The 87,402-nt window shown below is 70.0% G+C and carries 85 protein-coding genes, 2 tRNA genes, 5 pseudogenes and 1 riboswitch; of the genes and pseudogenes, 47 read left to right on the top strand and 45 right to left on the bottom strand.

The features are described 5' to 3' along the window. Positions 1 to 35: 35 nt before the first annotated feature. Both ACFVYN_RS06930 and ACFVYN_RS06925 read right to left on the bottom strand, forming a co-directional pair. Positions 36 to 1,406, bottom strand: coding sequence for an ABC1 kinase family protein (locus ACFVYN_RS06930; protein WP_389993590.1), 1,371 nt, complete (start codon positions 1,404 to 1,406; stop codon positions 36 to 38). Continuing rightward, a complete protein-coding gene (locus ACFVYN_RS06925; protein ID WP_389993587.1) occupies positions 1,399 to 2,616 on the bottom strand; it encodes a TOMM precursor leader peptide-binding protein in 1,218 nt (405 codons plus the stop codon). Before ACFVYN_RS06925 ends, ACFVYN_RS06930 begins: the two co-directional genes overlap by 8 nt. Before the next feature lie 261 nt (positions 2,617 to 2,877). Here ACFVYN_RS06925 and ACFVYN_RS06920 point away from each other — a divergent pair, with 261 nt between their 5' ends. The 4 genes from ACFVYN_RS06920 (at position 2,878) to ACFVYN_RS06905 (ending at position 6,641) form a co-directional block, all read left to right on the top strand. Further along, a complete protein-coding gene (locus ACFVYN_RS06920; protein ID WP_389993584.1) occupies positions 2,878 to 3,465 on the top strand; it encodes a M48 family metallopeptidase in 588 nt (195 codons plus the stop codon). Between the two features lie 114 nt (positions 3,466 to 3,579). Beyond that, the gene (locus tag ACFVYN_RS06915) at positions 3,580 to 5,202 is read left to right on the top strand and encodes a TerD family protein (RefSeq protein ID WP_389993581.1); all 1,623 of its coding nucleotides are present in this window, start codon (positions 3,580 to 3,582) and stop codon (positions 5,200 to 5,202) included. A 4-nt stretch (positions 5,203 to 5,206) separates the two neighbouring features. Continuing rightward, positions 5,207 to 5,884, top strand: a complete 678-nt coding sequence (locus tag ACFVYN_RS06910; RefSeq protein WP_389993578.1) for an AIM24 family protein — start codon at positions 5,207 to 5,209, stop codon at positions 5,882 to 5,884. Between the two features lie 19 nt (positions 5,885 to 5,903). Then, positions 5,904 to 6,641 (top strand): AIM24 family protein, encoded by a 738-nt coding sequence (locus tag ACFVYN_RS06905; protein ID WP_389993575.1) that lies wholly within the window; start codon positions 5,904 to 5,906, stop codon positions 6,639 to 6,641. 91 nt (positions 6,642 to 6,732) lie between these two features. On the opposite strand, the gene ACFVYN_RS06900 is transcribed toward ACFVYN_RS06905, so the two are convergent. Next, the gene (locus ACFVYN_RS06900; protein WP_389993572.1) at positions 6,733 to 7,254 is read right to left on the bottom strand and encodes an NUDIX hydrolase; all 522 of its coding nucleotides are present in this window, start codon (positions 7,252 to 7,254) and stop codon (positions 6,733 to 6,735) included. Then, entirely contained in the window at positions 7,251 to 8,705 is a 1,455-nt protein-coding gene (locus tag ACFVYN_RS06895) for a zinc-dependent metalloprotease (RefSeq protein ID WP_389993569.1), read from the bottom strand. The genes ACFVYN_RS06900 and ACFVYN_RS06895 overlap by 4 nt, the downstream gene beginning before the upstream one ends. 192 nt (positions 8,706 to 8,897) lie before the next feature. On the opposite strand from ACFVYN_RS06895, the gene ACFVYN_RS06890 reads away from it, so the two are divergent. The 4 genes from ACFVYN_RS06890 (at position 8,898) to ACFVYN_RS06875 (ending at position 12,095) form a co-directional block, all read left to right on the top strand. After that, a complete protein-coding gene (locus ACFVYN_RS06890; protein WP_389993567.1) occupies positions 8,898 to 10,013 on the top strand; it encodes an SDR family oxidoreductase in 1,116 nt (371 codons plus the stop codon). A 176-nt stretch (positions 10,014 to 10,189) separates the two neighbouring features. Next, complete coding sequence (locus ACFVYN_RS06885; RefSeq protein ID WP_389993565.1) at positions 10,190 to 10,651, top strand: molybdenum cofactor biosynthesis protein MoaE; 462 nt, start codon at positions 10,190 to 10,192, stop codon at positions 10,649 to 10,651. Positions 10,652 to 10,774: 123 nt separating this feature from the next. Then, positions 10,775 to 10,939, top strand: coding sequence for a hypothetical protein (locus ACFVYN_RS06880; RefSeq protein ID WP_162951013.1), 165 nt, complete (start codon positions 10,775 to 10,777; stop codon positions 10,937 to 10,939). Positions 10,940 to 11,000: 61 nt separating this feature from the next. Beyond that, a complete protein-coding gene (locus tag ACFVYN_RS06875; protein ID WP_389993562.1) occupies positions 11,001 to 12,095 on the top strand; it encodes a PDZ domain-containing protein in 1,095 nt (364 codons plus the stop codon). Between the two features lie 9 nt (positions 12,096 to 12,104). Here the strand turns inward: ACFVYN_RS06875 and ACFVYN_RS06870 are convergent, their stop codons facing one another. After that, positions 12,105 to 12,647: a PPA1309 family protein gene (locus tag ACFVYN_RS06870; protein WP_389993559.1), complete on the bottom strand. Its 543-nt coding sequence runs from the start codon at positions 12,645 to 12,647 to the stop codon at positions 12,105 to 12,107. Positions 12,648 to 12,811: 164 nt separating this feature from the next. On the opposite strand from ACFVYN_RS06870, the gene ACFVYN_RS06865 reads away from it, so the two are divergent. The 4 genes from ACFVYN_RS06865 (at position 12,812) to ACFVYN_RS06850 (ending at position 18,038) form a co-directional block, all read left to right on the top strand. Continuing rightward, on the top strand, positions 12,812 to 15,751 hold the full coding sequence (locus ACFVYN_RS06865) for a UPF0182 family protein (protein WP_389993880.1): 2,940 nt from the start codon (positions 12,812 to 12,814) through the stop codon (positions 15,749 to 15,751). Positions 15,752 to 15,805: 54 nt separating this feature from the next. Then, a tRNA-Met gene (locus ACFVYN_RS06860) sits at positions 15,806 to 15,879 on the top strand. 205 nt (positions 15,880 to 16,084) lie between these two features. Next, positions 16,085 to 17,893: a tetratricopeptide repeat protein gene (locus ACFVYN_RS06855; protein ID WP_389993556.1), complete on the top strand. Its 1,809-nt coding sequence runs from the start codon at positions 16,085 to 16,087 to the stop codon at positions 17,891 to 17,893. A gap of 71 nt (positions 17,894 to 17,964) precedes the next feature. After that, a tRNA-Met gene (locus ACFVYN_RS06850) sits at positions 17,965 to 18,038 on the top strand. A 63-nt stretch (positions 18,039 to 18,101) separates the two neighbouring features. Here ACFVYN_RS06850 and ACFVYN_RS06845 read toward each other — a convergent pair. From ACFVYN_RS06845 to hisN, 6 genes and pseudogenes are all read right to left on the bottom strand, one after another. Beyond that, positions 18,102 to 19,247: an ABC transporter substrate-binding protein gene (locus ACFVYN_RS06845; protein WP_389993553.1), complete on the bottom strand. Its 1,146-nt coding sequence runs from the start codon at positions 19,245 to 19,247 to the stop codon at positions 18,102 to 18,104. Continuing rightward, on the bottom strand, positions 19,244 to 20,107 hold the full coding sequence (locus ACFVYN_RS06840; RefSeq protein WP_389993550.1) for an ABC transporter permease: 864 nt from the start codon (positions 20,105 to 20,107) through the stop codon (positions 19,244 to 19,246). Before ACFVYN_RS06840 ends, ACFVYN_RS06845 begins: the two co-directional genes overlap by 4 nt. Further along, positions 20,104 to 20,869: pseudogene (locus ACFVYN_RS06835) on the bottom strand (ABC transporter ATP-binding protein). Before ACFVYN_RS06835 ends, ACFVYN_RS06840 begins: the two are co-directional and overlap by 4 nt. Positions 20,870 to 21,112: 243 nt before the next feature. Further along, complete coding sequence (locus ACFVYN_RS06830; protein WP_389993548.1) at positions 21,113 to 21,529, bottom strand: Fur family transcriptional regulator; 417 nt, start codon at positions 21,527 to 21,529, stop codon at positions 21,113 to 21,115. A 90-nt stretch (positions 21,530 to 21,619) separates the two neighbouring features. Next, a complete protein-coding gene (locus ACFVYN_RS06825; protein WP_389993546.1) occupies positions 21,620 to 22,030 on the bottom strand; it encodes a cyclic nucleotide-binding/CBS domain-containing protein in 411 nt (136 codons plus the stop codon). A gap of 188 nt (positions 22,031 to 22,218) precedes the next feature. Continuing rightward, on the bottom strand, positions 22,219 to 23,019 hold the full coding sequence (hisN, locus tag ACFVYN_RS06820; RefSeq protein ID WP_389993543.1) for a histidinol-phosphatase: 801 nt from the start codon (positions 23,017 to 23,019) through the stop codon (positions 22,219 to 22,221). Positions 23,020 to 23,237: 218 nt separating this feature from the next. Here hisN and ACFVYN_RS06815 point away from each other — a divergent pair, with 218 nt between their 5' ends. Further along, a complete protein-coding gene (locus ACFVYN_RS06815; protein ID WP_389993540.1) occupies positions 23,238 to 23,846 on the top strand; it encodes a TetR/AcrR family transcriptional regulator in 609 nt (202 codons plus the stop codon). A 30-nt stretch (positions 23,847 to 23,876) separates the two neighbouring features. Here ACFVYN_RS06815 and ACFVYN_RS06810 read toward each other — a convergent pair whose 3' ends face one another. The 4 genes from ACFVYN_RS06810 to ACFVYN_RS06795 form a co-directional block, all read right to left on the bottom strand. Then, positions 23,877 to 24,200, bottom strand: a complete 324-nt coding sequence (locus ACFVYN_RS06810) for a DMT family transporter (protein WP_389993538.1) — start codon at positions 24,198 to 24,200, stop codon at positions 23,877 to 23,879. Between the two features lie 164 nt (positions 24,201 to 24,364). Next, positions 24,365 to 25,375 carry a ribosome small subunit-dependent GTPase A gene (rsgA, locus tag ACFVYN_RS06805; protein ID WP_389993537.1) on the bottom strand — a complete coding sequence of 337 codons (1,011 nt, stop codon included), beginning with the start codon at positions 25,373 to 25,375 and terminating at the stop codon, positions 24,365 to 24,367. A gap of 12 nt (positions 25,376 to 25,387) precedes the next feature. Next, on the bottom strand, positions 25,388 to 26,722 hold the full coding sequence (gene aroA / locus ACFVYN_RS06800) for a 3-phosphoshikimate 1-carboxyvinyltransferase (RefSeq protein ID WP_389993535.1): 1,335 nt from the start codon (positions 26,720 to 26,722) through the stop codon (positions 25,388 to 25,390). A gap of 98 nt (positions 26,723 to 26,820) precedes the next feature. Continuing rightward, positions 26,821 to 27,543: a M50 family metallopeptidase gene (locus ACFVYN_RS06795; protein WP_389993532.1), complete on the bottom strand. Its 723-nt coding sequence runs from the start codon at positions 27,541 to 27,543 to the stop codon at positions 26,821 to 26,823. Between the two features lie 50 nt (positions 27,544 to 27,593). On the opposite strand from ACFVYN_RS06795, the gene ACFVYN_RS06790 reads away from it, so the two are divergent. From ACFVYN_RS06790 to ACFVYN_RS06745, 10 genes are all read left to right on the top strand, one after another. Next, complete coding sequence (locus ACFVYN_RS06790) at positions 27,594 to 28,409, top strand: SOS response-associated peptidase (protein WP_389993529.1); 816 nt, start codon at positions 27,594 to 27,596, stop codon at positions 28,407 to 28,409. Positions 28,410 to 28,437: 28 nt separating this feature from the next. Beyond that, positions 28,438 to 29,067, top strand: a complete 630-nt coding sequence (locus tag ACFVYN_RS06785) for an alpha/beta family hydrolase (protein WP_389993877.1) — start codon at positions 28,438 to 28,440, stop codon at positions 29,065 to 29,067. A 257-nt stretch (positions 29,068 to 29,324) separates the two neighbouring features. Continuing rightward, entirely contained in the window at positions 29,325 to 30,008 is a 684-nt protein-coding gene (sigR, locus tag ACFVYN_RS06780; RefSeq protein WP_007384596.1) for an RNA polymerase sigma factor SigR, read from the top strand. Beyond that, positions 30,005 to 30,307, top strand: a complete 303-nt coding sequence (gene rsrA, locus ACFVYN_RS06775) for a mycothiol system anti-sigma-R factor (RefSeq protein WP_389993527.1) — start codon at positions 30,005 to 30,007, stop codon at positions 30,305 to 30,307. Before sigR ends, rsrA begins: the two co-directional genes overlap by 4 nt. A 156-nt stretch (positions 30,308 to 30,463) precedes the next feature. Further along, positions 30,464 to 31,792 carry an HD-GYP domain-containing protein gene (locus ACFVYN_RS06770; RefSeq protein WP_389993524.1) on the top strand — a complete coding sequence of 443 codons (1,329 nt, stop codon included), beginning with the start codon at positions 30,464 to 30,466 and terminating at the stop codon, positions 31,790 to 31,792. Further along, positions 31,789 to 33,048 carry an HD-GYP domain-containing protein gene (locus tag ACFVYN_RS06765; protein WP_389993521.1) on the top strand — a complete coding sequence of 420 codons (1,260 nt, stop codon included), beginning with the start codon at positions 31,789 to 31,791 and terminating at the stop codon, positions 33,046 to 33,048. The genes ACFVYN_RS06770 and ACFVYN_RS06765 overlap by 4 nt, the downstream gene beginning before the upstream one ends. A gap of 104 nt (positions 33,049 to 33,152) precedes the next feature. Next, complete coding sequence (locus tag ACFVYN_RS06760) at positions 33,153 to 34,133, top strand: tetratricopeptide repeat protein (RefSeq protein ID WP_389993519.1); 981 nt, start codon at positions 33,153 to 33,155, stop codon at positions 34,131 to 34,133. A gap of 87 nt (positions 34,134 to 34,220) precedes the next feature. Beyond that, positions 34,221 to 34,871, top strand: a complete 651-nt coding sequence (def, locus tag ACFVYN_RS06755) for a peptide deformylase (RefSeq protein ID WP_389993516.1) — start codon at positions 34,221 to 34,223, stop codon at positions 34,869 to 34,871. A gap of 281 nt (positions 34,872 to 35,152) precedes the next feature. Then, positions 35,153 to 36,238: an epi-isozizaene synthase gene (cyc1, locus tag ACFVYN_RS06750; RefSeq protein ID WP_389993513.1), complete on the top strand. Its 1,086-nt coding sequence runs from the start codon at positions 35,153 to 35,155 to the stop codon at positions 36,236 to 36,238. After that, complete coding sequence (locus tag ACFVYN_RS06745; RefSeq protein ID WP_389993510.1) at positions 36,235 to 37,605, top strand: cytochrome P450; 1,371 nt, start codon at positions 36,235 to 36,237, stop codon at positions 37,603 to 37,605. The genes cyc1 and ACFVYN_RS06745 overlap by 4 nt, the downstream gene beginning before the upstream one ends. Positions 37,606 to 37,609: 4 nt before the next feature. Here the strand turns inward: ACFVYN_RS06745 and ACFVYN_RS06740 are convergent, their stop codons facing one another. Then, positions 37,610 to 38,575, bottom strand: a complete 966-nt coding sequence (locus ACFVYN_RS06740; RefSeq protein WP_389993507.1) for a helix-turn-helix domain-containing protein — start codon at positions 38,573 to 38,575, stop codon at positions 37,610 to 37,612. 92 nt (positions 38,576 to 38,667) lie between these two features. On the opposite strand from ACFVYN_RS06740, the gene ACFVYN_RS06735 reads away from it, so the two are divergent. Together ACFVYN_RS06735 and ACFVYN_RS06730 are read left to right on the top strand one after the other, a co-directional pair. Continuing rightward, positions 38,668 to 38,838, top strand: a complete 171-nt coding sequence (locus ACFVYN_RS06735; protein ID WP_389993503.1) for a hypothetical protein — start codon at positions 38,668 to 38,670, stop codon at positions 38,836 to 38,838. A gap of 27 nt (positions 38,839 to 38,865) precedes the next feature. Beyond that, complete coding sequence (locus ACFVYN_RS06730) at positions 38,866 to 39,639, top strand: hypothetical protein (protein WP_389993501.1); 774 nt, start codon at positions 38,866 to 38,868, stop codon at positions 39,637 to 39,639. Here ACFVYN_RS06730 and ACFVYN_RS06725 read toward each other — a convergent pair. The 7 genes from ACFVYN_RS06725 to ACFVYN_RS06695 form a co-directional block, all read right to left on the bottom strand. Beyond that, complete coding sequence (locus ACFVYN_RS06725; RefSeq protein WP_389993499.1) at positions 39,632 to 40,105, bottom strand: hypothetical protein; 474 nt, start codon at positions 40,103 to 40,105, stop codon at positions 39,632 to 39,634. The genes ACFVYN_RS06730 and ACFVYN_RS06725 overlap by 8 nt on opposite strands. A gap of 69 nt (positions 40,106 to 40,174) precedes the next feature. Continuing rightward, positions 40,175 to 41,203 carry a ribonucleotide-diphosphate reductase subunit beta gene (locus ACFVYN_RS06720; protein ID WP_389993496.1) on the bottom strand — a complete coding sequence of 343 codons (1,029 nt, stop codon included), beginning with the start codon at positions 41,201 to 41,203 and terminating at the stop codon, positions 40,175 to 40,177. Beyond that, entirely contained in the window at positions 41,203 to 43,587 is a 2,385-nt protein-coding gene (locus ACFVYN_RS06715) for a ribonucleoside-diphosphate reductase subunit alpha (RefSeq protein ID WP_389993494.1), read from the bottom strand. The genes ACFVYN_RS06720 and ACFVYN_RS06715 overlap by 1 nt, the downstream gene beginning before the upstream one ends. 146 nt (positions 43,588 to 43,733) lie before the next feature. Then, a riboswitch (cobalamin riboswitch) is annotated at positions 43,734 to 43,816 on the bottom strand. A gap of 77 nt (positions 43,817 to 43,893) precedes the next feature. Continuing rightward, positions 43,894 to 44,391 (bottom strand): GNAT family N-acetyltransferase, encoded by a 498-nt coding sequence (locus ACFVYN_RS06710; RefSeq protein ID WP_389993491.1) that lies wholly within the window; start codon positions 44,389 to 44,391, stop codon positions 43,894 to 43,896. Between the two features lie 137 nt (positions 44,392 to 44,528). Next, positions 44,529 to 46,139, bottom strand: a complete 1,611-nt coding sequence (gene mctP / locus ACFVYN_RS06705; RefSeq protein ID WP_389993488.1) for a monocarboxylate uptake permease MctP — start codon at positions 46,137 to 46,139, stop codon at positions 44,529 to 44,531. Then, positions 46,136 to 46,387, bottom strand: coding sequence for a DUF3311 domain-containing protein (locus ACFVYN_RS06700; protein WP_389993485.1), 252 nt, complete (start codon positions 46,385 to 46,387; stop codon positions 46,136 to 46,138). Before ACFVYN_RS06700 ends, mctP begins: the two co-directional genes overlap by 4 nt. A 174-nt stretch (positions 46,388 to 46,561) precedes the next feature. Beyond that, entirely contained in the window at positions 46,562 to 47,326 is a 765-nt protein-coding gene (locus ACFVYN_RS06695) for a GntR family transcriptional regulator (protein WP_389993483.1), read from the bottom strand. Positions 47,327 to 47,632: 306 nt separating this feature from the next. Between ACFVYN_RS06695 and ACFVYN_RS06690 the strand changes: the two genes are divergently transcribed. The 4 genes from ACFVYN_RS06690 (at position 47,633) to ACFVYN_RS06675 (ending at position 52,376) form a co-directional block, all read left to right on the top strand. Next, entirely contained in the window at positions 47,633 to 48,916 is a 1,284-nt protein-coding gene (locus ACFVYN_RS06690; protein ID WP_389993480.1) for an extracellular solute-binding protein, read from the top strand. A 138-nt stretch (positions 48,917 to 49,054) separates the two neighbouring features. Next, entirely contained in the window at positions 49,055 to 50,035 is a 981-nt protein-coding gene (locus tag ACFVYN_RS06685; RefSeq protein ID WP_389993477.1) for a carbohydrate ABC transporter permease, read from the top strand. Next, complete coding sequence (locus ACFVYN_RS06680; RefSeq protein WP_389993474.1) at positions 50,032 to 50,883, top strand: carbohydrate ABC transporter permease; 852 nt, start codon at positions 50,032 to 50,034, stop codon at positions 50,881 to 50,883. The genes ACFVYN_RS06685 and ACFVYN_RS06680 overlap by 4 nt, the downstream gene beginning before the upstream one ends. Positions 50,884 to 50,891: 8 nt before the next feature. Continuing rightward, positions 50,892 to 52,376 carry a glycoside hydrolase family 3 protein gene (locus tag ACFVYN_RS06675; protein ID WP_389993471.1) on the top strand — a complete coding sequence of 495 codons (1,485 nt, stop codon included), beginning with the start codon at positions 50,892 to 50,894 and terminating at the stop codon, positions 52,374 to 52,376. 61 nt (positions 52,377 to 52,437) lie between these two features. Here the strand turns inward: ACFVYN_RS06675 and nagB are convergent, their stop codons facing one another. Next, a complete protein-coding gene (gene nagB, locus ACFVYN_RS06670; RefSeq protein WP_389993468.1) occupies positions 52,438 to 53,223 on the bottom strand; it encodes a glucosamine-6-phosphate deaminase in 786 nt (261 codons plus the stop codon). Between the two features lie 240 nt (positions 53,224 to 53,463). Between nagB and ACFVYN_RS06665 the strand changes: the two are divergent. Next, positions 53,464 to 53,828 (top strand): annotated as a pseudogene (locus tag ACFVYN_RS06665) (glucosamine-6-phosphate deaminase); the annotation flags it as partial. 15 nt (positions 53,829 to 53,843) lie between these two features. Here the strand turns inward: ACFVYN_RS06665 and ACFVYN_RS06660 are convergent. After that, positions 53,844 to 54,596, bottom strand: coding sequence for an SDR family oxidoreductase (locus tag ACFVYN_RS06660; protein ID WP_389993465.1), 753 nt, complete (start codon positions 54,594 to 54,596; stop codon positions 53,844 to 53,846). A gap of 95 nt (positions 54,597 to 54,691) precedes the next feature. Between ACFVYN_RS06660 and ACFVYN_RS06655 the strand changes: the two genes are divergently transcribed. Both ACFVYN_RS06655 and ACFVYN_RS06650 read left to right on the top strand, forming a co-directional pair. Then, positions 54,692 to 55,369 carry a TetR/AcrR family transcriptional regulator gene (locus ACFVYN_RS06655; RefSeq protein ID WP_389993462.1) on the top strand — a complete coding sequence of 226 codons (678 nt, stop codon included), beginning with the start codon at positions 54,692 to 54,694 and terminating at the stop codon, positions 55,367 to 55,369. 362 nt (positions 55,370 to 55,731) lie between these two features. Continuing rightward, positions 55,732 to 57,207: a sensor histidine kinase gene (locus ACFVYN_RS06650; protein ID WP_389993459.1), complete on the top strand. Its 1,476-nt coding sequence runs from the start codon at positions 55,732 to 55,734 to the stop codon at positions 57,205 to 57,207. Between the two features lie 182 nt (positions 57,208 to 57,389). On the opposite strand, the gene ACFVYN_RS06645 is transcribed toward ACFVYN_RS06650, so the two are convergent. Both ACFVYN_RS06645 and ACFVYN_RS06640 read right to left on the bottom strand, forming a co-directional pair. Further along, positions 57,390 to 57,647, bottom strand: a complete 258-nt coding sequence (locus ACFVYN_RS06645) for a WhiB family transcriptional regulator (RefSeq protein WP_006142322.1) — start codon at positions 57,645 to 57,647, stop codon at positions 57,390 to 57,392. Between the two features lie 321 nt (positions 57,648 to 57,968). Continuing rightward, the gene (locus tag ACFVYN_RS06640; RefSeq protein ID WP_389993456.1) at positions 57,969 to 58,937 is read right to left on the bottom strand and encodes a diacylglycerol/lipid kinase family protein; all 969 of its coding nucleotides are present in this window, start codon (positions 58,935 to 58,937) and stop codon (positions 57,969 to 57,971) included. 170 nt (positions 58,938 to 59,107) lie between these two features. Here ACFVYN_RS06640 and ACFVYN_RS06635 point away from each other — a divergent pair, with 170 nt between their 5' ends. Continuing rightward, positions 59,108 to 59,566 (top strand): hypothetical protein, encoded by a 459-nt coding sequence (locus tag ACFVYN_RS06635; RefSeq protein ID WP_389993453.1) that lies wholly within the window; start codon positions 59,108 to 59,110, stop codon positions 59,564 to 59,566. 325 nt (positions 59,567 to 59,891) lie between these two features. Here ACFVYN_RS06635 and ACFVYN_RS06630 read toward each other — a convergent pair whose 3' ends face one another. From ACFVYN_RS06630 to ACFVYN_RS06620, 3 genes are all read right to left on the bottom strand, one after another. After that, entirely contained in the window at positions 59,892 to 61,037 is a 1,146-nt protein-coding gene (locus ACFVYN_RS06630; protein WP_389993450.1) for an RNA polymerase sigma factor SigF, read from the bottom strand. 17 nt (positions 61,038 to 61,054) lie between these two features. Next, a complete protein-coding gene (locus ACFVYN_RS06625) occupies positions 61,055 to 61,468 on the bottom strand; it encodes an anti-sigma regulatory factor (RefSeq protein ID WP_004925829.1) in 414 nt (137 codons plus the stop codon). A gap of 261 nt (positions 61,469 to 61,729) precedes the next feature. Beyond that, entirely contained in the window at positions 61,730 to 61,990 is a 261-nt protein-coding gene (locus tag ACFVYN_RS06620; protein ID WP_007384626.1) for a UBP-type zinc finger domain-containing protein, read from the bottom strand. A gap of 85 nt (positions 61,991 to 62,075) precedes the next feature. Between ACFVYN_RS06620 and ACFVYN_RS06615 the strand changes: the two genes are divergently transcribed. Further along, positions 62,076 to 63,674, top strand: coding sequence for a Na+/H+ antiporter (locus ACFVYN_RS06615; protein WP_389993448.1), 1,599 nt, complete (start codon positions 62,076 to 62,078; stop codon positions 63,672 to 63,674). A 26-nt stretch (positions 63,675 to 63,700) separates the two neighbouring features. Here ACFVYN_RS06615 and ACFVYN_RS06610 read toward each other — a convergent pair whose 3' ends face one another. Both ACFVYN_RS06610 and ACFVYN_RS06605 read right to left on the bottom strand, forming a co-directional pair. Then, the gene (locus tag ACFVYN_RS06610; RefSeq protein WP_389993445.1) at positions 63,701 to 64,594 is read right to left on the bottom strand and encodes a 1-aminocyclopropane-1-carboxylate deaminase/D-cysteine desulfhydrase; all 894 of its coding nucleotides are present in this window, start codon (positions 64,592 to 64,594) and stop codon (positions 63,701 to 63,703) included. A gap of 22 nt (positions 64,595 to 64,616) precedes the next feature. Beyond that, positions 64,617 to 65,207 carry an N-acetylmuramoyl-L-alanine amidase gene (locus ACFVYN_RS06605; RefSeq protein ID WP_389993442.1) on the bottom strand — a complete coding sequence of 197 codons (591 nt, stop codon included), beginning with the start codon at positions 65,205 to 65,207 and terminating at the stop codon, positions 64,617 to 64,619. 312 nt (positions 65,208 to 65,519) lie between these two features. Between ACFVYN_RS06605 and ACFVYN_RS06600 the strand changes: the two genes are divergently transcribed. The 3 genes from ACFVYN_RS06600 (at position 65,520) to ACFVYN_RS06590 (ending at position 69,191) form a co-directional block, all read left to right on the top strand. Then, on the top strand, positions 65,520 to 66,926 hold the full coding sequence (locus ACFVYN_RS06600) for a family 2B encapsulin nanocompartment shell protein (RefSeq protein ID WP_389993439.1): 1,407 nt from the start codon (positions 65,520 to 65,522) through the stop codon (positions 66,924 to 66,926). A 356-nt stretch (positions 66,927 to 67,282) separates the two neighbouring features. Further along, on the top strand, positions 67,283 to 68,419 hold the full coding sequence (locus tag ACFVYN_RS06595) for a family 2 encapsulin nanocompartment cargo protein polyprenyl transferase (RefSeq protein WP_389993436.1): 1,137 nt from the start codon (positions 67,283 to 67,285) through the stop codon (positions 68,417 to 68,419). A gap of 166 nt (positions 68,420 to 68,585) precedes the next feature. After that, a complete protein-coding gene (locus ACFVYN_RS06590; protein WP_389993433.1) occupies positions 68,586 to 69,191 on the top strand; it encodes a GNAT family N-acetyltransferase in 606 nt (201 codons plus the stop codon). A 416-nt stretch (positions 69,192 to 69,607) separates the two neighbouring features. On the opposite strand, the gene ACFVYN_RS06585 is transcribed toward ACFVYN_RS06590, so the two are convergent. Next, complete coding sequence (locus tag ACFVYN_RS06585) at positions 69,608 to 70,198, bottom strand: TetR/AcrR family transcriptional regulator (protein ID WP_389993430.1); 591 nt, start codon at positions 70,196 to 70,198, stop codon at positions 69,608 to 69,610. Positions 70,199 to 70,316: 118 nt separating this feature from the next. On the opposite strand from ACFVYN_RS06585, the gene ACFVYN_RS06580 reads away from it, so the two are divergent. The 5 genes from ACFVYN_RS06580 (at position 70,317) to ACFVYN_RS06560 (ending at position 73,459) form a co-directional block, all read left to right on the top strand. Then, positions 70,317 to 70,901, top strand: a complete 585-nt coding sequence (locus ACFVYN_RS06580; protein ID WP_389993427.1) for a dihydrofolate reductase family protein — start codon at positions 70,317 to 70,319, stop codon at positions 70,899 to 70,901. A 373-nt stretch (positions 70,902 to 71,274) separates the two neighbouring features. Continuing rightward, complete coding sequence (locus ACFVYN_RS06575) at positions 71,275 to 71,688, top strand: YciI family protein (protein ID WP_389993424.1); 414 nt, start codon at positions 71,275 to 71,277, stop codon at positions 71,686 to 71,688. A 5-nt stretch (positions 71,689 to 71,693) separates the two neighbouring features. Next, on the top strand, positions 71,694 to 72,899 hold the full coding sequence (locus tag ACFVYN_RS06570; RefSeq protein WP_389993421.1) for an RNA polymerase sigma factor: 1,206 nt from the start codon (positions 71,694 to 71,696) through the stop codon (positions 72,897 to 72,899). 9 nt (positions 72,900 to 72,908) lie between these two features. Further along, positions 72,909 to 73,232, top strand: a complete 324-nt coding sequence (locus ACFVYN_RS06565) for a DUF952 domain-containing protein (RefSeq protein ID WP_389993418.1) — start codon at positions 72,909 to 72,911, stop codon at positions 73,230 to 73,232. Continuing rightward, positions 73,229 to 73,459 (top strand): hypothetical protein, encoded by a 231-nt coding sequence (locus ACFVYN_RS06560; RefSeq protein WP_389993416.1) that lies wholly within the window; start codon positions 73,229 to 73,231, stop codon positions 73,457 to 73,459. The genes ACFVYN_RS06565 and ACFVYN_RS06560 overlap by 4 nt, the downstream gene beginning before the upstream one ends. Here ACFVYN_RS06560 and ACFVYN_RS06555 read toward each other — a convergent pair. The 4 genes from ACFVYN_RS06555 to ACFVYN_RS06540 all read right to left on the bottom strand — a co-directional run bounded on the left by ACFVYN_RS06555 (position 73,446) and on the right by ACFVYN_RS06540 (position 75,321). Next, on the bottom strand, positions 73,446 to 74,189 hold the full coding sequence (locus tag ACFVYN_RS06555; protein ID WP_389993413.1) for a VOC family protein: 744 nt from the start codon (positions 74,187 to 74,189) through the stop codon (positions 73,446 to 73,448). The genes ACFVYN_RS06560 and ACFVYN_RS06555 overlap by 14 nt on opposite strands. Positions 74,190 to 74,226: 37 nt before the next feature. Then, a complete protein-coding gene (locus tag ACFVYN_RS06550) occupies positions 74,227 to 74,640 on the bottom strand; it encodes a VOC family protein (protein ID WP_311714638.1) in 414 nt (137 codons plus the stop codon). A 9-nt stretch (positions 74,641 to 74,649) separates the two neighbouring features. Beyond that, positions 74,650 to 75,045 (bottom strand): helix-turn-helix transcriptional regulator, encoded by a 396-nt coding sequence (locus ACFVYN_RS06545; RefSeq protein ID WP_389993410.1) that lies wholly within the window; start codon positions 75,043 to 75,045, stop codon positions 74,650 to 74,652. A 69-nt stretch (positions 75,046 to 75,114) separates the two neighbouring features. Next, the gene (locus ACFVYN_RS06540; RefSeq protein WP_389993407.1) at positions 75,115 to 75,321 is read right to left on the bottom strand and encodes a hypothetical protein; all 207 of its coding nucleotides are present in this window, start codon (positions 75,319 to 75,321) and stop codon (positions 75,115 to 75,117) included. Between ACFVYN_RS06540 and ACFVYN_RS06535 the strand changes: the two genes are divergently transcribed. Then, positions 75,320 to 75,472, top strand: coding sequence for a hypothetical protein (locus ACFVYN_RS06535; protein ID WP_389993404.1), 153 nt, complete (start codon positions 75,320 to 75,322; stop codon positions 75,470 to 75,472). The two genes, ACFVYN_RS06540 and ACFVYN_RS06535, sit on opposite strands and share 2 nt — an antisense overlap. A 437-nt stretch (positions 75,473 to 75,909) precedes the next feature. Here ACFVYN_RS06535 and ACFVYN_RS06530 read toward each other — a convergent pair whose 3' ends face one another. From ACFVYN_RS06530 to ACFVYN_RS06520, 3 genes and pseudogenes are all read right to left on the bottom strand, one after another. After that, complete coding sequence (locus ACFVYN_RS06530; RefSeq protein WP_389993402.1) at positions 75,910 to 76,527, bottom strand: hypothetical protein; 618 nt, start codon at positions 76,525 to 76,527, stop codon at positions 75,910 to 75,912. 97 nt (positions 76,528 to 76,624) lie between these two features. Further along, a pseudogene (locus ACFVYN_RS06525) lies at positions 76,625 to 79,154 on the bottom strand (RHS repeat-associated core domain-containing protein); the annotation flags it as partial. 1 nt (position 79,155) lies between these two features. Beyond that, positions 79,156 to 79,344: pseudogene (locus ACFVYN_RS06520) on the bottom strand (relaxase/mobilization nuclease domain-containing protein); the annotation flags it as partial. Positions 79,345 to 79,463: 119 nt separating this feature from the next. Between ACFVYN_RS06520 and ACFVYN_RS06515 the strand changes: the two are divergent. Then, positions 79,464 to 79,874: pseudogene (locus tag ACFVYN_RS06515) on the top strand (tyrosine-type recombinase/integrase); the annotation flags it as partial. 7 nt (positions 79,875 to 79,881) lie between these two features. On the opposite strand, the gene sodN reads toward ACFVYN_RS06515, so the two are convergent. Continuing rightward, complete coding sequence (gene sodN / locus ACFVYN_RS06510; protein WP_069765939.1) at positions 79,882 to 80,277, bottom strand: superoxide dismutase, Ni; 396 nt, start codon at positions 80,275 to 80,277, stop codon at positions 79,882 to 79,884. 145 nt (positions 80,278 to 80,422) lie between these two features. Between sodN and sodX the strand changes: the two genes are divergently transcribed. Then, positions 80,423 to 80,860 carry a nickel-type superoxide dismutase maturation protease gene (gene sodX / locus ACFVYN_RS06505; protein ID WP_389993874.1) on the top strand — a complete coding sequence of 146 codons (438 nt, stop codon included), beginning with the start codon at positions 80,423 to 80,425 and terminating at the stop codon, positions 80,858 to 80,860. Here sodX and ACFVYN_RS06500 read toward each other — a convergent pair. Further along, positions 80,764 to 81,393, bottom strand: coding sequence for a CGNR zinc finger domain-containing protein (locus tag ACFVYN_RS06500; RefSeq protein WP_389993397.1), 630 nt, complete (start codon positions 81,391 to 81,393; stop codon positions 80,764 to 80,766). The genes sodX and ACFVYN_RS06500 overlap by 97 nt on opposite strands. A gap of 99 nt (positions 81,394 to 81,492) precedes the next feature. Here ACFVYN_RS06500 and ACFVYN_RS06495 point away from each other — a divergent pair, with 99 nt between their 5' ends. Then, positions 81,493 to 82,251: a class I SAM-dependent methyltransferase gene (locus ACFVYN_RS06495; protein WP_389993394.1), complete on the top strand. Its 759-nt coding sequence runs from the start codon at positions 81,493 to 81,495 to the stop codon at positions 82,249 to 82,251. Between the two features lie 504 nt (positions 82,252 to 82,755). On the opposite strand, the gene ACFVYN_RS06490 is transcribed toward ACFVYN_RS06495, so the two are convergent. From ACFVYN_RS06490 to ACFVYN_RS06480, 3 genes are read right to left on the bottom strand one after another with little or no spacing between them, the layout of a single operon-like run. Continuing rightward, a complete protein-coding gene (locus ACFVYN_RS06490; RefSeq protein ID WP_389993391.1) occupies positions 82,756 to 83,556 on the bottom strand; it encodes an amino acid ABC transporter ATP-binding protein in 801 nt (266 codons plus the stop codon). Continuing rightward, a complete protein-coding gene (locus tag ACFVYN_RS06485) occupies positions 83,553 to 84,482 on the bottom strand; it encodes an amino acid ABC transporter permease (RefSeq protein WP_389993388.1) in 930 nt (309 codons plus the stop codon). The genes ACFVYN_RS06490 and ACFVYN_RS06485 overlap by 4 nt, the downstream gene beginning before the upstream one ends. Positions 84,483 to 84,511: 29 nt before the next feature. Beyond that, the gene (locus ACFVYN_RS06480) at positions 84,512 to 85,474 is read right to left on the bottom strand and encodes an ABC transporter substrate-binding protein (protein WP_389993385.1); all 963 of its coding nucleotides are present in this window, start codon (positions 85,472 to 85,474) and stop codon (positions 84,512 to 84,514) included. 612 nt (positions 85,475 to 86,086) lie between these two features. On the opposite strand from ACFVYN_RS06480, the gene ACFVYN_RS06475 reads away from it, so the two are divergent. Continuing rightward, the gene (locus ACFVYN_RS06475; RefSeq protein ID WP_389993382.1) at positions 86,087 to 87,310 is read left to right on the top strand and encodes an NADP-dependent malic enzyme; all 1,224 of its coding nucleotides are present in this window, start codon (positions 86,087 to 86,089) and stop codon (positions 87,308 to 87,310) included. The last annotated feature ends 92 nt before the right edge of the window (positions 87,311 to 87,402 follow it).

Genomic DNA, 87,402 nt, shown 5'->3' with positions numbered 1-87,402 from the left:
GGACCGGCCCCCGCGGGGCGTTGTGCGCGCCGGGCTCACGCCTCCGCGGCCGACTCCTGCTCGTCCTCTTCCTCCTCCGGCACGAACCCCGGCAGCCACTCCTCCAGTTCCTCGCGCAGCCGGACCGTCGCGCCCAGCTGGCACAGGACGCCGATGGTGCTCAGGGTGACCCGGTGTATCAGGAGGTACGCCGGGGGCAGGTTGAGCTGTTTGCCCAGTTGGTGGGCGGGGGAGCGGGGGTCGGCGATCCGGGCGGCCTGGCTGCGCATCCAGCCACGGGTGAAGGTGAACTCGTCGACCTCGGCCGGTTCGATGATCGGCAGGAGGTAGTCGAGAACGGCGTCCGGGTCCAGCTCTATGGACTCCTTGACGAAGCCCTCCGCGCGGAGGAGTTCGTAGACCGCCTCCGCCTCACCGTCCAGCGTCATGCGCAGGCAGGTGCCGATGGTGTCCGGCAGACCGCCCTGGAGCCGGTCGACCGTGCCGAAGTCCAGGACGCCCAGGCGCCAGTCCTCCTCGCCGTCCGGGCCGCCGGGCAGGAGCCGGAAGTTTCCCGGGTGCGGGTCGGCGTGCAGCAGGCCGGTGCGGGCGGGGCCGGAGAAGAGGAACCGGGCCAGGAGCTGCCCGGCGCGGTCGCGCTGCTCCTGAGTGCCGTCCGAGATCACCTCCGACAGCGGGATGCCTTCGATCCACTCCGTGATCAGGACCTGTTCGCTCTGGTGGACCACGGCCGGAACCACGACGTCCGGATCGTCCGCGAACTCCTCGGCATGGGCCTGCTGGGCCTGCGCCTCCAGGCCGTAGTCGAGCTCCTCGGAGACCCGGTCGCGCAGCTCGGCGATGAGGGGCTTGATGTCGATGCCGGGAACCAGAGGCCCCAACAGGCGGGCGAAGCGGCCCAGTTGGGTCAGGTCGGACAGCAGGGCCTCGCCGGCCCCCGGGTACTGGACCTTGACCGCCACCTCGCGCCCGTCACGCCATACGGCCCGGTGCACCTGACCGATCGAGGCCGCCGCGGAGGGCTTGTCGTCGAACTCGGCGAACAGCTCCCGCCAGTCCTCGCCCAACCGCTCCTCGAGCACCGCGTGCACGGTGCGGGTCGGCATCGGAGGCGCCGCCTCCTGGAGCTTCGTCAGGGCCGCGCGATAGGGGCCGGCCACCTCCTCGGGGAGCGCCGACTCGAAGACGGACAGGGCCTGGCCGAACTTCATGGCCCCGCCCTTGAGCTCCCCGAGCACCTTGAACAACTGATCCGCGGTGCGCTGTTGCAGCTCGCGGCCGACGATCTCCGCGGACTCGCCCACGATCCGCTTGCCGAGTCCCCAGGTGGCCCGCCCGGCGAAGCCGAGCGGGAGCGCGGCGAGCTTGGCGGTTCGGGTGACCGCCTTCCGGGGAAGATCAGACATGCGCCCTCCAGGTCCCAGCCGGCCGTGGCGCGGTTGCCTTACGGCACAACTCCTCCGACGACCGTTGCTCCATCATTGTCTCGTGCGCGGCCTCCTCCTTGGAGGTGTGTTCTCCCTTACCTTTCTCCGCGGCCCCGCACGGACATGCGGGATGCGGCCGGACCGGGCGCGCGTGCCAGGTCATACCGGGCAGCGAGACCTCCCAGCGGGCACCCGCGCTCGACGGGAGACGGCCGTCCAGGAAGGCGAGCGCGTGAGCGGCTGCGAGACCGGCGACCGTAGTGGCAAGTGCCAGGTCACAGGGGCGCACCGGAAGTCGTCTGCTGCCCGAGCGCCACTGCGCCACCAGCCGGGGCCAGGCCTGGTCGCGGTCGGTCCGCGTCTCGTGCAGACAGCCCGCGCAGCCCGTCTCGCCCGGCAGGACAAGGGGGCCGACCACTCCTGTGGCATCGACCACACCGGCGTACAGATGAGGTGTGCCGGACCGCACGAGGGGTTCGCCGGTGGCGGGGGCGGGCGCGTGGACGTCGACGTCGTCCCTCGGGGCGAGGACGACCAGGGAGAACCCGGGGTCGTCCGCCTCCACCGCCGCCCGGGAACCGTGGCGGGGCGGGCGTTCCGGGGCCGCCGCGGACACGGCCCGGCGTGCGGCGGTGTCCCTGCGGTCGCCGACGGAGCCGGCGGGGAGCCCGCCCGGAGCGACGTCCCCCGGTTCGACCCGCCCGCCGTCCCGCACGTCGACCTCTCCGACGCCGGCTCCCGACAGCAGTGCGGCCAGCGCCACGCCCACTCGGCCGGCCCCTCTGACCTGCACGCGCAGTGAGCGGCGGGCGGCCAGGAGTCTCATCGCGTCACCCGGCTCCGACGTGGTGAGCGAGAGGGACGCGAGATCGGGTGCCAGCCGGTCGAGGACCTCTTTCTTTCCCCGCAGCGCGTCCGCGGCCGGCCCGCCGCCCCTGGCGTCGTCGACGAGTCCGGCCCGCGCCAGCCGTCCCACCAGCCGGTCGACATGCCCGTCGGGCAGATCTATACGGCGTGCCTCCTCCCGCAGCAGCGCGAGACCGCGCGTGCCGTTGAGCAGGTCGAGGAAGCTGCCCGTCGCCGTGTCGACCGGGCCCAGCGTCAGCGCGTGCGCCGGGGCCATCCCGAACTGCACGGTGTTGAGATCGCGCCAGCCGCGCCGCAGCGCCGGTTTCACGTGCGGAACCATCGTTTGCTCGAGCGGAACCACTGCTTGCATGACAGGCCCCCGTAGCCCTCGTAGAACGTCCCCGTCCGCCGCCGGTGCCCGGGCCACGATCGGTCGCGGCTGCGGCGGCGATGCCAGCATGCCCGGACCCCGGGGGCAGATGCCGAAAGTTGTCCACAGGTGGGGGCCATTCGTCGTACAAATCAGACGCATGGTGGGCGATCGGAACCGAACCGTCCCGGAGTCGGGACTTCCCCCGTGTGCAGAGGGTAACGTCAGGGCGTGCCCGCCGACCCACTGCACAGCGCCGGAACGCCACAGCGCAGCACGACGAGCCAGCCGCCGAGCGGCTCGGGGGCGAGCGCGATCGAGGTGCGCAGGAGCAGCCGTCGACGCCGGACGGTCTCCGCGTACCGCGAGGGCGATCGCACCGTCGTGCTCATCCCTGCCCGGATGTCCGAGGCGGAGGAGCAGCGCTGGGTGAGCGTCATGCTCGACAAGCTGGCCGCCCAGGAGAGCAAACGGGTCCTCGGCGACACCGAGCTCTCCGAGCGCGCCCAGCGGCTTTCGGCCCAGTACTTCGACGGCCGGGCGCGGCCCACCTCGGTCCGCTGGGTCACCAACCAGAACACCCGCTGGGGCTCGTGCACCCCGTCCGAGGGCAGCATCCGGCTCTCGCACCGGCTCCAGGGCATGCCGGAGTACGTCGTCGACTACGTCCTGCTCCATGAGCTCGCGCACCTGCTCGTGCCGGGCCACGGGCCCCGTTTCTGGCGGCTGCTGGAGGCCTATCCGCGCACCGAGCGGGCCAAGGGCTATCTCGAGGGCGTGGTCGCCGCGGACCGGTTGCCGCACCTTCCGGACGTATGACCGGCGACTCGAACGGGTTTTGTACCGGATCTGTACCGGCCTGAGCCGGTGTCGGAGTTTGCCGTTAGCCTGTCGCGACGCACTTGCTTTCGGGATGGGGGACGGTCGTTACGCATGGCCAGGGAATTCCAACGCGGCCACAAGGCCAAGATCAGTGACCTGACCGCGGGCACGGACCTGTATGTGGGAGTACAGATCTCGGGCCCCGGACTGACCTTCGACATCAGCTGCTTCGGCCTCGACGCCGACGAACGGCTCTCGGACGACCGGTACTTCATCTTCTTCAACCAGCCGAAGTCCCCCGAGGACTCCATCCAGCTGCTGGGCGCGCAGTCGGGCGACACGGAGTCGTTCCGGGTCACACTCGACCGGATTCCGTCGCAGATCCAGAAGCTGTCGTTCACGGCGACGATCGACGGCGACGGCCAGATGTCGCAGATCGCCCCCGGCTACCTCCGTATCGTCGCCGGTGGCGAGGAAGTGGCCCGGTACCCGTTCGACGGCAGCGAGTTCTCCACCGAGCGCGCCGTGATGCTGGGCGACCTGTATCTGAAGGACGTCTGGCGGTTCGCCGCGGTCGGTCAGGGCTTCGACGGCGGTCTGGACGCGTTGCTGAAGAACTTCGGCGGCGAGGTCGCCGAGGAGGAGCCCGCGTCCGCGCCCCAGCAGCCCGTCGTCCCGGCCCAGTCCCAGGCTCCGGCCTTCGCCCCGCCGCCGCAGGCCGCAGTGCCCCCCGCGCCCGCACCGGCCCCTTCGTTCGGCGCACCGCAGGCCCCCGCGGCCGCCCCGTCCGTCCACACCGCTCCGACGATCGCCGGGACCGCCCCGCCCGCGCCCGCCGCGCCGACGAGTCCCCAGACGTTCACTCCTCCGGGTCAGTTCACCCCGCCGGGTCAGACGTTCACGCCGCCCGGCGCACCTCCTGCGGGTCAGTACGCGCCCCCCGGCGCACCCGCGGGTCAGTTCACGCCCCCGGGCGCCGTGGCCGGACAGTTCGCGCCTCCCGGTGCTCCCGGAGCCTTCCCCGGCCAGGCGCAGCCCTTCGGCGGAGGCACCCAGCTCGCCCCCGTGCCGCCCGAGGCCAACGTCCGGGTCGTCCTGACCAAGTACGCGGAAGCCCCCGTCGGCGACCGCTGGACGGAACAGAACCAGAACCTGGTGCGGGCCACCCTCACCAAGGACGCCCCGATCCTCGCCAAGCAGGGCAGCATGGTCGCCTACCAGGGCGACATCGACTTCGCCCACAAGGGCTCGGGCCTGCTCGGCAAGCTCACCGGGGCCCTCACCGGCCAGGGCATGTCCCTGATGCGCTGTACCGGCAACGGCGAGGTGTTCCTCGCCGACGAGGCCAGTCGGGTCTTCGTCATCCGCCTGCAGGGCGAGCAGCTCTACACCAGCGCCCAGGGCGTGCTCGCCTTCGACGAGTCCCTGGACACCGAGGTCCGCCGCATCGAGGGCGCGGGACTGCCCGGCGGGGGCTTCTTCAGCATGCTCTTCTCCGGCACGGGAGCGATCGTCGTCAAGACACGCGGTGTGCCCGTGGTCCTGCCCGTCGGCGCGGCCACATACGTCGACGGCAACGCCGTCATCGCCTGGTCCGCCGGTGCGCAGGCGGTCACCACGACCTCGCTCAGGCTGCGCCGCTCCGGGTACGCCCGGCAGACCACCGAGGCCGTGAACCTCCAGTTCCGCGGCGCTCCCGGCAACTTCGTCGTCGTACAGCCCTTCGAGGTGTGAGGTCATGGACTCCCAGACTCTGAGTGCGCACCGCGCCGCCGCGACCGGCGTCCGGATGAGTGTGCACAGCTCCAAGACGCTCAAGGTCACCATGGTCAGCGGGCAGGACCTGATCGCCAAGGCCGGCTCGATGATCGCCTACGACGGCTATGTGCAGTTCGACGCGGCGCCCGCGAGCCTGCGCCGCTCGGCCGAGGAGATGGTCAGCGGCGAGGGTGGCCGGCTGATGCTGGCCCGCGGCGACGGCGACCTCTACCTGGCCGACTACGGCGGCGACATCCTCGTCCTGCACCTCAACGGCGAGGCTCTCTCGGTCAACGGCGCCACCCTGCTGGCCTGCGACGCCTCGCTGGAACTGGCCATCGAACCGGTCAAGGGACTCGCGAAGCTCTCCGGCTCCGGCCTGACCAACCTCGTCGTCAAGGGCACCGGCTGGGTCGCCCTGGTCAGCCGGGGCATTCCGATGGCCCTGGATTGCGCCGAACGGGAGACCTACGTCGACCCGGATGCCCTCGTCGCCTGGACGACCGGGCTGGAGATGAAGGCCCGCCGCAGCATCAAGGCGAGCGCCCTCATCGGCCGCGGCAGCGGCGAGGCCTTCCAGATCGGCTTCAAGGGGCAGGGCTTCGTCGTGGTCCAGCCGAGCGAGGACACCGGCGACCGATTCAAGATCCGGGGCTGAGGGGAGCACCAGGCACATCATGCACAGCACACTCTTCGCACACGTCCCGGTCGAGTCGACCGGGCGCTACACCCTGCAGAACCCGCAGCTCCTGAAGACCGACGTCACCCAGGGCAGCAGCCCCGTCCTCGCCCGACAGGGCGCCATGGTGGCCTTCGAAGGACAGGTCGAGTTCGACAGCCAGTACCGCAACCGCAACTGGCGCAACGCCGAACGGATGACCGGCGAGCGCCTCGAACTCATGCGCTGCAAGGGCAACGGCATCGTCTACCTGGCCAACCTCGCCCAGCACCTGCACATCATGGAGGTCGGCGCCGGCATCACGGTCGACAGCTCCTACGTGCTGGCCTTCGACGGCTCCCTCGGCGTCGGCATCGTCGCCGTGGACAGTGCCGTGGAGGTGGCCGCCGCGGGCGCCTACAACCTGGAGCTGTCCGGCGCCGGGCAGGTCGTGCTGATGACCTCCGGCGAGCCGCTGGTCCTCGAGGTGGGACCGGACAAGAACGTCTGCGTCGACTCCGACGCCGTCATCGCCTGGTCCACGTCCCTGCGCACCCAGCTCCAGGCGCCCACCTCCACCTCCGGCGTGTGGCGCCGCCGCGGCACCACGGGCGAGGGCTGGGAGATGCACTTCGGCGGCACCGGCCACGTCCTGGTCCAGCCCAGTGAGCTGCTTCCGCCGCAGGGCATGCGCAACGGCGGGGTGCTCGGCCAGTTCGGCATGCGCGGCAACAACCTCGGGGGCAGCAACAGCTGACCGCCCCGGCGGCACGACGAACGGCACATGTAAGGGGCGCCCGCCATCGCGGGCGCCCCTTACACATGCGGCCACCGCCGCGACTCCTGCCTCACAGCCTCGCGCGGGTCGCTTCGAGCAGTCGTACGACCGAGTCGTCCGCCACGGACGCCACCTCGTCGTAGGCGAACCACCGCACGTCGAGCGACTCGTCGCTGATCGTCTCCACGGCGCCGGACGGGGCGAGCGCCGCGTACTGGACGTCGAAGTGGCAGTTGCACGGCGGCGGGATCGGATGCCGGTCCAGTCGCACCGGGCCGCCCGGCAGCAGTGTCAGGCCCGGGATGCCGGACTCCTCCGTCGCCTCGCGCAGGGCCGCCGCCTCCAGGGAGGTGTCGGCCGGCTCGCAGTGGCCGCCCATCTGGAGCCACATCCGCAGCTTCTTGTGCAGCGTGAGCAGGACCCGGCCGCGCTCGGGGTCGATCACCAGAGCGCTCGCCGTGACGTGCCCCGCGTGACAGGCCTTCCACATGCCGTCCGGGTGGGTCCCCAAGTGATCCAGATAGGCCTGACGCAGCTCCTCCTGGTCCTCGTACCCCTTCAGCACGAGGACCGCGTCGTCGTACAGGCTCACTCGGTGTCGTCGTCCTTCTTCAGGTCGTCCTTCTGCGGATCGAGCTTCTTCAGGTCGGGCTTCCCGCCGGAGCCGTCCGCCGCCTCGCCGAGCATCTTGTCCAGCTCGGAGAAGTCCAGCTGCTCGCGGTGCACGAAGCCGTCCGGGTCGTCCAGGTCGGACGCGGTCGGCAGCATGTCCGGATGGGCCCACAGGCCGTCACGGCCGTCGACACCGCGCGCGTCCGTGAGCGAGGCCCACAGCCGGGAGGCGTCCCGCAGGCGGCGCGGGCGCAGCTCCAGGCCGATCAGCGTGGCGAACGTCTGCTCGGCCGGACCGCCCGAGGCGCGCCGGCGGCGCAGGGTCTCGCGCAGCGCGTCGGCGGACGACAGGCGCGGCTTCGCGGCCGCGTGGACCACCGCGTCCACCCAGCCCTCCACGAGCGCCAGAGCCGTCTCCAGACGGGCCAGGGCCGCCTTCTGCTCCGGGGTGTCCTCCGGCTGGAACATGCCCTGCTGGAGGGCGTCCTGGAGCTGCTCGGGGTTCTGCGGGTCGAACTGGCCGACCACGTCCTCCAGCTTGGCGGTGTCGACCTTGATCCCGCGCGCGTACCCGTCGACCGCGCCGTACAGGTGCGAGCGCAGCCACGGCACATGCGCGAAGAGGCGCTGGTGGGCGGCCTCGCGCAGCGCGAGGTACAGCCGCACCTCGTCCTGGGGCACGCCCAGGTCCTTGCCGAAGGCGTCGATGTTCGCCGGGAGCAGCGCGGCCTTGCCCGCCGGGCCCAGCGGCAGGCCGATGTCGGTGGAGCCGACGACCTCGCCCGCGAGCACGCCGACGGCCTGCCCGATCTGGGTGCCGAACATGGCGCCGCCCATCGAGCGCATCATGCCGATCAGCGGGCCGGCCATGGCCTGCATCTCCTCCGGCAGGACATCGCCCATGGCGGTGCCGACCCGCTCGGCGACCGGGTCGACGAGCTCCTTCCACGCGGGCAGGGTCGCCTCGACCCACTCCGCGCGGGACCACGCCACGGCGGAGCCCGCCCCGGACGGCAGCGACGTCGCGTCGTCGAGCCACAGGTCCGCCAGGCGTACGGCCTCCTGGACCGCGGTGCGCTCGGCGGGGCCGATGCTCGCGTCCTTGGTGCCGTCCGAGGTGCCCTGGGAGACGGTCTGACGGGCGATCTGCTTGGCCATGTCCCAGTTCACCGGGCCGCCCTCGTACGAGAGCATCTGGCCCAGCTGCTGGAAGGCGGCGCCGAGGTCGGTGGGGTTCAAGGAACCGAACATGGCTGCGAGCGGATTGTCCGCACCGGGGCCGCCAAAGCCTCCGGCTCCGGGCAGACCGCCGAAACCGAACGGGTTGGCCGGTCCCTGACCACCACCGCTCTCCTGGTCCTTCTTCTTGCCCTCGTCGCCGTCGTCCGGCTCCTCCGGCGGAAGGCCGAATCCGAATGGGGTGTCACTCACGGGATTCCTCGGCTGGTAAGGCCACCGGTTGCCTCCGGCGGCGCGGCTGCCCGATAACACCCCCCAGCGTAGACACCGACGGCCGTTAGGGCCTCGGTGCTCCGCCGACTCTCCGCCTGCGGCAGGATGGATGCCACCTGGTACGTACGCGTCACTCGCGTTCCTACTGAAGACAACCGCTGGAGACGCCCGGTGAGTTCCCCTGATCCGCAGGTTCGCGCAGCGCGAAACCAGTCAACCAATCCCGCCGCGCGCGGGCCAGTCGTCGCGGTCACCGGTGCCGCGTCCGGGATCGGAGCGCTGCTCACCGAGCGGCTCGCCGCCTCGGAGGAGATCAAGCAGGTCATCGCGCTCGACGAGCGGCGTGGAGAGTGCGCCGCGGCGCAGTGGCACATCCTGGACGTACGGGATCCGGCCATCGCGGAGAAGTTGCGCGGGGCCGATGTCGTGGTCCATCTGGCGCTCGACCTCGATCTGGAGACCGACCCCGCGGCGCGTACGGCGTACAACGTGCGTGGGACGCAGACCGTGCTGACCGCCGCGGCGGCCGCGGGCGTCCACCGAGCCGTGCTGTGCACCTCCGCGATGGTCTACGGGGCGCTCCCGGACAACGAGCTGCCGCTCTCGGAGGACGCCGAACTGCGGGCCACCGCGGAGGCGACCGGGGTCGGGGACCTGCTGGAGATCGAGCGGCTCGCGCGGCGGGCGCCCCGGGCGCACCCCGGGCTCAACGTCACCGTCGTACGGCCCGCCGTGCTGGTGGGAGGCGGTACCGACACCGCCCTGACCCGGTACTTCGAGTCGCCGCGGCTGCTGGTCGTGGCCGGGTCCCGGCCCGCCTGGCAGTTCTGCCATGTCGAGGACCTGTGCAGCGCTCTGGAGCTTGCCGTCCTGGAGAAGGTCGACGGGGAGCTCGCCGTCGGGTGCGACGGGTGGCTGGAGCAGGAGGAGATCGAGGAGCTCAGCGGCATCCGGCGCATGGAGCTGCCGTCGGCGGTGGCGCTGGGGGCCGCGGCCCGGCTGCACCGGATCGGTCTGACGCCGTCTCCCGCGGGTGACCTCGCGTACACGATGTACCCCTGGGTGGTGAGCGGAAGCCGGCTGCACGACGCCGGATGGCGGCCGCGGTGGACCAACGAGGAGGTGCTCGCGGAACTGCTGGAGGAGGTCGCCGGGCGGCACACGGTTGCCGGTCGCCGGCTGGGGCGGAAGGACGCGACGGCTGCGGGAGCGGCGGGAGCGACGGTCGCTCTTCTGGGTGCGGCTGCTGTCGTACGGCGGGCCAGGAAGGCACGTCGGAGAATCTGAGAGTGCGCCTTGCGGGGCGCCGGGTGCGGGCCCAGGGCGGCTGCGGGGTCGTCGTGGCTGGTCGCGCAGTTCCCCGCACCTGGTGGGTCCACTGTACGAGTCTCCAACCACGCACGTGCGTGTGCCAGGTGATAGCTCCATTCCCCGTTGTCTCGGACGTGCGGCACGATGGGCGTATGGCACCCACTTACGACCACCCCGGCGAGCAGGCCGCACAGGACCCCGTCAAGCTGATCGCGATCCGTGAGACCCCGCTCTCCCTCGACGAGGTCTTCCGGGCCGTCGGGGACGACTCCGCCGGGGGGACCGCCCTGTTCGTCGGGACCGTCAGGAACCACGACGGGGGAGCCGACGTCGACAAGCTCGGGTACTCGTGCCACCCCAGTGCCGAGGCCGAGATGCGACGGGTCGCCGAGAAGGTCGTCGCCGAGTTCCCGGTGCGGGCCCTTGCCGCCGTGCACCGGATCGGGGATCTCGCCGTCGGGGACCTCGCCGTCGTCGTCGCGGTTTCCTGTCCTCACCGGGGCGAGGCATTCGAGGCCTGCCGGAAACTGATCGACGATCTCAAGCACGAGGTGCCGATCTGGAAACACCAGACGTTTTCTGACGGTACGGAGGAATGGGTCGGCGCCTGCTGAACCCTTCCTTCACCTCTCCGGTTGCGTAACCGCACCCCTGGCATGAGCGTTGTCAGTGCGGATGGGTAATCTGCTGATCCGTCAGTTTTCTGAGGTCGCTCAGTGTGGGGTCGGGAGGTCGGCATGGGGGCGCTCGTCTGGTTGTTGATTCCGTTGTTGGCCGCGGTCGTCGCCGGGCTCTGGGGCAGTTGGGCCAACCGGACCCGCAAGGCGCGCAGCGACGGCCCCGAGCTCGACGGGTACGCCCGTTTCCGCGCCGCGATGGAGAAATCGCACTCCGGCACCTGACGTCCACCTGACGGCGGCGCCCTGACGAAGCTCCGACAGGTGCGTCCCGTACTGTCGTGCCATGCCACGCCGCACCGCGACGATGCTCGCCTCCACCCTGATGCTGATCGCGCTTCTCTGCGCGGGAGTCTTCATCAATGTGCCCTACGCCGAGATGTCACCGGGCCCCACGGTGAACACCCTCGGGGACCACGGCGGCGAGCCGGTGCTGCAGATCTCGGGACGCAAGACGTATCCGACGAGCGGTCACCTGAACATGACCACCGTCCGGGTCACCAGCGCCGACTACAAGATGAACCTCGTCGAGGCCGTGTACGGCTGGCTCGCACACGACAACAAGGTCGTACCGCACGACACCCTCTACCCGGACGGCAAGACCGAGGAGCAGTCGACCCAGGAGAACGCCGAGGAGTTCAGCCAGTCCCAGGAGAGCGCCAAGGTCTCCGCCCTGAAGGAACTGGACGTCCCGGTGCAGTCCTGGGTGATCGTCTCGACCGTCGTCAAGGACTCCCCGTCCGAGGGCCGGCTCCACGCCGGTGACGTGATCAAGGCCGTCGACGGTACGGCGGTGAAGGCCCCGGGGGACGTCGCCAAGCTGGTGACCAAGCACAAGCCCGGTGAGAAGGTCGCCTTCACGATCGTGCCCGTCAAGGAGCAGACCGCCGCCGAGAAGGCCCACAGGACGGCGACCAGGACCGAGAAGGTCACCATCACGACCAGGGCGTCCGACGACGAGGGCAAGAAGCGCGCCATCGTCGGGATCGCCGCCGGGACCGACCACACCTTCCCGTTCACCATCGACATCAAGCTCGCCGACGTCGGCGGTCCGAGCGCCGGCCTGATGTTCGCGCTCGGCATCTACGACAAGCTCACCCCGGGCAGCCTGACCGGCGGCACTTTCGTCGCCGGCACCGGCACGATCGACGACAACGGCAAGGTCGGACCGATCGGCGGCATCGAGATGAAGACGGTCGGCGCGCGCGACAAGGGCGCCCAGTACTTCCTGACGCCCGCCGACAACTGTGCGGCCGCCGCCAAGGACACCCCGAGCGGGCTCACCCTCGTCAAGGTGAAGACCATCGGGGACGCCCTCGGCGCGCTCAAGGACATCCGCGAGAAGAAGACGTCCGACCTGCCGAAGTGCACCAAGGGATAGCCCCGGGGGCTACTCCTCGAACGTCGCCGACAGCGCCTCCGCCAGGCCCGGCACCAGGTCGCCGCCGGTGAGGACCTCCGTGGGGGAGTCCTTCTCGCGCAGGCGCAGGGCGGAGTCGCGGGTGCCGTCGCGCAGGACCGCGACCGTCATGCGGACCTCCTGGCGGCCCGGGTGCTCGGCGACCCACTTCGCCAACCCGGCCTCGCTCAGCCCCTCAGGGACGGCCGCCTCGGCGGACGGCGGCAGCATCAGGCGCTCCACGGTGAGCGCGCAGCCGACGACCGCGTCGGGCCATGCGATGGTGCCGAGGAACTCGTCGAGCGGCTTGCCCGCGGGAATCTCCTCCTGCTCGATGGGCGTGAAGCCCGAGGGCGCCTGTGCCTCCGCCAGGCCGAGCTGGCTCGCGAGAGCGGGTTCCTGGGCGCGCAGCCGGGCGGTGTCGACGAGGGCGAAGAGGCGAGCGGGCTGGTCCCAGCCGAGGCCGGAGGCGTACTCGTCGATCTCGAGTACGGCCCGGGTGAGCGGGTTCGCTGCCATGGGGGTGTTGGACATGGTCACAATCCTGCCTCGTTCGTCACCTGAATCGGGAACCGAGTAAACGGTGAGTAAGTTGCATAGGTGTGGGCCCGCGATCACGGGGGGCCACCCAGGGCTCGCGAACACGAGGGCCTGACGGATCGACAGCGAACTTCGAGGTGCGCACCTTGGCTTTCCAGATGCCGGACCGCGGCGGAGGCCCGACAGGGCCGCGGATGAGAGTGGGCCGCCCGTCCCGGCGTGCCAGGACCCTGCTCATGACGCTGGGCGTCCTTGCCGTCATCGGCATGGCGTTCACCATGTTCGCGGGCTTCTGGACGGACTGGCTCTGGTACCGCTCGGTGAACTACTCGTCCGTGTTCACCACCACCCTGTGGACCAAGATCGGGCTGTTCTTCGTCTTCGGCCTGCTGATGGCCCTCGCGGTCGGCTTCAACATCTGGCTGGCCCACCGGCTGCGCCCGCCGCTGAGCGCCATGTCGATGGAGCAGCAGAACCTCGACCGCTACCGGATGGGCATCGCGCCGTACAAGAGGTGGCTGCTGCTCGGGATCGTCTCCCTGGTGGGCCTGATCGCCGGGGCCTCCGCCTCCAGCCAGTGGCGGACCTGGCTGATGTGGGTCAACGGCGTGTCCTTCGGACAGAAGGACCCGCAGTTCCACCTCGACATCTCCTTCTACACCTTCGACCTGCCCTGGTACCGGTTCCTGCTCGGCTTCGGCTTCGCCGCCGCGATCCTCTCGGTGATCGCCGCCGCGCTCACCCATTACCTGTACGGCGGTCTGCGGATCACCTCCCCGGGCGCGCGGGCCACGGGCGCCGCGACCGGGCACCTGTCGGTGCTGCTCGGCGTCTTCGTCGCCCTGAAGGCCGTCGCGTACTGGCTCGACCGGTACGGCCTCGCGGTCAAGTCCAGCGACTTCAAGGCGACCGACAGCTGGACGGGCCTCAGGTACGTCGACGCGAACGCCTATCTGCCGGCCAAGACGATCCTGTTCTGCATCGCCGTGATCTGCGCGCTGCTGTTCTTCGCCACCCTGTGGCGGCGCACCTGGCAGCTGCCCGTGATCGGCTTCGGCCTGATGGTGCTCTCGGCGATCCTCATCGGCGGCCTCTACCCCGCGATCGTCCAGAAGTTCCAGGTCCAGCCGAACGAGCAGGCCAAGGAAGCGCCGTACGTCGAGAAGAACCTCAAGGCGACGCGTGAGGCGTACGGCATCGACGACGCCTCGGTGAAGGAGTACGACGGCAAGGCCACCACCACGGACAAGACCGAGCTGCGCCAGGACGTCGACGCCACGGCGAGCATCCGGGTCGTGGACCCCAACGTGGTCTCGCCGACGTTCCAGCAGCTCCAGCAGATGCGGAACTACTACGCGTTCCCGACCAACCTGGACGTCGACCGGTACAGCAAGGACGGCAAGGACCAGGACACGGTCATCGGGCTGCGCGAGCTGAACCTCGCCGGCATCCCGAAGAACAACTGGATCAACGACCACTTCCGCTACACCCACGGATACGGCGTGGTCGCCGCCAAGGGCACCGAGGCCGACGACGAGGGCCGCCCGGTCTTCACCGAGTCCAACCTGCCCTCCCAGGGCGACCTCGGGACGTACCAGCAGCGCGTCTACTACGGCGAGAAGACCACCGAGTACTCGATCGTCGGCGGTCCCCAGAAGGAGATCGACTACTCCGACGACAATGGTGAGAAAACCTACAGCTACAAGGCGAAGAGCGGGGTCAACCTCTCCAGCCCGGTCAACCGGGCCGCGTACGCGGTGGCGTTCAGCGAGCCGCAGATCCTCTACTCCGGGGCGATCGGCGAGGGCTCGCGGATCCTGTACAACCGCACGCCCAAGCAGCGTGTCGAGGCGGTCGCCCCGTGGCTGACCATCGACGGCGACGCCTATCCGGCGGTGGTGAAGGGCAAGATCCAGTGGATCGTCGACGCGTACACGACGACGAACGGCTACCCGTACTCCTCCCGTACGACCCTCGGTGACACCACGGCCGACTCGCTGACCGCGACGAACAACCAGCGCGCGGTGGTGGCCCAGCAGAACCAGGTCAACTACATCCGCAACTCGGTGAAGGCGACCGTCGACGCGTACACCGGCGAGGTCAAGCTCTACCAGTGGGACACCAAGGACCCGGTCCTCAAGACCTGGATGAAGGCGTTCCCGGGCACGGTGGAGCCGAAGAAGGACATCTCCACCGACCTGATGGACCATCTGCGGTACCCGCAGGACCTGTTCAAGGTCCAGCGCGAACTGCTGGCGCGCTACCACGTCGAGGACGCGGACACCTTCCTCAGCGGCAGCGAGGTGTGGCAGGTGCCGGACGACCCGACCAACAAGTCGGGCGACGCCGTGCCGCCGTACTACCTGAGCATGAAGATGCCCGACCAGACGGCACAGGCGTTCTCGCTCACGACGACGTTCACGCCCAACGGCCGGGACAACCTCAGTGCGTTCATGTCGGTCGACGCCGAGGCGGGCACCAGCGACTACGGCAAGATCAGAATCCTGAAACTGCCCACGAACACCACGGTCAACGGGCCCAAACAGGTGCAGAGCCAGTTCAACTCCGAACAGAACATCGCCGAGACGATCAGCCTCCTCAACAGAGGTGACTCCAATGTGGAGTACGGCAATCTCCTGACGGTGCCGCTCGACGGGGGACTGCTCTACGTGGAGCCGGTCTATGTGCGCGGTGGTGGGCTCAAGTACCCGCTGCTGCGGAAGGTGTTGGTGACCTACGGAGGCAACACCGCCTTCGAGGACACCCTCGACGAAGCCCTGAACAAGGTGTTCACAGCGGACGGTTCGACCACCCGGCCACCGGACGACGGCGGGACCACCACCAAGCCGCCGCCGGCCTCCAGCAACCCGACGGTCCAACAGGCGCTGGGCGACGCCCAGAAGGCCTTCGACGCCGGCCAGGAAGCCCTGAAGAAGGGCGACTGGGAGGCGTACGGCAGGGCCCAGGAGGATCTGAAGGACGCGCTCAAGCGCGCCGAAGCCGCGCAGTCCGCGGCGGACAAGGGCAGCGGCAGCAGCGCGAAGCCCAGTGGCAGCCCGAGCCCGAGAAGCAGTCCCACCAGTAGTCCGAGCAGCTGATCAACCGCTGGTCAGATGCCCATCCCGCGCCGTGATACGGTTGGAACACAACGGCGCGGGGTGGAGCAGCTCGGTAGCTCGCTGGGCTCATAACCCAGAGGTCGCAGGTTCAAATCCTGTCCCCGCTACTGGAATCGAAGGCCCGGATCCTTTCAGGATCCGGGCCTTCGTGATGTGCGAACGCATGTGCCGAGGAACCGACGGCCCCGCCGCCGGGGGCAGTTGGGGGGAACTGTGTTTCACTTGTCGTTCTGTGGGCATGTCGACAAAACGCTGAAGTGACCTCACTGGCTGCGGTATACCAGGTGTACCCAGGTTGCAGGTGGTGCGACGATGGACGTTATGGGGGACAAGGCAACTCTGTTCGAGACAGGGCGTTTTGTGCAACCTTCCGGGCGGGACGGGGTCGGGGAGGCGGCTGACGACGCCGCCGAGGAGATCCGGCAGCGCCTGGCCGCCGAAGCCGGTGACGTCGAGGCGATGAGCGTCCTCGGCGCCCTTCTGCTGCGCCGCGGTGATCTCGACGGAGCCGAGCCCCACTTGCGTGCCGCCACCGCCGCGGGCGACCGGGCCGCCGCCAACAACCTCGGAGTCCTGCTGCACCAGCGCGGATACGCCGACGACGCCGCCGGCTGGTGGCGGGTCGCGGCCGTCGCCGGATCCGCAGCGGCCGCGCACGCGCTGGGCCGCCACCACCGTGAGCGGGGCGACGAGCCCGCCGCCGAGTACTGGCTGCGCCAGTCCGCCGAGCAGGGACACGCGCTGGGCGCCTACGCGCTCGCCGACCTGCTGGAGCACCGCGGGGACACGGGCGCCGAGCAGTGGATGCGGATCGCCGCCGAGCGGGGACACCGGGAGGCGGCCTACCGGCTGGCCCGCTCGCTCGACCGCCGCCTGGGTCCCGAGGGGGACATAGGGGACGACCACGGGGCCGGGGCCGAGGCCGAGCAGTGGTACCGGCAGGCCGCCGCGCGCGGACACCGGCGGGCCGCGCTGCATCTCGGGGCGATCCTGGAGCGGCGCGGCGCCCTCAAGGAGGCCGGGCGCTGGTATCTGACCTCCGCCAAGGACGGCGAGGCCCGGGCCGCCTGCGCCCTCGGGTTCCTGCTGCGCGACGCCGGAGACACCGAGAGCGCCGCCGTGTGGTGGCTGCGCGCCGCCCAGGACGGGGACGGCAACGCGGCCAACGCGCTGGGCGCCCTGCACGCCGAGCGCGGCGAGCAGCAGACCGCCGAGCGGTGGTACCGGGCGGCGATGGACGCCGGCGACGACAACGGCGCGTACAACCTCGGGCTGCTCTGTGCCGAGCAGGGGCGGACCGCGCAGGCCGAGCAGTGGTACCGGCGGGCCGCGTACGCGGGGCACCGGGAGGCGGCCAACGCGCTCGCCATCCTGCTGCTCCAGGGCGGGGACACGGCCGGGGCCGAGCCGTGGTTCTCCAAGGCCGCGGAGGCCGGGAGCGTGGACGCCGCGTTCAACCTCGGGATCCTGTTCGCCGGGCGCGGCGAGGAGGCCGTCGCTCTGCGGTGGTACGAGCGCGCCGCCGCTGCCGGGCACACCGAGGCCGCGCTCCAGGTGGGCATCGCCCGGCTGCGGGAGGGGGACGAGGCCGGTGCCGAGCGGCACCTGCGGCGTGCGGCGGGGGGCGGCAGCGCGGAGGCCGCGTACCGGCTGGCGACCGTGCTGGACGCCCGGCGGCCGCCGGTGCCCGCGCACTCGCTCGGAGAGCCGGTGCACGAGGCGAAGACCGAGTGCGAGGAGTGGTACGAGCGGGCCGCCTCCCAGGGGCATCGCCGGGCCCAGGTGCGGGTGGGCATGCTCGCCGCCGCCCGGGGTGACGTCCTGGAGGCGGCTCGCTGGTACCGGGAGGCCGCGGAGGCGGGATCCCGAAACGGGGCGTTCAACCTGGGACTGCTGCTCGCCCGGGAGGGCAGTGAGCCGGAGGCCGCCGTGTGGTGGGCCCGGGCCGCCGACGCGGGGCACGGACGGGCGGCGTTGCGGCTCGCCCTGGTCTACGCGCGTCGGGGAGAGCTGGCCGAGGGACAGCGCTGGGCCGACCGGGCGGTCGTCCTGGGGCCCGCGGAGGTCTCCGAGCGGGCGGCCCGGCTGCGGGACGCGCTGCGTGAGGAACTGTCGGCGTAGCGCTCCCCGCGCTGCCCCGGCCAATCGATTTGCCTCTGGCCTCCTCCTTCACGTAACGTTGCATTCATCGCCGCGGGGTGGAGCAGCTCGGTAGCTCGCTGGGCTCATAACCCAGAGGTCGCAGGTTCAAATCCTGTCCCCGCTACTGATGGCCGAGGGCCGGAATCCGAAAGGGTTCCGGCCCTCGGTGTTTTCAGGCCTCGGTGCTTCAGGGACGGTGGCCCACCGCCTCCTCGTACAGGGTTCTGTTCACCGTCCTCGCCTCCGGCAGGGCCTCGCCCTCCGTCACGCCCTGTGCCCGGTACGCCGCCTGCAGACGGTCCGTGGTGCCCGCGCGGATCTCCCAGTCCATCCGCAGGGACGGGGTGGACCTGAGGATCGACTCGTCCGTCTTCAGGAGCGTCGCCAGGTAGGTGACGAAGGTCGCATCCGACTTGTAGTCGGCCGCGAAGTACGTGTTCACCGTGCGGAGGTACGCCCGCAGCAGGGCGACTCCCGCGTCCATGTCGTCGTTCAGCAGGCCCGGGCCGTACAGCATGCCGCCCAGGGGCTCGCCGAGTGGCTGGCCGCCGAGGAAGGCGTAGTCGGGCCTGCCGTCGACCTTGCGCCAGACCGGGTCCAGGAGCCAGGCCGAGTCGACGCCTCCGTTCTGGAGGGCCGTGAGGACGTCGGCCGAACCGAGCTGCTGGTACTGGATCTCGTCCAGGCCGCCGCCGTGCCGGTCGAGGGCCTTCTCCATGGGGTACGCGATCACCGAGCCCTTGCCGATCATCGTGCCCATCCTGCGGCCGGCCATCTTCACCTGGTCGCCCCTCTCCCCGTCCTTCAGCCGGACCCACAGGCCGCTCTTCGACTTCGGGTCGGGCGAGAAGTTCCCGGCGACCCAGCGGATGTCGAAGCCGCCCCGGACGCCGTTCATGACCGCCGCCTCGGGAGCCGCCCACAGCGCGTCGATGTCCCCCTTGGCCAGGAGCGGGAGCGAGTCGGGGGTCGGCAGGACCTTCAGCGTGACGTCCAGGCCCTCCTTCTTGAACTCCCCTTTGTCCAGGGCCACTTGGAGTGGTGCCACGTACTCCGCGCTCAGTGTGCCCGTCGCGATGGTCAGCTTGCGGGGCTTCGACAAGGGGTGGGGCGCGGGAGCGCCGGCGTCGCAGCGGGCCGGGGCGCGGGTCGGGGAGAGGTCGGCGGGATCCGTCCAGGAGCCGGCGCCGCAGCCCGCCACCGGACGGACGGTACGTGTCCCGCCCCCGCCCGCCTTCGACTCCGGGCTCTTGTCGGCTTGTGACGCCGTGCAGGCTGTCGACGTCAGCAGGATGAGTGCGGTGACCACTGCGCCGTAGAAGGGTGTTTTCATGACTGGCCCCTTCCGCGGTCCCTCGGAGCCCAGGGCGTGAGCAGGCGGCCCAGGATGCGGACCAGTTCGGAGAAGAGGACCCCGAGGACGGCCACGCAGACGATGCCCACGAACATCACGTCGTTCTGGAAGAGGGCGCGGGAGTCGAAGATCAGGTGGCCCAGGCCGTTGGTCGCGGCGATCTGTTCCGAGGCGACGATCACCAGGACCGCCACGCCTGCCGCGATCCGGGCGCCGACCAGGACGGACGGGAGGGAGGCGGGGAGCAGGACGTGGCGGAACATCTGCCACGGGGAGGCGCCGAAGACCTGGCCCCCGTCACGGTGGCCGGAGGGGATCGTGATCACCGCCGACATCGTCTGGATCCACACGAAGAAGAAGACCGTCGTCGCCACCAGGGCGATCTGGGGACCCTCGCCCAGGCCGAACATGTTCAGGAAGACGGGGAGCAGGGCCAGCTTCGGGACGACGTACAGGGCGTCCAGGAGAGGTTCCAGGGCGGCTCGCACCAGGGACAGCGAGCCCATCAGGAGGCCCAGTGCGTAGCCCGTCGCGGTGCCGATCGCGTAGCCGGACAGGACGCGCTTCGTGGTTGCCCACACGTCCGGCCACAGGTCGCCGGCCGTCGCGCGGTCCCAGCCGTCGGCGAGGATCGTGGAGGGGGCCGGGTAGACGCGGTCGTCCAGCCAGGCCTGGGTGGCGGCCAGTTGCCACAGGAGGATCAGCAGCAGGGGTACTGCTGCCGCCAGGGTCAGTTCCAGGGCTCGTCTGCGGCGCTGGGTGCGTACGGGGTGCAGTTCCTGCGGGCCCGGGCGGCGGACCAGGACGGACTCGGGCTTCTCGGGAACCACCGTCGTCATGCCGGTACCGCCTCCTTGCGCAGCAGGTCCCACAACTCGCTCTTCAGGGACGTGAATTCGGGGGCCGAGCGGATGTCGCCGGTGCGCGGGCGGGCGAAGGGCGGGCGGTGTTCGGCGATCAGCCTGCCCGGGCGGGCGGACATCACCAGGACGCGGTCGCCGAGGACGATCGCCTCCTCCAGGCTGTGGGTGATGAACAGGGTGGTGGTGCGCAGGGCCTGCGTGATCTCCAGCAGCTCGTCCTGGAGGATCATGCGGAGTTGGGCATCCAGCGCGGCTGGGGGCACCTCCCACCCCCGTTCAGGGCAGTGGGGGAGGCTCGTCCATCAGCAGGAGTTCGGGTTCCACGGCCAGGGCGCGCGCGATCGCCACGCGCTGGCGCATGCCTCCCGAGAGGGTCGCCGGGTACGCGTCGGCGAAGTCCGTGAGGCCCATGCGGGCCAGCCACTCGTCTGCCCTGGTGTTCGCCTCGCGGCGCGGGACGCGCTGGACGTCCAGCCCGAAGCGGACGTTGGCGCGGACGGACTTCCAGTGGTAGATGCCGTAGTCCTGGAAGATCATGGCCGCCGGGCGGGCCGCGGTCGTGCGGATCTCCAGGGTGCCGGTGCTCGGGCGGAGCAGGCCCGCGGCGATCCGCAGCAGCGTCGACTTGCCGCAGCCCGAGGGGCCGACCAGGCAGACGAACTCGCCGGGAGCGACGCTGAGATCGAGGGGGCCGAGGGCGTCAACGGTGCGGGGCGGGCGGCCGAAGGCGCGGGTCAGGCCGGTGGCGTGGAGTTTGGGGCGCGGAGGGGGTGGGGTGGGGTGCGGTGGCGGTTCTTCTGCGGTGGGTTCGGGGTGCGGATCTCCCACGGTTGCTCCTTGCGGAGTTCGGTACGGAGAGGGGTGGCCGCACGACGATATGACGGTCCGTCAGATTCAGGAACCCCGTGGGCAGCATGGGCAGCACAAAGTCCCCGGCGTCCGCGAGGGGTGCCGGGGGCTTCGGGGCTTCGGGGAAGGCTGTTACGCCGCCGCGCAGTTCGGGCACACGCCCCGGTATGTCACCTCGACGCCCGAGACGGTGAAGCCGAAGCGCTCCGAGTCGGGCAGTTCGGTCAGCGGGTCGCCCGTGGGGTGCACGTCCCGGATGGCGCCGCACTGGGCGCAGACCAGGTGGTGGTGCGGCCGGTGGGCGTTCGGGTCGTACCTCTTGGCGCGCTTGTCGGTGGCGACTTCGAGCACCTCACCGAGGGAGACCAGCTCGCCCAGCGTGTTGTAGACGGTCGCCCGGGAGATCTCGGGCAGCTTGGCCACGGCGCGCGCGTGGACCTCGTCGGCCGTCAGGTGGACGTGTTCGCCTTCGAGGACCTCGGCCACGACGCGCCGCTGTGCGGTCATCCGCCATCCGCGGCCGCGCAGTCGTTCCAGAAGGTCGCTCATGCGCACCAGCTTAACAGCTGGAGACCAGAATCCGAATGAATGTGAGTTTGGAAGGCTGCTCGATTTGGATTGAGTCTAATGCGGTGGCGTCTAGTGCGGTGAACCGGTGGCGGCCGGTACGCGCTCCCGGGCCGGCGCCCAGCAGCGGATGATGTCGCGGACCGAGACGATGCCCGTGGGCTCGCCGTGGTCCAGCACGATGAGGTGCCGGAAGCCGCCGTGGGCCATCGCCTGCGCGGCCTCCTCCAGGGTCCAGGCAGGGGTGGCGAAGACGACGTCGGTGGTGGTGTGGGCGTGGGCGTACTCCGTGTCGGGGCTCTGGCCCAGCCCCACGGAGTTCAGGATGTCGCGCTCGGTCAGAATGCCGGTGCCGGTGCCGTCGGGATCGAGGACCACGGCCGCGCCCACCCGGCGGGCGGACATCAGGGCGGCGGCCTGGCGGAGCGTGTGGGCGGGGCCGATGGTGAGGACCACCGTGCTCATGGCGTCGCGGACGAGCATGGGTTCGCAGTCACCTCCTGGAACCAATGAGTTCGTTCATTGGTTCACAAGTTCACAAATGAGGGTCCTCTCAGGGTCGCAGGTAAAGCGCGGGTCAACAAGAGGGCGCGCGCCGCCGATTGAGGGCGTGCGCGCTCAGATGTGCTCCCCGGAAGCGCGCTCGTGCTTCCCTCGTGCTTCCCTCGGCCTCAGTAGCGCTCGTTGAGATAACCCAGGAACTCGTCGTGGAGCAGGCCGTTGGAGGCGGCGGCGTTGCCGCTGTGCGGGCCCGGGCGGCCGTCGAGGCCGGTGAAGGTGCCGCCGGCCTCCGTGACGACGATCGCGTTCGCGGCCATGTCCCACAGGGAGAGCTCCGGTTCCGCGCAGATGTCGATCGAGCCCTCGGCAACCATCATGTACGGCCAGAAGTCGCCGTACGCGCGCGTGCGCCACACCTCGCGGGTCAGGTCCAGGAAGCCGCCCAGGCGGCCCTGGTCCTCCCAGCCGGTGAGGGAGGAGTACGCGAAGGAGGCGTCGGTGAGCCTGCCGACCTTGGAGACGTGCAGGCGGGAGGCGGAGGTGAGGCTGCGGCCGCTGAAGGCGCCGTTCCCCTTCGCGGCCCACCAGCGACGGCCGAGGGCGGGGGCGGAGACCACGCCGACGACGGGCTGGTAACCGCCCTCCGCCACCTCCATCAGGGAGATCAGCGTCGCCCAGACCGGCACGCCCCGGACGTAGTTCTTGGTGCCGTCGATGGGGTCGATGACCCAGCGGCGCGGGCCGGTGCCCTCGATGCCGTACTCCTCGCCGAGGATGGCGTCGCGGGGACGGGCGCGCTTGAGGTGGCCGCGGATGAGTTCTTCCGCCGCCTTGTCCGCCTCGCTGACCGGGGTCATGTCCGGCTTCGTCTCGACCTTGAGGTCCAGTGCCTTGAAGCGGGCCATGGTCGTCGCGTCGGCCGCGTCCGCGAGGACGTGGGCGAGGCTGAGGTCGTCGAGGTAGTCGGGCATGGTGCGAACGGTATCTGCCGGTGTCGGTACGGGGCCAGCGGGCCCGGGGTGTGGACGGTGCGGGTTCGCCCAGGCAGAGCCGGGTTCGGGCCGCCCGCGTCGGCGAGCCGCCACCGCGCGCGCCCCTTCGTACCGTCCCTTCGTACCGTCGCGAACCCTTGACAGTGCCCCCGTGCGCGTCAAATCTGGGCGCAGAGCTGCCTGCTCCCTGGGAGGCGATGATGCCTGCTGCGCGGGAATCGCTGCTGGACGCCGCTTATGCGGCGTTGGCGCGTCGGCCGTGGTCCGCCGTGAGGATGGTGGATGTCGCGGCGACCGCCGGAGTGTCCCGGCAGACGCTGTACAACGAGTTCGGGAGCAAGGAAGGGCTGGCCCGCGCGCTGGTGAGGCGAGAGGCCGACGGGTATCTCGTCGGCGTCGATCAGGCGCTCACCACGCACGGCGACGCCCGGGAACGGCTGACCGCGACCGCCGAGTGGACCACCGCCTCCGCCCGGGAGAACGCGCTGGTACGGGCCATGCTCACCGGCTGCTGGAGCGAGCGGTTGCCCTCTCCGACCCTCTCGGGCGTGCCGTCCTCCTCCGCCGTACCGGCACAGCGCCGGGCCGACGGACCGCTGCCGTCACCCGGCGAATTCGTGGCACTGGTGCGCGACCGTGCCGTCTCCGTTCTCGCCGGACCCGGCGTCCACAAGTCGGACGTCCCCGAACTCGCCCGCTCCTGCGAACTGGCCGTCCGGCTCGCCCTGTCCTGCGTGGCCGCGCCGCCGGGCGAGGGCGGGGTCGCGGACCTGGTGCGCAGCGTGCTGCACCGGCAGCCGGTGTGACCCGGTGTACACCGGCGCCTGAACCGGGCCTCAGTGCTGCGAGCCCGACAGCTGGAGGCCGATCACTCCTATGATCACCAGGCTGATCGAGACGATCTTCAGCGTCGACACCAGGTCGTCGAGGAAGACCATCCCGTAGATCGCGGTGCCCGCCGCGCCGATGCCGGTCCACACCGCGTACGCGGGGCCGACGTCCAGCTTCCTCAGGGACAGGGTGAGCAGACCGAAGCTGCCGAGCGCGAAGATGCAGAACGCGATCGTGGGCCCCATCCGCGTGAAACCGTGGGAGAGCTTCAGACACACGGCGAAACCGGTCTCCAGCAACCCGGCCACCACCACCAGCAGCCACGCCATGTGCTGTCCTCCCGTATGTCCGGCTCGGTGCGATTATGCACTTACCGAACTCTCGTACACCCAAACAACGCGGAGGTCAGTCCCCCCGGGTCCTCTCCCTCGACCCTCCCGGCCAGGCTCCCTCAGCCCCCGGCCCGCTCCCTCAGTCCTCCCGGCCCGCTCCCTCAGTCCCCCTCCGTCCGCTCCCGCGTCGAGAGCAGCCGCCGCAGGGAGTACAGCCGGGCCGGATCGGCGTGACCCTCGGCCACCCACGCGTCCAGCGCGCAGTCGGGCTCGTCATGACTGCACGCGCGCGGACAGCCCTCGGTTCCCGGCACCAGGTCGGGAAACGCGAGGATCACGCGGGAGGGGTCCACGTGGTGGAGGCCGAACGACCGCACGCCAGGGGTGTCGATCACCCAGCCGGCGTCGTCGGCCAGGGGGAGCGCCAGCGCCGAGGTCGTGGTGTGGCGGCCGCGGCCGGTCACCGCGTTCACATGGCCCGTCACGCGGCGCTGCTCCACCGGGACCAGCGTGTTGACCAGGGTCGTCTTGCCCACGCCCGAGTGACCGACGAAGGCCGTGATCTTGCCGTCGAGGTGGTCGCGCACCACGTCCGCCGCGCTGCCGTTCTCCAGCTCCTCGCGGCTGGTGACGACGTACGGGATGTCCAGGTGGCCGTACAGCTCCAGCAGCTTGTCGGGCTGGGCCAGGTCCGACTTCGTCAGGACCAGCAGGGGGGTCAGGCCGCCGTCGAAGGCGGCCACCAGGCAGCGGTCGATCAGGCGCGGGCGGGGCTCGGGGTCGGCGAGGGCCGTGACGATGGCGAGCTGGTCGGCGTTGGCGACGACCACGCGCTCGTACGGATCGTCGTCGTCGGCCGTGCGGCGCAGGACCGAGGTGCGCGGCGAGATGCGGACGATGCGGGCGAGGGTGTCCTTCTCGCCGGAGAGGTCGCCGACGATGGCCACCCGGTCTCCGACGACCGCGGCCTTGCGGCCCAGTTCCCGGGCCTTCATCGCCATGACGACCCGGCCGTCGACGAGACAGGTCAGACGGCCGCGGTCGACGGTGAGGACCATGCCCTCGACCGCTTCCTCGTGCTTGGGGCGGATGTTCGTCCGCGGCCGGTTGCCCTTGCGGTTCGGGCGGCTGCGGATGTCGTCCTCGTCGGTGTTCTTGCCGTAGCGGCGCATGGCGTGAGTCCCCTACGCCCTCTCGCTCCCGAGCGTCCCGAGCATCCCGCTCCACAGGTCCGGGAAGTCCGGCAGGGTCTTGGCCGTCGTCGCGACGTTCTCGATCTGCACGCCCTCGACCGCGAGACCGATGATCGCGCCGGCCGTGGCCATGCGGTGGTCCTCGTAGGTGTGGAAGATCCCGCCGTGCAGCCGGCGCGGGCGGATGTGCAGGCCGTCGGCGGTCTCGGTGACGTCGCCGCCGAGTTCGTTGATCTCCTTGGTGAGCGCGGCCAGCCGGTCCGTCTCGTGCAGCCGCAGATGCGACACCCCGCGCAGGGTGGAGGGGGAGTCCGCGAGGGCCGCCACGGCCGCGATGCCGGGAGTCAGCTCGCCGACCTCGCCGAGGTCGACATCGATGCCATGGATCGCACCCGAACCGGTGAACACCAGGCCGTACTCGGTGAGTTCGCAGGAACCGCCCATTTCGGTGAAGATCTCGCGCAGCCGGTCACCGGGCTGGGTGGTGCGGGCCGGCCAGTCCGGGATCACGACCTTGCCGCCGGTCACCAGGGCCGCCGCCAGGAACGGCTGGGCGTTGGAGAGGTCGGGCTCGACGGTGAGGTCCCGGCCCAGCAGGGCCCCCGGCGTGACCCGCCAGACGTTCGGCTCGCCGCCCGACTCCGGGGTGTCCACCTGGGCGCCCACCGCGCGCAGCATGTCCACGGTCATCCGGATGTGCGGCATCGAGGGCAGGGTCGAACCCACGTGCCGGACCTCGACGCCCTGGTTGAAGCGCGGTCCGGAGAGCAGGAGCGCCGACACGAACTGGGACGAGGAGGACGCGTCGATCTCGACCGGGCCGCCGTCCAGGGCGCCCCCGCCGTGCACCGTGAGCGGCAGCGCCCCGCGGCCGTCGTCGTCGATCCGCGCTCCGAGGACGCGCAGGGCGTCGATCACACCGGTCAGCGGGCGCTCGTACGCCCTCGGATCGCCGTCGAAGCGGATGGGGCCGTCGGCGAGCGCGGCGATGGGCGGCAGGAAGCGCATCACCGTGCCGGCGTTGCCGACGTCCACCGTGGCCGGGCCGCGGAGGCCGGCCGGCAGGACACGCCAGGTCTCGCCGGTGCCGTCGGGGCCCACGCCCTCCTCGATGCCCACGCCCATCTCGCGCAGGGCCGCGGCCATGAGGAGGGTGTCGCGGGAGCGGAGGGGACGGCGGAGCCAGCCGGGTTCGGAGGCGAGGGCCGCCAGTACCAGGGCGCGGTTGGTGACCGACTTCGACCCCGGGACGTGGACCGTGGCGTCGACGGCTCCACTCGCGTGGGGGGCGGGCCAGAGGGCGGTGTCTGAGGGGTTCAGGGCCATAGGGTCACTTTAGTAGGGGGGCGCGTATCGGGTGCGCCGCCGTCGTGGCCGACCGCACGCCTGGTGACGTCGCTCCTCCGTCGCTCCTTCGGGTCCTGTCACACCTGCAGCAGCCACCTGCCGCCGCCTATCAGCGAACACAGGCTCACCGCGTGGAACAGGAACAGCCACAGCCCCGCCGGTACGTTCGTCAGGCGGGACAGCTGGTCCGCGTCGGAATCGCCCGCGCCGCCCCTGGACCGCTTCGCCTGTAGCTCGAAAGCGGGACGCACCCCGCCCAGCAGCAGGAACCACACCACCACGTACGCGAACGCCGCCTGCACCTGGGGCCCGGCGAGCCAGGACACCACCACGAACGTGCCGCCGGTGAGCACCACCGTCAGCGCCCCGTACGCGTTGCGGATCATCACCAGCATCGCCACCAGCAGGGCCGTCGCCGCCCACAGCAGCAGGGTGATGCGGCCGGCGGCCAGCAGGGCGGCGCCGCCGAGGCCGAGCAGCGGGGGAGCGGTGTAACCGGCCGCCGCGGTCAGGATCATGCCGAGGCCGTGCGGCTTGCCCCGGCTGACCGTGAGGCCGCTGGTGTCGGAGTGCAGCCGTATGCCGGTGAGCTGACGTCCCGTGAGCAGGGCGACCAGACCGTGGCCGCCCTCGTGGGCGATGGTGATGGCGTTGCGCGAGAGCCGCCACAGCGTATGGGGGACCACTATGGCGAGCGCCGCCACCATGGTGCCCAGCACCACCCACAGGTCGGGGTCGGGTTGCAGTCCGATGAGCCGGTCCCAGAGATCGGGCAGCGCGGTCGATGCGGTGCTGTCCATGTTTCCCGGTGGCTCCCTCTGGTCGTACGGAGTCTGGCAGTGTGGCACGTATGTGCGGACGGTATGCAGCCAGTCGTGGGCCCGAGGATCTCGCAGGAATCTTTGAGATCGAGAAGTGGGAACTGGAAGAGACCCTTGAGCCCGACTACAACGTGGCCCCGACCAAGGAGGTCTACGCCGTCCTCGACCGTCCCCTCAAGGACGCCGAGGACCCGCGGCCGGTTCGGCAGCTGCGGAAGCTGAAGTGGGGGCTGGTCCCGAGCTGGTCGAAGAGCCCCGAGGGCGCGGCCCGGATGATCAACGCGCGCGCGGAGACCGTGCACGAGAAGCCGTCGTACAAGAGGGCCTTCGCCACCCGCCGCTGCGTCATTCCGGCCGACGGCTACTACGAGTGGGTCACCGGGCCCGGCGAGCGGGAGCTGGAGGTCGAGGGGAAGAAGAAGCGGCCGCGCAAGCAGCCCTACTTCGTACTGCCCGCCGACGGTTCGGTGTTCGCGATGGCCGGGCTGTACGAGTTCTGGCGCGACAAGACCCTGCCCGACGACCATCCGCTGGCCTGGTGGGCGACCTGTTCCGTGATCACCACCGAGGCGGAGACCGGCCCGCTGGCCGTCTCCCCGGCCGACGGCCCGCGCTCCCTCGCCGACATCCACCCCCGGATGCCGCTGATGCTGACCCCGGGCCGCTGGGACACCTGGCTGGACCCGTCCCGCACCGACGTGGAGGACCTGCGCTCGTTGCTCGCGCCCCCGCCCGAGGGGCTCATGCGGGCCTACCCGGTCTCCACCGCCGTCAGCAACGTGCGCAACAACGGGCCGGAGCTGCTGAAGGAGCTGGAGGGGCCGGAAGAGGGCACCCTCTTCTAGCCTTCTTGTCGTGAAGACCGAGCTTGCCGTGAAGACCGAGACCATCAGCACCGAGGCCGGCGACGCCCGCATCACCTGGCACCCGGCGCGCACGGCACGGCTCGTGCTGGCCGTCAGCCACGGCGCCGGCGGCGGCATCGAGGCGCGGGACCTCCAGGCACTCGCCGACACGCTGCCGCGGCACCGAGTGACCGTCGCCCTCGTCGAGCAGCCCTGGAGGGTGGCCGGCAAGAAGGTCGCGCCCGCTCCCAAGACGCTGGACGTGGGATGGCGGGGTGTCTGGCCCGCTCTCGTGCGGCCCGGCCTGCCGGTGATCTCCGGCGGGCGCAGCGCCGGGGCCCGCGTCGCCTGCCGTACGGCCGTGGAGCTGGGCGCCGCCGCGGTCCTCGCCCTGAGCTTCCCGCTGCACCCGCCGGGCAGGCCGGAGAAGTCCCGCGCCGCGGAACTGCTCGGATCCGGGGTGCCCACCCTGGTCGTACAGGGCGGCAACGACCCGTTCGGGAAGCCGGAGGAGTTCCCGGACGGGTCCTTCGAGCTGGTCGAGGTGCCCCACGGCGATCACGGCTTCGCCGTGCCGAAGCGGGCGGAGATCGGTCAGGAGGAGGCCGTGACGGTCATCACGGAGGCGGTCGTGAAGTGGGTCGGGTCACTGGAGTGAAAGCCCGGGAATGCTGAGCCCCGGACCTCTGTTGAGGCGGACAGAAGCGCTGAGGAACAGCGCGGATCGCCGTAGGAGAGGAAGTCCGCCGCATGGGTTCGACCTTCTGCCCGAGCCGCAGCAGCCGTCCTGACCTGGACTGGACAGTGCTGCATGCGGCGAAGACCACCCCTATTCGAGGGGCGGTCGGGACGGGTAGTCGTCTATCCTCCAATTCCGGTGGCATCGGTTTCGGTGCTGCCCGGAATCTTGAGGAGGTGGGTCCGGTCACTGGGATCGACGCAGGGACCGACAACGGCCAGGCGGAGCAGCCCGAGGGCCAGGGCGCGAGCACGGAGTCCACTGCGGAGCGCACCGCGCGCTTCGAGCGGGACGCGCTCGAATTCCTCGACCAGATGTACTCGGCCGCGCTGCGCATGACGCGCAACCCGGCCGACGCCGAAGACCTGGTGCAGGAGACGTATGCCAAGGCGTACGCGTCCTTCCACCAGTTCCGTGAGGGGACCAACCTCAAGGCGTGGCTGTACCGGATCCTCACCAACACGTTCATCAACTCGTACCGCAAGAAGCAGCGCGAACCCCAGCGCTCCGCGGCCGAGGAGATCGAGGACTGGCAGCTCGCCCGCGCCGAGTCGCACATGTCGACCGGTCTGCGCTCCGCCGAGTCGCAGGCGCTCGACCACCTGCCCGACTCGGACGTGAAGGAAGCCCTCCAGGCGATCCCCGAGGAATTCCGCATCGCCGTCTACCTCGCCGACGTAGAGGGCTTTGCGTACAAGGAGATCGCGGACATCATGGGGACACCCATCGGAACGGTGATGTCCCGACTGCACCGTGGCCGCCGTCAACTGCGCGGCATGCTCGAGGACTACGCCCGCGAGCGCGGGCTCGTCCCGGCCGGTGCCGGAGAGTCGAACGAAGCGAAAGGCTCGGGCTCATGAGCTGCGGAGAGCCGCACGAGACGGACTGCAGTGAGGTACTCGATCATCTCTACGAGTTCCTCGACAGTGAGATGCCGGACGTCGATCGCGTCAAGTTCAAGCAGCACTTCAGCGAGTGCTCGCCGTGCCTGGAGAAGTACGGGCTCGAAGAGGCCGTGAAGAAGCTCGTCAAGCGGTGCTGCGGCCGGGACGACGTGCCGACCGACCTGCGCTCCAAGGTGCTGGGGCGGCTCGATCTGATCCGCTCCGGACAGACCGTGCCGGAGCACGACGTGACGGCCTCTTCCCAGGAATCCTGAACTCCCCTCCCAGGAATCCCGACCTCCCCTGCCGGAACGCACTCTCGTCACTCGAACGTGCTAATCGGCAGGTGATCGGCCCACGCCGCCTCCCCTCATCGTCCTAGTCTCCTCGCAGCTGTGCGGACTGGGGCTGGACGGGGCTGGAGGGGCGACATGGAGGCGGTGCCGGCACGCGCGCGTGCGTACGTCGCCTGTGTCGCCGCAGCCGCACTGCTCTGTCTGCTGCCGCTGCCGACCGTCCACACCCCTTGGTGGGCGCTCGCCCTGCTCGCCGCGCTGTACGCCGGCTGCGAGCAGGCCGCCGCCCGGTGGTGGCGGTTCACCGGCACCTTCTATCCGGTCCTGCTCGCCGGCGCCTTTCTGCTGCCGCCCCCGGCCGCCGCCCTCGTGGCGCTGCCGGGGGCGCTGCTGTCCCCGGTCGAGCGGGGCCCGCGTGCCCTGCGCCGGATCTGGCGGGCCGCGCAGCTCGCGCTGAGCGTGTGGGCGGCCGCGCGGGTGCACGGGGCGATGGGCGGCCGGGACGCGGTCGCGGCCGCCGACTTCCCCTACGCGCTGCTCCCCGCCGGCGCCGCGGTGCTCGTCTTCTGCCTGGTGCTGAGCGTGCTGGACGGGGGGATCCTGGCGCTCGCCGAGAGGATTCCCCTACGGCGGGCCCGGCGCGGTCTGTTCCTCCGCTCCCTTGCCCCCGTCGCCGTCCACGGGCTGGCCGGGCTCATGATGGCCGTGCTGTGGCGCAGTCCCTACGGCCCCGTCGCCGCGCTGCTCGTCCTGCTGCCGATGTGCGTGTCGTGGTGGGTGTTCGCGCAGTACCACCGCGAGCGCGCCGCCCACCAGGCCACCATCCGGGCGCTGGTGCAGGCCGTGGACATCAAGGACGAGTACACGCGCGGGCACAGCGAGCGGGTCGGGCAGGCGTCGATGATGATCGCGCGGGAGCTCGGCATGGACGACGCCCGGACCGAGGTGCTGCGGTTCGCCGGGATCCTGCACGACGTGGGCAAGCTCGGCGTGCCGACGCGGCTGCTGAGGAAGGACGGCCCGCTGACTCCGGAAGAGCGGCGGATCATCGAGCTGCACCCCGAGTACGGGCACGAGATGGTGCGGGGCATCTCCTTCCTCGGGGAGGCCCGGGCCGCCGTGCTGCACCACCACGAGCGGCTGGACGGGAGCGGGTACCCGTACGGACTGGTGGGCGCTCAGATCCCGGAGTCGGCACGGGTGGTGGCCGTGGCCGACGCCTTCGACGCCATGACCTCCACCCGCTCCTACCGGCGGGCCCGGCCCGTCTGCGCCGCGCTGGAGGAGCTGGAGCGGTGCGCGGGCAGCCAGTTCGACCCCCGGATGGTGACGGCCCTGGTCCGCGCCCTGTCCCGGCACGGCTGGCATCCGGCGGTCACGGCGGACGAGACCGACGAGGGCGACGGGACCGGTGTGCCGCGCCCCCGTCCGACAACCACGGGGCGGCCGGGGGTACGCCGGTGAGCGCCCGCAAGGCGTCCCGCCGGCTGCCGCCGCTCCTCACCCTCGTCCACACCTGCGCCGCCCTGCTCGCCCTCGGCTCCCTCGCCTTCGTCCTGTGGACCGGTCTCGAGGAGCGCGGCACCGCCCTCGCCTTCGGGCTGCTGATCACTGTGGGGGAGCTCAACCGGCGCAGCGGCCCCCACGTCAGGGAGGCCGCACCGCTGGGTGCCGCCGGAGCGCTGTCGTACGCCCTGCTCGGGGAGAACGCCGGCGCGCCCACGCATCACGGCGCCGCCCAGGCCGTCACCGTCGTCCTCGCGGCCTCCCTCGTCGGCAGCGTGCCGCACGTCGGACGCGGGCAGGGGCCCACCGCCGACCAGCTCTCGCGCCGGGTGCTCACCGTCGGGTTCGCCGCCGTGTGCTTCCAACCCCTCTACAACCAGGGGACGTTCACCCAGTGGGGCGGCCCCGCCTACGCCCTGCTGCTGCTCGCCCTGCTCTCGCTGACCGCGCTGTGCGACGCCGTGCTCGCCGCCGCCCTCGCGCACTCCCGCACCCGCTGGCCCTTCGGCCCGCTGCTCAGGGACGAGCTGCGGGCCCTGCTCGGCATCGGGTCCGCCGTCGTCGCCACCGGGGCCGTGATGGCGCTCGCGGTGGCCGTCGCGGGACTGTGGGCGCTGCCCGTCTTCTCGGTGCCGCTGCTCCTCACCCAGTTCTCCGTCCGCCGCTACGCCGCGGTCCGCTCCACCTACCGGCAGACCATCGCCTCCCTCGCCCGCGCCACCGAGATCGCCGGGTACACACCCACCGGGCACGCCCGCAGGGTCGCCGCGCTCAGCCGGGAGGTCGGGCGCGAGCTGGGGATGTCCCGGCCCGAGCTCACCGTCCTGGAGTACGCCGCCCTCATGCATGACATCGGCCAGCTGAGCCTCGTGGACCCGGTGCCCGCGGGGGCCACCGCGGGCCTGCCCCTCGACGAACAGCGCCGCATCGCGCTGCTCGGCGGGGCCGTGGTACGGCAGACGGGCGTCGACGCGGCCGTCGCCGTGGTCGTGGAGCGGCAGGCCGACCCCTGCCGGGAGCAGCCGCAGGCCGCGCGGATCGTGCGGGCGGTGAACGCGTACGAGGAGAAGGCGCGGGACGCCGGACCCGGCGGGCCGCTGACCGCGCTGGAGGAGCTGCGCCTGGGCACCGCGGGGGACTACGCTCCGGAGGTCGTGGAGGCGTTGGCCCGGGTGCTGTCGAGGGACTGTCTGACCTCGCCCGTGACGGGGTAACCCATGGGTAATGAGCGCCCTTCCGAGCACACGTGGTTGGATGCGGGAGAGAGGGTGTCCGGGGGCACAGCCAGCCCACTCGACGGAACCGGCAGGCGGGAATCGTGAGGATCTTCGGCAAGGGACGGCACCGGCCCTCCGCCTCCTGGCGGCAGGCCACCGACCGCGCGTTCACGCTGATCGGCGACGGTCGGTACGAGGACGCGGGCGCGCTGCTGACACGTGCCGCGGACCTGGAACCCTGGCTGTCCGAGTCCTGGTTCAACCTCGCCCTCCTGCACAAGTTCCGGCACGACTGGGAGCAGGCGCGGGCCGCGGGCCTGCGGGCCGTCGCGCTGCTCGACCGGGAGACCGGGGCGCCCGACTGGTGGAACGTCGGCATCGCCGCCACCGCCCTGCAGGACTGGCCGCTGGCCCGGCGGGCCTGGCAGGCGTACGGACTGCGGGTGCCGGGCACCGCCACGGCGAACGGCGAGCCGCTCGGCATGGACCTCGGCAGCGCGGCCGTACGGCTGTCCCCCGAGGGCGAGGCCGAGGTGGTCTGGGGGCGCCGTCTGGACCCCGCCCGCGTCGAGGTGCTGTCCATCCCGCTGCCGTCCTCCGGGCGCCGATGGGGCGAGGTCGTGCTGCACGACGGGGTGCCGCACGGCGAGCGGACCACGGCGTCCGGGCACGCCTATCCCGTCTTCGACGAGATCGAGCTGTGGGCGCCCTCGCCCGTGCCGACCTGGGTGGTCCTGCTGGAGGCGGCCACCGAGGCGGACCGGGACGCGCTGGAGCAGCTGGCGGCCGACGCCGGGTTCGCGGCGGAGGACTGGTCGTCGTCGGTACGGCTGCTGTGCCGGATGTGCTCCGAGTCGCGGATGCCGTCCGACGAGGGCGACGGGGAGCACCTGGACCCGCACGACCACAGCGAGCCGGGACACCCCGGTCCGCTGGGGCACCGCACGGACGGGCAGCTGTGGGTGCCGGAGCGGGAGTGCGGGGTGGCTGCGCCGGCTTCGCTGGTCCGGGGGCTGCTGGACGGTTGGGTCGCGGACAGTCCGGATTCGCGTGACTGGCGGGATCTCGAAGAGGTCTGCTGAACATTCGCCGTACCCTGTATCAGCGTCACACCCCCGTTTGTTCTTTGTTTTCGTTCTTTGTTTGTGCAGGAAGGCGATCCGTAGGTCATGGCCCAGCAGGACACCGATCAGCAGCACGCGGGCGTGCTCCCCGTCGACGACGAGGGGTTCGTCATCGACACCGAGGACGCCGAGGAGCGGGAGAGCGCCTGGCGTGAGCGCGGCACCTCGCGGCCCATCACCGTCGTCGGGAACCCCGTGCTGCACAAGGAGTGCAAGGACGTCACCGAGTTCGGTGAGGAGCTCGACCAGCTGGTCGCGGACATGTTCGCCAGCCAGCGCACCGCCGAGGGGGTCGGCCTCGCCGCCAACCAGATCGGCGTCGACCTGAAGGTCTTCGTGTACGACTGCCAGGACGACGAGGGCAAGCGGCACGTGGGTGTCGTCTGCAACCCGAAGCTCGTGGACCTGCCCGCCGACCAGCGCCGCCTCGACGACAGCAACGAGGGCTGTCTGTCGGTGCCCACCGCGTACGCGCCGCTCGCCCGTCCCGACTACGCCGAGGTCACCGGGCAGGACGAGAAGGGCAACCCGGTCAAGCTCCGCGGCACCGGCTACTTCGCCCGGTGTCTGCAGCACGAGACCGACCACCTGTACGGCTACCTCTACATCGACCGGCTCTCCAAGCGCGAACGCAAGGACGCGCTGCGGCAGATGGCCGAGAACGAGCCCCGCTACCCCGTGGTCGCCAACGACTGACGTCCCACCACCCCCGTGCACACGGCGCCTGTTCAGGGATCACTCCCCGAACAGGCGCCGTTCGTCTGTGCGTCGCACGTTCGAGCGGATGTGCTCACATAGTGATCCGATTCAGGTCACATGAGGGGAGAATCCCGACACCGTGGGGTAGTGAATGAAGCAAATCCATTCCCAGAATGGTCAGTTGTGGTGCTGAATGGGAAGTGCGGGGATACGCAACGGCGCACGCCCGGTTCAGCGGCAGGGGTGTGTGTCAACTGGCGGCTGGAAGGGGTTTGTTCGTGTCTGCTTTCCCACACAGCACCACATCGACGCCGACGGCGATCGCGGTTCCACCGTCGCTCTCTCTCCCGGTGATCGAGGCAGCGTTTCCCAGGCAACTGCATCCGTATTGGCCCAGGCTCCAGGAGAACACCCGGACCTGGCTTCTGGAAAAACGGCTCATGCCGACGGACAAGGTGGCCGAATATGCCGACGGACTGTGCTACACGGACCTCATGGCGGGGTACTACCTCGGCGCCCCCGACGAGGTCCTCCAGGCGATAGCGGACTACAGCGCGTGGTTCTTCGTCTGGGACGACCGGCACGACCGCGACATCGTCCACCGCCGTCCGCGCGCGTGGCGGCGGCTGAGGTTCCGCTTGCACGCGGCGCTCGACTCGCCGCGGGCCCATCTGCACCACGAGGATCCGCTGGTCGCCGCCTTCGCCGACTGCGTGGTGCGGCTGTACTCGTTCCTGCCGCAGACGTGGAACACCCGGTTCGCCGGGCACTTCCACGACGTGATCGAGGCCTACGACCGGGAATTCCGCAATCGCACCATGGGAACCATTCCCACGGTCAAGGAATACCTGGCACTGCGCCGACTCACCTTCGCGCACTGGATCTGGACGGATCTGCTGGAGCCGAGCGCGGGATGTGAACTCCCGGACGGGGTGAGGAAACACCCGGCATACCGGCGGGCGGCCCTGCTGAGCCAGGAATTCGCCGCCTGGTACAACGACCTCTGTTCACTCCCCAAGGAAATCGCGGGAGACGAGGTCCACAATCTCGGCATCAGTCTCATCAAACACCAGGGACTGACCCTCGAAGAGGCGATCGGGGAAATGCGGCGACTGATCGAGAAATGCGTGGACGCATTCCTCGTGGCCGAGGCCGACGCCCTCCTTTTCGCCGGCAGTCTCGACGACGGCAGTGTGCGCGGAAAGGAGCTGAGCGCCGCCGTCCGGGCCTGCGTCCGCAATATGCGCAACTGGTTCAGCACCGTCTACTGGTTCCACCACGAGTCCGGCCGTTACATGGTCGACAGCTGGGACGACCGGTCCACGCCCCCGTACGTCAACAACGAAGCGGCAGGTGAGAAATGACCGTCGAATCCGTGAAACCCGAAGCCACGGCGGCTCCCGAGTTGCGTGAACCGCCGTTCGCGGGCGGGGGCGTCCCCGTCCTCGGCCACGGCTGGCGCCTGGTCCGTGATCCGCTGAGCTTCCTGTCCGGGCTGCGGCGGCACGGCGAGGTCGTACGCCTCCGGCTCGGCCCGAAGAAGGTGTACGCGCCCACCACCCCGGAACTGACCGGAGCCGTGGCCCTCAACCCCGACTTCATCATCGCCGGGCCGCTGTGGGAGTCCCTGGAGGGGCTGGTCGGCAAGGAGGGCGTGGCCACCGCCAACGGCCCCCAGCACCGGCGGCAGCGGCGCATCATCCAGCCCGCGTTCCGGCTCGACGCCCTCCCGGCGTACGGGCCGGTCATGGAGGAGGAGGCGCACGCGCTCGCCGAGCGCTGGCAGCCCGGTGAGACGGTCGACTGCACCCTGGAGTCCTTCCGGGTCGCCGTGCGCATCGCGGCCCGCTGTCTGCTGCGCGGCGACTACATGGACGAGCGCGCCGAGCGGCTGTGCGTCGCGCTCACGACCGTCTTCCGGGGCATGTACCGGCGGATGGTGATACCCGCTGGGCCGCTGTACAAGCTGCCCCTGCCGGCCAACCTCGCATTCAACCGCGCGTTGGCCGATCTGCATCTCGTGGTCGACGAGATCGTCGCCGAACGCCGGGCATCCGGTCAAAAGCCGGACGATTTGCTGACGGCATTGCTGGCCGCGAAGGACGCGAATGGCGACCCCATCGGGGAACAGGAGATCCACGACCAGGTCGTCGCGATACTCACCCCCGGCGGCGAAACCGTCGCGTCCACGATCATGTGGCTGCTTCAGGTGCTCGCCGAACATCCCGAACACGCGGACAAGGTGTGCGCGGAAGTCGAATCGGTCACCGGCGGCCGTCCTGTGGGATTCGACGACGTACGGTCACTCAGGTACACGACCTATGTGGTGGTCGAGACCATGCGTTTGTGGCCCGCGGTATGGATATTGACGCGGCGGGCGGTGCGCGACACCGAACTCGGTGGCTATCGCATTCCGGCCGGGTCCGACATCGTCTACAGTCCGTACGCGATCCAGCGCGATGCGAAGTCCTTCGACGACAGCGCGGAGTTCGACCCTCTGCGCTGGAGTCCCGATCGCGCCAAGTCGGTTCCGAAACACGCCATGAGCCCGTTCAGCACCGGTAACCGGAAGTGCCCGAGCGACCACTTCTCGATGGCACAGCTGACGCTGCTCACGGCGGCGCTGGCCCGGAAGTACCGCTTCGAGCAGGTGGCCGGCTCCGACGACACCCCCCGGCCGGGCATCACCCTGCGGCCGAACCGGCTCCTGGTGCGGCCCGTGCCCAGGTGACGGGTCAGGCGGCCGCCCCCGGGCCCTGGAAGGTGCGCCGGTAGGCGTTCGGGGTGGTGCCCACCGCGCGCAGGAACTGGTGACGCAGCGCGGCCGCGGTGCCGAACCCGGCGCGGCCCGCGATGGCGTCCACCGTCTCGTCCGTCGCCTCCAGCAGCCGCTGGGCCAGCAGCACTCGCTGGCGCAGGATCCAGCGGTAGGGAGTCGTACCCGTCTCCTGCTGGAAGCGGCGGGCGAAGGTGCGCGGGGACATGTGCGCGCGCTCGGCGAGCTGCTCGACGGTGACCTCCTCGTCGAGGTGCTGCTCCATCCACACGAGCACCTCGCCGACGGTGTCGCACGTCGACCGGGGCAGCGGCCGCTCGATGTACTGGGCCTGTCCGCCGTCCCGGTGCGGCGGCACGACCATGCGCCGGGCGATCTTGTTGGCGACCTCGGGGCCCTGCTCCTTGCGCACGATGTGCAGACAGGCGTCGATACCGGCGGCGGTGCCCGCCGAGGTGATCACCGGGCCCTCGTCGACGTACAGGACGTCCGGCTCGACCGTCAGCCGCGGGTACGCGAGCGCCAGCTCCTCCGCGTGGTGCCAGTGCACGGTGCAGCGCCGGCCGTCGAGCAGTCCGGCCGCGGCCAGCACGAAGACGCCGGAGCACACGCTGAGCACCCGCGCCCCGCGCTCGACCCCGTCGCGCAGGGCCTGGAGCAGCTCGGGCGGAAAGTCCCGCGTCTCGTAGCCGGCGCAGGCCGGCACGGCGATCAGGTCGGCCGACTCCAGCCGCTCCAGGCCGTGCTCGACCTGCAGGGTGAACCCCGAGCGCGAGGCCAGCCGGGGGCCCTCGGCCGAGGCGACCGCGAAGTCGTACACGGGCAGTCCGTCATCGCTGCGGTCGATCCCGAAGACCTCGCAGACGACACCGAGCTCGAAGGGATTCACACCGTCCAGGACGACGGCGGCCACGTTCTTCAGCATGCTCCCAGTGTGCCGCAAAGGTGGCAGTAAATCGAGGGTGTGCGGCAGTCCTGCCACTGTTTGTCAGGAGTCTGCGGCGTGACAGTAGTGACATGACTACCGCACAGACACAAGGACTGATCGGAATGCTGACCATTCTCGGAATCCTCGTCCTCCTGGTCCTCCCGTCGGTGATCGGGATCGTGCACGACCGCCGGATGGACCGTCAGATCAAGCGGGCCTACGAGTACCGGGCCGCACGCGGGACGACACGCACCGTCTAATCTCTCCTGAACCAACAGGGGAGGAACATGAGACACAGACTGTGGGCCGTGGCAGGCGGGGCGGCAGCCCTGACCCTGCTCACGGCCACCGGCGCCCACGCCGAGGGCGAGGGTGACATCAGGGTCACCAAGACCGTCGTGAACAAGGGGGGCAACGTCATCGTCGGTACGGCGAAGACCATCACGTTCCCGATCGCGGTCACCGTCAAGGACGACTCGGGCGCGAAGAAGATCTCGCATCTCAGCACGTTCAACAAGACCGCCCCCTACGGCTTCTTCAGCTGGAACGGCGACTCGTCCTGCGTGAGGAAGAACTCGACGACGTCGGTGTGCACGGGCACGATGACGGTCGACCCCGCCTGGATCGACAGCGACGACATCGACAGCAACAAGCTCGCCGGTGTCTGGGTGGTCGCCGCCACCGTCAACGCCAACGACGGCGACTACTGGATCTACGACGACATCGCCCAGTACAAGGTCAAGCGGGCCGCACAGCTCACCACCGACGCGACCCCCGAACCCGTCGCCAAGGGTGCCCAGCTCACCGTCAAGGGCAAGCTCTCCCGGGCCAACTGGGAGGACCTGAAGTACCACGGCTACCCCGGCCAGGCGGTCAGGCTCCAGTTCCGCGCGGCCGGTGCCGCCCACTACCGCACGGTCAAGACCGTGAAGACGGACAACGTGGGCCGGCTCAGCACCAAGGTGACCGCCACGTCGGCGGGCAGCTGGCGCTGGTACTTCCCCGGCACCACGACGACCTCGGCGAAGGTGTCGGCCGGGGACGCGGTCGCGCTCAGGTGACCAGCACGGTGACCCGCCACTCCTGAATGCCCTTGCAGGAGATGCCGCCGGTCCCGGTGGCGCACAGCGGGCGCTGCGAACTCAGCTGGATCCGCCCGGCCGAGACCGCCTTGTACGCGGAGCTCGCGTCGCCGGGCAGCAGGACGATGCCGCTGTTGGTGGCCTCCAGGCCGCTGCCGTCGACGGTGACCGGTTTCCAGGGGCGGCTTCTGGTCCCGTCCAGGCTGATCCGGATCGTGCCACCCACCGCGAGGCACACGGTGTCCCCGCTGTCGGTGGCTCCGAGTTCCGCCTGGGTCGTGCATCCGGTAGCGGTCGGTGTGGCGCTGGGTGCGGCGGCGGTGGGGGAGGACGGCGACACACTGTCGCCGCCTCCCCCCTTGCCGTTCCCGGCGTCGGTGCCGCAGCCCGCGAGGAGCAGCGTCAGTGTCGCGAGGGCGAGGGTCGTCTTGCGGATCGGGCGCATGGATGGCCTCCTTCCCTCTTGGACGTACCACCCACGTGCCCGGATCCATCGATTTTTGAAGATGTCCTGTCAGAAGTCCTCGTCCAGGTCGACCGTGCCCTCCACGGCCACCTGGTACGCGGACGGACGCCGCTCGAAGAAGTTCGTCAGCTCCTGGACGCCCTGCAGCTCCATGAAGGAGAACGGGTTCTGCGAGCCGTACACCGGCGCGAAGCCGAGGCGCGTCAGGCGCTGGTCGGCGACGCACTCCAGGTACTGGCGCATCGACTCGGTGTTCATGCCCGGCAGCCCGTCCCCGCACAGGTCCCGCGCGAACTGGAGTTCCGCCTCCACGGCCTCCGCCAGCATGTCGGTGACCTGCTGCTGGAGCCGGTCGTCGAAGAGCTCCGGCTCCTCCTTGCGGACGGTGTCGACCACGTCGAAGGCGAAGGACATGTGCATGGTCTCGTCGCGGAACACCCAGTTGGTGCCGGTGGCGAGACCGTGCAGCAGACCCCGGCTGCGGAACCAGTAGACGTAGGCGAAGGCGCCGTAGAAGAAGAGGCCCTCGATGCACGCCGCGAAGCAGATCAGGTTGAGCAGGAAGCGGCGGCGGTCGGCCTGGGACTCCAACCGGTCCAGCTTCTCCACCTCGTTGATCCACCGGAAGCAGAACGCGGCCTTCTCGCGGATCGAGGGAATGCTCTCGACGGCGTCGAAGGCCGCCGCCCGGTCCTCCGGGTCGGGGAGATAGGTGTCGAGCAGCGTCAGGTAGAACTGGACGTGGACGGCCTCCTCGAAGAGCTGCCGGCTCAAGTACAGGCGCGCCTCAGGGGAGTTGATGTGCTTGTACAGCGTGAGCACCAGGTTGTTCGCCACGATCGAGTCGCCGGTCGCGAAGAAGGCCACCAGGCGGCCGATGAGGTGCTGCTCGGCGGGGCTGAGCTTCGCGAGGTCGGAGACGTCCGAGTGGAGGTCGACCTCCTCGACGGTCCAGGTGTTCTTGATGGCATCCCGGTAGCGCTCGTAGAAGTCCGGGTAGCGCATCGGGCGCAGGGTCAGCTCGAAGCCCGGGTCGAGCAGGTTTTTGGAAGGCACAGTCTTGGCTTCACTGGTCATTACTGGCAGGCCTCGCAGGACTCGGGGTTCTCAAGGGAGCAGGCGACGGCTTCGGGATCGGCCGTTTGCTGCACGGGGACCGTCGCCTGTGCGGCGCGGGCGATCCGGGTCGCCGGGCGCGAGCGCAGGTAGTACGTCGTCTTCAGCCCGGACTTCCAGGCGTACGCGTACATCGAGGAGAGCTTGCCGATGGTCGGCGTCTCCAGGAAGAGGTTCAGGGACTGCGACTGGTCGAGGAACGGGGTCCGCGCCGCCGCCATGTCGATCAGAGCGCGCTGCGGGATCTCCCACGCCGTGCGGTACAACGCCCGTACGTCCTCCGGGATCCACGCGAAGCCCTGCACCGAGCCGTTCGCCTCGCGCAGCGCCTCACGCGTGCGGGCGTCCCACACGCCGAGCGCCTTGAGCTCCTTCACCAGATACGAGTTGACCTGGAGGAACTCGCCGGACAGCGTCTCGCGCTTGAACAGGTTGGAGACCTGCGGCTCGATGCACTCGTACACCCCGGCGATCGAGGCGATGGTGGCGGTGGGCGCGATGGCGAGCAGCAGGGAGTTGCGCAGTCCGGTGGCGGCGATACGGCCACGCAGGGCCGCCCAGCGCTCCGGCCAGGTGAGTTCGGCGTCCGGGAAGTGGTCGGGGTGCAGCACACCCTGTGCCGTACGGGTCTTCTCCCAGGCCGGCAGCGGGCCGCTGCGCTCGGCGAGGTCGGCGGATGCCTCGTAGGCCGCGAGCATCACGCGCTCGGCGATCCGCGTGGAAAGGCGCTTGGCCTCGGGGGAGCCGAAGGGCAGGCGCAGCTTGAAGAAGACGTCCTGGAGGCCCATCGCGCCGAGGCCGACGGGACGCCACTTGGCGTTGGAACGGCCCGCCTGCTCGGTCGGATAGAAGTTGATGTCGACGACCCGGTCGAGGAAGGTGACGGCGGTGCGGACGGTGGCGTCGAGCCGCTCCCAGTCCATGTCGCCGGTCGTCGTGTCGGCGAACGCGCCGAGGTTCACGGACCCCAGGTTGCAGACCGCGGTCTCCCCGTCGTCCGTGACCTCCAGGATCTCCGTGCAGAGGTTGGAGGAGTGCACCGTGTGCCCGGGCAGCGCCGTCTGGTTGGCCGTGCGGTTGGCGGCGTCCTTGAAGGTCATCCAGCCGTTGCCGGTCTGCGCGAGGGTGCGCATCATGCGGCCGTAGAGGTCACGCGCGGGGATCGTCTTCCTCGCGAGCCCCGCGGCCTCGGCCTTGCGGTACGCCGCGTCGAACTCCTCGCCCCACAGGTCGACCAGCTCGGGCACGTCGGCCGGCGAGAAGAGCGACCACTCGGCGTCCGCGTTCACCCGGCGCATGAACTCGTCCGGCACCCAGTGCGCCAGGTTCAGGTTGTGCGTACGGCGGGCGTCCTCACCGGTGTTGTCCCTGAGCTCCAGGAACTCCTCGATGTCGGAGTGCCAGGTCTCCAGGTAGACCGCGGCGGCGCCCTTGCGCCGGCCGCCCTGGTTCACGGCGGCCACCGAGGCGTCGAGGGTCTTCAGGAACGGGACGATGCCGTTGGAGTGCCCGTTGGTACCGCGGATCAGCGAACCCCGGGAGCGGATGCGGGAGTAGGCGATACCGATGCCGCCCGCGTGCTTGGAGAGCCGGGCGACCTGGTGGTAGCGGTCGTAGATGGAGTCCAGCTCGTCCTTGGGGGAGTCCAGGAGGTAGCAGGACGACATCTGGGGGTGCCGGGTGCCGGAGTTGAAGAGGGTGGGGGAGGAGGGAAGGTAGTCGAGGCGGCTCATCAGCGCGTAGAGCGCGGCGACCTCGTCCAGTGCCCTGACCGTGTCGTCCTCGGCCAGCCCGGACGCCACCCGGAGCAGGAAGTGCTGGGGCGTCTCGATGACCTTGCGGGTGATCGGGTGCCGCAGGAGGTAACGGCTGTACAGGGTGCGCAGGCCGAAGTAGCCGAAGCGGTCGTCGGCCCCGGTGTCGACCAGCGCGTCGAGCCGCTCGGCGTGGACCCGCACGAACTCGGCGGTCCGGTCGGCGATGAGGCCCTCGCGGTGGCCGACGGCGACCGAGCCGGTGAACGAGGTGACGCCCTGCGAGGCGGCCTCGGCGGCGATGGAGACGGTCAGCAGCCGGGCCGCCAGCCTGCTGTACGCGGGGTCCTCGGAGATGAGGCCGGCCGCCGCCTCGGTGGCCAGCTCGCGCAACTCCACGGTCATTTCGGGGGCGGACGCACGCGAGGAGCGGCCCCGCAGCGCGGCGGCGGCGACCCGGCCGGGGTCGGCGTCGGGGAGGTCGGCGGTCAGCTCGGTCAGGGTCCGCAGCAGGGCGGCCCCGGGGCCGTCGTGGTCCTGCTGTGCGGTCCGCTCGGTCACTGAGGCCGGATCGGCCGGCGCGATGGTCACGTGGGGCACTCCCTCGCTGGGCACGGGGGCCTTGCGGAGGGCAGGGGGCAGCACACGAGCGCGCACGGCGTCGCGTCCACCCGCCCATTCCACGAGGCCCGGACGTCATGACACCCGGGCCGGTGTGGCACGGGCGGCTGTCGACAGGTCCTCGGACTGACTCCCATGTGTGCTTATGCACGCATGAGTACACCGTTGCGGGACAGTTCCGGATTCGCACCGGATTCCCCTGCGGCGACAGCGAGCATGAGCATACATCTTGTGCCGGGTGAGGAAAGCAGGCCCATATGTTGTGTCGCGGTGACTTCAGAACGTCAACGTGTAGGCGAGAAGCGTGAACTCGTCACCGGGGATCGGCTTCCAGTCGCGCTCGGGGGCGCGGGTGAAACCGAGGCGTTCGTAGATGCGGTGGGCGGTGTGCATCGTGGGCTGGGTGCACAGCACGATGCCGGTGGCCATGGCGCTCGCGCGGTCGACGCAGGCCTGGACGAGGGCTTGCCCCACGCCTCTGCCGCGGGCCGCGTGAGCCACCGCGAGCATGCGGATCTCCGCCTCGCCGGGGCGGGCGAGGTCGGCCAGCGGGCCGCCGGAGGGGACGAAGGTGACGGTGCCGAGGACGGTGTCGTCCGCCACGGCCGTCAGCACGTCGGCGGCGGCGGCCCGCTTGGCCACGTCCCTGAGTTCCTCGAGGTACCAGTCGCTGTCGCCGAACAGCAGGAGGCCGTCCCGGAGGTAGGCCTGCGCGGTGATCTCACCGAGGGTCTCGTACTCGGCGGGTTCCGCCGCCCGGATCACGATGTCCATGTCGGTGAGTGTGCCCGACGGGTACGACACATGTCGGTGAGGGTGCCCGACGGGTACGACAACGGGCCGCCGGACGACCTCTCCGACGGCCCGTGGACACCGTGACCGGCTGACACCGAGACCGGCTGACACCGTGCCTAGTGGGACGAACCCGCTGTCGCCGGCGGGAGTTCCGTCTGGACGCCCGGGTCGCCCGCGTCCGCCGTGTAGTCCTCCGGACGCGTCTCGTCCACGCCGTCGGGAGCCTTCAGCGCCCTCAGTACGAAGGTCAGGACCACCGTGACGACCAGGTTGAGCACGAACGCGGTCAGGCCGATGTAGCCGATCTCGCCGATGCCCGGGATCTCCTTCGCCGAGCCGCCGAAGTGCTTCTGGGTCGGGGAGGCGACACCGTACGCGGCGAAGGTGCCGTAGACCATGCCGACCGCCCAGCCGGCCAGCAGGGCCCAGCGGTGGAACCAGCGGGTGAACAGGCCGCCGACCAGGGCCGGGAAGGTCTGCAGGATCCAGATGCCGCCCAGCAGCTGGAAGTTGATGGCCACCGTCTTGTCCATGGTGAGGACGAAGACCAGCGCGCCGACCTTCACCAGGAGCGAGACCAGCTTGGAGACCTTGGTCTCCTGGGCGGGCGTGGCGTCCGGCTTGATGAAGTCCTTGTAGATGTTGCGGGTGAACAGGTTCGCGGCCGCGATCGACATGATGGCGGCCGGGACCAGCGCGCCGATGCCGATCGCCGCGAAGGCCACGCCCGCGAACCAGTCCGGGAACATGTCCTCGAACAGCTGCGGGATCGCCAACTGCGGGTTGGTGACCTTGACCCCGGCCGCGATCGCCATGAAGCCCAGCAGCGCGAGCAGGCCCAGCATCAGGGAGTACAGCGGCAGGATCGTGGTGTTGCGGCGGATCACCTCACGGCTGCGGGAGGAGAGCGTCGCGGTGATCGAGTGCGGGTACATGAACAGCGCGAGCGCGGAGCCCAACGCCAGCGTGGCGTACGTCCATTGGCCTGCCTCCAGCGGGACGAGGCCGCCCGCCTTGGCCGCCGTGTACTTCTGGCTCGCCGCGTGGAAGACGTCGTCGAAGCCGCCCAGCTTGATCGGGATGTAGATGATCGCCACCGCGATGACGATGTAGATCAGCGTGTCCTTCACGAACGCGATCATCGCGGGGGCCCTGAGGCCGGAGGAGTACGTGTAGGCCGCGAGGACACCGAAGGCGATCAGCAGCGGCAGGTCCTTGACGAACCAGTTCGTGTTCTCGCCACCGCCGATGCCCATGACGTCCAGGACCGCCTGGATGCCGACCAGTTGGAGCGCGATGTACGGCATGGTCGCGAGGATGCCGGTGACCGCCACCGCCAGCGACAGCCCCTTCGAGCCGAAGCGGCCGCGCACGAAGTCAGAGGTCGTCACGTATCCGTGCTTGTGGGAGACCGACCACAGCCGGGGCAGGAACGTGAAGATCAGCGGGTACACCAGGATGGTGTACGGCACCGCGAAGAAGCCGGCCGCGCCCGCCGCGTAGATCGCCGCGGGGACCGCGACGAAGGTGTACGCCGTGTAGAGGTCACCGCCGAGCAGGAACCAGGTTATCCAGGTGCCGAACGAGCGGCCGCCCAGGCCCCATTCGTCGAGGCTGTGCTCGTTGTCGGCCTTGCGCCAGCGCGCGGCCAGGAAGCCCATGACCGTGACGGCCAGGAAGAAGAGGATGAAGACGGTGAGAGCCACACCGTTGACGCCGTCGTTCACTTGGTACCTCCACGACGGGCACGCTGGTCACGCTGCCACAGCCGGTACGCGATCATCGTCAGCGCGGTGGAGATCAGCACCCACAGCATCTGGTACCAGTAGAAGAACGGGATGCCGATGAACGTGGGGTCGACCTTGGCGTACGAGCCGACCCACAGCATCGCCACGAACGGGGCGATCAGACAGAGGGCGATGACCACCCGTACCGGTGTCACCACCGGTGGTCCGACTTCAGGTGCATCCGACATGTCGCGACTCCTGCCCCTCACTGATCAGCGCTGATCACCTGCAATGCGCAGGCAATCTAGGCGCTGGTGTCGTGGCAGCGGAAGACCTCGTCCGCATATCGGTATGTCGATTCTGTGAAGCACGCCTGTTCGGCAGTACGTCGGCGGCGTCTCGACAGCCTCTCCGAACGGGCCTCAGTCCACCGGCCGCTTGAGGCGGGCCACGAACTTGTACCGGTCCCCGCGGTACACCGACCGCACCCACTCCACCGGCTCGCCCGTCCTGTCGATCGAGTGGCGGGACAGCATCAGCATCGGCAGGCCCACGTCGGTGCCGAGCAGGCCGGCCTCGCGCGGGGTGGCCAGGGAGGTCTCGATGGTCTCCTCGGCCTCGGCGAGGTGGACGTCGTAGACCTCGGCGAGCGCCGTGTAGAGCGAGGTGTACTTGGCGAGCGACCTGCGCAGGGCCGGGAAGCGCTTGGCCGAGAGGTGGGTCGTCTCGATGGCCATCGGCTCGGCGTTGGCCATGCGCAGACGCTCGATGCGCAGCACCCGGCCGCCCGCGGTGATGTCGAGGAGCTCGGCGAGCCGGTCGTCGGCCGTGATGTAGCCGATGTCGAGTAGCTGCGAGGTCGGTTCGAGACCCTGGGCGCGCATGTCCTCGGTGTAGGAGGTGAGTTGCAGCGCCTGGGAGACCTTGGGCTTGGCGACGAAGGTGCCCTTGCCCTGGATCCGCTCCAGCCGGCCCTCGACCACGAGTTCCTGCAGCGCCTGGCGCACGGTCGTGCGCGAGGTGTCGAACTCGGCGGCGAGCGTGCGCTCGGGCGGTACCGGCGTACCGGGCGACTGCGTCTCCGTCATGTCGAGCAGGTGCTTCTTCAGGCGGTAGTACTTGGGCACGCGCGCGGTACGGACGCCTGCCCCGCCCTCGGTCTCCGCACTGCTGACGTCGCTGCTCATGGTCTGCCTTCCCGGCTCCGGATGCGGATCACATCGTGATCCCTTCTGTATACCGTCGCCGCCTGTTTTGGTCTAGTCCACAGAGGTAAGTGGTCTAGCGGACGAGAGTACTCCGCCACCGCTGTTTTCGCTGGCTTCTTTAGTAATGGTTCCTGCATATGTAGCTCGCATAACGGCTGGTCAGGGCCTTTTCGACACCTCTTGACAGGCCTTGTGGTCTGGTCCAAGCTCCCCCTACTGGTCTACACCATTGGTCCAGGTCCCGGCTCGTGAGCGGGAGGTGTGGGCATCCCTGAGGAGGGTGGCGTGAAGCGCAAGCTGGCAGTCGCGATCGGCATCGCGGGCATGATGGTCTCCGTCGCGGCATGTGGGGGCAGCGACAGCGGAAGTTCGGACAACAGTGGCGCCGACGCCAAGGAGCTGACTGTCTGGCTCACCGTCGACGCCCAGAACAACTGGCCCGGGCTGGTGAAGGCCGCGGACGCCGCGGTCCAGAAGAAGCACCCCGGCATCAAGATCAACCACGAGTACTACGGCTGGCCGGACAAGAACACCAAGCTCGACGCGGTCCTCGCCACCGACAAGGCCCCCGACGTCGTCGAGATGGGCAACACCGAGATGCTCGGCTACATGGTCAAGGGCGCCTTCGCGCCCCTGGACACGTCGGCGTTCACCAACTCGTCGGCCTGGCTCGACGGCCTCAAGGCCTCGGTGACCTACGACGGCAAGACCTACGGCGTTCCTTACTACGCCGGCGGCCGCGTCGGAAACTGGCGCAAGGACGTCTTCGCCTCGGTCGGCGTCAAGTCCACCCCGAAGACCTACGCGGAGCTCACCGCTGCCCTGGACAGGGTCCAGAAGAAGGAGGGCGACAAGTTCTCCGCCTGGTACCAGCCCACCCGTGACTGGTACGCGGCCATGTCCTTCGTCTACGACGCCGGCGGCTCCATCGCGGTCGAGTCGGGCGGCCAGTGGAAGGCCAACCTCTCCTCACCTGAGTCGGTCAAGGGCCTCACCGAGTTCAAGAACGTCGTCGACAAGTACATGCACGGCGACAAGACCAAGGACGAGTCCGACCGCTACATCGTCTACGGCCAGGGCAAGTCCGCCATGATCTTCGGCGCGGCCTGGGAGGGGGCGACCTCGGCCGACCCGAAGAACGACAAGACCGGCAAGCTCAAGGACAACCTCGAGAACTTCGTGATGCCGGGTCCCTCCGGCAAGAACCTGCCCGTCTTCCTGGGCGGTTCGGACCTCGCCGTCCCGGTGAAGTCGAAGGCGCAGGCCGTCGCCGCCGAGTGGATCAACGCCTTCACGGGTCCCTCCGGCCAGAAGGGCCTGATGGCCAAGGGAAACCTGCCCAACAACAAGACCGACCTCGCCACCCTGAAGAAGGACCCGGCGACCGCGGTCCCGGCCACCGCGGCCGAGTCCAACTGGTTCGTGCCGATGGCACCCGGCTGGGGCCAGGTCGAGAAGGCGCAGGTCCTGCAGACCATGCTCCAGAACATCGGCACCGGCAAGAAGTCGGTCGAGGCCGCCGCGAAGGACGCGGACACCGCGATCGACAAGGTCATCAACACCAAATGACCGGCAGCAGGGCCCCGTTGACACCGGCGGGGCCCTGCCTCCCGTACGACCACTCGACCGTGCGGGCTTCGCTTTCGTACGACCGGACCGTGCGGGCAACGCTCTCGTACGACCAGAGGGACCGCTGAGGAGCGCGCCATGAGTGCCGCAGACACGACCACCCCCATCGAGGTGCCGCCGCCGATGTCGGTACCCCCGCCGTCCAGGCCGGCCCCACCGGGCAGAAAGCGGACCTTCAGCGCGACGCCCTGGCTGCTGCTCGCCCCCTGCCTGCTGATCCTGGTGCTGGTCCTCGGTTATCCGATGGTCCGTCTGGTCGGTCTGTCCTTCCAGAAGTTCGGGCAGTCCCAGCTGTGGGGCTTCCAGCCGGCCGAGTGGGTCGGCTTCGACAACTTCACGGGCGTGCTGGGCGACAGCGAGTTCTGGGCGGTCGTCGTGCGGACCATCGTCTTCGCGGCCGGCTGCGTCATCTTCACCATGGTCATCGGCATGCTGATCGCGCTGCTGCTCCAGCGGGTCTCCGGCTGGGTGAAGACCCTGATCAACGTTGCCCTCGTGGCCAGCTGGGGCATGCCGATCATCGTCGCCACCACCGTCTTCAAGTGGCTGTTCGACGCGGACTACGGCATCCTCAACGCCCTGCTCAGCAAGCTGCCCGGCGTGGAGATGATCGGCCACAACTGGTTCGCGAGCGGCCCCCAGGGCCTGGCCGTGATCATGCTGCTCGTGGTGTGGGGCGCGGTGCCCTTCGTCGTCATCACACTCAGCGCCGGACTCACCCAGGTCCCGGCGGAGCTGGAGGAGGCGGCCCGGCTGGACGGCGCGAGCGCCTGGGGCGTGTTCCGGTACGTCACCGTGCCCGTCCTCAAGCCGATCATCGTGATGCTGACGACCCTGTCGGTGATCTGGGACATGGGCGTCTTCCCCCAGGTGTTCGTGATGCGCAACGGCCACCCGGAGGAGGAGTTCCAGATCCTGACCACCTACTCCTACGACCGTGCCTTCGTGATCAACGACTACGCGCAGGGCTCGGCGATCGCCCTCATCACCGTGCTGCTGCTGCTCGGGGTCGTGGCCGTCTACATGCGTCAGATGCTGAAGATCGGAGAGGTCGAATGAGCGCGCTCGCCACGGCCGGCGGCCGTCGCCGCGGGAAGTCCAGGCTCGGCTGGAACCTCGTCGGCCTCCTCGTCTTCGTGACGGCAGGCTTCCCCGTCTACTGGATGCTCAACACGGCGTTCAAGCCGGCGAAGGACGCGATCGACCCGGATCCGAGCCTGCTGCCGACGGGCATCACCCTCTCCAACTTCAGCCGCGCGCTGGACATCGCCGACTTCTGGGGCCCGGTGGGCCGTAGCCTGATCGTCTCCCTGTCGGTCGTCGTGATCGGCATCGTCGTCGGCACGCTGGCCGCGCTCGCCATCTCCCGGTTCGCCTTCCGCGGCCGGAAGATCGTGATCGTGGGCATCCTGGCGGTGCAGATGGTCCCGCTGGTCGCGATGATCATCCCGGTCTTCCTGCTCCTGAACGACCTCGACCAGTACGACAAGCTCTCCGGTCTGATCATCACGTACCTGACCTTCATCCTCCCTTTCACGGTGTGGACCCTGCGCGGCTTCATCGTCAACATCCCGAAGGAGCTGGAGGAGGCGGCGATGGTCGACGGCTGTTCCCCCACCGGTGCCTTCCTGCGCGTGGTCTTCCCGCTGCTGGCCCCCGGCATGGTCGCCACCTCGGTCTACGCCTTCATCCAGGCCTGGAACGAGTACCTCTACGCCCTCATGCTGCTCAGCCAGAAGAACCAGACCGCGACCGTCTGGCTCGGCAACTTCACCACCAAACACGGCACCGAATACGCCCCGATGATGGCCGGTTCCACCATGATGGCCGTGCCGATCGTGGTCCTCTTCCTCCTCGTCCAGCGCAAGATGGCCGCGGGTCTCACCGCGGGCGCCGTGAAGGGATAACGCCCCCGATGACGACAATCGCCAGCGGCACAGACACCCTGACGCGGGACGCCCTCACCGTCCTCCAGCCCGGCTTCACCGGCACCACCGCCCCCGACTGGCTGCTGCGCCGCCTCGGCGAGGGCCTCGCCTCGGTCGGTCTGTTCGGCCGCAACATCGCCTCGCCGGAACAACTGGCGGCCCTGACGGCCCAGTTGCGCGCCGAACGCGACGACGTCCTGGTCGCCATCGACGAGGAGGGCGGTGACGTGACCCGCCTGGAGGTGCGCACCGGCTCCTCCTTCCCGGGCAACCACGCCCTGGGCGCGGTGGACGACGTGGATCTGACGCGTGCCGTGGCCGCGGAGCTCGGCCGCCGCCTCGCGGCCTGCGGGGTCAACCTCAACTGGGCCCCGTCGGCCGACGTGAACTCCAACCCGTCCAACCCGGTGATCGGCGTCCGCTCCTTCGGCGCCGACTCCGACCTGGCCGCCCGGCACACGGCGGCCTACATCACGGGGCTGCAGTCGGCGGGCGTCGCCGCCTGCACGAAGCACTTCCCGGGCCACGGCGACACCGCGATCGACTCCCACCACGCCCTGCCGCGCATCGACGTGGCCGAGTCGGTGCTCCTGGAGCGGGAACTGCGGCCCTTCCGCGCCGCCATCGCCGCCGGCACCCGCGCGGTGATGACCGCCCACATCCTGGTCCCCGCCCTGGACCCGGACCGCCCGGCGACGCTGTCCCCCAAGGTGCTGACCGACCTGCTCCGCGGCGAACTCGGCTACACCGGCCTCGTCGTCACCGACGGCATGGAGATGCAGGCCATCGCCGGCACCTACGGCATCGAACGCGGCAGCGTCCTGGCCGTCGCCGCCGGCGCCGACGCGATCTGCGTGGGCGGCGGCCTCGCCGACGACGAGACGGTACGACGCCTGCGCGACGCCCTAATCTCGGCCGTGCGCTCGGGCGAACTACCCGAGCAGCGGCTCGCGGAAGCGGCTGAACGCGTGCGCACGCTGGCCCACTGGACGGCGGCCGGCGCGGCCGAGGCGCAGCTGCCGGCCGACGCGGAGGTGGGACTGCGCGCGGCCCGCAGGGCCTTGCGCATCACCGGCGGGGACGGCTTCACCCCCCTCACCACGGCGCCCTACGTCGCCGCCTTCACCCCGGTGGCCAACGTGGCCGTCGGCGACGAGACGCCCTGGGGCGCCGCCGCCGAACTCGCCCGTCTGCTCCCCGGAACGGAGACGGGCAGCTTCGCCGGTACGGACGCGGGCCTGGCCACCCTGGCCGCCGCCGGCCCCCGCCGCATCGTGGCCGTGGTCCGCGACGAACACCGCCACCCCTGGATGGGGGCGGCCCTCGACACCGTCCTCAGGACCCGCCCCGACACGATCGTGATCGAAATGGGCCTTCCCCAGGCCCCCGCCCGAGGAGCTCTGCACATCGCGACCCACGGCGCTGCCCGCGTCTGCGCAAGGGCGGCGGCGGAGATCATCGCGGGGGAGTAGCTCCTATGAGGGGCAGGTGCCGGTTCCTTTCGACGGAACCGGCACCTTGGCTTTCAGGACCTCAGATCCCCTGCCAGTCAGGCTTGTTCACGAACGTGTGCCGGAAGTAGTCGGCCAGCTTCAACTTGGAAGCGGCCCCCTCGTCGACCACGACCGTGGCATGCGGGTGCAGCTGAAGCGCCGAGGCAGGACACACCGCGGCCACCGGCCCCTCCACCGTCGCCGCCACCGCGTCGGCCTTGCCCTCACCCGTGGCGAGCAGCACCAGATGGCGCGCCTCGAGAATCGTCCCGATCCCCTGAGTGATCACATGGTGCGGCACCTGGGAGATGTCCCCGTTGAAGAACCGCGCGTTGTCCACCCGCGTCTGCTCGGTCAAGGTCTTGATGCGGGTCCGCGAGGCCAGCGAGGAACACGGCTCGTTGAACCCGATGTGCCCGTCCGTCCCGATCCCGAGCAGCTGCAGGTCCACGCCCCCGGCATCGGCCAGCGCCGCGTCGTACGCCGCACACGCACCGGGGATGTCCTCAGCCGTCCCGTCCGGTCCCATGAAGGAGGCCATCGGTATCCCCAGCGGCTCCAGCACCTCGCGCCGCAGCACCGAACGGTAGGACTCCGGATGCTCGGCCGGCAGCCCCACGTACTCGTCGAGCTGGGCTATCCGCGCCCGCGAGGCGTCCACGGCCCCGGATCGCACCTTCGCGGCCAGGGTCTCGTAGATGGGCAGCGGGGTGGAGCCGGTCGCCACACCGAGCAGGGCGTCGGGCTTGCGCCGCAGCAGCTGGGCCATGGCCTCGGCGATGAGCTCGCCGCCCGCCTTGGCATCCGGAACGATGACAACTTCCACGCTGGGCCTGCCGATCTGAGGAAACGGTCTGATCTGTAGAAACGGTCTGAACGGAGAGGGCTCGCCCGGACCCCGGTACGGCCCATGTGGTGTAGACCAATCTAACAGAATCGGGTTCCCCGGCCCAGGTCCCGGAAGGCCGTCCCCGCGCCGCGTCAAGGACGGGCGGCATTCCGTGCGGGGGAGCGGACCGGGGAGTGGTACAGGGTCATGACGACCATCACGACACCCCGCCCTCGCATCCCCACCCTCGCCTACTCCGGCGCCGACCTGCTGCACGGCCCCTCGCCATGGTCGACAACGTCTCGCCCGCCGTCGCGGTCGTCACCGACGGCACGGGCGGCGAGACCCCCCGTCCGTCCTCGACCGATTGCGCGGGCGGGGTGCGGACCTGGGCGGGGTGCGGACCTGGTCGTGGTGGGCCCCGGAGCCAGGTCGAGCCTGCCGCGCCCGGCTTCGTCCTGCCGACCGACGGTATGGCCGAGCGCGTCCAGCCCGTCCCGGAGATCACCCACCTGCGCCTCCCGGTCCACCAGGTGACCGTCGCCCGCGGTCAGGACCCGGACGCGCCGCGCGCCCTGTCGAGGGCGACGGAGACGCACTGAGCGCCGCCGGGCGGCTCACGGCATCGAACCTCCCGTCGCGTCCACCCAGCTCCCGGTCACCCACCGCCCGTCGTCCGAGGCCAGGAAGGCGACCACGTCCGCCACGTCGGCCGGGGTTCCCACCCGCCCGAGCGCCGAATAGGCCTCCGCCTGCGCCCAGCCGCCCTCGGTGCCATGCAGGAACTCGGCGGTGTTGTCCGTGTCGACCAGCCCGGGTGCCACCGAGTTGACTCGGATGCCCCGGGCGCCCAGCACCTTGGACAGGTCCCGGGTGAACACGTCCAGCGCGCCCTTCGTCATGGCGTAGGCCATGTTGTGCGGCATCGCCGCGGTGCGGGCGAGTCCCGACGAGATGTTGATGACCCGGCCGCCGTCGCGCAGCCGTATCGCGCCCTGCTTGACCAGGAAGAACGGTGCCTTCACATTCACCGTGAAGAGACGGTCGTACTCCTCCTCGTCGATCTCCTCGATGGGGCGTGAGCTGCCGATGCCCGCGTTGTTCACCAGGATGTCCAGCCCGTCCGCATGCCGGTCGAACTCCTCCCAGAGGGCCTCGACGGCTCCCGGTGTCTCCAGCTCCGCCCCGATCGTGAAGGCGGAGCCGCCGGCCGCCTCGATCGCGGCGGCCGCCTCCTTCGCCGCCGTCTTGCTTCTGCCGTAGTGCACCGCGACCCGCGCGCCGTCCCGCCCCAGCCGCTCGGCGATCCCTCGCCCGATGCCCCTGCTCGCACCCGTGACCAGAGCCGTCCTGCCCGCAAGCACGCCCATGTCGGCGCCTCCTCCGCATTGTCTAATGGCCGCTACAGAAAGAACGTACAACAGTCGCCGGAAGTTTCTCTAGTGCCCGCTATACAATTCACTCCATGGTGAGCAGCGAGGACACCGAAGTGCAGGTCGAGCCCGACCTCAAGGTCCCCAAGGTCCCCAAGGTCCCCAAGGCGTCCAGGGCATCCAGGCCGCGTGGCCGTCCCCGTTCCTTCGACCGCGAGACCGCGCTGGAGAAGGCGATCCTGGCCTTCTGGGAGCACGGGTACGAAGCGACCTCCGTCTCCGACCTCACCCGCGTCATGGACATCGGGGCTCCCAGCCTCTACGCGGCCTTCGGTGACAAGCGGTCCCTGTTCGACGAGGTCGTCCGGGTGTACGGGGAGCGGTACGGCTCCTTCGGTGACCGGGCCCTCGCCGAGGAGCCCACTGCCCGGGCCGCGGTGGAGCGGACGCTGCGCGAGGCCGCGGCCGAGTACACGGCCCCCGACCGTCCGCACGGCTGCCTCGTGATCCATGCGGCCACCAACTGCTCCACCCCCGAGGTCGAGGAGTCGCTGCGGGCGCGGCGCAACGCCAACATCGCCGCTCTGGAGAGCCGTATAAGAGCGGGAATCACCGCAGGTGAGCTGCCGGCCGGAACCGACGCAGCCGCCCTCGCCCGGCATACCGGCGCCGTCATCCAGGGCATGTCCCAACAGGCGCGCGACGGCGCGAGCCGCAAGGAGTTGGAGGCGGTCGCGGAAATTGCCATGGCCATCTGGCCCCGCACATGAACCCACACGCGTTAGGCTGCGTGGAGGGTGTTAGGACGTCCGACTAGGTGAGTCCGGTGGGGGAAAGCTCCAACAACAAACAGGCTCCAACGCATGGACACACCTAGTGGTCTAGTCCACAATTGAACCGCGACTTCCGTCTTCCCCGCACAGGAAGGCGGACCGAGGAACCGGAGCTCTCTGCCCTGACTGCCCCGGCTCCTCATCCTTCGGCCGACCGGGACCGCACACCCCACGGCCGATATTGCTCCGGGCTGCGGTGCCGGGAAGGTTGAGGGTCCTTCCCAGGCGCCGCGGCCCGCGGGTGTTTTCAGGACGGGTGCTTTTAGGCCACTCACATACCCCCAGGTACGCTCGCACCCGTGCCCTCCATGAACGAACTGGTCCGCCAGCACACCGCACTCGACGACTCCGACCTCGAGTGGCTGCATCTGCTGGTCTCGGAGTGGCAGCTGCTCTCCGACCTCTCCTTCGCCGACCTCGTCCTGTGGGTCCCCACGCGCGACGGCACCCGCTATGTCTCCGTCGCCCAGATGCGGCCCAACACCGGCCCCACCTCCTACCAGGACGACATGGTCGGCCACCTCGTCCCTCGCGGCCGCCGCCCCCTGCTGGACGCGGCGCACGACGAGGGCCGGATCGTGCGCGAGGGCGACCCGGAGTGGCGCGAGGAGGTCCCGGTCCGCGTCGAGTCGATCCCGGTACGACGGGAGGGGCGCGTCCTCGGTGTCATCGCGCGCAACACCAACCTGCTGACCGTCCGCACCCCGAGCCGGCTCGAACTGACCTATCTGCAGAGCGCATCCGACCTGGCCCAGATGATCGCGGCCGGATCCTTCCCGTTCCCCAACCAGCAGATGGACATGGACGCCGCCCCGCGCGTCGGCGACGGCCTGATCCGCCTCGACGCGGACGGCATCGTCCAGTACGCCTCCCCGAACGCCCTGTCCGCCTACCACCGCATGGGCCTCGCCTCCGACCTCGTGGGCCAGCACCTCGGCAGGACCACCGCCGAACTCGCCCCGACCCGCGGCCCGGTGGACGAGGCGCTCGCCAAGGTCGCCAGCGGCTGGGCGCCCCGTGAGTTCGAGATCGAGGCGCACGACGGGGTCATCCAGTTCCGGGCGATCCCGCTCAAACCCAAGGGCATCCGCATCGGTTCACTGGTCCTGCTACGGGACGTGACCGAACTGCGCCGCCGTGAGCGCGAGTTGATCACCAAGGACGCGACCATCCGGGAGATCCATCACCGGGTGAAGAACAACCTCCAGACGGTGGCGGCCCTGCTCCGGCTGCAGGCCCGGCGCATCGAGTCCGACCGCGGCCGGGAGGCCCTCGAAGAGGCGGTACGGCGGGTCGGCTCGATCGCGATCGTGCACGAGACGCTCTCTCAGAACCTTGACGAGCGCGTGGAGTTCGACGAGATCGCCGACCGGGTGCTCGCCATGGTCGCCGAGATCTCCCCGGGCAAGGTCACCGGCCGGCGCAGCGGACGCTTCGGCATCCTGGACGCCGAGGTCGCCACCCCCCTGTCCATGGTCCTCACGGAAATCCTCCAGAACGCCCTGGAGCACGGCTTCCGCGAGGGCGATACCGGCACGGTCGAGGTCTCGGCCGTCCGCGGCGGCACCACCAAGGAGGCCCGCCTCCTCGTCACCGTCCAGGACGACGGCGTCGGTCTGCCCGAGGGCTTCGACCCGCACACCGGGGGCAACCTGGGCCTGCAGATCGTACGGACGCTGGTGGAGGGCGAGTTGGGCGGTACGTTCGACATGGTCCCGGTACCGGAGGGCGGCACGCGGGTGATCCTGGACGTACCGGTGCAGGCGCACAAGTAGATCCGCACACGGGCCGGGGCGCCGGCACAGCAAAAAGCCCCGGACCGTTCAGGGGTCCGGGGCTCACATGCTCGTTGCCAGCGTGTGCTGCGCATCGGGGGTACTGCGCGCTGCGGCTCGGGGGCGGGAGAAGCGTACGCGGTGTACGCGCCGCCAAGCTCAGGCTGTCATAGGGGCGGGTGTCAGGCAGAAGCCTGACGGGCCCGGTTGCGGGCGGCACGGCGCTTCATGGCGCGACGCTCGTCCTCGCTGAGACCACCCCAGACGCCGGAGTCCTGACCGGACTCGAGCGCCCACTGCAGACACTGATCCATAACGGGGCAGCGACGGCAGACGGCCTTGGCTTCCTCGATCTGCAGCAGCGCAGGACCGGTGTTGCCGATGGGGAAGAAGAGCTCGGGGTCTTCCTCGCGGCAAACGGCGTTGTGACGCCAGTCCATGGCTGCTACCTCTCCTTGGTATTACGTGCAAGTTGCTTGTGAATGTGAACGCTTTCACGAATCCCTCAACAAGTGAAGGGCCGTCCACCGAGTCTTCCCCGGCGTGGTCCTGTGGATTGAAGAGGGGTTCCGGTGGTCTGTGGACGCCGGTGTTGCGGGCCGTCCCGACCGCCACGTAGAGACTCGCAAACCTCAGCGGCGGATACAACCCCTTCTGGAAAGTTTTTTTTGATTCCTCGGTGTCGACTAGGTCACAGCCGTACTTCCATGGGGTGGACCCTGGCCTAAACGTTCGAGTGAAAGGACTTTAGCCCCTTCTGCTCACACAATCACACGCAGTGCACGGCGTACGCCTGTGAACGTCACGCTCGTACGCAGCCCGAGGTGGTCGCCGTCCATCTGGAGGGGTAGGGGCACCTTCGAATGCAAGGTGAACTGGTCCAGGTCGTGCAGGGACACGGCGTGCTTGCCACGGGGGCCGCGTTCGGGGGACGAAGCGAGCAACTGGGTGCCATATCGGGCGATCGCGGTGGTCGTCATACGGCTGAGACCGAGTACGTCGAGGCCTTTATCGAACGATGCCTTAGGTGACGCGTACATCGGGTGATTGCCCAGGAAGGTCCACGGAGAGGTGTTCGAGACTATGGAAAGGACCAGATCGGTCACCGGCTCCGCACCCGGACGTTCCAGGGTGATCGTCCCGTGCCGGCGGTGCGCCTCGCCGAAGAACTGGCGCAGTGCCTGGCGGACGTAGAGAGCGTGGGTGGATTTCCTGCCGCGTTCTCGCTGCTGCTCGACCCGGCCGACCACACCGGCGTCGAATCCGAGCCCCGCGTTGAAGGTGAACCAGCGTCCCGGCACGGCTTCGTCCTCGGTGCCCGGCGTCCCCGCGGTCAGCCCCAGGCCGACCGTCCGCTCGCTGCCCTCGCGCAGGGCGTCCAGGAGGGCACCGGTGGCCTCGACGGCGTCGTTGGGCAGGCCGAGGGCCCGGGCGAAGACGTTGGTGGAGCCGCCCGGGACCACGGCGAGGCCGGGAAGGCGCTCGGGGTCGGGGCCGGCGTGCAGGAGGCCGTTGACGACCTCGTTGACCGTGCCGTCGCCGCCCAGTGCCACGACCAGGTCGATGTCCTTGCTCTCGGCCGCCTGTCGGCCCAGGTCGCGCGCGTGGCCGCGGTACTCGGTGGTGACCGCTTCCAGTTTCATCTCGCTCGCGAGCGCGTGGATCAGTACATCGCGCGTACGTGCGCTTGTGGTGGTTGCCGCCGGATTGACCACGAGAAGTGCACGCATGGGTTGCAGCGTACCCAGTGGGTGGTAGCGGGCACAGGTCGAGGTAGGGATCACGTAAGACTTCGGTGCGTGAACCTTGCCACGGGGGCGTGAGGCAACCCCCGCGTGGCGGTGTGCGTTGCCCGCGCCTCACCCGAGGGGGCTGTAGGGGTGAGGGCTACCCTTCAGGAGTGAGCAGCGAGCAGACCCCCGCCACCCCGTCATCCTCCGAAACCGCCGGTCCACGCCCGCGGCGCCTGACGTACGCCGCCGCCCTGGCCGGCCTGGAAGGGCTCGCGCTTGTCGCGGGAGGCGTGTGGATGCTCGTGGAGGGCCTGACCGGCGACCCGGACGACCGGCAGTCGGCCGTCACCGGGGGCATCACGCTGATCGTCCTCGCCCTGCTGCCGCTCCTTGCCGCGCGCGGGTTGCTCGGCCGGCGCAGCTGGAGCCGGGGCCCGGCCATCATCACCCAGATCATGGCGCTGCCCGTCGCCTACAACCTCCTCCAGGCCGACAGCGTGGCGATCCCGGCGGGCATCGCCCTCGCGGTCGTCGCGGTGGCCGCGCTGGTCCTGTTGATCAACCCGGCCACGACCCAGGCGCTCGGGATCAGGGGACCGGGCCGGGCGCAGGACGGCAAGCAGTAGCCGTAGGCCGGGGTGGCGGGACGTAGGGCGCCAGGCGTTGCGGTCGGCTCGAGTGCGGCCCGGTCGGCTTCGGCGAGTGGGGCTGTTCCGCCTGAGTGCCGGGTGCGGTGTCGGTGGACCGACGTTGCCGCTGGTCCCAAGTGTGGCGACCGCGGTTGCGGGTAGGCGGCCGTAGGGACGGCAGAACTGCGGTGACGGTCCGGGGCCGGACGAGGCGGTGATCGGCCCCGGGCCTGGTCCGCAGGACCGGGCTGTGGCGACGAGCTTCCCTGCCCGGCCGGCCGTGCACCGCACGAGGGTCGGTCCCGCGGAGCGGGCCGCAGGCCTACTCCTCCACCAGCAGCTTCTCCCGGAGCTGGGCCAGGGTGCGGGCCAGCAGGCGGGAGACGTGCATCTGGGAGATGCCGACCTCCTGCGCGATCTGCGACTGGGTCATGTTGCCGAAGAAGCGCAGGAGAAGGATGCGCTTCTCGCGCGGGGGGAGATCCTCGAGCAGCGGCTTGAGCGACTCCCGGTACTCGACGCCCTCCAGCGCCTCGTCCTCCGAGCCGAGGGTGTCCGCCACCGCCGGGGACTCGTCGTCCGTGTCGGGAACGTCCAGGGACAGCGTGGAGTACGCGTTGGCGGACTCCAGGCCCTCGAGGACCTCTTCCTCCGAGATGGCCAGCTTCTCGGCCAGTTCGTGGACGGTCGGGGAGCGGCCGTGCTGCTGGGAGAGCTCCGCCGTGGCCGTCGTCAGGGACAGTCGCAGTTCCTGCAGGCGCCGGGGGACCCGGACCGCCCAGCCCTTGTCACGGAAGTGGCGCTTGATCTCGCCGACGACCGTGGGGGTGGCGTAGGTCGAGAACTCCACGCCGCGGTCCGGGTCGAAGCGGTCGACCGACTTGATGAGGCCGATGGTGGCGACCTGGGTCAGGTCGTCCAGCGGCTCGCCGCGGTTGCGGAAGCGGCGCGCGAGGTGCTCGACGAGCGGCAGGTGCATCCGGACCAGCTGGTTGCGCAGTTCCGCGTACTCCGGGCTGCCGTCCTTCAGCGCGCGCAGCTCGATGAACAGGGCGCGTGCCCCGCTGCGGTCCTGTGGATCGTGCCGTGGGACCGGCGTGTTGTTCGCGCCCGCCGCGCCGTCCTCTGCGTTTCGCTCGTGCTCGCTCATCGTCCCGCCCGTCGCCCTTCCACGAGCCCTCGCCTCTGTCGGCACCGGGAGGATCCCGTCCCGCCCTGCCGGAGGCGCACCCTGCACGGCACCTTTCCGATCTCGCTGCCCGTCGTCCAGGAGGCCGGTCGCCGTCGTGTCGACGACGTCCTCCTCCGGATGCGGCCGGGCCTGCTCGGGGATGCCGTCGATGCCGTCCGCCATGCGACGGGCACCGCCGGGGCCGTTGTCGCCCAGGCTGCCGGCGCCGCTCGGGCTGAGAGGACGGTGTCCGTCCTCGGCCGCCAGCTCCCGTGTGCCGCGCTCTTCGTCCCGCACCGGCCCGTCCCCGTTCCTCACGCCGGCCCGGGTCCCGCGCCGCGCTGTTTGTAGAGGCTGATCGAAACGGTCTTGTCCTCGTCCACGGCCGACGAGACCTTGCCCGCGAGGGCCGAGAGGACGGTCCAGGCGAAGGTGTCCCGTGACGGTGCGTGACCGTCCGTGGTCGGGGCGGAGACGGTGACCTCCAGCGAGTCGTCGACGAGTCGGAAGACACAGCTGAGCACCGAGCCGGGCACGGCCTGCTGGAGCAGGATCGCGCAGGCCTCGTCCACCGCGATGCGCAGGTCCTCGATCTCGTCGAGGGTGAAGTCCAAACGGGCTGCGAGGCCGGCCGTGGCCGTCCGCAGCACCGACAGGTAGGCACCCGCGGCCGGCAGCCGGACTTCCACGAAGTCCTGGGTCGCGGGCTCGCCTGCGATCTGGGACACCCTCACCTCCAAGGTGGTACAAGCTTTACGGGGGCCGAGGGTCGCCCCCCGGAGTAACGCGACGTGTGGTTCAGCGGTGACGCTACCGCGCTCTCGGCTTTCCTGTCCCCGGGACCCCACCCCCTTGCCGTCACTCACAGTAAACCTGTGGACACGCTCCGTGTCTAGGGGGTTTGCGGCTCCAATTGGGAAGAACGCGCGCCGGGTTGACGTACCCAGACGTCAGACGGTCGAACCGTCCTGGAACCCGAGGGTCCAGGGTCACACAAGCACGTGGTCCACGAAGCACCAACGCCAGTTCTCGCCCGGTTCGTGGGTCCGCATGACCGGGTGGTCGGAGTCCTTGTGGTGCTTCGTCGCGTGTTGTCCCGGCGAGGAGTCGCAACAGCCGACGTGACCGCAGGACAGGCACAGGCGTAGTTGTACCGGGTGGGTACCGTCCCTCAAGCACTCCGGGCACGTCTCGCTGAGCGGCTCGGGCTCGGGGTGCGGCAGCGCGTCGGCGTGCGTGCACTGTTTCATGATTGCCAGGTTACGACGGCCGCGCGGGCGGCCGCGCGGAAAAAGAGGGCGGGCGCACGACGATGGACGAGGGCGGGCGAGGGCCATGGACGTGATGCCACTGCTGTTGCTGGTGGCGGGCAGTGCGGCGATCGCCGCGGCCGCCCGGCGCACCCCGATTCCCGCGCCGCTGCTGCTGGTCGCGGCCGGCCTGCTGATCTCGTACGTTCCCGGGGTCCCCGAGTACACGCTCGACCCGGACGTCGTCCTGCCCATCATCCTGCCGCCGCTGCTGCATTCCGCCGCCACCGACAGCTCCTATCTCGACCTCAGGGCGCAGATGCGGCCCGTGGCGCTGCTGTCGGTGGGATACGTGCTCTTCGCGACCTTGTTCGTCGGCTGGGCGGCGTACCAGATCGTGCCGGGCCTCTCGCTGACCGGGGCGCTCGTGCTGGGCGCGGTGGTGGCGCCGCCGGACGCGGTCGCGGCGACGGCGGTGGCACGCCGCGTGGGGCTGCCCTCCCGGATCACGACCATCCTCCAGGGCGAGTCCCTGGTGAACGACGCGACCGCGATCACCGCCTACCGCGTCGCGCTCGCGGCCGCGATCGGCGAGGGTGCCACCTGGGTCGGCGGTATCGGCGAGTTCCTGCTCGCGGCGGTCGGCGGGGTCGTGGTCGGCCTGGTGCTGATGGTGCCGATCCACTGGCTGCGTACGCACCTCAAGGAGCCCCTGCTCCAGAACACGCTCTCCCTGCTGATCCCGTTCGTCGCCTACGCGGCGGCCGAGCAGTTCCACGCCTCCGGGGTGCTCGCGGTGGTCGTGGTGGCCCTCTTCCTCGGACACCGCGCGTGGGAGGTGGACTTCGCGACGCGCCTCCAGGAGGACGCCGTCTGGAAAATGGTCGCCTTCGTCCTGGAGTCGTCGGTGTTCGCCCTCATCGGGCTGCAACTGCCCGTCGTGCTCCGGGGCCTCGGGGAGTACGAGGGCGGCCCCGCCGCCTGGTACGCCATCGCCGTCTTCCTCCTGGTCGTGGCGTCGAGGTTCGTGTGGGTCTATCCGGCCACCTTCCTGCCGCGCGTTCTCTCCGCGCGGATCCGCGCGCGTGAGGACAACCCCACCTGGAGGGGGCCCTTCGTCATCGCCTGGGCCGGGATGCGGGGCGTGGTCTCGCTGGCGATCGCCTTCTCCATCCCGGAGCACCTGCACGACGGCGAGCCGTTCGAGGGCCGCAACCTGATCCTCTTCCTGACCTTCACGACGGTCATCGGTACCCTCGTCGTCCAGGGCGTCACCCTGCCGCCGCTGATCCGCCTGCTCAAGCTCCCCGGCCGCGACCCGCAGGCCGAGACCCTCGCCGAGGCCAATGCCCAGGCCCAGGCCTCGCGGGCCGCCGAGCGCCGTCTGGACGAACTCCTCGCCGACGAGCACAACACCCTCCCGCCGCCGCTCGCCGACCGCCTGCGCATGGTCCTGGAACGCCGCCGCAACGCCGTATGGGAACGCCTCGGCCAGTCCAACCCGCTCACCGGCGAGACCGTCGACGACACCTACCGCCGGCTGTCCCGGGAAATGATCGGCGCCGAGCGCGCGGTGTTCGTGAAGCTGCGGGACCTGCGCCACATCGACGACGAGATGCTGCGGACACTGCTGCGCAGGCTGGACCTGGAGGAGGCGGCGGCGTACCGGGAGGCCGCGGAGTAGGGCCGACCGGACCGGCCGGGTGGACGTCAGGGAAAGGGGCGGCCTGTGATCACGGCCGCCAGCGTCGTCCCACGCGGGAAGGCACCCTCTTCGGTGAGAGTGACAAGTCCGTAGAGCAACTTGGCGACATAGAGACGTTCCACGGGGACACCGTGACGGTGCTCGAAGTCCTCGGCGAAGGTGTCGAGTTCGGGGGGTGTACGCGCGTAGCCGCCGAAGTGGAAGCGGTCCTCGAGCGTCCAGTCGCCGCGTCGGGCGCCGAAGGCGCGGTGCTGCAGGGACTCTATGTCGGCGGGCAGGAAGCCGCCCTTGAGGACCGGGAGGCCCAGGCAGCGCTGGTCCGGGGCCAGCCCGTCCGCCAGGCCGGCGAGGGTGCCGCCGGTGCCGCAGGCGATCGCGACGACATCGGCCCGCCCCGCCAGTTCCTCGCCCAGCGCGCGGCATCCTCGTACGGCGAGGGAGTTGCTGCCGCCCTCCGGGACGACGTACGCGTCCTCGGCGTCCGCCGCGCGCAGCACACGCGCGAGGATGTCCGGTTCGGCCTTGCAGCGGTACGTCGTCCGGTCGACGAAGTGCAGTCGCATGCCGTCGGCCGCGCACCGGGCCAGAGAGGGGTTCAGGGGGCGGTCGGCGAGTTCCTCACCGCGGACCACACCGACCGTGGGCAGGGCCAGGAGGCGGCCCGCGGCGGCCGTGGCGCGCAGGTGGTTGGAGTACGCGCCACCGAAGGTGAGGAGCGTACGGCCGGCCGCCGCGGTGAGGTTCGGCGCGAGCTTGCGCCACTTGTTGCCGATCAGCTCGGGGTGGATCAGGTCGTCGCGCTTGAGGAGAAGGCGCACGCCACGCCGGGTGAAGCGGGGGTCCGACAGCTCCTGCAGGGGCGAGGGGAGGCGGGGGCGCAGGGTGTCGAGGCCGGTCACGCCCCCATTGTGGCCTGCGGGGTCACTTCAGGCGCTCCCGGATCCGGCCTCGCAGCCAGGCCATCGTGAAGCCCCGCGGGTCCACCTTGCCCGGCTGCCATTCCAGGTGGCCGATGACCGACCGTTCCGTCCAGCCGTGGTGGCGGCACACCGCCGCGGAGACCCGCTCGATCGCCGTCAGCTGGGCGGCCGGCCAGGGATCCTCGCCGTCGCCGAGGTTCTCGCACTCGAAGCCGTAGAAGTGGCGGTTGCCGTCGGTGTTGGCCTCGTTGTCGACGGGGAGTGCCGTCTCCGCGATCACTGCGCGCAGGACGTCGTCGTCGCCGAGACCGGCATGGTTGGCGCGGCCGTAGCCGACGAGATGAACGGTGCCGTCCTTGGTGATGACGCCGTGGCACAGGGGTCCGGGCAGGTCGGTGTAGCCCTTGCGGCACAGTTCCACCGTCGCCGCGCTGCCCTTGGTCACCGTGTGGTGGATCATCACGCCGTGCACCGGTCCCCAGGCGCCGACGGCGTTGCGGTTGTGGTGCTCCCAGTCGCCGACCTCGACGACGGTGGCGCCCTCCGCCCGCAGGACGGCCAGGAATCTGCCCGCGGACATGGGTGAGGCCATGGCTCCCTCCTTCGCAGTGCGTGCCGGCCGCCGAGTGCGGCCGGTCCTCTTGGTGCTTGTACCGAAAGCGGCGGACTCCGACTCCTGGGCCGCACAGCGTGCGAGCTGATTCGGACAGTCAAATTCCGCTCATGAAAGCCGAATTGACTGGACGTCAGGGGATAGGAACCGCGCATATGCCCAACCCGGCGGTGATCCATTCCCGCTCTTTCGGGTAATAGCATCGGCACGCTCCGTGAGGAAGGCTTGCTCCTGCACATCGATGCCCGGGCGTACACCGCGTCCGGGCATGTACCGGGAGGGCAATTCCTTATGTCGGTAGGCGAAGAGGTCCGCACCGAGCAGGGCCGGCCGCAGCAGAGTCTCGGCACCGCGGCCGCGCGGAACCTGGCCACCACCACCAAGTCCGCACCCCAGATGCAGGAGATCAGCTCCCGCTGGCTGCTGCGCATGCTGCCCTGGGTGAACGTCCAGGGCGGTACGTACCGGGTGAACCGGCGCCTGAGCTACGCCGTGGGCGACGGCCGGGTGACCTTCGTGAAGACCGGGGACCGCGTCGAGGTGATCCCCGACGAACTGCGCGAGCTGCCGGCGCTCAGGTCGTACGAGGAAGACGAGGTGCTCTCCGAGCTCGCCCAGCGCTGTGAACAGCGGGAGTTCACCCAGGGCTCGGTAATCGCCTCGTTCGGCGCCCAGGCCGACGAGGTGTATCTGCTGGCGCACGGCAGGGTGGAGAAGGTCGGCACCGGCCCCTACGGCGACGACGCGGTGATCGAGGTCCTCGCCGACGGCGCCTACTTCGGCGACCAGGCGCTCCTCGACCCGGACGCCATCTGGGAGTACACCGCCCGCGCGGCCACCGTCTGCACGGTTCTCGTGCTGCGCCGGCAGGACGTCGACCAGGTGGCGGAGCGCGCCGAAGCCCTGCGCGAGCACCTGCGGGAACAGCGCGCGATCCCCTCGCAGCGCACCAACAAGTACGGCGAGAAGGCGATCGACCTCGCGGCGGGCCACGCGGGCGAGCCCGACATCCCGCACACCTTCGTCGACTACGACGCCCGGCCCCGCGAGTACGAACTGAGCATCGCCCAGACCGTCCTGCGCATCCACACGCGTGTGGCCGACCTCTACAACCAGCCGATGAACCAGACGGAACAGCAGATCCGGCTGACCGTCGAGGCACTCAAGGAACGTCAGGAGCACGAGCTCGTCAACAACCGCGAGTTCGGACTGCTGAACAACTGCGAGTACGACCAGCGGCTCCAGCCGCACGACGGCGTGCCCAGCCCCGACGACCTCGACGAACTGCTCAGCCGCCGCCGGGGCACCAAGCTGCTGCTCGCCCACCCGCGCGCGATCTCCGCGATCGGCCGTGAACTCAACAAGCGCGGACTGGTCCCCGAGACCATCGACGTGGGCGGCAACCGCATCCCCACCTGGCGCGGGGTGCCGATCTACCCGTGCAACAAGATCCCGGTCACCCCGGAGCGGACCACGTCGATCATCGCCATGCGTACCGGGGAGGCCGACCAGGGCGTCATCGGCCTCCAGCAGGCCGGGATCCCGGACGAGATCGAGCCGAGCCTGTCCGTGCGGTTCATGGGCATCAACGAACAGTCGATCATCAAGTACCTGGTGACGGCCTACTACTCGGCGGCCGTCCTGGTGCCGGACGCGCTCGGGGTCCTGGAGAACGTCGAGATCGGCCGTTGGAGGTGAGGTTCCCGCGCCGGGGAGCCGTGTCCCCGCCCACCGCGGCGGGTCCACCCCGGTCGGACACCGGGGTGGAGGCACCTCGCAGGAGCGCGCCCGTCCACAGCGGAGGCACTACCGTCCGCGGACTGACCGAGGGGGGTTCCATGGCCGAGTTCACGACGGGTACGCAGGCGGTGGCGGCAGCAAGGACGGAGGGGCGGGCGCCGGGCACCGGGGGGACGGAGGCGCGGGCCGCCGGGAGGACGGGGGCGCGAGCCGTTGGGGGAGCGGAGGCGCGGGTGATGGCCGCCGGGGGGACGGGGGCGTCGGCTGTCGGGGGGATGGCGGCGCGAGCCGTTGGGGGAGCGGAGGCGCGGGCGATGGCCGCCAGGGGGACGGGGGTGCCGGCCACGGGGCGGGCCGGGGTGGGAGCACCGGCCGGAGAGACGCGCCCGCTCCACGCCCCCGGCGCCCCACCCGAACCGCACCCCCTCGATGGGCACGAGGCCGGGGTGATTCTGGAGCGGGCCCGGGCGTCGGTCGACCCCGCGTTGCGGTCCGCGCTGGAGTCGTTGCCCGGTTCCCTGCGCAGGGTGGCGCTCTACCACTTCGGCTGGGAGCACGCTGACGGCACCCCCGCGGCGGGCAACGCGGGCAAGGCGATACGGCCCGCACTCGTCCTCACCGCGGCCGCCGCTCTCGGTGGGGACCAGGCACGGGCGGCGGCCGTCCGGGCGGCCGTGGCGGTGGAGCTGATCCACAACTTCACGCTGCTGCACGACGACGTGATGGACCGCGACACCACCCGCCGGCACCGCGCCACCGCGTGGACCGTGTTCGGCGACGCCGACGCGATTTTGGCCGGGGACGCCCTTCAGGCGCTGGCGCTCAAGCTGCTGGCCGAGGACCCGCACCCCGTGGCGGGAGCGGCCGCGGCCCGGCTCGCGGGCTGTGTCGTCGAGTTGTGCGAGGGCCAGCACGAGGACACCGCCATGCAGGCGCTCGGTCCCGGCGAGGTCACCCTCGGCCAGGTGCTCGTGATGGCCGAGGCCAAGACGGGCGCGCTGCTCGGGTGTGCCTGTGCGCTCGGCGCGCTGTACGCGGGCGCGTCCGCCGAGGACGTCGGGGCGATGGACGCGTTCGGCCGGGAGGCGGGGCTCGCCTTCCAGCTCATCGACGACGTGATCGGCATATGGGGCGACCCGGGCCGCACCGGCAAACCGGCCGGCGCGGACCTCGCCGCGCGCAAGAAGTCCCTCCCGGTGGTCGCCGCGCTCACCTCGGGCACGGCCGCGGCCGCCGAACTGGCCGAGCTGTACGCGGCGCCGTACGCCGGAGAGGACCTGGCGCGTACGGCCCTCGCCGTCGAGAAGGCCGGCGGTCGCGACTGGGCGCAGGCGCAGGCGGCCGACCGGATGGCCCGGGCGATGGGGCAGCTGGCCCGTGCGGTGCCCGACCCGGAGGCGGCGGGCGGGCTGCTCTGCCTCGCGGAGTTCGTGACCCGGCGCAGCGCCTGAGGGCCCCGGGGTGCCCGGCATCGCGCGGTCCTGGCCCCGCGCGGCCCCGGGGGCTCCGGCCGGCGGGTCCCGCACATCCCCACGGTGTGCGGGGCCCGTTCCGCGTGCTCACCGGATAGTCTCAACACCCTTGTGACCAACGGTGGTTGAGCTGAAGGGGTGGGCCATGGGCGTGGCGATACGGACGGCCGGAAAAAGCGATCGCGAACTGGTGACGCGGCTGCTGGACTCGGCTTTCCAGGACGATCCGGTCAGCGGGTGGATCTTTCCGGAGGAGGAGTACCGCCGTACGATGCATCCCCGCTTGATGGCCGCGTTCGTGGACATCGTGATGACCGAGGGGCGGGTGGATGTCACGGAGGACGGGAGCGCATGCGCGTTGTGGCTGCCCGTCCCGGCGGACGGGGGCGACGCGCATGACGGCGAGGACGAGTTCGCCGCGCTGCGGGAGGCTCTCGACCCGGACAACGAGCGCATCGAGCTGATCGGGCGGCTCACGGCCGAGGTGCATCCGGCCGGGCGGGCCCATGAGTACCTGTGGATGATCGGCGTGGCCCCCGGGCGGCAGGGGGAGGGGCTCGGGGCGGCTCTCATCGGTTCGGTTCTGGAGCGGTGTGACCGGGAGGGGGTGCCGGCCTACCTGGAGGCGAGCAGTGCGCGGAGCCGGAAGCTGTACGAGCGGCTCGGGTTCGAACTGGTGGAGCGGCCGCTCCAGCTGCCTGACGGGCCTCTGATGTGGCCGATGTGGCGGGAACCGCGCGCTTCGCGGTAGTGCGGAGGGGGCGTCTCGCGGCTGCGGCCGAGTGAGGGCTGGTCGAGAGGTTCCCGCACTTGGTCGCGCAGTTCCAGCGCCCTGGTCTTACGGTTCCCGCGCGCCTTGACCAGGCCAACGGGCGTGGGTGTGGTCGCGCAGTACCCCGCACCCCGGGCAGCGTCGGTTGCCGGCGCCCGGGCGTCTCGGCTCCCCGCGCGCCGGGTGTCTCGGCTTCCCGCGCCTGGGCACCTCGGTTCCTCGCGCCTTGGGTCTGCCAGTTCTCCGCGCCCCGGGCGTTTAGGCTTCCCGTGCCCTGGTGTCCCGATTCGCCGCGCCGGAGTCTCCCAGTTCCCCGCGCCCGGGCGTCTTGGCTTCCCGCGCCTGCGCGTCTCGGCTCCTCGCGCCTTGGTCTCCCGATTCCCCCCGCCCCCGGACTAGGTCTCCGGGACGACCGTCTTCACGATTCGTTCCACCAGGCCCTGAGGGACTCCCACTCCCGGCAGTACTCCCTCCAGGGCCTCGGGCAGTGTCAGGTGCTCCAGCAGCAGCCCCAGCATCGCCAGGTAGAGCACGGTGACCGTCTCGTCGCCGCCGGGCAGGCCCGCCTCGCGGTGGAACCGGATGCCCTTCTCCAGGTCCGCTCGGACCGACCTGGTGAAGGAGGCGCGGAGTTCGGGGCGGCGGGTGGCCTCCAGGCGCATCTCCAGAAGGGCCAAATAGCCCGTGCGGTCGCGGGTCGCGCGGGCCATCAGGTCGTGCATGAACCCCACGACCAGGGACCGGTCCTTCGGCCGGGTCAGCAGTTCGGCGAACTTGTCCGGGTCGGGGGCCAGCCGGATGTGGAGCCGGGTGTCGATCTGCCTCAGCAGGGCGTCGCGGTCCGCGAAGTAGTTCGAGGCCGTCCCCACCGGGACCCCCGCCTCGGCGTCGACCGCGCGGAACGTCAGCCCGCGGGCCCCCTCGCGTGCGAGCACCTCAACCCCCGCGTCCACGAGCGCGGAACGGCGCTCCGGATTGCCGGCCATACGGAATCTCCCTTCCCGGTTGCGTCCGTGGCCATAAACGCCCTTGCAACCACTACAAGTGAAGCACTACAACTGACGTGGTTCACATCGAGAGCGCACCCTACGAAAAGAGATCCGCTTGCGAAAGCTCACATACTTCGTCGCCTGCACGATCGACGGCTTCATCGGGGACGAGAGCGGCGACGCGTCGTTCATGTACCGGTTCGTCGACGAGGAGTTCCTCTCGTACCTCAAGACCGTGTACCCGGACACCATCGCGGCGCATGTCCGCCGGGCCCTCGGCATCCACGACCTGGGGCACAGGAGGTTCGACACGGTCATCCAGGGCCGCGGCAGCTACGAGGTGGCCCTCAAGGAGGACATCACCAGCCCGTACGACCACCTGCGCGAATACGTCGCCTCGCGCACCCTCACCGAGTCGCCCGACCCGCACGTCGAGATCATCGCCGACGACCTGGTCGGCAAGGTGCGCGAACTGAAGGCGGAGGACGGCGAGTTCGGTATCTACCTGTGCGGCGGCTCCCGGCTCGCGGGCGAGCTCCACGAGGAGATCGACGAACTCGTCATCAAGACGTACCCCGTCGTCCTCGGCACCGGCATGCCGATGTTCGGTTCTGGTTTCGCTCTCACCGAGTTCACGCTCGACGACGTGCGCGTCTTCGACAACGGCGTCGTGGTGCGGACGTACGGCAGGAAGAGCTGAAGGACGCAGCGGCCGATCGGAGCCGGAGCCGAGGGAGGCCGAGACCGACAGCGGCAGGCACCGGCGGCCCCCTCGTCCTACCCTGAGGACATGGGCAGCGACGAACGCGTCTGTCCCGTTTGCGGACAGCCGGTCGAGACAGTCGTACGGCGTCACAAGACGCTGGGTGCGTGGGTCCCCGTGTGGACGGGCGGCCCGTGCCGCAACCCCGAGTGCGAGGCGAACGCCGACCGGGCCGCCGAGTCCGGCGAGGCCACGGCGGCGCACCCGCGGGAAAAAAGTCCCTGAACCCCTGTCGAGAATCCGTCCCCGGCTCCGACGTCCCCCGTGAGAGCCGCCCTCACGGGGCGGCCGAAGCCGAAGGAGCGGAATCATGAAGTACCTGGTCATGGTGCAGGGAACACAGGCCGACTACGAGGCCATGCGCGGCAAGGGCTCCGAGCACTCCCCGGCGTGGAGCGAGCGGGAGATCCAGACGATGTACGCCTTCATGAGCGCCATCAACGACGACCTGTCCGAGACCGGCGAGATGCTCGACGGCCAGGGCCTCGCCGAGCCCGCGAAGATCCGCCACGTCAGCCGGGGCGCGGACGGCAAGGCCGTGATCACCGACGGGCCCTACAGCGAGACCAAGGAGTTGCTGTGCGGCTACTGGGTCCTGGAGTGCGAGAGCCTGGAGCGCGTCACGGAGATCGCCGAACGCATCGCCCAGTGTCCCCAGCCCGCCGGCGCCCCCGAGTACCCGGTGGTCATCCGGCCCATCCTGGACGGCGCAGGGGACATCTGAGATCCGTGCGGCCGACGAGCGAGACCGAGGACCTGCTGCGCCTGCACGCGCCGCAGGTCCTCGGCGCGCTGGTCAGGCGGTACGGCCATTTCGACGCTGCCGAGGACGCCGTACAGGAGGCACTGCTCGCCGCGGCCGGGCAGTGGCCGTCGGCGGGGGTGCCCGGCAATCCGCGGGGGTGGCTCATCAAGGTGGCCTCGCGGCGGCTGACCGACGCCCTGCGCGCGGAGGAGGCGCGGCGGGCCCGGGAGGAGCGGGTGGCGGCGCTGAGCGTGCGCGAGACGGCCGTCGCCGACCGGGCGCCGCGCGCGGACGACACCCTGTCCCTGCTGTTCCTGTGCTGCCATCCCCAGCTCACCGCGTCCGCGCAGATCGCGCTCACCCTGCGCGCGGTCGGCGGTCTGACCACGGCGGAGATCGCCCGCGCGTATCTCGTCCCCGAGGCGACCATGGCGCAGAGGATCAGCCGGGCCAAGCAGAAGGTGCGGGGCGTCGGCTTCGGGCGGCCCGACCACTGGGAGGAACGGCTGCCCGCCGTCCTGCACACCCTCTACCTGATCTTCAACGAGGGCCATACGGCGACCTCCGGACCGGCCCTCCAGCGGCGTGACCTCGCCGGCGAGGCGATCCGCCTGACCCGCACGGTCCACCGGCTCCTCCCCGACGACTGCGAGATCGCCGGCCTGCTCGCCCTGATGCTCCTCACCGACGCCCGCCGCGAGGCCCGCACCGGCCCGGACGGCGACCTGGTCCCCCTCGACGAACAGGACCGCACCCGCTGGGACAAGGCCGCGATCGAGGAGGGCGTCGCGCTGGTCACCCATGCGCTGACCCGCCGCCGTGCCGGGCCCTACCAGATCCGCGCGGCCATCGCCGCCGTACACGACGAGGCGCCCTCGCCGGAGGCGACCGACTGGCGGGAGATCCTGGGGCTCTACGACGTGCTCGTACGGCTCGTGCCGGGGCCCGTGGAGCGGCTGAACCGGGCGGTCGCGGTCGCCATGGTGCGCGGCCCGGAGGCGGGGCTCGCGCAACTCGAAGGTCTCGACGACGAGTTGGGGCACCGGCTGGACGCCGTGCGCGCGCATCTGCTGGAGCGGGCCGGTTCCCGCGAGGCGGCGCGTGCCGCGTACGAGTCGGCGGCGGCGAAGACCCTGAGCCTGCCCGAGCAGCGCTATTTGCAGGGGCGGGCGGCACGGCTGAGGCCTTAACGTGACGGCATGTCCACAACGAACCCGATCGTGCACCTGACCGAACGCTCCCTCTGGGAGGAGGCCCGGGCCCGGGGCACGTACGAGATCTCCACACGCGGCCGCACCCTCCAGGAGGAGGGGTTCATCCACTGCTCGACGCGCGAGCAGTTGCCGGACACGGCCGCGCGGTTCTTCGCCGGTGTGCCGGACCTCGTGCTCCTCGTCATCGACCCCGCCCGCCTCGACGTACCCCTGAAGTACGAGGCCCCCGAGCCCGGTGCCGAGGAGTTCCCGCACGTCTACGGGCCGATCCCGGTGGACGCGGTCGTCGACGTGGAGCCGTGGGGGTGAGCGGTCGCCGTCGCCCATGGCGCTGGGCCCTGGTGGTGTGGGCGGTTCTCGTGGTCGTCGCGGGCGGGCTCACCCTCTGGCTGCGGGACTCGACGGAGCCGACGGGGCCGTACGTCTGGGAGGAGGCGAGTCCGACGCCCTCGCTCCCGGAAGGGTGGCAGACGGCGTGCTCCCGCTCCACGCCCGACGGTGAGGGCCGGACCCTCTGCTTTCTCAGGACCCGCTAGGCAGCCCGCCGGTCTCCGGGTCCCGGCCCGTCAGGCAGTAGGTGCCGCCTGCCGGGTCCCTCAGCACCGTCCAGCGCCGGCCCTCGGCGACCAACTCGGCGCCCAGGCGCTCGTGTTCCGCCCGCGTCACTCCGATGTCCGCGCAGGCCAGGTCCAGATGGGCGGAGGCGGGGCGTTCCTCGTCGAGGCGCTGGAGGAGGATGCGGACCGGGAGGCCGGCCGGCGGCTTCAGCACATGGAATTCGGGGAGCGAGCCGGACAGCGACTCCCAGTCGGGCAACAGGGCGGCCCAGAAGGCGACTTCGGCGTCGTGGAGGGAGGGCGGGATGTCCAGGCAGACCTGGTCGAGACGGCTGCCGCGGACCACCGGCGGGCGGGTCGACTGCCCGCGCCAGGGCTCGGCGCAGAACAGCTGGCCGGCGGGGGAGCGGAGCACGACCAACGTGCCCTGATCGGCGACCACATGCGCGCCGAGCGCCTGTGCGGCCTTCGCGAACTTGCGTACGTCGTCGACGCAGAAGTCGAGATGGGCACCGCCCGGCCCGGAGGCGACGGCCTGGGCCTTGACGCAGGCGTCGGCTCCGCCGGGCGGCAGGAGGGTCACGAACTCCCGCCGCTCACCCCGAGGTTCGGACAACCGTGTGCCGGTGGCGACGGTCCAGAAGTCGCAGGCCTGAGCGAAGCGCGCCACGGGCCGGTCGACGAAGGCGTACGTCCAGCGGGTAGTCATGCGGTGATCGTAGGCGCCGCTACTTCGCCAGGCACGTCTACTTCGGCGCCTCCATGAACCGCAGCATGTTCCCCGCCGGATCCCTGAACGCACAGTCCCGCACCCCGTACGGCATGTCCGTCGGCTCCTGGATCACCTCCGCCCCCGACTCCCGCACCCGGGCGAACAACGCGTCGCAGTCGGTGGTGGTGAAGTTGACCCCCCGCAGCAGCCCCTTGGCCAGCAAGCGTGCCATCGCCTCCTTGTCCGCGGGCGACGCGTCCGGGTCCGCGGCGGGCGGCTCCAGGACGATGTCCACGTCCGGCTGGAGCGGCGAGCCGACCGTCACCCAGCGCATGCCCTCGTACCCGACGTCGCCCCGCACCTCCATGCCGAGGACGTCCCGGTAGAACGCGATCGCCTTGTCGTGGTCGTCGACGGCGATGAAGCAGTTCTTGAGTCTGATGTCCATGGCTTCACGTTAGGCCCGCTTGGGCCGGGTGTGCCTGCGGACCACGCACGGCGGGATCCCGGCGATCTCCTCGTGAGGGCGGGCGCGATAGGCGCTGGGCGTCTCGCCCACCAGCTCGGTGAACCGGGAGCTGAAGGAGCCGAGGGAGGTACACCCCACGGCGATGCAGACCTCGGTGACGGACAGGTCGCCCCGCCGCAGCAGCGCCTTCGCGCGCTCGATGCGCCGGGTCATGAGATAGCCGTACGGCGTCTCACCGAACTCGGCGCGGAAGCTGCGCTGGAAGTGGCCCGGTGACATCAGCGCGGTGCGGGCGAGCGCGGTCACGTCGAGCGGCTCGGTGTACTCGCGGTCCATCCGGTCCCGCGCCTGGCGCAGCCGCACCAGATCCTTGACGCTCACCATCACACCAGCATCGCACGACGCGCACCGGCTCCTGCCGTACGGAAGCGCTTGGGTCAGGAGCCGCTTGGGTCAGGAGCCGGTCCCGAGGGCGGCGACCGCCCGTGCCGCCGCCCTGCCCCGGGCGAAACCGGCATGGTCCGCGGGCGCCCTGCTCGGCGGGGACAGCACGCCGTCGCCGAACGCGGTCAGGGCGGCCTCGTCCGGGCTGATGACCTCGACGAGGCCGCCGCGCTCCACGAGGGCGGCGGGCTCGGCCTCCAGCACGGGGTCGGGCATGGGCGCGATCTCCACGCCGTACGCCGAGCCCGGCTGGCTGAGCCCGTTGCTCTTCGCCGCGGGATCGGGCCTGTCCGGGCTGCTCAACGCGGTACTGCTCGGCCGGCTCGGCCACCGGCTCCGGGCACCGCAGGCCCGCCCGGGCGCCTGAGCCCGGTGCCGGGGCAGACCGAAGGGACCCGGTCGTGATGACCGGGCCCCTTCAGAGAGCGGTCGGTGAGGGCTTCCACCTGCTCTGACGTGGCCTCCAGAGCGATGACTACTTTCCAGAGCTGAGGCGCGTTGGCTATCGGTGGGTCCTTCCGTTGGTGGGGGCTGCCGTCGTTCCCACGGCAGCCCCCTCTCTTGCGAGGAGGGCGGTAGGTCAGCGTTTGTGCTGATGCCTCGGGCCCGGGTCGGCCTTCGCCTTCCCGAACCTGCGTCACAGGTCCCGCGCGAAGCTCAGACTCCCGAAGCCGAAGAGCCAGGCGAGTCGGTCTTCGGCCGCTGCCAGTGAGACACACATTCCGCGAGGGCCATACAGGCCACCGCTTCCGCCGCGGCCATCGGGAGATTGGGGTTCAACTTCATCCGGTCCTCCTGGGTTGCTCACGCACGCGAGGAGAACAGGTCCAAGCCTCCACGCGCGGTCGGTGATTTCGAACCGCTCCGTTCCAGCGGGACAACGCGCAGACGCTCACCAGGCCGAACGGCCACGACGGCCACGCGTGATGTCAAGTTCTTCTGGAATACGGTCGGATCGGGCTCCGTCCCAGGTCCGGACTTCTCGATCTGAAGGGAACCGACAGCGTCGCTGGCCAGCAGTTCGTACAGGCGGACGAGTTCGCCCCCGTCATCATCGTCGCAGTGGCCGGTGAAGACTCTGGATTCGGATTCCGAGAGCACCACCACAGAGGCGCCGGACAGGATGTCCTCTGCTGCGGAAGAGCTCTCCAGGTCGAAGCCGACGATCTCCCCGGAGAGGTGTTCCACGTCCGTCCAACGGTGGTCTTCTCCCTTGAGGGAGTAGTACACCTCACTGGCGACGAAGCCGTCGTCCCGACGGTGGAGCAGGAGGACGAACCCGAGGTCACCGTCGATCCAAAAGTCGGCAGCGACGGGGCCGTCGGCGAGGTCCAACGGGTGTGTGTCCGGAATCGCATCGCCCGGGGTGTGCAGTCCCTGGTCGAGGGCTGCAACCGCGATATCGGCCATGGGTTTCTTCATGTGTTCAGCCTTGGTGGAGGGTGTGCCGAAGTGACGGTGCGGCGCACCCGGAGCAGGGTGCGCCGCGTTTCCATCCGGTCGGAGGTACTGTGTCAGGTCATCTCGCCCGGCACGATGACACCATGTCGGCCACATAGCCGTTCCAGCCGAAGACGGCCACGGCGCCGTATGTCCAGACGACGGTGCCCGGTTTGACCTGGACGTTGTAGTGCACGGCCCATTGGAGCTTGATCGGGTTCTTCCACGAGCCCTTGGCCTGTAGTTTGACAAGCTTTCCGCGCTTGCCGGGCCTGACTCCCCAGGTCTCGCCGTAGGTTGCGTTCTTGGCCAGGTAGCGGTTCGCCCATCCCATCACCTGGATGTTGATGTAGTAGCCGATGTATCGGTATCCGTTCTTCGCGATGCCGCCGCCACGCCGGCTGACGACGATCCGCATGCCGTAGCCATATCTCGTCTTGCGGCTGCCGCAGTTCGGGGCCGCTCCAGTGGTGTCGGAGGCGTTGCACGGATCCTGGTTGGAGTAGTCGTAGGCGTTGGCTGAGCCGCCCGCGACGGGGTCCGTCTGGAGGAAGCGACCCAGTGCCGGGTCGTAGAGGCGAACACCCATGAGGACGAGACCGGTCGGGGTGTCGGCGGGCCGCTGCTTGCCGCCGAGCCAGCCGTAGCGCGTGGCGGTCTGGCTTGTGCGCGGGTTTCCGTATTCGTCCGAGTCGAAGGCGAGAGGAGCCTCACCGGCATCCAGCGGGAGTTGCAGGGCGACGTCGCCATGGAGGTTGGTCAGTTGGAGGACGACATCGCCGGTCTTGCCGGTGGTGGCCGTGATGTCTCCGGTCGCGGCGTTGACGTAGCGGGTCAGGGCACCGGTGGCGGTGTCTTCGATGGTCCAGCGCGGGCTGTCCGCGTCACTGTCGAAGTGGTTGAGCTTGGACGCGGTGCGGGTCCAGCTGCCGGAACTGTTGGACTCGGTCGTCCAGGACCGGAAGCGCTGTGCGGCGTCGAGCTGCCAGGTCTGGCGCTGGTTGCTCGCCGTCTGCTGGTAGGCGAGGTCGTTGGCGTAGTAGCTGATGGTTCCATGGTCCGGGCTGCTGGTGGTGCGGCCGAAGGCGTCGTAGGCGTAACCGCTGTCCACGAGGCGGTCGGCGCTGTCGTAGGTGTGCACCTCGGTGCTGCCGCCGCTGGTAGGGCAGTCGATGCCTGGTGTGGCGGAGGCGGTGGTCAGGCCGGTGCGGACGCTGCGGGCACCGAAGGCGTAGGTACGGCGCGTGCAGACCGTGTCCGTGGTGTCCTCGACCGTGGTCAGACGGCCGATCGCATCATGCCGGTAGGTTTGATCGGACCAGCCGGAGTGTGTGGTGGCCTGGCCGTGGACCGACTCGGTCACGGCGTCGGACAGGATCAGCACCCCGTCGCTGTCACGTGTGTAGGTGCGCGACACGGCGGAGCCGGTGGTGTCCTCTTTCTGTGTGAGGGTGTAGCCGCCTGGCAGTTTCTCGCTGCTCACGGTGGCATTGGCGTTGTAGGTCGTGCGGAAGGTGCCCGCGATGGAGTCGGTGGCGGAGGTGGCCAGGCCACGTGGTTCGAGACTGTGGTCGTAGGTGAAGGTGATGGTGGACGGGACGCTGTCGGTGATCTTCACGGGCCGGTCGAGCTTGTCGTACGCGGTCGTGGTGGTGCCGCCGTCGGCATCGGTGTAGGAGATCTCGCGGCCGAGGGTGTCGTAGGCCTTCGTGATCGTCCCGGCCGTCGGTGAGCTGCGGGTGACAGCCCGGCCGGTGGCGCCGTCGTAGCCGACGGTGGTGGTCGGTACGGTCTGGCCGGTGCCGCCGGTCACCGTGACGGTGGTCGGGCGGCCCGCCGAGTCGTACGTCGTGGTGGTTGTGCGGGTGACCCCGTTCGCGGTGTCGGCGGTCTTGGTCGTGTTGCCCCAGGAGTCGTACTCGTAGGTGGTGGTGGGTGGTGGTGGGAAGTTGCGCCGGGTTGCTGCCGCCGCCGGTGATGGCACCGGCCGGGCCGATGGAGCAGACCAGGTCGGCCCACTCGGGTCGGCCCTGGCAGGTGCCGGTGCCGTCCGCCGACCAGTAGGTGGTCACGTGGGTCGCGGCGTCGGTGCCCGTGGCGCCGGGGTCGAGCTGCTTGGCCACCCTTCCTTGTGCGTCGTACTCGGTGGTGTTGGTCACCGCCAGGCCACCGGGGTCCTGGATCGTCTTCGTCGGCAGGCCCTTCGCCCAGTCGTAGACGGTCTGGGTGACGCGGGTTTCGCCGTGGACGGACGGGTGTTCGCGGACCTGTACACCGACGGTGGTCTTGGTGAGCTGATCCTTGGCACTGGCGGAGCCGTCGGTGGGACGGCCGGTGTCGTACTCGTTGACCGTCCATGCGCGGGCGGGCACTGAAGTGCCGGCGGCTGCCAGCGACGCCGTACCGGACATCAGGTCTTTAGTGAGATCCACGCGGTTCAGCGGCCCGAACTCCTCCAGTTTGCGCGCACCGCCGTCGCTGTAGACGGAGGTGGTCGACAGCAGGAGCGCGCGTTCGGCGGTCGTCAGCGCGCCGATGCCGAGATCTGCCTGGGCGGCCTTGTCGCTGTCGGCGGCCCCCACGGCGAGAGCCCGGTTGGCGGCGGACAGATGCGCCGGTCGGGGTACGAGGGGCGGTGAGATCACCGGACTTCAGGCGGCGCAGCCCGAACTCGGCCTCGATCTTGCGGCACTCCAGCTGTGCCCGCCAGCCGTCCCGGTTCGTACGAGGACGGCGGCCGTCGGCTCGGACGGTGGTGGCCATGATATGGATGTGGTCGTCGGCGTGCCGGACCGCAAGGCCGGCGCCATCCGCGTCGAGCGCCAGCGCCTCCAGTCCGGGACGATCGGGCCGCCGAAGACCGCCAAGTCCCGGCGAACCGTCCCAGTCGGCGAAGTCGTCACCGATGCGCTCGTCACGCACCTCGCCACACGCCCGTCAAGGAGTGCCTGTTCACGATGGAGGAGGGCGAGCCCCTCAACTACCGTCGCTGGAAGACGGAGTGGAACTGCGCCCGCAGGGCGCTCCAGGCGGCGGAGGACGAGGCGGCCGAGCGCGAGGGCCGTAAGCCCGTCGTACTGCCGCACATGGTGACCCACGCCTGCGCCACTTACGCCTCCGCCCTCATCCCCGGCGGAGCGAGCGTCAAGCAGGTCCAGCTCGTCCTCGGCCATGCGTCCGCCGTCATCACGCTGCGGATCTACGCGCACCTCTGGCCGGGCGAAGAAGACCGCACCCGGACCGTCATGGACGCCGTTCTCGGCGGCCTGCGGACCGGGTGCGGACAGGTAGGCGATGCGACCCGCGAAACCGCAGGTCAAACGGCCTAGCCATAGATCAAGCCTTCTTGGTCTCCCAGAAGATCTTGTCGATCTGGGCGATGTAGTCCAGAGCCTTCTGGCCGGTGGCCGGGTCGGTCGACGCCTTGGCGGCCGAGAGGGCCTTGAGGGTGTCGTTGACCAGCTGGTGCAGCTCCGGGTACTTCTCGAAGTGCGGGGGCTTGAAGTAGTCGCTCCAGAGCACGGAAACGTGGTGCTTCGCGAGCTCGGCGCGCTGCTCCTTGATGACCGTGGCACGTGTCTGGAAGTGCGGGTCGTCGTTGGCGGCCATCTTCTCCTGCACGGCCTTCACCGACTCCGCCTCGATGCGGGCCTGGGCCGGGTCGTACACACCGCAGGGCAGGTCGCAGTGTGCGCTGACCTTGACCTTGGGGGCAAACAGGCGGGAAAGCATGGAGCATTCCTTCCTCGTGATCGTCTTCTCAGGTGCGACATTACTCCCTGGGAGAGGCGAATTCGCGGGTGCCCCCATGGGCTTAGGACAAAAGTCCGGGGTCAGACTGAGACTGGTGGATGAACGTACCGGGGAGGTGCCGGGGATGCCGGAGCTGTCGCAGGAGACCGAACGGGAGAGGTCGTTGCTGCCCTACGTGGGGGTGGCCGAGGTGACCGGGCCGTCGATGGTGCCCACGCTCCAGCACGGTGACCAGCTGGTCGTGCACTGGGGAGCCAGGATCGTCCCCGGCGACATCGTGGTCCTGCGGCATCCGTTCCAGCAGGACCTGCTCGTCGTCAAGCGGGCCGTGGAGCGGCGCGAGGGCGGCTGGTGGGTGCTCGGGGACAACGCGTTCGCGGGCGGCGACAGCACGGACTACGGCGTCGTACCGGAAGAACTCGTCCTGGGGAAGGCCCGGCTCCGGTACCGGCCGCTCAAGTCCGCTCAGCGCTCGCCGCTGGCCGCCGTCCGCTGGGCGCTGTCCGCCGTACGGCCCGTCTTCCCCGACCGGTCGGCCTCCAGGCGTTTGCGGGCCCGGTAGGCGGCCACGTTGGCGCGGGTGGCGCAGCGGTCGGAGCAGTAGCGCCGGGAGCGGTTGGTCGAGGTGTCGAGGTAGGCGTTGCGGCAGGGCGCGGCCTCGCACAGGCCGAGCCGGTCCACGCCGTACTCGGTGAGGTGGAACGCCAGGCCCATCGCCGCGATCGCCGCGTATCCGGCGGTGGCGTTGGACGGGTGGTCCGCCAGGTGCATGTGCCACAGCGGGCGGCCGTCGTCGTCGCGGAAGTCGTGCCCGGAGATCTGCGGGCTCACCGGGAACTCCAGCAGGAGCGAGTTCAGCAGGTCCACCGCGAGCGTCTCGTCGTCCTGGTCCGCCGCCTCGAAGACCGACCGCAGCCGGGCCCTGACCGATCGGAACCGGGTGACGTCGGCGTCGGTGGCGCGGCGGGCGCCCGTGCCGTTGCCGCCGAACAGGTCGCGGACGGCCTCCACCGAGGTCAGGGTGTCCTTGCCCCGGGCCGGGTCCTCGCTGTTGACCAGACGTACGGCGTAGTCCGAGTAATAGGCCAGTTCCACTTGTAGTCCTTACGGAGGCGTTCTATCGTCGTGGCACGGTCGGGTAACAGCTGATCGTGCTTCCAGGGTATTACGACAGTGAGCGGACAGGGGGCTCCCATGACGACTGGTGTCGGCACGGACTGGCAGGCCTGGCAGGAGAGCTGGGACCGGCAGCAGGAGTGGTACATGCCGGACCGCGAGGAGCGGTTCCGGGTCATGCTGGACATGGTCGAGGCCCTCGTCGGACCCCGGCCACGCGTGCTCGACCTCGCGTGCGGCACGGGAAGTATCACGGCCAGACTGCTCGCCCGGTTCCCCGAGGCCAGCAGCACCGGCGTGGACCTCGACCCGGCGCTGCTCACCATCGCCGAGGGCACCTTCGCGGACGACGAGCGGGTGACCTTCGTGACGGCCGACCTCAAGGACCCCGACTGGCCGTCGAAGCTGCCGTACGACTCCTACGACGCCGTCCTGACCGCCACGGCCCTGCACTGGCTGCACAGCGAACCCCTCGCGGCCCTCTACGGGCAGATCGCGGAACTCGTCCGCGACGGCGGTGTCTTCATGAACGCCGACCACATGATCGACGAGACCACACCCCGGATCAACGCGGCAGAACGCGCCCAGCGTCACGCGCACATGGACCGGGCCAAGCGGGACGGCGCCCTCGACTGGGCCGAGTGGTGGCAGGTCGCCGCCGAGGACCCCGTCCTCGCCGGGCCGACGGCGCGCCGCTTCGAGATCTACGGCGAACACGCCGACGGGGACACGCCGTCCGCCGCGTGGCACGCACGCGTGCTGCGCGAGAAGGGCTTCGGGGAGGCCCGGCCGGTGTGGTGCTCGCCCTCGGACACGCTGCTGCTCGCGCTCAAGTAAGTCCTTCGACCGGATGCTGGAGGCGGTACGGAAATTCCGTACCGCCTCCGATGTTTTTCGGCTCAAGGATGATGAGGGGCGGGGCTTGGGAAAATGCGCGCAAGGGGTGGCACGGAACATCCGTACCACCCCTGAATCGTCGAGCGCCGCGAATGCCACGACATTCCACACGGTGGTCCGGGACGGCGCTGACGGAAGGGATCAGTTCCCGTAGTCCGTGTCCCACTCAAGGACGGCCCGCATGCCGTCGGCGCGCAGGTCCTGGACGGTGAAGCTGTCCCCCGTGGAGTAGAAGCACCCCGGGACATAGGCACCGGGCTACCGTCGCAGAAGCCGTAACCATCCTTCAATTCAGCTTGCGTCGACCATGCTGAGATTGATCTCCGGGATGCAGGGAGCTTGGGTTTCGGTGGCCGAAATGGCGCTATTGGGTCGGCTTATTCGTGTGGGCTCCGTGCCGGAATTCCGGCACGGAGCCCACACACGGAGTATGGCCTTTGCGGATCAGAGCACCTTGGACAAGAACGCCTGGGTGCGCTCGTGCTGCGGGTTCGTCAGGACCTCGCGCGGATGGCCGGCCTCGACCACCACGCCGTCGTCCATGAAGACCAGCGAGTCACCGACCTCGCGGGCGAAGCCCATCTCGTGGGTCACCACGATCATCGTCATGCCGTCCTCCGCGAGGTCCCGCATCACGTCCAGGACTTCGCCGACCAGCTCCGGGTCGAGCGCCGACGTCGGCTCGTCGAAGAGCATCAGCTTCGGCTCCATGGCCAGCGCACGGGCGATGGCGACGCGCTGCTGCTGACCGCCGGAGAGCTGGGCGGGGTAGTGGCCGGTCTTGTCCCCGAGGCCGACCCGGTCGAGCAGGCGCTGTGCCCGCTCCCGGGCGATTGCCCTGGACTCGCGCTTGACCTGGACCGGCGCCTCCATGACGTTCTCCAGCGCCGTCATGTGCGGGAAGAGGTTGAAGCGCTGGAACACCATGCCGATGTCCCGCCGTTGCGCCGACACCTCCTTCTCCTTGAGCTCGTACAGCTTGTCGCCGCTCTGCCGGTAACCGACCAGCCGGCCGTCGACGTACAGCCGGCCGGCGTTGATCTTCTCCAGGTGGTTGATGCAGCGCAGGAAGGTCGACTTGCCCGAGCCGGACGGGCCGACCAGGCAGGCGACCTCGCGCGGGCGCACCTCCAGATCGATGCCCTTGAGGATGTGCGCCGCGCCGAAGGACTTGTGCACGCCCTCGGCCTTGACCATGAGCCGGCCCTCGACGCTGTCGACGATGTCCTTGGAGAACTTGCTCATCGGGCCACCTCCGGCCGGCGGAACGAACCGAACATGCGGAGGTTCTTCTTCAGCCGCTGCAGTGGGGTCGGCGGCAGGTTGCGCGTCGAACCGCGGGCGTAACGGCGCTCGACGTAGTACTGCACGATGCTGAAGACCGTGGTCAGGAACAGGTACCAGATACAGGCGACGAAGTACATCTCGACGACAGCCAGTGAGGTGCTGGAGATGTCCGTGGCCTTCTTGATCAGCTCGGGAAGCTGGACGGCGTAAGCCAGCGAAGAGGTCTTCAGCATGTTGATGTATTCGTTGCCGGTGGGCGGCACGATGACCCGCATGGCCTGCGGGAGCACCACGCGGCGCAGCGTCTGGGGCTGGGTCATGCCCAGCGCGTGCGACGCCTCCGTCTGCCCCTCGTCGACCGACTGGATACCGGCTCGGACGATCTCCGACATGTACGCCGCCTCGTTCAGCCCGAGACCGAGCAGGGCTGTCAGGACGGGCGTCATTACCTGGTTCATCTCGTCCTTGTAGAACCCCAGGTTCAGGATGGGGAAGACGAGCGAGATGTTGTACCAGAGCAGCAGCTGGACCAGGACCGGCGTACCGCGGAAGAACCAGATGTAGAACCAGGCCACGGTGCTGGTGACCGGGTTCGACGACAGCCGCATCACGGCGAGGACCACGCCGAGGGCGACGCCCAGCACCATGGCCAGCACCGAGATGTACAGCGTCGTCCAGGCGCCGGAGACGATCGTGGGGTCGAACAGGTACTTCGGGACGATGCTGTAGTTGATCTTCGCGTTGGAGAAGGCCACCCCGATCAGCACCAGGACGGCGATGACCAGGGCACCGGCCACCCAGCGCCCGTAGTGGCGGACCGGGATGGCCTTGATCTGCTCCGGCGGCACCGACGCCGCCGGAGACTTGTCGAGAGTGTCAGTCACGGTGACTGCCCTTCAGTGTCGCGCGGGGCTCAGGAGCCGCCGTTGATCTTCGACTCGGTCACCGCGCCGTCCGCGACGTTCCACTTCTTCATGACCTTGGCGTAGTCGCCGTTCTTGATGATCGCGCTCATGGCGGCCTGCAGGGCGTCACGCAGCTGGGTGTTGTTCTTGCTCACGGCGATGCCGTACGGCCCCGCCTCGATCTGGGCGCCGACGACCTCGAAGTCCTTGCCGCCGCCGGAGGTCTTCGCGTTGTAGGCCGCCACCGGGAAGTCGTTGAGGTCGGCGACGGACGCGCCCTGCTTCAGGCGGAGCAGCGCCTCGGGGTCGGTGTCGAAGGTCTTCAGGTCGATGGCCTTCTTGCCGTCCTTCTTGCACTTCTTGCTCTGCGCCTGGGCGATGCCCTCGGACGTCGTGCCCTTCTGCAGGGCCACGACCTTGCCGCACAGGTCGTCCAGCGACTTGATGCCCTTGGGGTTGCCCTTCTGGACCAGGATCGACGTACCGGCGGTGAAGTAGTCGACGAAGTCGACCCCGTTGCCGACCTTCTGGCCGTTGTCGGAGTTGATGCCGTTCTGGCGGTCCTTGGTGTCGTTCATCGCCGACATGATCACCTGGAAGCGGTTGGCCTGAAGGCCCACGATCAGGTTGTCGAACTTGCCGTTCTGGAAGTCGAACTTCACGCCCAGCTGCTTGCCGAGCGCCTCCGCGATGTCCGGGTCGATGCCGACGGTCTTGCCGTTCTCGATGTACTCGACCGGCGGATACGCGATGTCCGAGCCGACCTTGATGACTCCGGCCTTGCGGATGTCGGCGGGGAGCTTGCTCGCGAGTGGCGCCGACGAGGAGGCCGACGACTGCGAGGTGTCGCCGCCGCTGTCCGTCTGGTCACCGCAACCGGTGAGAATCAGGGCGCCGGCGACCGCGATCGCACCTACCGCGGCTGTCCTGGTGCGCGCGGCGGTCGTACGACGGGTGGAGCTTGCGGTCATGGTGGGTTCCTCCGGCGGATGGGTGGAGTTGCCGATGGGCGGGCGGCCGCCGATCGGTTCGGCAGCGCTGCCTTTATTCCTCAGGTCGACGAGAGCACACGCCTTCGAGTGTCGCGACCTCGTGTGATGACGGCATCTTGCCATTCGGACTGGACCATTCAGGACGCCGGTCATGTCAACATCGGATAACGGGTGACCCCCGAACCGCCCTATGTCCGTACATCGCGACCGGACCATCTACGGGAATCTGGCATTCCGGCCGGAAGATCTTCGGTGTGGATCGTGGACCGGGTGACCTCCCCCTGGCGGCCCCGTGGCGGCCCCGTGGCGGCCCCGGGGTGGCCCGTGGTCGCCCGAGTGGCTCTGCGGTGATCGATGATCGATTTTCCGTTCGGGCATGTGACCTTGGACGTATTGGACTCGTCCTCCACGCCGGTCGTCCGGTAAGAAGGTTCTTTACACCCCTCATCCGGGGCTCAGGGCGCGTGTGCGGCGCGCCCGTCGTGTACCGGCCCGTACGCATCAGTGACCCCAGGGCCGTACGCGGTGCCCGCCCACTTCTCAACCAGGAGTGGCCACCCTCAAATCAGAAGACCTAAGGGGTAAGACAAAGTGGCAGCGGAGATCGTCAATCCTCGCAGCGACAGCGATACGGGACAGGACGGAGGGGCGGAGCCCCTCGATTCCTTCGACCCCGCGTTCGCGCTGCACCGCGGCGGCAAGATGGCTGTGCAGGCCACCGTGCCGATCCGTGACAAGGACGACCTGTCCCTCGCATACACGCCCGGCGTGGCGAAGGTGTGCAGCGCCATCGCCGAGCAGCCGGACCTCGTCCACGACTACACGTGGAAGTCGTCGGTCGTCGCCGTCGTGACGGACGGTACGGCCGTGCTGGGGCTCGGTGACATCGGGCCTGAAGCCTCCCTCCCGGTGATGGAGGGCAAGGCGATCCTGTTCAAGCAGTTCGGCGGGGTGGACGCGGTGCCGCTCGCGCTGGCCTGCACCGACGTCGACGAGATCATCGAGACCGTGGTCCGTCTCGCGCCGTCCTTCGGCGGCGTGAACCTCGAGGACATCTCGGCTCCCCGCTGCTTCGAGATCGAGCGGCGGCTGCAGGAGCGGCTCGACATTCCCGTCTTCCACGACGACCAGCACGGGACCGCGGTCGTGACGTTGGCCGCCCTGCGGAACGCCGCGCGGCTGAGCGGGCGGTCGATCGGGGATCTTCGTGCGGTGATCTCCGGTGCGGGCGCGGCGGGTGTGGCCATCGCGAAGATGCTCGTCGAGGCGGGCATCGGGGATGTCGCCGTTGCCGACCGGCGCGGTGTCGTGTCCGGTGACCGGGACGACCTCACGTCCGTGAAGCGGGAGCTTGCCGGGTTCACGAACAAGGCGGGTCTGACCGGGTCGCTGGAGGACGCGCTGGCGGGCGCGGACGTCTTCATCGGCGTGTCCGGCGGGACGGTGGCGGAAGCGGCCGTCGCCTCCATGGCCTCCGGTGCCTTCGTCTTCGCCATGGCCAACCCGGATCCGGAGGTGCACCCGGAGGTCGCGCACAAGTACGCGGCCGTGGTGGCGACCGGGCGGTCGGACTTCCCGAACCAGATCAACAACGTGCTGGCCTTTCCGGGGATCTTCGCGGGAGCGCTGCAGGTGCGGGCCTCTCGGATCACGGAGGGGATGAAGATCGCGGCTGCCGAGGCGTTGGCGGCGGTGGTCGGTGACGATCTGGCGGCGGACTATGTGATCCCGTCCCCGTTCGACGAGCGGGTGGCGCCTGCGGTCACGGCGGCGGTTGCCGCGGCGGCTCGGGCGGAGGGTGTTGCGCGGCGCTGAGGTGTCTTGGCGTGAGGTGGCCCCGTCCGGTTGTTTCCGGATGCTGTTGGTAAATCCGCCCCGCTGGTTCTCATCCAGCGGGGCGGATTGCT

Origin of the sequence: Streptomyces sp. NPDC058307 (assembly GCF_042880295.1) — a bacterium.
GTDB lineage: Bacteria > Actinomycetota > Actinomycetes > Streptomycetales > Streptomycetaceae > Streptomyces.
Note: the sequence above shows the minus strand (reverse complement) of the source record. Positions and strands in the feature narration are given on the sequence as shown.

What these genes read in the sequence shown, in the direction of transcription:
- ACFVYN_RS06915 (WP_389993581.1), top strand. Translation starts at nt 3,580, where the DNA reads ATGGCCAGGGAATTCCAACGCGGCCACAAGGCCAAGATCAGTGACCTG.
- rsgA (WP_389993537.1), bottom strand. Translation starts at nt 25,375, where the DNA reads ATGCGCCGCTACGGCAAGAACACCGACGAGGACGACATCCGCAGCCGC.
- ACFVYN_RS06495 (WP_389993394.1), top strand. Translation starts at nt 81,493, where the DNA reads ATGACGACTGGTGTCGGCACGGACTGGCAGGCCTGGCAGGAGAGCTGG.
- ACFVYN_RS06830 (WP_389993548.1), bottom strand. Translation starts at nt 21,529, where the DNA reads ATGAGCGACCTTCTGGAACGACTGCGCGGCCGCGGATGGCGGATGACC.
- ACFVYN_RS06660 (WP_389993465.1), bottom strand. Translation starts at nt 54,596, where the DNA reads ATGGGCGTGCTTGCGGGCAGGACGGCTCTGGTCACGGGTGCGAGCAGG.
- ACFVYN_RS06810 (WP_389993538.1), bottom strand. Translation starts at nt 24,200, where the DNA reads ATGGCGTGGCTGCTGGTGGTGGTGGCCGGGTTGCTGGAGACCGGTTTC.
- rsrA (WP_389993527.1), top strand. Translation starts at nt 30,005, where the DNA reads ATGAGCTGCGGAGAGCCGCACGAGACGGACTGCAGTGAGGTACTCGAT.
- ACFVYN_RS06790 (WP_389993529.1), top strand. Translation starts at nt 27,594, where the DNA reads ATGTGCGGACGGTATGCAGCCAGTCGTGGGCCCGAGGATCTCGCAGGA.
- ACFVYN_RS06885 (WP_389993565.1), top strand. Translation starts at nt 10,190, where the DNA reads ATGGCACCCACTTACGACCACCCCGGCGAGCAGGCCGCACAGGACCCC.
- ACFVYN_RS06680 (WP_389993474.1), top strand. Translation starts at nt 50,032, where the DNA reads ATGAGCGCGCTCGCCACGGCCGGCGGCCGTCGCCGCGGGAAGTCCAGG.
- ACFVYN_RS06655 (WP_389993462.1), top strand. Translation starts at nt 54,692, where the DNA reads ATGGTGAGCAGCGAGGACACCGAAGTGCAGGTCGAGCCCGACCTCAAG.
- ACFVYN_RS06825 (WP_389993546.1), bottom strand. Translation starts at nt 22,030, where the DNA reads ATGCTCGTCCGCGACGCCATGAGCACGGTGGTCCTCACCATCGGCCCC.
- ACFVYN_RS06910 (WP_389993578.1), top strand. Translation starts at nt 5,207, where the DNA reads ATGGACTCCCAGACTCTGAGTGCGCACCGCGCCGCCGCGACCGGCGTC.
- ACFVYN_RS06730 (WP_389993501.1), top strand. Translation starts at nt 38,866, where the DNA reads ATGAGACACAGACTGTGGGCCGTGGCAGGCGGGGCGGCAGCCCTGACC.
- ACFVYN_RS06905 (WP_389993575.1), top strand. Translation starts at nt 5,904, where the DNA reads ATGCACAGCACACTCTTCGCACACGTCCCGGTCGAGTCGACCGGGCGC.
- ACFVYN_RS06605 (WP_389993442.1), bottom strand. Translation starts at nt 65,207, where the DNA reads ATGGCCTCACCCATGTCCGCGGGCAGATTCCTGGCCGTCCTGCGGGCG.
- ACFVYN_RS06865 (WP_389993880.1), top strand. Translation starts at nt 12,812, where the DNA reads ATGCCGGACCGCGGCGGAGGCCCGACAGGGCCGCGGATGAGAGTGGGC.
- sodN (WP_069765939.1), bottom strand. Translation starts at nt 80,277, where the DNA reads ATGCTTTCCCGCCTGTTTGCCCCCAAGGTCAAGGTCAGCGCACACTGC.
- ACFVYN_RS06710 (WP_389993491.1), bottom strand. Translation starts at nt 44,391, where the DNA reads ATGGACATCGTGATCCGGGCGGCGGAACCCGCCGAGTACGAGACCCTC.
- ACFVYN_RS06925 (WP_389993587.1), bottom strand. Translation starts at nt 2,616, where the DNA reads ATGGTTCCGCACGTGAAACCGGCGCTGCGGCGCGGCTGGCGCGATCTC.
- ACFVYN_RS06880 (WP_162951013.1), top strand. Translation starts at nt 10,775, where the DNA reads ATGGGGGCGCTCGTCTGGTTGTTGATTCCGTTGTTGGCCGCGGTCGTC.
- ACFVYN_RS06555 (WP_389993413.1), bottom strand. Translation starts at nt 74,189, where the DNA reads ATGACTACCCGCTGGACGTACGCCTTCGTCGACCGGCCCGTGGCGCGC.
- ACFVYN_RS06590 (WP_389993433.1), top strand. Translation starts at nt 68,586, where the DNA reads ATGGGCGTGGCGATACGGACGGCCGGAAAAAGCGATCGCGAACTGGTG.
- def (WP_389993516.1), top strand. Translation starts at nt 34,221, where the DNA reads ATGGCCCAGCAGGACACCGATCAGCAGCACGCGGGCGTGCTCCCCGTC.
- ACFVYN_RS06535 (WP_389993404.1), top strand. Translation starts at nt 75,320, where the DNA reads ATGGGCGCGATCTCCACGCCGTACGCCGAGCCCGGCTGGCTGAGCCCG.
- ACFVYN_RS06740 (WP_389993507.1), bottom strand. Translation starts at nt 38,575, where the DNA reads ATGCTGAAGAACGTGGCCGCCGTCGTCCTGGACGGTGTGAATCCCTTC.
- ACFVYN_RS06855 (WP_389993556.1), top strand. Translation starts at nt 16,085, where the DNA reads ATGGACGTTATGGGGGACAAGGCAACTCTGTTCGAGACAGGGCGTTTT.
- ACFVYN_RS06615 (WP_389993448.1), top strand. Translation starts at nt 62,076, where the DNA reads ATGGACGTGATGCCACTGCTGTTGCTGGTGGCGGGCAGTGCGGCGATC.
- ACFVYN_RS06545 (WP_389993410.1), bottom strand. Translation starts at nt 75,045, where the DNA reads ATGGTGAGCGTCAAGGATCTGGTGCGGCTGCGCCAGGCGCGGGACCGG.
- ACFVYN_RS06620 (WP_007384626.1), bottom strand. Translation starts at nt 61,990, where the DNA reads ATGAAACAGTGCACGCACGCCGACGCGCTGCCGCACCCCGAGCCCGAG.
- ACFVYN_RS06795 (WP_389993532.1), bottom strand. Translation starts at nt 27,543, where the DNA reads ATGGACAGCACCGCATCGACCGCGCTGCCCGATCTCTGGGACCGGCTC.
- ACFVYN_RS06725 (WP_389993499.1), bottom strand. Translation starts at nt 40,105, where the DNA reads ATGCGCCCGATCCGCAAGACGACCCTCGCCCTCGCGACACTGACGCTG.
- ACFVYN_RS06585 (WP_389993430.1), bottom strand. Translation starts at nt 70,198, where the DNA reads ATGGCCGGCAATCCGGAGCGCCGTTCCGCGCTCGTGGACGCGGGGGTT.
- aroA (WP_389993535.1), bottom strand. Translation starts at nt 26,722, where the DNA reads ATGGCCCTGAACCCCTCAGACACCGCCCTCTGGCCCGCCCCCCACGCG.
- sodX (WP_389993874.1), top strand. Translation starts at nt 80,423, where the DNA reads ATGCCGGAGCTGTCGCAGGAGACCGAACGGGAGAGGTCGTTGCTGCCC.
- ACFVYN_RS06845 (WP_389993553.1), bottom strand. Translation starts at nt 19,247, where the DNA reads ATGAAAACACCCTTCTACGGCGCAGTGGTCACCGCACTCATCCTGCTG.
- ACFVYN_RS06530 (WP_389993402.1), bottom strand. Translation starts at nt 76,527, where the DNA reads ATGAAGAAACCCATGGCCGATATCGCGGTTGCAGCCCTCGACCAGGGA.
- ACFVYN_RS06640 (WP_389993456.1), bottom strand. Translation starts at nt 58,937, where the DNA reads ATGCGTGCACTTCTCGTGGTCAATCCGGCGGCAACCACCACAAGCGCA.
- ACFVYN_RS06720 (WP_389993496.1), bottom strand. Translation starts at nt 41,203, where the DNA reads ATGACCAGTGAAGCCAAGACTGTGCCTTCCAAAAACCTGCTCGACCCG.
- hisN (WP_389993543.1), bottom strand. Translation starts at nt 23,019, where the DNA reads ATGCCCGACTACCTCGACGACCTCAGCCTCGCCCACGTCCTCGCGGAC.
- ACFVYN_RS06540 (WP_389993407.1), bottom strand. Translation starts at nt 75,321, where the DNA reads ATGCCCGACCCCGTGCTGGAGGCCGAGCCCGCCGCCCTCGTGGAGCGC.
- ACFVYN_RS06930 (WP_389993590.1), bottom strand. Translation starts at nt 1,406, where the DNA reads ATGTCTGATCTTCCCCGGAAGGCGGTCACCCGAACCGCCAAGCTCGCC.
- ACFVYN_RS06695 (WP_389993483.1), bottom strand. Translation starts at nt 47,326, where the DNA reads ATGAGCAGCGACGTCAGCAGTGCGGAGACCGAGGGCGGGGCAGGCGTC.
- ACFVYN_RS06745 (WP_389993510.1), top strand. Translation starts at nt 36,235, where the DNA reads ATGACCGTCGAATCCGTGAAACCCGAAGCCACGGCGGCTCCCGAGTTG.
- ACFVYN_RS06770 (WP_389993524.1), top strand. Translation starts at nt 30,464, where the DNA reads ATGGAGGCGGTGCCGGCACGCGCGCGTGCGTACGTCGCCTGTGTCGCC.
- ACFVYN_RS06575 (WP_389993424.1), top strand. Translation starts at nt 71,275, where the DNA reads ATGAAGTACCTGGTCATGGTGCAGGGAACACAGGCCGACTACGAGGCC.
- ACFVYN_RS06875 (WP_389993562.1), top strand. Translation starts at nt 11,001, where the DNA reads ATGCCACGCCGCACCGCGACGATGCTCGCCTCCACCCTGATGCTGATC.
- ACFVYN_RS06490 (WP_389993391.1), bottom strand. Translation starts at nt 83,556, where the DNA reads ATGAGCAAGTTCTCCAAGGACATCGTCGACAGCGTCGAGGGCCGGCTC.
- ACFVYN_RS06840 (WP_389993550.1), bottom strand. Translation starts at nt 20,107, where the DNA reads ATGACGACGGTGGTTCCCGAGAAGCCCGAGTCCGTCCTGGTCCGCCGC.
- ACFVYN_RS06870 (WP_389993559.1), bottom strand. Translation starts at nt 12,647, where the DNA reads ATGTCCAACACCCCCATGGCAGCGAACCCGCTCACCCGGGCCGTACTC.
- ACFVYN_RS06700 (WP_389993485.1), bottom strand. Translation starts at nt 46,387, where the DNA reads ATGTCGGATGCACCTGAAGTCGGACCACCGGTGGTGACACCGGTACGG.
- ACFVYN_RS06595 (WP_389993436.1), top strand. Translation starts at nt 67,283, where the DNA reads ATGGCCGCCAGGGGGACGGGGGTGCCGGCCACGGGGCGGGCCGGGGTG.
- ACFVYN_RS06645 (WP_006142322.1), bottom strand. Translation starts at nt 57,647, where the DNA reads ATGGACTGGCGTCACAACGCCGTTTGCCGCGAGGAAGACCCCGAGCTC.
- ACFVYN_RS06600 (WP_389993439.1), top strand. Translation starts at nt 65,520, where the DNA reads ATGTCGGTAGGCGAAGAGGTCCGCACCGAGCAGGGCCGGCCGCAGCAG.
- ACFVYN_RS06685 (WP_389993477.1), top strand. Translation starts at nt 49,055, where the DNA reads ATGAGTGCCGCAGACACGACCACCCCCATCGAGGTGCCGCCGCCGATG.
- ACFVYN_RS06480 (WP_389993385.1), bottom strand. Translation starts at nt 85,474, where the DNA reads ATGACCGCAAGCTCCACCCGTCGTACGACCGCCGCGCGCACCAGGACA.
- ACFVYN_RS06550 (WP_311714638.1), bottom strand. Translation starts at nt 74,640, where the DNA reads ATGGACATCAGACTCAAGAACTGCTTCATCGCCGTCGACGACCACGAC.
- ACFVYN_RS06565 (WP_389993418.1), top strand. Translation starts at nt 72,909, where the DNA reads ATGTCCACAACGAACCCGATCGTGCACCTGACCGAACGCTCCCTCTGG.
- ACFVYN_RS06815 (WP_389993540.1), top strand. Translation starts at nt 23,238, where the DNA reads ATGATGCCTGCTGCGCGGGAATCGCTGCTGGACGCCGCTTATGCGGCG.
- ACFVYN_RS06735 (WP_389993503.1), top strand. Translation starts at nt 38,668, where the DNA reads ATGACTACCGCACAGACACAAGGACTGATCGGAATGCTGACCATTCTC.
- ACFVYN_RS06675 (WP_389993471.1), top strand. Translation starts at nt 50,892, where the DNA reads ATGACGACAATCGCCAGCGGCACAGACACCCTGACGCGGGACGCCCTC.